This is a genomic window from Variovorax sp. Soil_C_19 (assembly GCF_057657255.1).
Window position 1 is genome coordinate 781341 of record NZ_JBDGIV010000001.1, and the last position, 114287, is coordinate 895627.

General features: G+C 67.6%; 97 protein-coding genes and 4 tRNA genes (2 of these 101 cut by a window edge). 58 read left to right on the plus strand and 43 right to left on the minus strand.

Features of this window, described 5'->3' with window-relative positions; translation table 11 throughout:
• The 8 genes from cysD to AC3A6R_RS03720 form a co-directional block, all read right to left on the minus strand.
• On the minus strand, positions 1-308 hold the start of the coding sequence (gene cysD, locus AC3A6R_RS03685) for a sulfate adenylyltransferase subunit CysD (RefSeq protein WP_487858957.1). It extends 634 nt beyond the left edge of the window; only the first 308 of its 942 coding nucleotides appear in the window; it begins with the start codon at positions 306-308; its stop codon lies off the left edge, out of view.
• Between the two features lie 15 nt (positions 309-323).
• A complete protein-coding gene (locus AC3A6R_RS03690; protein ID WP_487858958.1) occupies positions 324-953 on the minus strand; it encodes a phosphoadenosine phosphosulfate reductase domain-containing protein in 630 nt (209 codons plus the stop codon).
• Positions 950-1354: a DUF934 domain-containing protein gene (locus AC3A6R_RS03695; protein ID WP_487858959.1), complete on the minus strand. Its 405-nt coding sequence runs from the start codon at positions 1352-1354 to the stop codon at positions 950-952. Before AC3A6R_RS03695 ends, AC3A6R_RS03690 begins: the two co-directional genes overlap by 4 nt.
• On the minus strand, positions 1351-3129 hold the full coding sequence (locus AC3A6R_RS03700) for a nitrite/sulfite reductase (protein ID WP_487858960.1): 1779 nt from the start codon (positions 3127-3129) through the stop codon (positions 1351-1353). The genes AC3A6R_RS03695 and AC3A6R_RS03700 overlap by 4 nt, the downstream gene beginning before the upstream one ends.
• A gap of 879 nt (positions 3130-4008) precedes the next feature.
• The gene (locus tag AC3A6R_RS03705; RefSeq protein WP_487858961.1) at positions 4009-7122 is read right to left on the minus strand and encodes an efflux RND transporter permease subunit; all 3114 of its coding nucleotides are present in this window, start codon (positions 7120-7122) and stop codon (positions 4009-4011) included.
• On the minus strand, positions 7119-8303 hold the full coding sequence (locus AC3A6R_RS03710; RefSeq protein WP_487858962.1) for an efflux RND transporter periplasmic adaptor subunit: 1185 nt from the start codon (positions 8301-8303) through the stop codon (positions 7119-7121). The genes AC3A6R_RS03705 and AC3A6R_RS03710 overlap by 4 nt, the downstream gene beginning before the upstream one ends.
• Complete coding sequence (locus tag AC3A6R_RS03715) at positions 8300-9811, minus strand: efflux transporter outer membrane subunit (RefSeq protein ID WP_487858963.1); 1512 nt, start codon at positions 9809-9811, stop codon at positions 8300-8302. Before AC3A6R_RS03715 ends, AC3A6R_RS03710 begins: the two co-directional genes overlap by 4 nt.
• On the minus strand, positions 9808-10518 hold the full coding sequence (locus AC3A6R_RS03720) for a CerR family C-terminal domain-containing protein (protein WP_487858964.1): 711 nt from the start codon (positions 10516-10518) through the stop codon (positions 9808-9810). Before AC3A6R_RS03720 ends, AC3A6R_RS03715 begins: the two co-directional genes overlap by 4 nt.
• A gap of 81 nt (positions 10519-10599) precedes the next feature.
• On the opposite strand from AC3A6R_RS03720, the gene AC3A6R_RS03725 reads away from it, so the two are divergent.
• The 8 genes from AC3A6R_RS03725 to AC3A6R_RS03760 all read left to right on the plus strand — a co-directional run bounded on the left by AC3A6R_RS03725 (position 10600) and on the right by AC3A6R_RS03760 (position 18644).
• The gene (locus AC3A6R_RS03725) at positions 10600-12126 is read left to right on the plus strand and encodes a sigma-54 interaction domain-containing protein (protein WP_487863793.1); all 1527 of its coding nucleotides are present in this window, start codon (positions 10600-10602) and stop codon (positions 12124-12126) included.
• A 182-nt stretch (positions 12127-12308) separates the two neighbouring features.
• Positions 12309-13499 (plus strand): substrate-binding domain-containing protein, encoded by a 1191-nt coding sequence (locus tag AC3A6R_RS03730; protein WP_487858966.1) that lies wholly within the window; start codon positions 12309-12311, stop codon positions 13497-13499.
• 3 nt (positions 13500-13502) lie between these two features.
• On the plus strand, positions 13503-14270 hold the full coding sequence (locus AC3A6R_RS03735; RefSeq protein ID WP_487863794.1) for an ABC transporter ATP-binding protein: 768 nt from the start codon (positions 13503-13505) through the stop codon (positions 14268-14270).
• Positions 14271-14406: 136 nt separating this feature from the next.
• A complete protein-coding gene (locus tag AC3A6R_RS03740; protein ID WP_487863795.1) occupies positions 14407-15135 on the plus strand; it encodes an ABC transporter ATP-binding protein in 729 nt (242 codons plus the stop codon).
• Entirely contained in the window at positions 15132-16112 is a 981-nt protein-coding gene (locus tag AC3A6R_RS03745; protein WP_487863796.1) for a branched-chain amino acid ABC transporter permease, read from the plus strand. Before AC3A6R_RS03740 ends, AC3A6R_RS03745 begins: the two co-directional genes overlap by 4 nt.
• Before the next feature lie 31 nt (positions 16113-16143).
• Positions 16144-17211, plus strand: coding sequence for a branched-chain amino acid ABC transporter permease (locus AC3A6R_RS03750; RefSeq protein WP_487863797.1), 1068 nt, complete (start codon positions 16144-16146; stop codon positions 17209-17211).
• Positions 17211-18083, plus strand: coding sequence for an alpha/beta fold hydrolase (locus AC3A6R_RS03755; protein ID WP_487863904.1), 873 nt, complete (start codon positions 17211-17213; stop codon positions 18081-18083). Before AC3A6R_RS03750 ends, AC3A6R_RS03755 begins: the two co-directional genes overlap by 1 nt.
• Before the next feature lie 54 nt (positions 18084-18137).
• Complete coding sequence (locus AC3A6R_RS03760; protein WP_487863798.1) at positions 18138-18644, plus strand: DUF1993 domain-containing protein; 507 nt, start codon at positions 18138-18140, stop codon at positions 18642-18644.
• Here the strand turns inward: AC3A6R_RS03760 and hemH are convergent.
• Positions 18626-19675, minus strand: coding sequence for a ferrochelatase (hemH, locus tag AC3A6R_RS03765; protein WP_487863799.1), 1050 nt, complete (start codon positions 19673-19675; stop codon positions 18626-18628). The two genes, AC3A6R_RS03760 and hemH, sit on opposite strands and share 19 nt — an antisense overlap.
• A 15-nt stretch (positions 19676-19690) precedes the next feature.
• Between hemH and AC3A6R_RS03770 the strand changes: the two genes are divergently transcribed.
• Positions 19691-20422 (plus strand): HAD family hydrolase, encoded by a 732-nt coding sequence (locus tag AC3A6R_RS03770; RefSeq protein ID WP_487863800.1) that lies wholly within the window; start codon positions 19691-19693, stop codon positions 20420-20422.
• Here AC3A6R_RS03770 and AC3A6R_RS03775 read toward each other — a convergent pair.
• From AC3A6R_RS03775 to hpnC, 5 genes are read right to left on the minus strand one after another with little or no spacing between them, the layout of a single operon-like run.
• On the minus strand, positions 20419-20724 hold the full coding sequence (locus tag AC3A6R_RS03775; RefSeq protein ID WP_487863801.1) for an NIPSNAP family protein: 306 nt from the start codon (positions 20722-20724) through the stop codon (positions 20419-20421). The genes AC3A6R_RS03770 and AC3A6R_RS03775 overlap by 4 nt on opposite strands.
• 29 nt (positions 20725-20753) lie before the next feature.
• Positions 20754-21056 (minus strand): hypothetical protein, encoded by a 303-nt coding sequence (locus AC3A6R_RS03780; RefSeq protein WP_487863802.1) that lies wholly within the window; start codon positions 21054-21056, stop codon positions 20754-20756.
• 4 nt (positions 21057-21060) lie between these two features.
• On the minus strand, positions 21061-22320 hold the full coding sequence (gene hpnE, locus AC3A6R_RS03785) for a hydroxysqualene dehydroxylase HpnE (RefSeq protein ID WP_487863803.1): 1260 nt from the start codon (positions 22318-22320) through the stop codon (positions 21061-21063).
• Between the two features lie 7 nt (positions 22321-22327).
• On the minus strand, positions 22328-23167 hold the full coding sequence (hpnD, locus tag AC3A6R_RS03790; protein WP_487863804.1) for a presqualene diphosphate synthase HpnD: 840 nt from the start codon (positions 23165-23167) through the stop codon (positions 22328-22330).
• Entirely contained in the window at positions 23164-24105 is a 942-nt protein-coding gene (hpnC, locus tag AC3A6R_RS03795; protein WP_487863805.1) for a squalene synthase HpnC, read from the minus strand. The genes hpnD and hpnC overlap by 4 nt, the downstream gene beginning before the upstream one ends.
• A gap of 109 nt (positions 24106-24214) precedes the next feature.
• On the opposite strand from hpnC, the gene AC3A6R_RS03800 reads away from it, so the two are divergent.
• From AC3A6R_RS03800 to AC3A6R_RS03855, 12 genes are all read left to right on the plus strand, one after another.
• Positions 24215-25411, plus strand: coding sequence for an efflux RND transporter periplasmic adaptor subunit (locus AC3A6R_RS03800; RefSeq protein ID WP_487863806.1), 1197 nt, complete (start codon positions 24215-24217; stop codon positions 25409-25411).
• Positions 25408-28569 (plus strand): efflux RND transporter permease subunit, encoded by a 3162-nt coding sequence (locus AC3A6R_RS03805; RefSeq protein ID WP_487863807.1) that lies wholly within the window; start codon positions 25408-25410, stop codon positions 28567-28569. Before AC3A6R_RS03800 ends, AC3A6R_RS03805 begins: the two co-directional genes overlap by 4 nt.
• Before the next feature lie 99 nt (positions 28570-28668).
• Positions 28669-28755: transfer RNA gene (locus tag AC3A6R_RS03810), tRNA-Leu, on the plus strand.
• Positions 28756-28780: 25 nt separating this feature from the next.
• A complete protein-coding gene (gene tig, locus AC3A6R_RS03815) occupies positions 28781-30094 on the plus strand; it encodes a trigger factor (protein ID WP_487858981.1) in 1314 nt (437 codons plus the stop codon).
• Between the two features lie 119 nt (positions 30095-30213).
• The gene (gene clpP / locus AC3A6R_RS03820) at positions 30214-30822 is read left to right on the plus strand and encodes an ATP-dependent Clp endopeptidase proteolytic subunit ClpP (RefSeq protein WP_487858982.1); all 609 of its coding nucleotides are present in this window, start codon (positions 30214-30216) and stop codon (positions 30820-30822) included.
• 112 nt (positions 30823-30934) lie between these two features.
• Entirely contained in the window at positions 30935-32200 is a 1266-nt protein-coding gene (gene clpX, locus AC3A6R_RS03825) for an ATP-dependent Clp protease ATP-binding subunit ClpX (RefSeq protein ID WP_487858983.1), read from the plus strand.
• A gap of 122 nt (positions 32201-32322) precedes the next feature.
• Positions 32323-34761: an endopeptidase La gene (gene lon, locus AC3A6R_RS03830; RefSeq protein WP_487858984.1), complete on the plus strand. Its 2439-nt coding sequence runs from the start codon at positions 32323-32325 to the stop codon at positions 34759-34761.
• 54 nt (positions 34762-34815) lie between these two features.
• A tRNA-Gly gene (locus tag AC3A6R_RS03835) sits at positions 34816-34891 on the plus strand.
• A gap of 61 nt (positions 34892-34952) precedes the next feature.
• Positions 34953-35026: transfer RNA gene (locus tag AC3A6R_RS03840), tRNA-Cys, on the plus strand.
• 101 nt (positions 35027-35127) lie between these two features.
• Positions 35128-35219 (plus strand) — tRNA-Leu (locus AC3A6R_RS03845).
• A 22-nt stretch (positions 35220-35241) separates the two neighbouring features.
• Positions 35242-35874: a DUF6806 family protein gene (locus tag AC3A6R_RS03850; RefSeq protein WP_487863808.1), complete on the plus strand. Its 633-nt coding sequence runs from the start codon at positions 35242-35244 to the stop codon at positions 35872-35874.
• A 227-nt stretch (positions 35875-36101) separates the two neighbouring features.
• Positions 36102-37421, plus strand: a complete 1320-nt coding sequence (locus AC3A6R_RS03855) for an MFS transporter (protein ID WP_487863809.1) — start codon at positions 36102-36104, stop codon at positions 37419-37421.
• A 3-nt stretch (positions 37422-37424) separates the two neighbouring features.
• Here the strand turns inward: AC3A6R_RS03855 and AC3A6R_RS03860 are convergent, their stop codons facing one another.
• The 7 genes from AC3A6R_RS03860 to proV all read right to left on the minus strand — a co-directional run bounded on the left by AC3A6R_RS03860 (position 37425) and on the right by proV (position 46379).
• Entirely contained in the window at positions 37425-39629 is a 2205-nt protein-coding gene (locus AC3A6R_RS03860) for an Ig-like domain-containing domain (protein WP_487863810.1), read from the minus strand.
• 89 nt (positions 39630-39718) lie between these two features.
• Positions 39719-40510: a PA3715 family protein gene (locus AC3A6R_RS03865; protein WP_487863811.1), complete on the minus strand. Its 792-nt coding sequence runs from the start codon at positions 40508-40510 to the stop codon at positions 39719-39721.
• Positions 40511-40520: 10 nt separating this feature from the next.
• Positions 40521-41312, minus strand: a complete 792-nt coding sequence (gene murI / locus AC3A6R_RS03870) for a glutamate racemase (protein ID WP_487863812.1) — start codon at positions 41310-41312, stop codon at positions 40521-40523.
• A 2-nt stretch (positions 41313-41314) separates the two neighbouring features.
• Complete coding sequence (locus AC3A6R_RS03875; RefSeq protein WP_487863813.1) at positions 41315-42868, minus strand: fumarate hydratase; 1554 nt, start codon at positions 42866-42868, stop codon at positions 41315-41317.
• Positions 42869-42911: 43 nt separating this feature from the next.
• Positions 42912-43940, minus strand: a complete 1029-nt coding sequence (proX, locus tag AC3A6R_RS03880) for a glycine betaine/L-proline ABC transporter substrate-binding protein ProX (RefSeq protein ID WP_487863814.1) — start codon at positions 43938-43940, stop codon at positions 42912-42914.
• 20 nt (positions 43941-43960) lie between these two features.
• Positions 43961-45097, minus strand: coding sequence for a glycine betaine/L-proline ABC transporter permease ProW (gene proW / locus AC3A6R_RS03885; protein ID WP_487858992.1), 1137 nt, complete (start codon positions 45095-45097; stop codon positions 43961-43963).
• 28 nt (positions 45098-45125) lie between these two features.
• Positions 45126-46379 carry a glycine betaine/L-proline ABC transporter ATP-binding protein ProV gene (gene proV, locus AC3A6R_RS03890; protein WP_487863815.1) on the minus strand — a complete coding sequence of 418 codons (1254 nt, stop codon included), beginning with the start codon at positions 46377-46379 and terminating at the stop codon, positions 45126-45128.
• A gap of 434 nt (positions 46380-46813) precedes the next feature.
• Here proV and fumC point away from each other — a divergent pair, with 434 nt between their 5' ends.
• Positions 46814-48211, plus strand: coding sequence for a class II fumarate hydratase (gene fumC / locus AC3A6R_RS03895; RefSeq protein WP_487858994.1), 1398 nt, complete (start codon positions 46814-46816; stop codon positions 48209-48211).
• Between the two features lie 52 nt (positions 48212-48263).
• Here fumC and AC3A6R_RS03900 read toward each other — a convergent pair whose 3' ends face one another.
• On the minus strand, positions 48264-48881 hold the full coding sequence (locus AC3A6R_RS03900) for an NAD(P)-dependent oxidoreductase (protein WP_487863816.1): 618 nt from the start codon (positions 48879-48881) through the stop codon (positions 48264-48266).
• A 101-nt stretch (positions 48882-48982) separates the two neighbouring features.
• On the opposite strand from AC3A6R_RS03900, the gene AC3A6R_RS03905 reads away from it, so the two are divergent.
• Positions 48983-49900: a LysR family transcriptional regulator gene (locus AC3A6R_RS03905; RefSeq protein ID WP_487863817.1), complete on the plus strand. Its 918-nt coding sequence runs from the start codon at positions 48983-48985 to the stop codon at positions 49898-49900.
• 21 nt (positions 49901-49921) lie between these two features.
• On the opposite strand, the gene AC3A6R_RS03910 is transcribed toward AC3A6R_RS03905, so the two are convergent.
• Positions 49922-50554, minus strand: coding sequence for a YqhA family protein (locus AC3A6R_RS03910; RefSeq protein WP_487858997.1), 633 nt, complete (start codon positions 50552-50554; stop codon positions 49922-49924).
• Between the two features lie 154 nt (positions 50555-50708).
• Here AC3A6R_RS03910 and acs point away from each other — a divergent pair, with 154 nt between their 5' ends.
• Together acs and AC3A6R_RS03920 are read left to right on the plus strand one after the other, a co-directional pair.
• Positions 50709-52715: an acetate--CoA ligase gene (acs, locus tag AC3A6R_RS03915; protein WP_487863818.1), complete on the plus strand. Its 2007-nt coding sequence runs from the start codon at positions 50709-50711 to the stop codon at positions 52713-52715.
• A 143-nt stretch (positions 52716-52858) separates the two neighbouring features.
• Positions 52859-53359, plus strand: coding sequence for a LapA family protein (locus tag AC3A6R_RS03920; protein ID WP_487858999.1), 501 nt, complete (start codon positions 52859-52861; stop codon positions 53357-53359).
• Positions 53360-53405: 46 nt separating this feature from the next.
• On the opposite strand, the gene AC3A6R_RS03925 is transcribed toward AC3A6R_RS03920, so the two are convergent.
• Positions 53406-53711 (minus strand): c-type cytochrome, encoded by a 306-nt coding sequence (locus AC3A6R_RS03925; protein WP_487859000.1) that lies wholly within the window; start codon positions 53709-53711, stop codon positions 53406-53408.
• A gap of 102 nt (positions 53712-53813) precedes the next feature.
• On the opposite strand from AC3A6R_RS03925, the gene AC3A6R_RS03930 reads away from it, so the two are divergent.
• Positions 53814-54071 (plus strand): TIGR04438 family Trp-rich protein, encoded by a 258-nt coding sequence (locus tag AC3A6R_RS03930; RefSeq protein ID WP_487863819.1) that lies wholly within the window; start codon positions 53814-53816, stop codon positions 54069-54071.
• A 52-nt stretch (positions 54072-54123) separates the two neighbouring features.
• Here AC3A6R_RS03930 and ilvD read toward each other — a convergent pair whose 3' ends face one another.
• Positions 54124-55818 carry a dihydroxy-acid dehydratase gene (ilvD, locus tag AC3A6R_RS03935; protein WP_487863820.1) on the minus strand — a complete coding sequence of 565 codons (1695 nt, stop codon included), beginning with the start codon at positions 55816-55818 and terminating at the stop codon, positions 54124-54126.
• Positions 55819-55937: 119 nt separating this feature from the next.
• Here ilvD and AC3A6R_RS03940 point away from each other — a divergent pair, with 119 nt between their 5' ends.
• From AC3A6R_RS03940 to AC3A6R_RS03965, 6 genes are all read left to right on the plus strand, one after another.
• Positions 55938-56888: a LysR family transcriptional regulator gene (locus tag AC3A6R_RS03940; protein ID WP_487863821.1), complete on the plus strand. Its 951-nt coding sequence runs from the start codon at positions 55938-55940 to the stop codon at positions 56886-56888.
• Positions 56889-56937: 49 nt separating this feature from the next.
• Complete coding sequence (lgt, locus tag AC3A6R_RS03945) at positions 56938-57759, plus strand: prolipoprotein diacylglyceryl transferase (protein WP_487859004.1); 822 nt, start codon at positions 56938-56940, stop codon at positions 57757-57759.
• A gap of 153 nt (positions 57760-57912) precedes the next feature.
• A complete protein-coding gene (locus AC3A6R_RS03950) occupies positions 57913-58581 on the plus strand; it encodes a GntR family transcriptional regulator (protein WP_487859005.1) in 669 nt (222 codons plus the stop codon).
• Positions 58582-58636: 55 nt separating this feature from the next.
• Positions 58637-60112, plus strand: a complete 1476-nt coding sequence (locus AC3A6R_RS03955; RefSeq protein WP_487863822.1) for a malonyl-CoA decarboxylase — start codon at positions 58637-58639, stop codon at positions 60110-60112.
• A 79-nt stretch (positions 60113-60191) separates the two neighbouring features.
• Complete coding sequence (locus AC3A6R_RS03960) at positions 60192-61184, plus strand: Bug family tripartite tricarboxylate transporter substrate binding protein (RefSeq protein ID WP_487863823.1); 993 nt, start codon at positions 60192-60194, stop codon at positions 61182-61184.
• Between the two features lie 76 nt (positions 61185-61260).
• Positions 61261-62796: a malonate--CoA ligase gene (locus tag AC3A6R_RS03965; protein WP_487859008.1), complete on the plus strand. Its 1536-nt coding sequence runs from the start codon at positions 61261-61263 to the stop codon at positions 62794-62796.
• Between the two features lie 35 nt (positions 62797-62831).
• Here the strand turns inward: AC3A6R_RS03965 and AC3A6R_RS03970 are convergent, their stop codons facing one another.
• Genes AC3A6R_RS03970 through AC3A6R_RS03980 form a run of 3 tightly spaced genes read right to left on the minus strand, consistent with a single transcriptional unit; the run spans position 62832 to position 65258 of the window.
• Entirely contained in the window at positions 62832-64121 is a 1290-nt protein-coding gene (locus AC3A6R_RS03970; RefSeq protein ID WP_487863824.1) for a type II toxin-antitoxin system HipA family toxin, read from the minus strand.
• Positions 64118-64441 carry a helix-turn-helix domain-containing protein gene (locus tag AC3A6R_RS03975; RefSeq protein WP_487863825.1) on the minus strand — a complete coding sequence of 108 codons (324 nt, stop codon included), beginning with the start codon at positions 64439-64441 and terminating at the stop codon, positions 64118-64120. The genes AC3A6R_RS03970 and AC3A6R_RS03975 overlap by 4 nt, the downstream gene beginning before the upstream one ends.
• A 52-nt stretch (positions 64442-64493) precedes the next feature.
• Complete coding sequence (locus tag AC3A6R_RS03980; RefSeq protein ID WP_487863826.1) at positions 64494-65258, minus strand: hypothetical protein; 765 nt, start codon at positions 65256-65258, stop codon at positions 64494-64496.
• Positions 65259-65372: 114 nt separating this feature from the next.
• On the opposite strand from AC3A6R_RS03980, the gene smc reads away from it, so the two are divergent.
• From smc to def, 5 genes are all read left to right on the plus strand, one after another.
• On the plus strand, positions 65373-68894 hold the full coding sequence (gene smc / locus AC3A6R_RS03985) for a chromosome segregation protein SMC (protein WP_487863827.1): 3522 nt from the start codon (positions 65373-65375) through the stop codon (positions 68892-68894).
• Positions 68895-68906: 12 nt separating this feature from the next.
• The gene (locus tag AC3A6R_RS03990; RefSeq protein WP_487859013.1) at positions 68907-70013 is read left to right on the plus strand and encodes a cell division protein ZipA C-terminal FtsZ-binding domain-containing protein; all 1107 of its coding nucleotides are present in this window, start codon (positions 68907-68909) and stop codon (positions 70011-70013) included.
• Positions 70014-70030: 17 nt separating this feature from the next.
• Complete coding sequence (gene ligA / locus AC3A6R_RS03995; protein ID WP_487863828.1) at positions 70031-72124, plus strand: NAD-dependent DNA ligase LigA; 2094 nt, start codon at positions 70031-70033, stop codon at positions 72122-72124.
• 101 nt (positions 72125-72225) lie between these two features.
• Positions 72226-72687, plus strand: a complete 462-nt coding sequence (locus tag AC3A6R_RS04000) for a hypothetical protein (protein WP_487863829.1) — start codon at positions 72226-72228, stop codon at positions 72685-72687.
• A gap of 44 nt (positions 72688-72731) precedes the next feature.
• Positions 72732-73271, plus strand: coding sequence for a peptide deformylase (def, locus tag AC3A6R_RS04005; RefSeq protein ID WP_487863830.1), 540 nt, complete (start codon positions 72732-72734; stop codon positions 73269-73271).
• Positions 73272-73317: 46 nt separating this feature from the next.
• Here the strand turns inward: def and AC3A6R_RS04010 are convergent, their stop codons facing one another.
• Positions 73318-73713: a DoxX family protein gene (locus tag AC3A6R_RS04010; protein ID WP_487859017.1), complete on the minus strand. Its 396-nt coding sequence runs from the start codon at positions 73711-73713 to the stop codon at positions 73318-73320.
• Positions 73714-73877: 164 nt separating this feature from the next.
• Here AC3A6R_RS04010 and AC3A6R_RS04015 point away from each other — a divergent pair, with 164 nt between their 5' ends.
• From AC3A6R_RS04015 to AC3A6R_RS04025, 3 genes are read left to right on the plus strand one after another with little or no spacing between them, the layout of a single operon-like run.
• Complete coding sequence (locus tag AC3A6R_RS04015) at positions 73878-74912, plus strand: amino acid ABC transporter substrate-binding protein (RefSeq protein ID WP_487863831.1); 1035 nt, start codon at positions 73878-73880, stop codon at positions 74910-74912.
• Complete coding sequence (locus tag AC3A6R_RS04020; RefSeq protein ID WP_487863832.1) at positions 74909-75907, plus strand: ABC transporter permease subunit; 999 nt, start codon at positions 74909-74911, stop codon at positions 75905-75907. Before AC3A6R_RS04015 ends, AC3A6R_RS04020 begins: the two co-directional genes overlap by 4 nt.
• Positions 75904-76959: an amino acid ABC transporter permease gene (locus AC3A6R_RS04025; protein WP_487859020.1), complete on the plus strand. Its 1056-nt coding sequence runs from the start codon at positions 75904-75906 to the stop codon at positions 76957-76959. Before AC3A6R_RS04020 ends, AC3A6R_RS04025 begins: the two co-directional genes overlap by 4 nt.
• An 18-nt stretch (positions 76960-76977) precedes the next feature.
• Here AC3A6R_RS04025 and pgm read toward each other — a convergent pair whose 3' ends face one another.
• Complete coding sequence (gene pgm / locus AC3A6R_RS04030; RefSeq protein WP_487863833.1) at positions 76978-78645, minus strand: phosphoglucomutase (alpha-D-glucose-1,6-bisphosphate-dependent); 1668 nt, start codon at positions 78643-78645, stop codon at positions 76978-76980.
• A gap of 200 nt (positions 78646-78845) precedes the next feature.
• On the opposite strand from pgm, the gene AC3A6R_RS04035 reads away from it, so the two are divergent.
• On the plus strand, positions 78846-80195 hold the full coding sequence (locus AC3A6R_RS04035) for a putative bifunctional diguanylate cyclase/phosphodiesterase (protein WP_487863834.1): 1350 nt from the start codon (positions 78846-78848) through the stop codon (positions 80193-80195).
• Here AC3A6R_RS04035 and AC3A6R_RS04040 read toward each other — a convergent pair.
• Both AC3A6R_RS04040 and map read right to left on the minus strand, forming a co-directional pair.
• A complete protein-coding gene (locus tag AC3A6R_RS04040; protein WP_487863835.1) occupies positions 80173-82779 on the minus strand; it encodes a [protein-PII] uridylyltransferase in 2607 nt (868 codons plus the stop codon). The genes AC3A6R_RS04035 and AC3A6R_RS04040 overlap by 23 nt on opposite strands.
• Positions 82780-82801: 22 nt before the next feature.
• On the minus strand, positions 82802-83626 hold the full coding sequence (gene map, locus AC3A6R_RS04045; RefSeq protein WP_487859032.1) for a type I methionyl aminopeptidase: 825 nt from the start codon (positions 83624-83626) through the stop codon (positions 82802-82804).
• A gap of 156 nt (positions 83627-83782) precedes the next feature.
• Here map and purL point away from each other — a divergent pair, with 156 nt between their 5' ends.
• The gene (gene purL / locus AC3A6R_RS04050; protein WP_487863905.1) at positions 83783-87781 is read left to right on the plus strand and encodes a phosphoribosylformylglycinamidine synthase; all 3999 of its coding nucleotides are present in this window, start codon (positions 83783-83785) and stop codon (positions 87779-87781) included.
• Here the strand turns inward: purL and AC3A6R_RS04055 are convergent.
• The 6 genes from AC3A6R_RS04055 to AC3A6R_RS04080 form a co-directional block, all read right to left on the minus strand.
• Positions 87778-88242, minus strand: a complete 465-nt coding sequence (locus AC3A6R_RS04055) for a hypothetical protein (protein ID WP_487859033.1) — start codon at positions 88240-88242, stop codon at positions 87778-87780. The genes purL and AC3A6R_RS04055 overlap by 4 nt on opposite strands.
• Before the next feature lie 71 nt (positions 88243-88313).
• Positions 88314-89099 (minus strand): peptidylprolyl isomerase, encoded by a 786-nt coding sequence (locus tag AC3A6R_RS04060; protein WP_487859034.1) that lies wholly within the window; start codon positions 89097-89099, stop codon positions 88314-88316.
• A gap of 90 nt (positions 89100-89189) precedes the next feature.
• Complete coding sequence (locus AC3A6R_RS04065) at positions 89190-89483, minus strand: BolA family protein (protein WP_487863836.1); 294 nt, start codon at positions 89481-89483, stop codon at positions 89190-89192.
• Complete coding sequence (locus AC3A6R_RS04070; RefSeq protein ID WP_487859036.1) at positions 89480-90022, minus strand: septation protein A; 543 nt, start codon at positions 90020-90022, stop codon at positions 89480-89482. The genes AC3A6R_RS04065 and AC3A6R_RS04070 overlap by 4 nt, the downstream gene beginning before the upstream one ends.
• Positions 90022-90432 carry a peptide-methionine (R)-S-oxide reductase MsrB gene (msrB, locus tag AC3A6R_RS04075; RefSeq protein ID WP_487859037.1) on the minus strand — a complete coding sequence of 137 codons (411 nt, stop codon included), beginning with the start codon at positions 90430-90432 and terminating at the stop codon, positions 90022-90024. Before msrB ends, AC3A6R_RS04070 begins: the two co-directional genes overlap by 1 nt.
• A complete protein-coding gene (locus AC3A6R_RS04080) occupies positions 90429-91967 on the minus strand; it encodes a protein adenylyltransferase SelO (RefSeq protein WP_487863837.1) in 1539 nt (512 codons plus the stop codon). Before AC3A6R_RS04080 ends, msrB begins: the two co-directional genes overlap by 4 nt.
• Before the next feature lie 206 nt (positions 91968-92173).
• Between AC3A6R_RS04080 and AC3A6R_RS04085 the strand changes: the two genes are divergently transcribed.
• The 10 genes from AC3A6R_RS04085 (at position 92174) to AC3A6R_RS04130 (ending at position 105440) form a co-directional block, all read left to right on the plus strand.
• On the plus strand, positions 92174-93817 hold the full coding sequence (locus tag AC3A6R_RS04085; protein ID WP_487863838.1) for a 3-(methylthio)propionyl-CoA ligase: 1644 nt from the start codon (positions 92174-92176) through the stop codon (positions 93815-93817).
• A 124-nt stretch (positions 93818-93941) separates the two neighbouring features.
• Positions 93942-95171, plus strand: coding sequence for a branched-chain amino acid ABC transporter substrate-binding protein (locus AC3A6R_RS04090; RefSeq protein WP_487859040.1), 1230 nt, complete (start codon positions 93942-93944; stop codon positions 95169-95171).
• A gap of 198 nt (positions 95172-95369) precedes the next feature.
• On the plus strand, positions 95370-96605 hold the full coding sequence (locus tag AC3A6R_RS04095) for a branched-chain amino acid ABC transporter substrate-binding protein (RefSeq protein WP_487859041.1): 1236 nt from the start codon (positions 95370-95372) through the stop codon (positions 96603-96605).
• 71 nt (positions 96606-96676) lie between these two features.
• Positions 96677-97630 carry a branched-chain amino acid ABC transporter permease gene (locus AC3A6R_RS04100; RefSeq protein ID WP_487863839.1) on the plus strand — a complete coding sequence of 318 codons (954 nt, stop codon included), beginning with the start codon at positions 96677-96679 and terminating at the stop codon, positions 97628-97630.
• Positions 97631-97633: 3 nt separating this feature from the next.
• Positions 97634-98950, plus strand: coding sequence for a branched-chain amino acid ABC transporter permease (locus AC3A6R_RS04105; protein WP_487859043.1), 1317 nt, complete (start codon positions 97634-97636; stop codon positions 98948-98950).
• Positions 98951-99724, plus strand: a complete 774-nt coding sequence (locus AC3A6R_RS04110) for an ABC transporter ATP-binding protein (protein WP_487859044.1) — start codon at positions 98951-98953, stop codon at positions 99722-99724.
• 11 nt (positions 99725-99735) lie between these two features.
• Positions 99736-100431: an ABC transporter ATP-binding protein gene (locus AC3A6R_RS04115; RefSeq protein WP_487859045.1), complete on the plus strand. Its 696-nt coding sequence runs from the start codon at positions 99736-99738 to the stop codon at positions 100429-100431.
• A gap of 187 nt (positions 100432-100618) precedes the next feature.
• Positions 100619-102721 carry a 3-hydroxyacyl-CoA dehydrogenase NAD-binding domain-containing protein gene (locus AC3A6R_RS04120; protein WP_487863840.1) on the plus strand — a complete coding sequence of 701 codons (2103 nt, stop codon included), beginning with the start codon at positions 100619-100621 and terminating at the stop codon, positions 102719-102721.
• 27 nt (positions 102722-102748) lie between these two features.
• Entirely contained in the window at positions 102749-104224 is a 1476-nt protein-coding gene (locus AC3A6R_RS04125; protein WP_487863841.1) for a M20 family peptidase, read from the plus strand.
• A 40-nt stretch (positions 104225-104264) separates the two neighbouring features.
• Complete coding sequence (locus AC3A6R_RS04130; protein ID WP_487859048.1) at positions 104265-105440, plus strand: acetyl-CoA C-acyltransferase; 1176 nt, start codon at positions 104265-104267, stop codon at positions 105438-105440.
• A gap of 87 nt (positions 105441-105527) precedes the next feature.
• On the opposite strand, the gene AC3A6R_RS04135 is transcribed toward AC3A6R_RS04130, so the two are convergent.
• From AC3A6R_RS04135 to AC3A6R_RS04155, 5 genes are read right to left on the minus strand one after another with little or no spacing between them, the layout of a single operon-like run.
• A complete protein-coding gene (locus AC3A6R_RS04135) occupies positions 105528-106709 on the minus strand; it encodes an ABC transporter substrate-binding protein (RefSeq protein ID WP_487863842.1) in 1182 nt (393 codons plus the stop codon).
• Positions 106710-106761: 52 nt separating this feature from the next.
• Positions 106762-107469, minus strand: coding sequence for an ABC transporter ATP-binding protein (locus tag AC3A6R_RS04140; RefSeq protein WP_487863843.1), 708 nt, complete (start codon positions 107467-107469; stop codon positions 106762-106764).
• Positions 107456-108220 (minus strand): ABC transporter ATP-binding protein, encoded by a 765-nt coding sequence (locus AC3A6R_RS04145; RefSeq protein ID WP_487863844.1) that lies wholly within the window; start codon positions 108218-108220, stop codon positions 107456-107458. The genes AC3A6R_RS04140 and AC3A6R_RS04145 overlap by 14 nt, the downstream gene beginning before the upstream one ends.
• Positions 108213-109235, minus strand: coding sequence for a branched-chain amino acid ABC transporter permease (locus AC3A6R_RS04150; RefSeq protein ID WP_487863845.1), 1023 nt, complete (start codon positions 109233-109235; stop codon positions 108213-108215). The genes AC3A6R_RS04145 and AC3A6R_RS04150 overlap by 8 nt, the downstream gene beginning before the upstream one ends.
• Positions 109232-110101 carry a branched-chain amino acid ABC transporter permease gene (locus AC3A6R_RS04155; RefSeq protein ID WP_487859053.1) on the minus strand — a complete coding sequence of 290 codons (870 nt, stop codon included), beginning with the start codon at positions 110099-110101 and terminating at the stop codon, positions 109232-109234. Before AC3A6R_RS04155 ends, AC3A6R_RS04150 begins: the two co-directional genes overlap by 4 nt.
• A 295-nt stretch (positions 110102-110396) precedes the next feature.
• On the opposite strand from AC3A6R_RS04155, the gene AC3A6R_RS04160 reads away from it, so the two are divergent.
• The 6 genes from AC3A6R_RS04160 to AC3A6R_RS04185 form a co-directional block, all read left to right on the plus strand.
• Positions 110397-112250 carry an acyl-CoA dehydrogenase gene (locus tag AC3A6R_RS04160; RefSeq protein ID WP_487863846.1) on the plus strand — a complete coding sequence of 618 codons (1854 nt, stop codon included), beginning with the start codon at positions 110397-110399 and terminating at the stop codon, positions 112248-112250.
• Between the two features lie 2 nt (positions 112251-112252).
• Positions 112253-112492, plus strand: coding sequence for a hypothetical protein (locus AC3A6R_RS04165; protein ID WP_487863847.1), 240 nt, complete (start codon positions 112253-112255; stop codon positions 112490-112492).
• A gap of 29 nt (positions 112493-112521) precedes the next feature.
• On the plus strand, positions 112522-112824 hold the full coding sequence (locus AC3A6R_RS04170) for a Dabb family protein (RefSeq protein WP_487863848.1): 303 nt from the start codon (positions 112522-112524) through the stop codon (positions 112822-112824).
• Between the two features lie 35 nt (positions 112825-112859).
• Positions 112860-113657, plus strand: a complete 798-nt coding sequence (locus AC3A6R_RS04175) for an SDR family oxidoreductase (RefSeq protein WP_487863849.1) — start codon at positions 112860-112862, stop codon at positions 113655-113657.
• A 116-nt stretch (positions 113658-113773) separates the two neighbouring features.
• The gene (locus AC3A6R_RS04180) at positions 113774-114235 is read left to right on the plus strand and encodes a PaaI family thioesterase (RefSeq protein ID WP_487859058.1); all 462 of its coding nucleotides are present in this window, start codon (positions 113774-113776) and stop codon (positions 114233-114235) included.
• 37 nt (positions 114236-114272) lie between these two features.
• On the plus strand, positions 114273-114287 hold the start of the coding sequence (locus AC3A6R_RS04185) for an NADP-dependent oxidoreductase (RefSeq protein WP_487863850.1). Its footprint extends 1002 nt past the window's final position; 15 of the gene's 1017 nt are visible here — the first part of the coding sequence; the start codon lies at positions 114273-114275; its stop codon lies beyond the right edge, outside the window.

Below are 114287 nucleotides of genomic sequence, written 5' to 3' on the forward strand. Positions count from 1 at the left end.
CTGCGCACGATCAACTCGGCGCCCAGCTCCTTCGCGCGCAGGTCGCGGTAATCCGTCACCTCGGGAAAGTTGTGGCCCGTGTCGATCATCAGCAGCGGATACGGAATGCGACCGGCGCCGAAGGCCTTTTCGGCGCACTTCAGCAGCACCAGCGAGTCCTTGCCGCCCGAGAACAGCAGGGCGGGGCGCTCGAAGGCGGCCGCCACTTCGCGCAGGATGAAGATGGTCTCTTCCTCGAGCGCATCGAGGTGCGTGTTCGACAGGTGCGTCGGTGGCAGCAGCAGTTCGGATTCGGTGCGGGCGTTCATCAAATGGGTGCTCGGTCAGTGTGCGAGATGCAGTCCGCACTCGCGGTTGTCTTCGCCCTTGGTGGGGTCCACGTAGTCGAAGTTGTTCGGCAGGCCGTGCGCTTCGCAGTAGGCGTAGAGCTCCTTCGACGACCAGTGCAGGAGCGGTGCGACCTTGATCAGCCCGTCGGGGTTGACGCTGACCGGGTCCATCTGCGCGCGCACGGCCGTGTCGGTGGCGCGCAGCGCGGTGAACCACACCTTCGGCGCCGTCTCGCGCAGCGCGCGCGCGAACGGCTCGAGCTTGACCTCCTCGGTGAACGCGGCATGGCGCGGATCGTCGAGCGCGGGCGTCGGGCCATCGACCGCCTCGCGGTGCGCGCGCGAGCGGCGCGGCAGATAGATGTGCAGGTCGAGGCCCAATTGCTTCGTTACTTCGTCGGCAAAGCGGTAGGTGGCTTCGGTGTTGTAGCCGTTGTCCATCCAGACCACGGGCACGTCGCGCCTGGCGCGCGTGACCATGTGCAGGATCACCGCCTCGAAGGGCCGGAAATTGGTCGTGACGATCGCGCTCTGGCCGAGGCTGATCGCCCAGTCCACCAGGCCCTCGGCGTTGCGCCCGAGCTCGGTGTTGATGCGTGCCAGTTCGAGCTCGAGGTTGCTCATGCGCTTGCGCCTTCGCGCTTGAAGAGGGGCGCGGGGGTAACCGCGTCGCCCTGGTAGAAATTGGCGAAGCGGTCGAACTGGCGCTGCGCGTCGGTGGCGTCCACGCCTTCCTTGAGCACCGCGCTCGAGAAGCCCATGCGCTCCATCTGCACCAGCTGGTCGATCAGCACGTCGCCGGTCGCGCGGATGTCGCCCTTGAAGCCGAGGCGACGGCGCAGCAGGAAGGCCTGGCTGTAGGCGCGGCCGTCGGTGAACTTGGGAAAGTGCAGGTCGATGCGCTCGATGTCTTCGAGGCACACCTCGATGGCGAGCGGGTCGGCGTCGTTCGCGAGCTGCAGCACCTTCGGGTCGCCGTCGTCCACGTGTTCCTCGGCCGCAAGGATGTTGAGTCGACGGTTCATGCCGCTTCCTCCACCTTGAAGCGCGCACCGTTGGCCGCGGCCTTGAACGGGTCGTGGCCCACGCGGCGCAGCGTGTCGATGAAGTTCTCGCCGCCCTCGCGGCTGTCGCGGTAGGCCGTGAGCACGGCTTCGATGACCGCCGGCACCTCGGCCGCCGAGAACGAGGGGCCGACCACCTTGCCGGCCTGCGCAGGCCCGCCGAGCTCGGAGCCGTCGCCGCCGCCGAGCGTCACCTGGTACCACTCCTTGCCGTCCTTGTCGACGCCAAGGATGCCGATGTGGCCGCTGTGGTGGTGGCCGCACGAGTTGATGCAGCCGCTGATGTGCAGGTCGATCTCGCCGATGTCGTCGAGTTCGTCGAGATCCTGGTAGCGCTCGGTGATCGCTTCGGCGATCGGGATCGAGCGCGCGTTGGCCAGCGAGCAGAAGTCGCCGCCCGGGCAGGCGATCATGTCGGTCAGCAGGTGCACGTTGGCGCTGGCGAAACCGGCCGCGCGCGCGGCGAGCCACAGCGCATGCAGGTCTTCGGCATGCACCCACGGCAGCACGATGTTCTGGTCGTGCGTCACGCGGGCTTCGCCGGCCGAGAAGCGATCGGCCAGCACCGCCAGCGTGTCGAGCTGGTCGGCAGAGGCATCGCCGGGGGCCTGCTTCAGGCGCTTGAACGACAGGGTCACGGCGCGCAGCGCGGGGTTCTTGTGCGGCGCCACGTTGCGCGCGAGCCAGCGCGCGAACTGCACGTCGTCGGCGGCATGGGCGCGCAGCTCGGCGTCGGTCTTCTCGGCGCTCTGCAGCACGCGCGTGGCGAGCGTCGGCGGCACGAAGGAAGCGGCCACGCGGTCGAACTCGGCCTGCGTGATCGTGTGCGGCGCGCCGTCGTGTTCGATGATCTGCTTGTACTCGGCCTCGACGTCGTCGATGTAGCGCTGGCCTTCGGCCTTCACGAGGATCTTGATGCGCGCCTTGTAGATGTTGTCGCGTCGGCCATAGCGGTTGTAGACCCGGATCACCGCCTCGAGGTAGTTCATGATCTGCTGCCACGGCAGGAACTCGCGCAGCACGGTGCCGACGATCGGGGTGCGGCCCATGCCGCCGCCCACCTGCACGCGAAAGCCGATCTCCCCGGCCGCGTTCTTCACGAGCTTCAGCCCCACGTCGTGCCAGCCGGTGGCGGCGCGGTCTTCGGTGGCGCCGGTGATCGCAATCTTGAACTTGCGCGGCAGGAACGCGAACTCGGGATGCAGCGTGCTCCACTGGCGCATGATTTCGGCGTACGGCCGCGGGTCGGCCACTTCGTCGATTGCGACGCCCGCGCGCTCGTCGCTCGTGATGTTGCGGATGCAGTTGCCGCTGGTCTGGATGCCGTGCATGTCCACCGAGGCCAGCAGGTCCATCACGTCGGCCGACTTGGCGAGCGGGATCCAGTTGTACTGCACGTTCTGGCGCGTCGAGAAGTGGGCGTAGTGGGTCGGCAGCTTGTGGCTGCCGAGCTTGCCCTGGATCTCGAGCGCCTGGCGGTAGACCTCGGCTTCGGGCTCGTCGTATTCGCGAGCGATCTTCGCGAGCACGCGCAGCTGGCGGCTCGAGAGTTCGCCGTAGGGCACAGCCACGCGCAGCATCGGCGCGTAGCGCTGGACGTACCAGCCGTTCTGCAGGCGCAGCGGCTTGAACTCGTCTTCGCTGAGCTTGCCTTTTTGCCAGCGTTCGAGCTGGTCACGGAATTGGGCAGCCCGTTGGCGGACGAACTGGCGGTCGAAGTCTGTGTATTGGTACATCGTGTGGTTCTTGAAGAAGCGCGGCGCCCGGCAGCAAGAAAGGCAGGATTCTGAAAGCAGGGCTTATGGATCCAAACTACTTTTTGGTTCGACTCTTATGCAGATAAGCTTATTCGCCAGTGTTCATGCGGGTTTGCGGGCGGTTTTTGGGCTGTTCTGGATAAGGGGCGGGGGTTTTGTTTTGCTTTCCGGGGCCGGGTCTCGCCCCGGCGGGCGACTCACTTTCTTTTGCTTCGCCAAAAGAAAGTAAGCAAAGAAAAGGCGACCCTGCTGTCTGTGTCCCTGCGCTTCGCTACGGGCAACCTGCGGTGCTCGGCTGCGACGGGGGGCCCCAGAACTCGCTTCGCTCAAACAGCTGCGGCCCTGATCCCGCCTCCGCCTGCGCTCCTCGGCACAGCCAGGAGGGAGTGGGGCCCCCACGGGCCATCGCTGCGCTCGGCCTTGGAACATCCGCCAGAGCCTTCGCTGCGCTCGGCTGCCTTGCTCCCTCTCCCTCCGGGAGAGGGCTGGGGTGAGGGCGACGGCAGTAGACCAAGCGCGCAGTTGCCAAGGCCGACGGCCCTCACCCTGACCCTCTCCCGGAGGGAGAGGGAAAAAGAGGGCCGAGCGAAGCGATGGCCCGCAGGGTCTCCAAATCCCCTCTGGCTGCGCCGAGGAGCGCAGTGTTTCGCGGATCAGGGCTCGCAGCTGTTTGAGCGAAGCGAGTTCTGCGAGACCCCGCGAAACGCGAGCACCGCAGGTTGCCCCGTAGCGCAGCGAAGGGGTCGCAAACAGCGGGGTCGCCTTTTCTTTGGCTACTTTCTTTTGGCGAAGCAAAAGAAAGTAGCTCGCCCGCCGGGGCGAGACCCGGCCCCGGAAAGCAAATCAAACCTCAATTCATCAGGAAGAAGCCGGCCGATTCACCAGATCCTCATCGCCATGCGGATCCGCCGGCAGGCCACGCAGCTTGCGCACCGTCCGCCGAATCCACTGCTCGATGTCGTCCACATAAGTGAACACAGCCGGCACCACCAGCAGGCTCAGCACGGTCGACGTGATCAACCCGCCGATCACCGCCATCGCCATCGGCGAGCGGAAGCTCGAATCGGCCGCGCTCAGTCCCAGCGCGATCGGCAGCATCCCCGCGCCCATCGCGAGCGTGGTCATGATGATCGGCCGCGCGCGCTTGTGGCAGGCATCGCGCAGCGCGTCCCAGCGGCTCATGCCATGGTCGCGGCGCGCCACGATGGCGTATTCCACCAGCAGGATCGAGTTCTTCGTCGCAATGCCCATGAGCATGATCAGGCCGATCAGCGACGGCATCGACAGCGCCTTCTGCCCGATCAGCAGGCCGACGAAGGCGCCGCCCAGCGCGAGCGGCAGCGCGCACAGGATGGTCACCGGGTGCAGGAAGTCCTTGAACAGCAGCACCAGCACGATGTAGATGCACAGCACGCCGGTGAGCATCGCGAGGCCGAAGCTCGCGAACAGTTCGGTCATCACCTCGGCGTCGCCGATCTCGGTCACGCGCACGCCGGGGGGCAGCTTCTGGATCGAGGGCAGGGAGGTGACGGCGGTCTTCGCATCACCGAGGCCGACGCCCGAGAGCTCGATCTCGAAGTTGACGTTGCGCGAGCGGTCGTAGCGGTCGATGACCGCCGGGCCGCCCTCCATCGTGAGCGAAGCCACCTGGCTCAGCATGACGGGGCCGTGCGTGCCGGGCACCGTGAGGCGGCCGATCAGGTCCAGGTCCTGGCGCGCCGAGTCCTCGAGCTTGACGACGATCGGCACCTGCCGCTGCGCGAGGTTGAGCTTGGCGAGCGCCTGGTCGTAATCGCCGAGCGTGGCCACGCGCAGGGTCTCGGCGATGGCCGAGCTCGTGACGCCGAGGTCGGCGGCGCGCGCGAAATCGGGGCGCACGGCGATCTCGGGCCGGATCAGGCTCGCGGTCGAGGTGATGTTGCCGAGGCCCGGCACGGTGCGCAGTTCCTTCTCGACCGCACTGGCGGCGGTGGCCAGCGCGGCGGGGTCTTCGCCGGTGAGCGCAAGGATGTACTTCTCGCCCGAGCCGCCGAGGCCCACGGTGCTGCGCACGCCCGGCAGGGTCTGCAGCGCTTCGCGGATCTGGTTCTCGATCACCTGCTTGCGCGGGCGCTCGCCGCGGTCGTCCAGCTTGATCGTGAGCGTGGCCTTGCGCGTCTCCGGCGTGCCGAAGCCTGCGAACGGGTCGCCGCCCGCACTGCCGCCCGCCACCGTGGTGTAGACGCTCTTCACGTGCGGGATCTGCATCACGCGCTGTCGCGTTTCCTCGGCCGCGGCCGAGGTCTGCGCCAGCGTCGAGCCGGGTGCAAGCGACAGGTAGACCTGCGTCTGCGAGTTGTCGTCGGGCGGGATGAAGCCGGTCTTCAACAGCGGGATCATCGCGAGCGAGCCGAAGAAGAACAGCGTCGCGAAGACCATGGTCTTGAAGCGGTGGTGCGTGCTCCATTCCACCGCGCGCATGTAGGCCTTGAGCCAGCCCGGCTCCTTCTCCTCGCCGACGATCGGCTTGAGGATGTAGGCCGCCATCATCGGCGTGAGCACGCGCGCGACAACGAGCGACGCGAACACCGCGAGCGATGCGGTCCAGCCGAACTGCTTGAAGAACTTGCCCGCCACCCCGCTCATGAAGGCCGTGGGCAGGAACACCGCGATGAGCGTGAAGGTGGTGGCGATCACCGCAAGGCCGATCTCGTCGGCCGCCTCCATGGCCGCCTCGTAAGGCGACTTGCCCATGCGCAGGTGTCGCACGATGTTCTCCACCTCGACGATCGCATCGTCCACCAATATGCCCACCACCAGCGAGAGCGCGAGCAGCGAGATCACGTTGACCGAGAAGCCCAGCAGGTGCATGCCGATGAAGGCCGGGATCACCGACATCGGCAGTGCCACGGCAGACACGAAGGTGGCGCGCCAGTCGCGCAGGAACAGCCACACCACCACCACCGCGAGGATCGCGCCCTCGTACAGCAGGTGCAGCGAGCCGTCGTACTCTTCCTCGACCGGGTCGACGAAGTTGAAGGCCTCGGTCAGCTCGAGGTCGGGGCGCTGCGCGCGCATTTCGGCCAACGCCTGCTGGACCGCGCGGCCGACCTCGACCTCGCTCGCCCCGCGGCTGCGGGCCACTTCGAAGCCGACCACCGGCTTGCCGTTGAGCAACGCTGCCGCGCGCGGCTCGGCGATGGTGTCGCTGATGCGCGCCACCTGGTCGAGCCGGACGCGGCGGCCGTCCGACAGCGCGATCTGCATGTCGGCGAGCTGGTCGGCCGAGTCCACCGTGGCCAAGGTGCGCACCGGTTGCTCGCTTCCGCCCAGGTCGATGCGCCCGCCCGCGCTTTCGGTCTGCACCTGCCGCAGCTGGCGCGAGATGTCGGCCGCCGTCGCGCCGAGCGCCTGGAGCTTGGCGGGATCGAGGTCGACGTGCACCTGCCGCGTGACGCCGCCCACGCGGTTGACCGCGCCCACGCCGGGCTGCGCAAGCAGCTTCTTGGTGATGTCGTTGTCGACGAACCAGCTCAGTGCCTCGAGGTCCATGCGCGACGAGGCGATGGTGAAGGCCAGCACCGGCTGGGCCGCGAAGTCGAGCTTGGTGACGACCGGGTCGCGCACGTCGGCCGGCAGGTCGGAGCGCACCTTCTGCACCGCCGAGCGCACGTCGTCCACTGCTTCCTGCACCGGCTTCTCGAGGCGAAATTCGATGATCAGCGTGACGGCGCCGTCCTGCACCTTGGTGGTGATGTGCTTCAGGCCCTGGATGGTGGCGATGGAATTCTCGAGCTTGCGCGCGACGTCGTTCTCGAGCTGCGAAGGCGCCGCACCGGGCAGCGCCGCCGACACCGTGACGGTCGGCAGGTCGATGTCCGGAAAGTTCTGCACCTTCATCGCATTGAACGACAGCAGCCCACCGAAGGTGAGCAGCACGAACAGCATCACCGCCGGAATCGGGTTGCGGATGGACCATGCGGAAACGTTCATGGGCGTGCCTTGGTGGTGTTGGCCGGGGCAGAGGCCGCGGCCGAGGGCGGCGCCGCGGCGTCGACGACGCGCACGAGGTCGCCGTCGTTCAGGAAGCCGGCGCCCTGCACCACGACCTGGGCCCCTTCGGGCAGCGCGTTCGTGATCTCCACGCGCTCGCCGACGCGCCGGCCGGTCTGCACCTTGAGTTGCCTCACGCGGTTGTCGGGCTGAAGGACGAACAGGTTGTTGAAGCCGTCGCGCGGCACGATGGCGGACTGCGGCACGGTTGGTGCGGTGCTGCGCCCGAGCTCGAATTCGCCGCGGGCGAACATGCCGGCCTTGATGCCGGTGTTCTGCTGCACGTTCGGCAGATCGACGTAGACCAGCGCCGCGCGGGTCTGCGGATCGACCGTGGGCGCGATGCTGCGCACCTTGCCGCGCACCTGGGCGCCGCTCGCACCGACCACGAACACCGGCATGCCCACGGCGATGCGGCTCAGCTCGGCCGAGGTGACCTCGGCACGCCATTCGAGCCGGCCCTGGCGGATCAGCCGGAACAGTTCGGTGCCGGCGGCCACCACGCTGCCCACGGTGGCGGAGCGCGACGAGATCACGCCGTCGTCGGGCGCCAGCACCTGCGTATTGCGGCCACGCACCTGCTGCGCCTTGAGCACGGCCTCGGCGGCCTCCACGCGCGCACTGGCGGTCTGGGCGCTGGTCTGGTATTGGTTGATCTGCTGTTGGCTCAGCGCGCCGGTGGCCTGCAGCGTGCGGGCGCGGGCGGCATTGCCGGCGGCATCGGCGGCCGTGGCCTTCGCCTCGGCCAGCGAGGCACGCGCCTGCGCGATGTCGGCCTGCACCGTCTCGGGCGAGAAGACCGCAAGCACCTGGCCCTTCTTGACCAGGTCACCCACGTTCACGCGCACCTCGGCCAGCCGCAGGCCGTTCGATTCGGAGCCGACCAGCGCCTCCTGCCAGGCGGCCACGTTGCCGTTGGCCGAGAGCGTGAGCGCGAGTTCGGTGGGCTCGGGCTTGGTGACGGTGACCGTCAGCGTCGGCCGGGCCGCCGGCGCCACGGCGCCATCCTCGGCCTTGCCGGCTTCGTCGGCCGGTTTGCGCGTGAGCCACACGGCCGCGGCAACGAGGATCAGGAGCGCCAGCAGTGCGATGGCGAGGGTGGAACGCTTGATTCTTTTCATGGCGACGTCGCGACCTTGCCGGCCGGGTTGGAAGTCAGTGATGAAGGTGCCTCGGGGCGGCGCCAGCCGCCGCCCATCGAGCGGTAGAGCGACACCCAGGCTTCGGTGCGCTCGCGTTGCAGCGACACGCGCGCCGTCTGGGCGGCAAACAGCGTGCGGCGCGAATCCTCGAGTTCGAACAGGCTCGCCAGGCCGCTCTGGTAGCGCGCCTGCGTGGCATTGAACGAGGCCTGGTAGTTCTGTACCGCGGCATCGGCATCGGTCGCGCGGGCATCGGTGCTGTCGAGGTTGACGAGCGCCTCCTCGACCTCGCGCACGGCCTGCCGCACATTGGCGCGGTAGAGCGCCACGGCTTCGGTGTAGCGCGCCTTCGCGGCATCGGCGTTGGCCCGGCGCGTGCCGCCGTCGAACAGCGGCACGGTAAGCGCCACCGGCCCGATGGTCCAGGTGTCGAGCGATTCGCGGAAACCGCTGGTGCGGATCTGCACGCGCCCGATCGACCCCGTGAGCGACAGCCGCGGATAGCGCGCGGCCTCGGCCGAGCCCACGTCGGCGCTCGCGGCGGCCACGCCGAGTTCGGCGGCATAGACGTCGGGGCGCTGCGACAGCGCCTCGGCCGGCACGCTCGCGACGCTGCCCACGGCCGGCAGCGGACGCTGCGACGGTGCGGCGGCGAGCTTCTGCGCGAGCGTGGGCTCGTCGATCCCGCTGATCGCAACCAGCGCCTTGCGCTGCACTGCGCACAGTGCACGCTGCTGCGTGAGCCGGCCCGATGCGTCGGAGGCGCTGGCACGCGCCAGCGCGGCATCGGCCGGTGCGGTGAAGCCCGCGCGCGCCGACAGGTCGGTGAGCCGTGCCGTCTCGCCGCGCGATTGGGCGTCGGATTCGGCCACGCGCAGCTGCTGCTGGCACGCACGCTCGGCGAAATAGGCGTTGGCGGTTTCGGCGGCCACGGCCACGCGCGCTTCGTGCCATTTGGCATCGGCGCTTTCCTGGCGCCGCTGGGCGGCGTCGCGGTCGGCGCGCAGCCGTCCGAACAGGTCGATCTCCCATTGCGACTGGAGGCCCGCCTGCAGCGTGGTGAGCGGTGCCATGGCCGCGGCACCGGCCCCGGAAGCGCCCGCCGCGCTGCCCGACGCGGCGCCCGCGCCGCCGGAGCCGAGCGACGAGCCCGAGACGCCGCGGCTCGCCGACAGCGAACCATCGAGGTTGGGAAGTAGCGCCGCGCCGGCCGCCACGCGCGTCGAGCGCGCCTCGGCCACGCGCGCCGCCGCGCTCGCCACGTTCGGGCTCGCGGCCTCGGCCGCTGCGATGAGTTCGTCGAGCAGCGGGTCGTCGAGCTGGCGCCACCACTCGGCCAGCGATGCGAGCGAGCCGCCGTGCGGCAGCGGCGCATGCCACTGCGCCGGCAGCGGCGCCTCGACCGCGGCGGGCGGGCGCGCGAAGCCGCATCCCGCCAGCAACAGCGGCAGGCTGAGGGCTGCGGCAATCAATCGAAATCGTCTCATGTCTTCTTTCTCCCGGATCGAACGGTGGTGGCGCGCTCGCGGCGTGCGGCTTCGGCATCGACGAGCGCGATCGCGTAGCCCGTGAGGCGCTCGGCCCACGTGTCGACGCTGCGCGGCGTGTTGAGCAGCGACGGGCGGATCGCGTCGACCAGGTCCTGGCTCACGAACAACTGCATCGCCAGGCCGGTGATCGCGAAGGTGAGGCGGTGCACGTCGTCGTCGGGCCGCGCAAGGCCGAGATGGCGGCACAGCACGCCCGCGATCGCCTGGTGCGGCGCCTTGATGTCGCGCTCCATTTCCTTGGCCCACTGGCTCGTGGGCTCGAGCATTTCGCGCAGGTGCAGCTGGATGCACTGGCGCACGATCTCGCCCTGCTTGAGCGGCTCGATCATGCGCGTGAAGAAAATGCGCAATGCCTCGTCGATCGGCAGGCCGGGCTCCGCATACAGCGACACGAAGTCGCCGGCGTTGCCGCCCATCGGTTCGCCGAAGGTGGCGGCGTAGAGGCCGGCTTTGTCGCCGAAGTAGTAGCTGATGGCCGAGATGTTGACGCCCGCCGAGCGTGCGATCTCGCGCGTGGAGGTCTTGGCATAGCCCTTGGCCGCGAACAGCGCGAGGGCGGCGTAGAGCAGGCGTTGCCGTGCGTCGACGCCGTCGCTGCGCGGCGCGCGTGCGGAGGAAATGACCTGAAGGGCGGTGGCGCTCATACGCCGAATTAAACCACGAAGAAAATCAAACGTTTGATTTACTTAAGGAATGTTGAGCGCTTTGTCGCTACCATGCCGCCCATGTCCGCCGCTCCGCCCGTTGCCGCACCTCCCGCCTTGCCGCTCGATGCCGAGGGCATTCTCGCGCTGGCCGCGCGTTCGATGTTTCATCTGTTTTCGAGCATCAGCCAGGGCATGTTCCTGGTCGACCGGAGCGGGCGCATCGTCTGGGTCAATGAAGGCTATCGGCGCTTCCTGCCGGCGCTGGGCTTTTCGTCGATCGACCAGTTCCTTGGCCACATGGTCGAGGACGTGATTCCCAACACGCAGATGCGGCGCGTGCTCGAGACCGGCGAGCCGATCCTCGTGGACCTGCTCACCAACAAGGCGGGCACCTTCGTCGTGAGCCGTATCCCGCTGCGCGAAGAAAACGGGGGCGGCGCGGGTGAGGTCATCGGTGCCATCGGCATCGTGCTGTTCGACCAGCCCGAAACCACGCTGCAGCCGCTCATCAGCAAGTTCGCGTTGCTGCAGCGCGACCTCGACGACGCGCGGCGCGAGCTCGCGAGCCAACGCAACAACCCGCTCTACCAACACGCGGCCGACGGGCAGCGGCGCTCCAAGCACACCTTCGCCAGCTTCATCGGCAGCAGCCCGGCCGCGGTCGAGGTCAAGCGCCATGCGCGCCGCGCGGCGCAGTCGGCGAGCCCGGTGCTGCTGCTGGGCGAGACCGGCACCGGCAAGGAACTGCTCGCGCATGCGGTTCATGCGGCGTCGTCGCGCGCCAAGGGTCCCTTCGTCAGTCTCAACATCGCGGCCGTGCCCGACACGCTGCTCGAAGCCGAGTTCTTCGGCGTGGCGCCCGGCGCCTTCACCGGTGCGGACAAGCGCGGCCGGGAGGGCAAGTTCAAGCTCGCCGACGGCGGCAGCCTGTTCCTCGACGAGATCGGCGACATGCCGCTCGGCCTGCAGGCCAAGCTGCTGCGCGCGCTGCAGGAGGGCGAGATCGAGCCGCTGGGTTCGAACAAGCTCGTGCCCTTCGACGCGCGCGTGATCGCCGCCACCTCGCGCGACCTGCCCGAACTCGTGCGGCGCGGGCAGTTCCGCGAAGACCTCTATTACCGCCTCAACGTGCTGCCGCTGCGCGTGCCACCGCTGCGCGAGCGGCGCAGCGACATTCCCGCGCTGGTCGAGGCGCTTGGCGAAGACATGGCGCTGCGCAGCGGCGAGGCGCCGCCCGAGCTCACGCCCGAGGCGCTCGCGCTGCTCGCGGGCCAGCACTGGCGCGGCAACATCCGCGAGCTGCGCAACGTGCTCGAGCAGGTGACGATGCGCAGCGACTCGCAGCGCATCGACGCCGCGCAGCTCGAACGCATCCTGCGCGAGGCGGGGCTGGAGCAGATCGCATCGCCGGCCACGCTGCAGAGCGCGCACCACGTCGACGAACGGGCGGCGCTGCTGAGGCCGCTGGCGCAGCAGGTGGCCGAACTCGAACGCAAGGCGATCGCGGCCGCGTTGGCATCGACCGGGGGCAACAAGCTCGCCACCTCGCGGCTGCTCGGCATTTCGCGCGCGACCTTGTACGAGCGCATGACGAACCCGCCCTGAAGCGGGCGCGATCCTCCGCAAAAACCCTGACTGGTGCGCAGACAACTGTCTGAATATCGGGCATATCAAGTGTCTTGAAATCAGTCGAATGCGCCTCTTCGCATTGGGGCCGCATTACAGATCAACGACTTAGCGGTTGGCACGAACTGTGCAATATTCAGTCACCTTTCAAGGAGACAAGAATGAACCGCCGCCACCACCTCATCGCCCTGGCCACCCTGGCCGCCTGCACCGCCGCCGCGCCCTCGTGGGCCCAGTCCAACCAGATCCGCATCGCCCACATCTACAGCAAGACCGGGCCGCTGGAGGCCTACGGCAAGCAGACCCAGACCGGTTTCATGATGGGCCTGGACTACGCCACCGGCGGCACCATGGCGGTCAACGGCAAGAAGCTCGTGGTGCTCGAGAAGGACGACCAGGGCAAGCCCGACCTCGGCAAGTCGCTGCTGGCGGCCGCCTATGCGGACGACAAGGCCGCGCTGGCCGTGGGGCCGACCGCCTCGGGCGTGGCGCTCGCGATGCTGCCCGTGGCCGAGGAATACAAGAAGATCCTGATCGTCGAGCCCGCGGTGGCCGATTCGATCACCGGCGACAAGTGGAACAAGTACATCTTCCGCACCGGTCGCAATTCGAGCCAGGACGCGATCTCCAACGCCGTGGCCGTGGACAAGGCCGGTGTCACCGTTGCCACGCTCGCGCAGGACAACGCCTTCGGCCGCGACGGCGTCAAGGCGTTCGGCGCCGCGCTCAAGAAGGCGAAGCTGGTGCACGAGGAGTACCTGCCGCCCGCGACCACCGACTTCACGGCCGGCGCGCAGCGCCTGATCGACAAGCTCAAGGACCAGCCGGGCCGCAAGATCATCTGGATCGTCTGGGCCGGTGCGGGCAACCCGTTCAAGATCGTCGACCTCGACCTGAAGCGCTACAACATCGAGATCGCCACCGGCGGCAACATCCTGCCGGCGATGGCGGCCTACAAGAACCTGCCGGGCATGGAAGGCGCGGCGTACTACTACTTCGGCATTCCGAAGAACCCGGTCAACGAGGCGCTGGTGTCGGCCCACTACAAGGAATTCAAGGCGCCGCCCGACTTCTTCACGGCCGGCGGCTTCTCGGCCGCGATGGCGGTGGTCACGGCGCTCAAGAAGACCGGCGGCGACACCGGCACCAACAAGCTCATCAACGCCATGGAAGGCATGAGCTTCGATACGCCCAAGGGCAAGATGACCTTCCGCAAGGAAGACCACCAGGCAATGCAGTCGATGTACCACTTCAAGATCAAGGCCGATCCGGCGTTCGCCTGGGGCGTGCCCGAGCTGGTGCGCGAGATCAAGCCTGAAGAGATGGAAATCCCGATCAAGAACAAGCGCTGAGCGATGCTCGAGACGCGCGACCTGACCATCCGCTTCGGCGGGCACGTGGCCGTGAACGGCGTGAGCTGCAGCTTTGCGCCCGGCACGCTGACGGCCATCGTCGGCCCGAACGGCGCGGGCAAGACCACGTACTTCAACCTGATCTCGGGCCAGCTCAAGGCGAGCGCGGGCGCGGTGTCGCTCGACGGCCAGGCCCTCGCAGGCCTGTCGCCGTCGGCGCGCACGCGCGCCGGGCTGGGGCGCGCGTTCCAGCTCACCAACCTGTTTCCGAACCTCACGGTGCGCGAGAACGTGCGCCTCGCGGTGCAGGCCACGCGGGACGGCGCGCACCGGCGCGGCCTGAATCTCTGGAGCATCTGGAGCGACCACCGCGCGCTGACCGACCGCGCCGAGCAGATCCTGGCCGACGTGGCGCTGGCGCCGCGCGCGCAGGACACGGTGGCGAGCCTGCCCCACGGCGACCAGCGCAAGCTCGAGGTGGCGCTCCTGATCGCGCTCGAACCCAAGGTGTTCATGTTCGACGAGCCCACGGCCGGCATGAACGCCGCCGAGGCGCCGGTCATCCTCGACCTGATCCGCAAGCTCAAGCAGGACCGGACCAAGACCATTCTGCTGGTCGAGCACAAGATGGACGTGGTGCGCGAACTGGCCGACCGGATCATCGTGCTGCACAACGGCACGCTGGTGGCCGATGGCGAACCGGCCGAGGTGATCGCTTCGCCGATCGTGCAGGAGGCGTACCTCGGCGTCGCGAAGGCGGTTGCCGCATGAAGACTTCCATGTTTTTCTCCCTCCCCCTCTGGGGGAGGGCAGGGGTGGGGGCAGGCGGCCTTCACACCGCCGCGGCCTTTCAAGCGCCGCATGCCCCCATCCAAACCTTCCCCCGGAAGGGGAAGGCGCAAGACCGATGACCACCGAAAATCTTCTCAGCCTCGAAGGCGTGCACACGCACATCGGGGCGTACCACATCCTGCACGGCGTCGACCTCGACGTGCCGCGCGGGCAGCTCACGATGCTGCTGGGCCGCAACGGCGCGGGCAAGACCACCACGCTGCGGACCATCATGGGCCTGTGGCAGGCGTCGGAGGGCAGGGTGCGCTTCGGTGAGCGCGACATCGGCGCGATGCGCACGCCGCAGATCGCCGAGTTCGGCATTGCCTATGTGCCCGAGACCATGGGCATCTTCTCCGACCTTACGGTGAAGGAGAACATGCTGCTCGCCGCACGCAGCGCGAAGAACGCGCAGCAGATGGACGACACGCGGCTGCAGTGGATCTTCAGGCTCTTTCCCGCAGTGGAAAAGTTCTGGAACCATCCGGCCGGCAAGCTCTCGGGCGGGCAGAAGCAGATGCTCGCGGTGGCACGCGCCATCGTCGAGCCGCGCGAGCTGCTGATCGTCGACGAGCCGAGCAAGGGCCTGGCGCCGGCCATCATCAACAACATGATCGATGCCTTCGGCGAGCTCAAGCGAAGCGGCGTCACGATCCTGCTGGTGGAACAGAACATCCACTTTGCGCAGCGCCTGGGCGACACCGTCGCGGTGATGGACAACGGCCGCGTGGTGCACAGCGGCGCGATGGCCGACTTCTCCGCCGATGCCCAGCTGCAGCAATCTCTCCTGGGCCTTGCGCTATGAAACTCGAACTCGACTGGAAGCCGCTGCTTCTCGCACCCGTGCTGGCGCTGGTGGCGCTGCCGCTCACGGGCTCGTTTTCGACCTGGCTCACGCTCACGGTGGCGGGCCTCGCGATGGGCATGATCATCTTCATCATCGCCTCGGGCCTCACGCTGGTGTTCGGGCTGATGGACGTGCTCAACTTCGGCCATGGCGTGTTCATCGCGCTCGGTGCCTTCGTGGCGAGCAGCGTGCTCGGCCTGATGGGCGACTGGACCGGCTCGCAGGAACTCTGGCGCAACCTCGTGGCGGTGTTTCCGGCCATGCTCGTGGCCATGGCGGCCGCGGGCGTGGTGGGACTGGCGTTCGAGCGCTTCATCGTTCGCCCCGTGTACGGCCAGCACCTCAAGCAGATCCTCATCACGATGGGCGGCATGATCATCGGCGAGGAGCTCATCAAGGTGATCTGGGGCCCGGCGCAGGTGCCGCTGCCGCTGCCCGAGGCGCTGCGCGGCTCGCTCTTTGTGGGCGAAGCGGCCATCAGCAAGTACCGGCTGCTCGCGGTGGCGGTGGGCGTGGTGGTGTTCGGCGTGTTGGCTTGGACGCTCGGGCGCACCAAGATCGGCCTCCTGATCCGCGCCGGCGTGCAGGACCGCGAGATGGTCGAGTCGCTCGGCTACCGGATCGGCCGGCTCTTCGTGGGCGTGTTCGTCGCAGGCAGCGCGCTCGCGGGGCTCGGCGGCGTGATGTGGGGGTTGTTCCAGCAGAACCTCGTGCCGCAGATGGGTGCGCAGGTCAACGTGCTGATCTTCATCGTGATCATAATCGGCGGGCTCGGCTCGACCGGCGGCGCGCTGCTCGGCGCCTTGCTCGTCGGGCTCATGACCAACTACGTCGGTTTCCTGCTGCCTGCGCTGACGCAGTTCGCGAGCATCTTCCTGATGGTGGCGGTGCTGCTGTGGCGGCCGCAGGGCGTGTACCCGGTGGTGAACCGTTGAGAAGAAAAAGAAGAACAACAACGAGACCGCCATGTTCCTGAAACGACTCCTTTCCAACGACATGCCCCGAAGCCGCCTGCTGGCGCTGCTGCTGGTGGCGTTGTTCGTCGCGCTGGCGTTCGCGCCGTTCATCTTCCCGGGCGTGAAGGCGCTCAGCGTCGCGGCCAAGATCCTGGTGTTCGTAGTGCTGGTGGCGAGCTTCGACCTGCTGCTGGGCTACACGGGCATCGTGAGCTTCGCGCACACCATGTTCTTCGGCATCGGCGCCTACGGCATCGCGATCTCGGCCTCGCGGCTTGGGTCGACCTGGGGCGCGATGCTCACGGGCATCGGCGCGGCGCTCGCGGTGTCGCTGGCGCTCTCGCTGGCGATCGGCCTGTTCTCGCTGCGGGTGCGCGCGATCTTCTTCGCGATGATCACGCTCGCCGTGGCCTCGGCCTTCCAGACGCTGGCGTCGCAGCTCTCCGAGTTCACGGGCGGCGAGGACGGGCTCACGTTCAGGCTGCCCGAGCTGCTCTCGCCGAGCTTCGAGTTCGCGGAAGAACCTTTCCTCGGCGTTTCGCTCGACGGCCGGCTGCTGTGTTACTACCTGCTGTTCGTCGCCGCCGTGGTGCTGGTGCTCGCGCTGCTGCGCATCGTCAACTCGCCGTTCGGCCGCGTGCTGCAGGCGATCCGCGAGAACGAGTTCCGCGCCGAGGCCATCGGCTACCGCGTGGTGGTGTACCGCACCACGGCCGCGGTGCTGTCGGCGCTCTTCGCCACGCTCGCGGGCGCGATGCTCGCGATCTGGCTGCGCTACAACGGGCCCGACACCTCGCTGAGCTTCGAGATCATGATCGACGTGCTGCTGATCGTGGTGATCGGCGGCATGGGCACCATGTATGGCGCGGCGATCGGCGCGGTGCTGTTCGTGGTGGCGCAAAGCTACCTGCAGGACCTGCTGCGCATCGGCAGCGAGGCCGCGAGCGGTCTACCGTGGCTGGCCGCGCTGCTGTCGCCCGACCGCTGGCTGCTGTGGCTCGGCGTGCTGTTCGTGCTGTCGGTGTACTACTTTCCGACCGGCATCGTCGGCAAGCTCCGGGCGAGGGCTGCGCGATGATGAATGCACGGTCGCACTATGCGCAGCTCGCGGGCCTCGAGGTGCACTGGCTCGAATGGGGCGAGGTCGATGCGCCCGCGGTCATCGCCTGGCACGGCCTCGCGCGCACCTGCCGCGACATGGACGAACTGGCGCAGCACTTTGCAGCGCGCGGCTTCCGCGTGATCTGCCCCGACACGATCGGCCGCGGCCTGAGCCAGTGGAGCACTCGGCCCGACGAGGAATACAAGCTCTCGTTCTATGCCCGCATCGCCCATGCGCTGTGCGACGCGCTGGGCCTGGAACGTGTGCACTGGGTCGGCACTTCGATGGGCGGCGCGATCGGCACGGTCTGCGCGTCGGGCCTGTTCGATCCGCGCATGAAGGCGCGCATCGCGAGCCTCACGCTCAACGACAACGCGCCCGAGCTCGCGCAAGCGGCGATCGAGCGCATCCGCGCCTATGCGGGCCAGCCGCCGGCGTTCGATACCGTGGCCGAGCTCGAGGCCTTCTTCCGCACTGTCTACAAGCCGTACGGCTGGCTCAGCGATGCGCAGTGGCGCCGACTGACCGAGAGCTCCACGCGCCGCCTGCCCGATGGCCGCGTGACGCCGCACTACGACCCGGCAATGGTCCGCCAGTTCAGCGCCGAGGCCGACGACTACCTGATCTGGCCGCACTACGACGCGATCGACGTGCCGGTGCTGTGCCTGCGCGGCGCCGAGTCGGACCTGGTGCTGCCCAAGGTGACCGAGCGCATGCAGCGTCGCGGTCCCGGTGCGCTGGGGCTGTTGAAGGTGGTTGAAATAAAGGGGTGCGGCCACGCGCCCGCGCTCAACGTGCCCGAACAACTGGGGCTCGTCGAAGGGTTTATCCGCGCCGCGACCCGCTGAGTCTGTGCCGGCCGGAGAATCGCCGCCGATCACAACCCACGAGGACTGCACACCATGGCGCTTTCGATGTACGACCTGTCCGTTCCGGTTTTTTCGCGCGGGCTCGGCCAGCTCATCCACTTGCTCGACAAGGGCCTGGGCCACGCCCGGGCCCACGACATCGACCCGCAAACGCTCGTCGATGCCCGGCTCGCGCCCGACATGCTCACGCTCGCGGGCCAGGTGCAGCGCGCGAGCGATGCCTCGAAGCTCGGCGTGGCGCGCATCGCCGGCATCACGGCGCCGAGCTTTGCCGACGAGGAGACAACGTACGACGAACTGCTGGCACGCATCGCGAAGACGCAGGAGTTTCTGGCCACCGTGGACCGCGCGCTGATCGACGGTCACGAGGACCGGCCCGTGACCATCAAGACGCGTGAGGGCGAGGCGCATTTCACGGCCGAGCGCTACCTGCTGCAGTTCGCGCTGCCCAACTTCTTCTTCCACCTGACCACGGCCTACGGCGTGCTGCGCCATCAGGGCATGCCGATCGGCAAGATGGACTATCTCGGCAGGTTCTGACCCTCGGCCGCGGACCGTGTGGGCCAGCCTGCAAGGTTGCGCTCGGCGATGCCCGCGAGCGCTTCGATCCACGCGGGGCTGTCGTTGAGGCAGGGGATGTAGCTGAACGATTCGCCGCCCGCATGCAGGAAGGCCTCGCGACCCTCCATGGCGATTTCTTCGAGTGTTTCGAGGCAGTCCGCCGGAAAGCCGGGGCACACCACGTCGACGCGCTTCACGCCGCTGGCGCCGAGTTCGCGCAGCGTCGGCTCGGTGTAGGGCTCGAGCCATTTGGCGCGGCCGAAGCGCGACTGGAAGGTCACGCGGTAGCGTCCCTCCGGAAGGCCGAGCCGCGCGGCCAGCAGGCGCGCGGTCGCCAGGCAGTGCGACTGGTAGGGATCGCCGAGCGCGATGTTGCGCGCCGGGATGCCGTGGAAGCTCATGAGCAGCACCTCGCCGCGGCCCTCGGCCAGCCAGTGCTCCTCGATGCCGAGCGCGAGCGCCTCGATGTAGGCGGGGTCGTCGTGGTACGCATTGACGAAGCGGAACTCGGGAATGCGGCGCTGCCTGCGGCTCCAGTCGGCCACGGCATCGAGCACGCTCGCGGTGGTGGTGGCCGAATACTGCGGATAGGCCTGCAGCACCAGCACGCGCGCCACGCCTGCGGCCTGCAGCGCATCGAGCCTCGACGCGATCGACGGGCTCGCATAGCGCATGGCGTCGTCCACGGCCACGTGGTGGCCCTGGTCGCCGAGCCGCCCCGCGAGCAGCGCGGCCTGCCTGTGCGTCCACACCTTCAGCGGCGAGCCTTCGGGCATCCAGATGCTCGCGTACTTGGCGGCCGATTTGGCGGGCCGCACGCGCAGGATGATGCCGTGCAGGATCGGCGCCCACAGCAGCCGGGGAATCTCGACCACGCGCGGGTCGCCGAGAAACTCCGCCAGGTAGGGCCGCACGGCGGCCGCGGTGGGGGCATCGGGCGAGCCCAGGTTGCACCAGAGCACGGCGGTGCGCGAAGGGATGGAGGCGGGGTTCCCAGGGTCTTGAGGCATGCGATATTCTCGGGCATGACCACCGCCTCCAAGGCGCTCGCGAGCGTCGAACCCCTCGACCTCCAGCGCATTTCCGCCATCTCGCTCGATCTCGACGACACCCTCTGGCCGATCTGGCCGACCATCGAGCGCGCCGAGGCGGTGCTGCATGAATGGCTGCTGCGCGAGGCGCCCAAGACCGCCTCGCTGCTGCTCACGCCGGGCGTGCTGCGCGAACTGCGCGAAGCCACCGCCAAGGAGCGCTCGGACCTCGCGCACGACCTCAGCGCGCTGCGGCGCGAATCGATCCGCGCCGCGCTGAGGCAGGCCGGCGAAGACGCGGCGCTGGCCGATCCGGCTTTCGATGCCTTCTTTGCCGAACGCCAGCGCGTGACGCTTTACGACGATGCGCTGCCGGCGCTGCGGTGGCTCAGCGAGCGCTATCCGCTTGTGGCGATCTCGAATGGCAATGCCGACATCCACCAGACCGGCGTCGGCCGCTGGTTCCGCACCGCGTTCAACGCCCGCGCCTTTGGCAGCGGCAAGCCGCATGCGCCGATCTTCCGTGCCGCGGCGGCCTCGGTGGGGCTGCTGCCGAAGGACGTGCTGCACGTGGGGGACGATGCCGAACTCGACGTGGTGGGCGCCCTCAACGCGGGCATGCAGGCGGCGTGGCTGGTGCGCGACGAGCGCCCCTGGGTGCATGGCGCCCGGCCGCAGCTGATCGTGCCGAACCTGCACGCGCTCTGCGTGGCGCTCGGCGCCTAACTGAAGACCGGCCTGAAGAAGCTGCGCTCGTAGCTCAGGAAGCAGCGCGTCTCCTCGGCGTACCGGAAGGCGGCCTGGCATTCGGCGTCCTGCATCGAATCGGCGCGGTACTGCTCGTACCGGGCCAGGCTCGGAAAGCTGAACATCGCGAGCGCCACGTTGTTCGCGCCTTCCGATGGCAGGAAGTAGCCATGGTGGCGGCCGCCGAATTTCTCGACCAGTGGGATCCACAGCTTGCCGTAGTGCTCGAATTCCTTGAGCTTGTAGGGATCGACGATGTAGCGCAGGTAGCAGGTGACCATGGTGGTTTGCGTGGTGGAGAGAGGTGGGGTCAGTCGAGGCCGAAGTGCGCGCGCAGCGCGTCGCAGAACGCTTGCGTACCGCCGAGGGAGAAGGTCACCGTGTCGAGCCCGGGTGCTTCGCGGGTCTGCTGCAGGTCGAAATCCCAGGCTGCGCCGTCGTCCAGTGCGCCGCGCGCATCGGGAAACGTTTCATCCGCCCAGGCCAGCACCTGCGCCACCTCGGCGAGCACTTCGGCGTTCTTGTCGGGCGCTGTGGTGGCCATGGCGTCGAAGGTCCCGTGGCCTTCGGTGTCTTCGCTGTAGTCGAAATCGAGGTAGCGCAGTGGCGTCATGGGTTCACAGCTTTTCAAGTGCCTTGGCGGCGGCCAGCCCGCTGCGGACTGCGCCTTCGAGGGTAGCAGGGTAGGGGCCTTCGATGTAGTCGCCGCAGGCCTGCAGGCCCGGTGCGATGTGCATCGGCGGCCGCGCGAGCGCCGGGGTGCAGGCGAAAGTGGCGCGTTTCTCGACCACGGTCTGCACGACCGAAAGCCCCGCCTGGCCGAGCTGCACGGCCGCCTGCGCAAGCACCTGCGCCTCGAGCCTGTCGCGCGGCGCCTCGTTGGCGCTCACGACGAAGGCCAGCACGCCGGCGGGTCCGCCGAGCTGGCCGCGGTCGAACACGAACTGCGCGGGCGCCGTGGCGGGATCGCTGCGCAGCGCGAGCATCGGTGCCGCGAGCGGCGCAGCGCCGCGCACATAGACCGTCGCGATGGCCTCGAAGCGCAGGCCTTCGGTGGTGTCGCACCAGTGCCCGGCCGGCTCGCCGCTGGCGCGCACGAGCCGCGCGGCGTCCCAGGGCGCGCAGGCGAGCACGACCTCGTCGAAGGCGTCGTCGTCGACCCGCCATGCGCCGGCCTCGCGGGCGATGGTGCGCACGCGCGCGCCGATGCGCAGCATGGCGCCATGCGCGGCGAGCCAGCCGAGCGCCGCATCGGGAAAGAGCGCGCCGAGATCGACGCGCGGCAGCAGCAGGTCGGCACCGCCGCGGCCGCTGAAGAGCGCGTCATGCAGCACGCGCAGGAACACCTCGCCGCTCGATTGGTCGACGGGGGTGTTGAGCGCGGACACGCACAGCGGCGCGATCAACTCTTCCATCACGCGCGGCGTGAGGCCGCTGCAGAGCGCGGCGACCGTCGTGGCCGGGGCGCAGCGAAATCCGCCGAGGCGCCAGCGCAGCGCGGTGCGCAGCAGCGTCGATTTGTCCTGCGCGGTCCAGCCGCGCGCCGTGAAGATGCCCGCCAGCAGGTCCAGCGGCGGCGGCAGCCGTGGCAGTGCCAGTCCGCCGCCGTCGGCGAAGCGCAGTGACAGCGGCGTGCGCAGGAGCGCGCGCCCGAGGTCCACGCCCACGTCGCGCATCAGCGCGAGCGTGGCGGTGTAGGCGCCGATCAGGATGTGCTGCCCGTTGTCGAGCGCCATGCCATCGAGGCGCTCGACGCGCCGCGCGCGCCCGCCCGGCATGGCCGCGGCTTCGAACAGCGTGACCGCGTGGCCCGCGCGCGTGGCCTCGATCGCGCAGGCCAGGCCGGCCCAGCCCGCGCCGACGACGGCGATCCTCATGAGGGCGTCACACCCGGCCCAGCGCCTGGACCTTCCACGCGAGCCAGAACTTGCGCACCGGCGTGAGGCTCACGCGCTGGTGCAGCACCTGGAAGTCGTCGCGCTCGATCTCGCGCAGCAGCGTGCGGTAGATGCTCGCCATCATGAGCCCGGGCTTCTGTGCGCGGCGGTCGGCCACGGGCAGCAGCGCGAGCGCCTCGTCGTACGCCGCGTGCGCGCGTTCGGCCTGGAACTTCATCAGCGCCACGAAGCGTTCGGAATGCACGCGGTTCAGGATCTCGTGCGCCTTGACGTCGAACTTCTGCAGCTCGTTGACCGGCAGGTAGATGCGCCCGCGCATCGCGTCCTCGCCGACGTCGCGAATGATGTTGGTGAGCTGCAGCGCGAGGCCCAGCTTGTGCGCATAGGCAGTGGTGCCGGGATCGCTCTGGCCGAATATGCGCGCGGCGACTTCGCCCACCACACCGGCCACGAGATGGCAGTAGCGCGCGAGGCCCGGAAAGTCGAGGTAGCGGGTCTGGTCGAGGTCCATCTGGCAGCCGTCGATCACCTCGTCGAGCCGGGCTGCCTCGATGCCGTAGGCGGCGGCATGCGGCATCAGCGCCTGCATCACCGGATGGCGCGGCGTGCCCGCAAACGACTGCGCCACCTCGGTCCGCCACCAGGCCAGCTTGGTGGCGGCCACGCCGGGATCGCTGACCTCGTCGACCACGTCGTCGATCTCGCGGCAGAAGGCATAGAAGGCCGTGATCGCGGCACGGCGCGGCTTGGGAAGAAAGAGGAAGGCGTAATAGAAACTGCTGCCCGAGGCGGCGGCCTTGTCCTGGACGTACTGCTCGGGGTTCATCGGTGGGGCGCTTTCATGGCCGGCCATTGTCTCCGCATCCGGAGCGCACGCCATGCCAGCACGGGGGCATCGGACTTGCCGATCGTCGGGCGCTGCGAGAAGGTGTCGAAGCCCAGGTCCTCGATCTTGTCGAGGATGCGCAGCCCGCCCTGCACCACGAAGCGCAGTTCCCAGCCCGCGCGTCCCGGCAGTCGGTGCACCAGCGGGGCGCCCTGCAGCATCAGCTCGCGTGCCCAGGCGCATTCGACGGCGACCAGGTTGATCGCCTCCTGCGGCGGCGGCGCATCGGCCAGCGGCAGGAAGACCTTGAACTGCTCTGGTGCGAGGCCGCGCCGTGCGCAGTCGCCGCGCGGGAAATAGAAGCGGCCGCGCGGCAGGTCGACGCTCGGGTCCTGCCAGAAGTTGATGAGTTGCAGCGCGCTGCAGATCGCGTCGCTCTGCGCGAGCGAGGCCGCGTCGTGCACGCCGTACAGATGCAGCAGCAGCCGGCCGATGGGGTTCGCCGAGCGGCGGCAGTAGTCGAGCAGCTCGGCGCGGTCGGCGTAGCTGCCGCCGTCGCGGGTCTTCTCGATGTCCTGCATGAAGGCGCTCAGCAGGTCGCCGAGCAGCGCCTCGGGCAGGCCGAATGCCGCGATGCTGTGGGCCAGGGGGCCGAACACCTCGGGCCAGCGCGAAGCGGCGCGCGGGCTGGCGGGCTGCGCGGCGGCGATGGCGAGTTCCTCGCGGTAGGCGTGCAGGTCGGCGAGCCGTTCCGCGGGCGAGGCGTCGCCTTCGTCGGCGATGTCGTCGGCGGTGCGCGCGAAGTGGTAGATCGCTGCGATCGGCGCGCGCAGATGCGGCGGACACAGCCACGAAGCCACCGGGAAATTCTCGTAGTGGTCGGGCGGGGGGGCGAGGGCGGAAGGATCGGGCACGCGGCGATTGTCCGCGAGCCGCATGGCGGTTCTCGGGTACCCCTTCGTGGCGATTGACAGTGCCGGACGATTCCCCTAGATTACTAACCGGTGGGTCAGTAATGGCCCGGTTCGACCTTCTTCTGGGTGTCTCATGACCGCCTCCTCCGGCCTTCCTCCTCTTGTGCGCAGTGCTGCCTGGCTGCTGCTTCCCGCGTTGATCCTGGCCGGCTGCTCGCGGCCGGAGCCCGTCGAGGAGCCCGTGCGTGCGGTCAAGGTGGTGACCGTCGGTGCCAGCGACTTCGACACCCAGCCGGAGTATTCGGGCGAGGTGCGCGCGCGCGTCGAATCGCGCCTCGGCTTCCGCGTGGCGGGCAAGATCACGCGGCGCCAGGCCGAGCTCGGCCAGCACGTGCAGGCGGGCCAGGCGCTGGCCCAGCTCGATCCGCAGGACTACCGGCTCGCGGCCGATGCGGCCCGCGCGCAGCTGGCGGCGGCGCAGACGAACCGCGATCTTGCCGCGGCCGATCTCAAGCGCTACCGTGAATTGCGCGCGCAGAACTTCATCAGCGGTGCCGAACTCGAGCGCCGCGAATCCACCTGGAAGTCCGCGCAGGCGCAGTTCGAGCAGGCGCAGGCCCAGCTCGCATCGCAAGGCAACCAGGCCAGCTACACCACGCTGGTGGCCGACGTGGCCGGCGTGGTGACGGCCGTCGAGGCCGAGCCCGGGCAGGTGGTACAGGCCGGCACGCCGGTGGTGCGTATCGCGCAGGACGGTGCACGCGACGTGGTGTTCGCGGTGCCCGAAGACCGCGCCGGGTTGATCAAGCCCGGCTCGCCGGTGACGGTGCGCGGCTGGTCGGGCGGCAGCGAGCTCGCGGGCCAGGTGCGCGAGGTGGCGGCCAGTGCCGACGCGGTCACGCGCACGTACGCGGTCAAGGTGGCGATCGACGCGGCCGCGTCGCCGCCGCTCGGCGCCACCGTCTATGCGCGTCCGCAGGCGCTGGCGCGCACGGGCACGCCGGTCATCAAGCTGCCGACCAGCGCGCTGCGCCAGGAGGGCAAGGGCAGTGCGGTGTGGGTGCTCGACCGGCAGACCATGACCGTGCGCTCGCAGCCGGTGCAGGTGGCCACGGCCGACGGCAACGAGGCCGTGATCGGCGGCGGGCTGACCCCGGGCATGACGGTGGTGGCCGCGGGCGTGCATGTGCTCTCGCCCGGGCAGAAGGTCACGATCTACCAGTCGAAGGAAGAGGCTGCCGCGGTCGCCAACGCCAACGCGACGGCGCCACAGCCGCCGGTGCCCGTCGCGGCGACGAAGAAGGAAGCCGCAGCGGGTGTCGCCAAATGACGCAGCCCGCGGCCACCCCCGACGCCCACAAGCCCGCCGGCTTCAATCTTTCGAAATGGGCGCTCGACCATGCGCCGCTCACGCGCTACCTGATGGTGGTGCTGATGGTGCTGGGCGCCTTTGCGTACTTCCAGCTCGGCCAGGACGAGGACCCGCCGTTCACCTTCCGCGCCATGGTGGTGCGCACCTACTGGCCTGGCGCAACGGCGCAGCAGGTGGCCGAGCAAGTCACCGACAAGCTCGAGCGCACGCTGCAGGAGGCGCCGTACGCCGACAAGATCCGCAGCTACTCGAAGCCGGGCGAGTCGCAGATCATCTTCCAGATCAAGGATTCGTCGGAGGCCTCCGAGGTCGCGAACGTCTGGTACACGGTGCGCAAGAAGATCGGCGACATGCGCGCGACGCTGCCGCCGGGCGTGCAGGGGCCGTTCTTCAATGACGAGTTCGGCGATGTCTATGGCGTGATCTACGCGCTCGAGAGCGAAGGCTTCAGCTACGCCGAACTCAAGACCATGGCCGACGACGTGCGCCAGCAACTGCTGCGCGTGCCGGACGTGGCCAAGGTCGAGCAGTTCGGCGTGCAGGACGAGAAGGTCTACATCGAGGTCTCGCAGAAGCGGCTGGCGCAGCTCGGGCTCGACTTCAACGTGGTGCTGCAGCAGCTCGGCTCGCAGAATGCGGTCGAGAGCGCGGGCGCGATCCAGTCGCCGCTCGACGTGGTGCAGGTGCGCGTGGGCGGGCAATTCACCAGCGTCGAGCAGTTGCGCGAGATGCCGATCCGCGGGAGCTCGGGCAACCAGCTGCGGCTCGGCGACATCGCCGAGATCCGGCGCGGCTACGTCGATCCGCCGGCTGTCAAGGTGCGCCACCAGGGCAAGGAAGTCATCGCGCTCGGCGTCTCGATGGCCAAGGGCGGCGACATCATCGCGCTCGGCGACGCGCTGCGCACCACCGCCGTGCAGATCGACCGGCAACTGCCGGCCGGCGTCAAGCTCGCGCAGGTGCAGGACCAGCCGGTGGCGGTGGCCAACTCGGTCAACGAGTTCGTCGGCGTGCTGATCGAGGCCGTGGCCATCGTGCTTGCGGTGAGCATCATCGCGCTCGGCCTGCACAAGGGCGGGCGCTTCGGCTGGTACATCGACATGCGCCCGGGGCTGGTGGTGGCGATCACGATCCCGCTCGTGCTGGCCGTGACCTTCCTGGCCATGGACTACTTCGGCATCGGGCTGCACAAGATATCGCTGGGCTCGCTGATCATCGCGCTCGGGCTCCTGGTGGACGATGCGATCATCGCGGTCGAGATGATGGTGCGGAAGATGGAGGAGGGCTACGACAAGGTGCGCGCCGCGACTTTCGCCTACGACATCACCGCCAAGCCGATGCTGACCGGCACGCTGATCACAGCCGCGGGCTTTCTGCCGATCGGCCTGGCGAAGTCGGTGACGGGCGAATACACCTTCGCGATCTTCGCGGTGACGGTGATCGCGCTTGTGCTCTCGTGGATCGTCTCGGTGTACTTCGTGCCGTACCTGGGCACGCTGCTGCTCAAGGTGAAGCCGCACGATCCGAATGCGCCCCCGCACGAGCTGTTCGACACGCCGTTCTACAACCGCTTCCGGCGCGCCGTGGACTGGTGCGTGCAGCACCGCTGGCTGACCATCGGCGCGACGGTGCTGATCTTTGCGCTCGGCATCGTGGGCATGGGCCGGGTGCAGCAGCAGTTCTTCCCCGATTCGAGCCGTCCCGAGATCCTGGTCGACATCTGGTTTCCCGAAGGCACCTCGTTCGCCGCCAACGAGGAGGTCGCCAAGCGCGTCGAACAGCGCATGATGAAGGAAGAGGGCGTGAAGACGGTCAGCACCTGGGTCGGCTCGGGCGTGCCGCGCTTCTACCTGCCGCTGGACCAGGTCTTTCCGCAGAGCAACGTGTCGCAGTTCATCGTGCTGGCCAGCGACCTGAAGGTGCGCGAGCGCCTGCGCATGTCGCTGCCGACGATGCTGGCGCAGGAGTTTCCCGAGGTGCGTGGGCGCGTCAAGCTGCTGCCCAACGGCCCGCCGGTGGCGTACCCGGTGCAGTTCCGCGTGATCGGCAACGACCCCGCCGAGCTGCGTGCGCGCGCCGACGAGGTCAAGACCGTGTTGCAGGCGAATGCCAACATGCGCGGCGTGAACGACAACTGGAACGAATCGGTCAAGGTGATCCGGCTCGAGATCGACCAGGCCAAGGCGCGTGCGCTCGGGGTGACCAGCCAGGCCATCGCCCAGGCGTCGCGGGTCATGTTCTCGGGCACCACGGTGGGCCAGTACCGCGAGAACGACCTGCTGATCGACATCGTGCTGCGCCAGGCGGCCGACGAGCGCCAGGCGATCTCGGACATAGGCAATGCGTACCTGCCGACCGCCTCGGGGCGTTCGATCCCGCTCACGCAGATCGCGCGGCCGGTGTTCACCTGGGAGCCCGGCGTGATGTGGCGCGAGAACCGCAACTACGCGATCACCGTGCAGGGCGACGTGGTCGAGGGCCTGCAGGGCGCCACCGTGACCGAGCAGCTGCTGCCCGAGCTGCGCCGCATCGAGGCCGGCTGGCATGCCGCCGGACTCGGTAGCTACCGCATCGAGGTGGCGGGCGCGGTCGAGGAAAGCAGCAAGGGCTCGGACTCGATCGTGGTGGGCGTGCCGATCATGCTGTTTCTGGTGTTCACGCTGCTGATGCTGCAGCTGCACAGCTTCAGCCGTTCGCTGCTGGTGTTCATCACCGGCCCGATGGGCATCGCGGGCGTGGCCGGTGCGCTGCTGCTGCTGAATCGTCCGTTCGGTTTCGTGGCGCTGCTGGGCGTGATCGCGCTGATGGGCATGATCCAGCGCAACGCGGTGATCCTGATCGACCAGATCGAGCATGACCGCGCGGCCGGCGTGCCGGCCTGGAACGCGATCGTCGAATCGGCTGTGCGGCGCCTGCGGCCGATCGTGCTGACCGCGGCGGCGGCGGTGCTGGCGATGATCCCGCTCTCGCGCAGCGTGTTCTGGGGCCCGATGGCGGTGGCGATCATGGGCGGCCTGATCGTGGGCACCGTATTGACCCTGCTGGCGCTGCCGGCAATGTACGCCGCCGCATTCCGCGTCAAGCGGGCGCCAGAACAGGGTCCGATTAGCGTTTAAAATGCGCGGTTGACCGATTTCAGGCGGACGGTCTTTGGGTCTCGGCATGCCGGGGCACCAGGGCCGTCCGCCTTTGCATTCACCTGAAAAATTTGGCAAGCGCGGGTGGCGAAATTGGTAGACGCACCAGGTTTAGGTCCTGACGTTCGCAAGAACGTGCCGGTTCGAGTCCGGCCCCGCGCACCAGCCACACCCTCACAAGGAAGACACCATGACCGTGACCGTTGAAACTCTCGAGAAGCTCGAACGCAAGATCACGCTGACCCTTCCGGTCGGCACCATCCAGTCGGAAGTCGATTCGCGCCTCAAGAAGCTCGCGCGCACCGTCAAGATGGACGGTTTCCGTCCCGGCAAGGTGCCGATGAACGTCGTGGCCCAGCGTTACGGCTACTCGGTGCACTACGAGGTCATGAACGACAAGGTCGGTGAAGCCTTCTCGCAGGCCGCCAACGAAGCCAAGCTGCGCGTGGCCGGCCAGCCCCGCATCACCGAGAAGGAAGAGGCGCCCGAGGGCCAGCTGGCCTTCGACGCGGTGTTCGAGGTGTTCCCCGAAGTCAAGATCAACGACCTGGCGAACGCCGAAGTCGAGAAGCTCTCGGCCGAAGTGGGCGACGATGCCATCGACAAGACGCTCGAGATCCTGCGCAAGCAGCGCCGCACCTTCGCGCAGCGCGCCCAGGATGCCGTGGCCGAGGACAACGACCGCGTGACGGTCGACTTCGAGGGCAAGATCGACGGCGAGCCGTTCCAGGGCGGCAAGGCCGAAGACTTCCAGTTCATCGTCGGCGAAGGCCAGATGCTGAAGGAATTCGAAGAGGCGGTGCGCGGCATGAAGTCGGGCGACAGCCGCACCTTCCCGCTCTCGTTCCCGGCCGACTACCACGGCAAGGACGTGGCCGGCAAGCAGGCCGACTTCATGGTCACCGTGAAGAAGATCGAAGCCTCGCACCTGCCCGAAGTCAACGAGCAGCTTGCCAAGTCGCTCGGCATTCCCGAGGCCACGGTCGAGGGCCTGCGCGCCGACATCAAGAAGAACCTCGAGCGCGAAGTGAAGTTCCGCCTGCTGGCACGCAACAAGAACGCGGTGATGGACGCGCTGGTTGCCAATGCCGAACTCGACCTGCCGAACGCCAGCGTGCAGTCGGAAGTGAACCGCATGATCGAAGGCGCCCGCGCCGAGCTCAAGCAGCGCGGCATCAAGGACGCCGACAAGGCCCCGATTCCCGAGGAAGTGTTCCGTCCGCAGGCCGAGCGCCGCGTGCGCCTGGGCCTGGTGGTGGCTGAGCTGGTGCGTGCCAACGACCTGCAGGCCAAGCCCGAGCAGATCAAGGCTCACGTCGACGAACTGGCCGCGAGCTACGAGAAGCCGGCCGACGTCGTGCGCTGGTACTTCAGCGACAACAACCGCCTGGCCGAGGTCGAGGCGGTCGTGATCGAGAACAACGTGACCGACTTCGTGCTCGGCAAGGCCAAGGTCACGGAAAAGTCGGTGACGTTCGACGAGCTGATGGCGCAGCAGGGCTGATCCCGGCACCGCACGCATGATGGCGAATGGGGCTTGTGCTTTGCGGCACGAGCCCCATTTCACTCAAGCGTACAGTCATATTCGAACAGCGAACGAACCCTTTTTCCCGGAGCATATTCATGAGCGCACAGGGCATCCAGAATCTCGGCATGATCCCGATGGTCGTCGAGCAGTCGGGCCGCGGCGAGCGGTCGTACGACATCTATTCGCGCCTCCTCAAGGAGCGCATCGTCTTCCTGGTCGGCGAGGTGAACGACCAGACCGCCAACCTCGTGGTGGCGCAGCTGCTGTTCCTCGAGAGCGAGAACCCGGACAAGGACATTTCGTTCTACATCAACTCACCCGGCGGCAGTGTGAGCGCCGGCATGGCGATCTACGACACCATGCAGTTCATCAAGCCTGACGTTTCCACCATGTGCATCGGCTTCGCGGCCAGCATGGGCGCCTTCCTGCTCGCAGCCGGCGAGAAGGGCAAGCGCTTCTCGCTGCCGAATTCGAAGGTCATGATCCACCAGGTGCTCGGCGGCGCGCGCGGCCAGGCGACCGACATCGAGATCCACGCCCGCGATATCCTGCGCACCAAGGACCAGATGAACCGCATCCTGGCCGAGCGCACGGGCCAGCCGCTCGAAAAAGTCAAGACCGACACCGAGCGCGACTATTTCCTCACGGCCGACGAGGCCAAGGATTACGGGCTGGTCGACCAGGTCATTGCAAAGCGCGGTTGACTCCGGCCGCGGCGCCGCATGCGCCAAAAGGCAAAAACGGCGTTTTCCCCACGGGAAACGCCGTTTTTGTTTAGTTATCATTGTCCCACCCCCGTTAACGAGGCATCTGTCCATGGCCGAGAAAAAAGGCTCTTCCAGCGAAAAAACGCTTTACTGCTCGTTCTGCGGCAAGAGCCAGCATGAGGTCAAGAAGCTGATCGCGGGCCCTTCGGTCTTCATTTGCGACGAGTGCATCGATCTCTGCAACGAGATCATCCGCGACGAACTCCCCGCCGGCGAGGAATCGCGCGAGGGGCGCAGCGACCTGCCGACGCCGCTCGAGATCAAGACCAACCTCGACAACTACGTGATCGGCCAGGAGCCGGCCAAGCGCATGCTGTCGGTGGCCGTCTACAACCACTACAAGCGCCTGCGCCACAAGGAAAAGGCCAAGGGCGAGGACGTCGAACTCAGCAAGAGCAACATCCTCCTGATCGGCCCGACCGGTTCAGGCAAGACGCTGCTCGCGCAGACGCTCGCGCGCATGCTCGACGTGCCGTTCGTCATGGCCGACGCCACCACGCTGACCGAAGCCGGCTACGTGGGCGAAGACGTCGAGAACATCATCCAGAAGCTGCTGCAGAGCTGCAACTACGAAGTCGAGCGCGCCCAGCGCGGCATCGTCTACATCGACGAGATCGACAAGATCTCGCGCAAGTCCGACAACCCGTCGATCACGCGCGACGTGTCGGGCGAGGGCGTGCAGCAGGCGCTGCTGAAGCTCATCGAAGGCACCATGGCGAGCGTGCCGCCGCAGGGCGGGCGCAAGCATCCGAACCAGGACTTCCTGCAGATCGACACGACCAACATCCTGTTCATCTGCGGCGGCGCCTTCGCCGGCCTCGAGAAGGTCATCGAAGCACGCACCGAAGCCTCGGGCATTGGTTTTGGCGCCTCGGTCAAGAGCAAGGCCCAGCGCAGCGTCACCGAGGTGTTCCGCGAGGTCGAGCCCGAGGACCTGATCAAGTTCGGCCTGATCCCCGAGCTCGTGGGCCGCATGCCCGTGGTGGCCTCGCTGGCCGAACTCAGCGAAGACGCCCTGGTGCAGATCCTGACCGAGCCGAAGAATGCCGTCGTCAAGCAGTTCACCAAGCTGCTGCAGATGGAGGGCGTCGACCTCGAGATCCGCCCGGCGGCGCTCAAGGCCATCGCGCGCAAGGCGCTGGCCCGCAAGACCGGTGCGCGCGGGCTGCGTTCGATCCTGGAACAGTCGCTGATCGACACGATGTTCGAACTGCCGAATGCCACCAACGTCGACAAGGTTGTGGTCGAAGAATCCACAATCGATGAAAACAAGCCGCCGCTGCTCGTGTACCGCGAGGCGGCCAAGAAGGCCTGAGTGAGCGCAGCGCCGGCCCTTCCTTTCGGCAAGGCTGCTGGCGCCTTCGACAAAGACCGGGCGCGCAGGGTTGAAATGCCCGCACACCCATCCATCTTTGCCTGATCAAACAAAGGATTTTCATGTCCGGTCATACCCCCCTGCCTGCTGAAGCGATCGACCTGCCGCTGCTGCCGCTGCGCGACGTCGTCGTGTTCCCCCACATGGTGATCCCGCTGTTCGTGGGACGCCCGAAGAGCATCAAGGCGCTCGAGCTGGCGATGGAAGCCGAACGTCGCATCATGCTGGTGGCCCAGAAGGCCGCCGCCAAGGACGAGCCCTCGGTCGAGGACATGTTCGAGGTGGGCTGCGTCTCGACCATCCTGCAGATGCTGAAGCTGCCCGACGGCACCGTGAAGGTGCTGGTCGAAGGCCAGCAGCGCGCGAGCGTGAACCGCATCGACGACGGCGAGACCCACTTCACGGCCAACGTGACGCCCCTGGCGGCGACCGAGGGCGGCGAGAAGGGCACGGAGGTCGAGGCGCTGCGCCGCGCGGTGATGCAGCAGTTCGACCAGTACGTGAAGCTCAACAAGAAGATCCCGCCCGAGATCCTGACCTCGATCTCCAGCATCGACGATCCGGGCCGCCTGGCCGACACCATTGCCGCGCACCTGCCGCTCAAGCTCGACAACAAGCAGGCCGTGCTCGACCTGGACGACGTGAAGGCGCGGCTCGAGAACCTGTTCGGCCAGCTCGAGCGCGAGGTCGACATCCTCAACGTCGACAAGAAGATCCGCGGCCGCGTGAAGCGCCAGATGGAGAAGAACCAGCGCGACTTCTACCTCAACGAGCAGGTCAAGGCGATCCAGAAGGAGCTCGGCGAAGGCGAGGAGGGCGCGGACATCGAGGAGATCGAGAAGAAGATCAAGCTCGCCAAGATGCCCAAGGAAGCGCTCAAGAAGGCCGAGGGCGAGCTCAAGAAGCTCAAGCTGATGTCGCCCATGTCGGCCGAGGCCACGGTGGTGCGCAACTACATCGACGTGCTGGTCAGCCTGCCGTGGAGCAAGCGGACCAAGATCAAGCACGACCTCGCCAATGCCGAGGCGGTGCTCAACGCCGACCACTACGGCCTCGAGAAGGTCAAGGACCGCATCCTCGAGTATCTCGCGGTGCAGCAGCGCGTGGACAAGGTCAAGGCGCCGATCCTGTGCCTCGTGGGGCCGCCGGGCGTGGGCAAGACCTCGCTCGGGCAGTCGATCGCCAAGGCCACGGGCCGCAAGTACACCCGCATGGCGCTCGGCGGCATGCGCGACGAGGCCGAGATCCGCGGCCATCGCCGCACCTACATCGGCGCGCTGCCGGGCAAGGTGCTGCAGGGCCTGGGCAAGATCGGCACGCGCAATCCGCTGTTCCTGCTCGACGAGATCGACAAGCTCGGCACCGACTTCCGCGGCGACCCGTCGAGCGCGCTGCTCGAGGTGCTCGACCCCGAGCAGAACCACACCTTCGGCGACCACTACGTCGAGGTCGACTTCGACCTCTCCGACGTGATGTTCGTCGCCACGTCGAATTCGATGAACATCCCGCCGGCGCTGCTCGACCGGATGGAAGTCATCCGCCTCTCGGGCTACACCGAGGACGAGAAGACCAACATCGCGCTCAAGTACCTGCTGCCCAAGCAGATGACGAACAACGGCGTGAAGGAAGAGGAACTGCTCGTCACCGAAGAGGCCGTGCGCGACATCGTGCGCTACTACACCCGCGAGGCGGGCGTGCGTTCACTCGAGCGCGAACTGTCGAAGATCTGCCGCAAGGTGGTCAAGAGCCTGTTGCTCAAGCAGCTCACGCCCAAAGTCGTGGTCGACGGCACCAACCTCAATGACTTTCTCGGCGTGCGCAAGTACAGCTTCGGCCTGGCCGAGAAGCAGAGCCAGGTCGGCCAGGTGGTCGGCCTTGCCTGGACCGAGGTCGGCGGCGACCTGCTCACGATCGAGGCGGTCACGATGCCCGGCAAGGGCGTGATCAGCCGCACGGGCTCGCTCGGCGACGTGATGAAGGAGTCGGTCGAGGCCGCGCGCACCGTGGTGCGCAGCCGCTCGCGCCGCCTGGGCATCAAGGACGAGATGTTCGAGAAGCGCGACATCCACATCCACGTGCCCGACGGCGCCACGCCCAAGGACGGCCCGAGCGCCGGTGCGGCGATGACGACGGCCTTCGTGTCGGCGCTCACGGGCATCCCGGTGCGCAGCGACGTCGCGATGACCGGCGAAATCACGCTGCGCGGCGAGGTCACGGCCATCGGCGGCCTCAAAGAAAAGCTGCTGGCCGCACTGCGCGGCGGCATCAAGACCGTGCTGATCCCCGAGGAGAACGCCAAGGACCTGCAGGACATTCCCGAGAACGTGAAGAACGGCCTCGAGATCGTGCCGGTGAAGTGGATCGACAAGGTGCTCGAGATCGCGCTCGAGAAGATGCCCGAGCCGCTGTCCGACGAGGAAGTCGCGGCCTCGGCCGCCGCCGTGGCCGAGCTTGCCAAGCAGCGCGAAGGGCGGGCGTCCGAGGGCTCGGTCAAACATTGAGCGGTCGAGCTTGCCGAGCCCCGAAAAAGTGTTCTATAATTCGAGGCTCGAAACGCGGGAATAGCTCAGTTGGTAGAGCGCAACCTTGCCAAGGTTGAGGTCGAGAGTTCGAGACTCTTTTCCCGCTCCAGTTTTGAAAAAGGGAAGCACTGCTTCCCTTTTTTTCGCAAGTTCGATTTCGTTTTCAGCGTGGCGCGATAGCAAAGCGGTTATGCAACGGATTGCAAATCCGTGTAGCCCGGTTCGACTCCGGGTCGCGCCTCCATCCTCTCTGGTCAGTTTGATCCACCCGCACAGAAAATCGCCCCGCCAACCTGCGTTGCCGGGGCTCGTTTCGTTTGGGTTATCGTCGATGTCCAACCCGAGGCCCGGATGGTGAAATTGGTAGACACATCGGACTTAAAATCCGCCGCTTCCTTAATCGGGGCATACGGGTTCGACCCCCGTTCCGGGCACCATATCTAGACAAGGGAGCACACAATGCCTCGTTACAACGCTCCATTCGAAATCCATGTTCACGGCGACGTGCCGCTCAGGGCCGACGTCGGCTTCGACCAGATCCAGGAAGCGCTGAAGCCGCTGTGGGTCTACGCCGGCGCCAAGTCGCTGGCGGACGGCGCCACGAGCAGTTATGAAGAGGAGCCCGGCATCCGCTTCGAGCAGAAGGAGCACATGCTCCAGATGTGCTGGACCGTGACCGGCGACGAAGACTTCCGCCAGTCGCTCGATGAGATGTGCATGGCGCTGAACGAACTGTCCGAGCGCGGTGCCGCGATCGAGGTCACGTTCTACGACACCGACTTCGACGAGGAAGAGGGCGACCCCGACGAAGAGTCGCGCGACGACTTCCTGATGCTGTTCGTCGGCCCGAACCCGGCGGCGATCATGCAGGTGCAGCGCGACCTGCTGGTCGAAGACGTGGTCAACCTCATGGAGCGGCATTTCGACGGCGCCGAACTCGGCGGCGTGGTGGCCGAGATCGACCGCCTGTTCAGCGACCGCTTCGACGCGCTCGTCAACTCGCTCGAGATCGGCAAGCGCCCGCGGGGCACCGGCGGCAGCGGCAGCGGTGGCGGCCATGGCGGTGGCCGCCGACCACGCCACCTGCACTGAGAAGCTGCGAACGAACCGGCCATGCCCGCTCAGCCCGCCCAGACCCGCCCGCTCGTCGTTGCAAATGCTCGCCGTAGCGCAAGCTACGACTGCGCTTTGCGCCTCGATCGGACGCGCCTGGACGACCTGCTCGGACACGTCCAGTTCATTCACAGCTTCTGACATGCGAGCGTCCGCAGCGCGGGCGCAACACGCCTGCCATGCGGCGCGCGCACGATGATCGCCGCATGGCCGCTTCCCCCAAGCTCTTTCCTTCCAGCGCCCTCAACGCCGGCGTGCGCAAGCGCGAGGTTTTCGGCTGGGCGATGTACGACTTTGCGAACTCGGGCTACACGACCGTCGTGATCACGGCCGTGTTCGCGGCCTACTTCGTCGGCGGTATCGCGAAGGGCGCACCATGGGCGCCGTTCGCCTGGACCGTGGCGCTCAGCATCTCGTATGCGATCGTGATGCTCACCATGCCCGCGATCGGCGCCTGGGCCGACCTGCATGGGGCCAAGAAGCGGCTGCTGGCGATGGCCACCACGGGCTGCGTGATCGCAACGGCGGCGCTGGCGCTGTCGCCACGCTTCTCGGGTGCCACGGGGGTTGCCGTGGCCATGGCGCTGGTCATCGTGTCGAACACCTTTTACTCGTATGGCGAGTCGCTCACGGGCGCGTTCCTGCCCGAGCTCGCCACGGCCGAGGGCATGGGCAAGGTCAGCGGATGGGGCTGGGCCTTCGGCTACATCGGCGGCATGCTGGTGCTTGGCCTGTGCCTGGCCTACGTGCTCTCGGCGCAGGCCCGAGGGCTCCCCGCGGCGCACTTCGTGCCGGTGACGATGCTCATCACCGCGGCCATCTATGGCGCGGCGGCCTGTGTCACCTTTGTGCTGCTGCCCGAACGCGCAAGGCCACGTCCGCAGGCCGCGGCGCAGTCCAATGCCTGGCAGCAACTTCGTGCGACCTTCCGCGAGGCGCGCGCCTACCGCGACTTCATGACGCTGCTGGCCTGCACCGTCTGCTACCAGGGCGGCGTGGCCGTGGCCATCACACTGGCCGCGATCTATGCCGAGCAGGTGATCGGTTTCGTGGCGAGCGAGACGATGGTGCTGATCTTCGTGCTCAACCTGGCGGCCGCAGTGGGTGCCTTCGGCTTCGGCTACGTTCAGGACCGCATCGGCCACAAGTTCGCACTGGCCGGCACGCTGGTGGCATGGATCGCGGTCTGCGTGATCGCTGCCGCGGCCGGCAGCAAGGGGGCCTTCTGGTGGGCCGCGGCCATTGCGGGGCTGGCGATGGGGTCGAGCCAGTCGGCCGGCCGCGCCATGACGGGCTATTTGGCGCCGCCGGCGCAACTGGCCGAGTTCTTCGGGCTCTGGTCCTTTGCCACGCGGCTCGCGAGCATCGTCGGTCCGCTGATGTTCGGTGCAATCACCTGGGCCACGGGCGGCAACCAGCGAGTTGCGATCCTGTCGACCGCCGTGCTGTTCGTCGCGGGCCTGCTGCTGCTGTGGCCGATCGACATGCGGCGCGGCCGCGAGGCCGCGCTGCGAGGTCGGACATAGGCTTCAGGAGCCGCCGAACAGGCTGCCGTTGGTCAGCGGCCAGCCGGTGCCGGCCTGCGACTTCCAGTTCGCTGTGTTCTTCACGCTCGTCGCAAAGGTCGCGATGTCCCCCGGCGTTGGGGAGGCAGGGAGCATCGGACCGTCGTAGAGCACGTCGAACTTGTCCGCAAAGTGGATCGCGGCGCCCGTGCTGCTCAACGCCGCGGGAATGCTGCCAGCGCCGGTGGCCGGGCCCACCGTGATGCTGGCCAGGTAGGCGCCCACGCCACTGATCGCACCGGCCGCGCCGTCGCCCAGGTTCGCGACCGTGCCGCCGACGAAGGCGTAGACCGTCTCGTTGGTGCCGCTGAGGCCACCGCCCGCGCCCTGCGTGGTGCCGACGTCGGCGATCGGATTGGTGTTCTTGATGTCAGGCTGGATGGTCACGATGCTGCCCACCGCGAGGTTGCGGTCCGTGGTCCAGACATAGGCGCTTTCGTTGGTCAGGCCGTCGAACTCATCGTCGGCGGTGCGATCGCGATCGGTGAACACGATGCGTGTGCCGGCATCCATCGGCTTGAGCAGCACGAAGGCGAAAGCGTCGGTCTTGTCGGCATTCAGGCCCAGGAACAGGATGTCGCCGGCACCGAACGGGGGCGGTGCGCTGGTGGTGAAGGCGATGGTGCTCGTGTCGGCGATGCCCGCGAATGCGTTGCCTTTGGCATCGACGATCGCGTTGGCATCCACCGTCATGTAGTAGCCGGTGGACGCGCTCAGTGGCTCGGTGGGCGTGAACGTCAGCACGTTGAAGGCGCGCCGGACACGCGCAGTCGGGCTCGCGGCAGAGAAGGTCTCGACCACGCTGCCGTCGGCCTTGTGCAGAACGATGTTGCCCGCACCGAGGCGCACGCCCTCGTTGAAGTTCAGCGTGATCGTCGCGTTCACGCCCACGCTGCCATCGTCGGCCTTGGGCGAGGCGCTCTTGAGCACCGGCGCGGCGGTGTCGACCCAGGGCTGGTCGAGGCGCACGACGAAGCCGTCGAATTTCTGGTCGGCGGGCGCAAGGTCCTTCGATACCTCGGTCTGGTCCGCCCACACCGTGTCGCCGTTGTCGAGCAGCAGTTGCACTTCGGTGCCGGCGGCCACAGGGCCGGGCACCTCGACGATCGATTCGAAGCTGCCGCCCGTCGCCTTGCGCAGGGTGTCGAGGTCGTTCGACAGCTCCACGGGGGCTTCGCCCGCGCGGCCGCTCCAGGCAAACAGCGCGAAGTTGCGGTCGACGAGCGCGCTCGCCGGGCCTGCGGGGCCGGCGACGATCAGGTAGCGGCCGTCACTGCCCTTGTCGATCGAACGGATGCCGCGGCCGCCGAGGTCGATCTCGATCGGCGCGCCGAAGCTTGCCTGCGTTGCGGTGCGGGCCACCAGCGCGGCGTAATTCTCAAGCGGCACGATCAACGCATGGGTGCGCAGCGAGGCGCCAGTCTGCGGCGCGCGAAAGCCCAGCCACAGTGCACCGTCGCCCGGTGCGGCGGCCATGCCCTCGATGGAGAAGCCGTTGGCCTGCTCGGGAACGACGCCCGCCGCCGCCGAGACCGCGAAGCCGAATCGATCGGCGCCCAGGCCATGCACGTTGCCGGCATCCCAGGCCACTAGCTGGCTTTCGAGTTGCGAGAACTCGCCGACGTAGCTGAAGGTGGTGCCGGCGCCGCTGCCGCCGAGCTTCACTGCGAAGAGGTGCGAACGGTCGGGTGCGTCGTCGCCGTCCTTCTTGTTGCTGTTCGAGCCCGTGAAGTACAGCGTGTCGCCGACGCGCGTGCCAGCCTCGAGGTCGAGTTCCTTCGTGAGCTGGGGGCCATCGGTTTCATAGCTCCACTCCTTCACCGCGGCGCCACCCGCTCGCGGATAGACCCGCAGCACATTGGCCTCGTCGTCGGCCACGAGCATGTAGCCGTCGGGCAATGCGATGGCAGTGGAGGCATCGGACGAGCCTTCGGTCGTGCCGGCGGTCGGCGTGAACCGGGCCTCGGAGACCAGTTGCGGCTCGGCCGCCGCAGGCGGTGGTTCGGTCGCAGGTGGCGTGGTGGCCACGGGCGGCACGATCGGCGGAAAGAACGCAGCGCCGCCATCGTTGCCGCCACCGCACGCGGCGAGCAGGAGGCCGAGGGCGCTGGCGAGCAGCAGGGGCTTGAAGGGAATGGCGGCAGCGTGTGGCTTTTTGGGATTGTTCATGGCGCGCGGTGTGGCAAGCAAGCAAACCGCGGATCGTGCTGCTTTCGTATGACAGCGCCGTGAAGCAGACAGCCGCTGCTGCGCGCCGCTCAGGGCACCGGCTCGCGCAGCGACTTGGGCACGCGGTAGCGCTCGCCGTCGTAGCGCAGCGTCAGCGTGTCGAAGCGCGCGGGCAGGGACACCAGGGCGCAGTTCTGGTCATCGTCGCGCCACAGCGCGCGACTGCGGGTTCGCGTGCGCGAGAGCTGCAGGTCGTGCCAGCCGTTGCTTGTCGACGGAGCGACCGAGAGCATGGTGCGCAGCTTCTCGAAGCGACCGCTGCAGCTCTGGTCCCACTCGCCGCTGTCGTGGTCGAGTTCGATCTCGGGCAGCACCTGGCGCAGCTTGCTGCCCTGCTGCACGTAGAGGCGCAGCGTCTCGATCGCGGTCGAATTGCCCGGCGCGATGCCGCGGTAGCGCACGCGCAGGCCGAAGGCGCGCGTGTCGCTCGAGAGCACGTAGCGCGAGGTGTCGATGCGGATGTCCTGGATCGCGGTGGCACTGTCCTCGTCGAGTGCCTCTGGCTGGCGGATGCGCGCGATGACGGTGTCGCGATCGGTGTTGCCGTTGTCGGGGCGTTGGATCAGCAGCAGTTCGAGATCGAAGACCTTCGCGCCCGAGCTGCTGACCTCTTGCGGCACCGGCAGCACCACGATGCTGCGTCCCGGAAATGCGGGCCACGGCTTGCAAGCCGCGAGGCGCTCATCGAGCGATCGGTCCGGGTAGAGCTTGGCATGCATGCGCTCGGCCAGCCCGCTCTCGCACGCCGCGTGCGTGGCGCCGGCGGCCACGAGACCCAGCAGCAGCAACAGGGCGCGGCGCAGGCCGGAACGTAGCATCATCTGCGCGGCTTCATGCGGCCGCCGCCACCGGCGGCAGCGGCAACCAATGCATGGCCGCCATTTCAAGCGCGGCCAGGTCGCCACTGCCCGCGAGCACCAGGGCGCCTTCGCTTGTTTCGGCAAGTTGCCCGAGCGAGGCCAGCACGCGGCGCGTCTGCTGAGCCACCGGGGCCCCGGTGTCGATGAAGCGCAGCGACGGCGGCGCATGGCGCTGCAGTTCGTGCCGCACGAGCGGGTAATGGGTGCAGCCGAGCACCACGGCGTCGGTCTCGCCGGGCGCATCGCCGAACGGGCCGGCCTCGGCCATATAGCGTGCGCAGAGCGCCGCGATGGCTGCACCATCGAAGCCCTCGATGGCCTTCACGAGCCCGTCGCAGGGCACCGCGCGGACCGTCGCCCCGGCCGCAAAGGTGTCGCACAGCGCCGCGTACCTGCTGCTTGCGAGCGTCCCGCGTGTGGCCAACACCGAGATGCGGCCCGTTCGGCTCGCGGCCACCGCGGGCTTGAGCGCGGGCTCCAGGCCCACGATCGGCAGTGCCGGATGTTCGGCGCGCAGCAGGTGGATGGCCGCGGTGGTGGCCGTGTTGCAGGCCACCACCAGCGCCTTGATGCCGTGTTCGCGCACCAATTGCCCGGCCACCGCGCGCGAGCGCTCGATCACGTAGGCATCGCCGCGCTCGCCATAGGGGGCGTAGGCCGCGTCCGAGAAATAGACGAAGCGCTCGTGCGGCAGTTCGGCGCGCAGCGCGGCGAGCACGCTGAGCCCGCCGACACCGCTGTCGAAGACGCCGACCGCGCTCAAGCTCAGGCTTCTTCCATCATGATGGTCTTGAACTCGCCGCTGGCGATGCGCTTCTGCCACTCGGCCGGGCCGGTGATGTGCGCGCTGGTGCCGCCGGCGTCGACCGCCACGGTCACGGGCATGTCGACCACGTCGAATTCGTAGATCGCTTCCATGCCGAGGTCTTCGAAGCCGACCACCTTGGCGGTCTTGATCGCCTTGCTCACGAGGTAGGCGGCGCCGCCCACGGCCATGAGGTAGGCGCTCTTGTGCTTCTTGATGGCCTCGATCGCGACCGGGCCGCGCTCGGCCTTGCCGATCATCGCGATCAGGCCGGTCTGGGCCAGCATCATCTCGGTGAAGCCGTCCATGCGGGTGGCGGTGGTCGGGCCGGCGGGGCCCACGGCTTCGTCGCCGACGGGATCGACCGGGCCGACGTAGTAGATGACGCGGTTGGTGAAGGCTACCGGCAGCTTCTCGCCCTTGGCGAGCATGCCCTGGATGCGCTTGTGCGCGGCATCGCGGCCGGTGAGCATCTTGCCGTTGAGCAGCAGCGTGTCGCCGGGCTTCCAGCTGGCGACTTCGGCGGGCGTGAGGCGGTCGAGGTCGACGCGCTTGCTCTTCTTCTCGTCGGGCGCCCAGTTCACGTCGGGCCACAGGTCGAGCGAGGGCGGATCGAGGTAGACCGCGCCGCTGCCGTCCATCACGAAGTGCGCATGACGGGTGGCCGCGCAGTTGGGGATCATCGCGACGGGCTTGCTCGCGGCGTGCGTCGGGTACATCTTGATCTTGATGTCGAGCACGGTGGCCAGGCCGCCCAGGCCCTGCGCGCCGATGCCGAGCGCATTGACCTTCTCGTACAGCTCGAGGCGCAGTTCCTCGACCTTCGAGAGCGGCTCCTTGCGCGCGGCCTTGGCCTGCAGTTCGTGCATGTCGAGGTCGTCCATCAGGCTTTCCTTGGCCATCAGCGCGGCCTTCTCGGCCGTGCCGCCGATGCCGATGCCGAGCATGCCGGGCGGGCACCAGCCGGCGCCCATGGTCGGCACCGTCTTGAGCACCCAGTCGACCACGCTGTCGCCGGGGTTCAGCATCACGAGCTTGCTCTTGTTCTCGCTGCCGCCGCCCTTGGCCGCGACGGTGACCTCGACCGTGTTGCCGGGCACGATCTCGGTGAAGATCACCGCGGGCGTGTTGTCCTTGGTGTTCTTGCGGTCGAACTGCGGGTCGGCCACCACCGAAGCGCGCAGCGTGTTGTCGGGATGGTTGTAGCCGCGGCGCACGCCTTCGTTGACCGCGTCCTCTAGCGAGCCGGTGAAGCCGCCCCAGCGCACGTCCATGCCCACCTTCAGGAACACGTTGACGATGCCGGTGTCCTGGCAGATCGGGCGATGGCCTACCGCGCTCATCTTGCTGTTGGTGAGGATCTGCGCGATCGCGTCCTTGGCGGCGGGGCTCTGCTCGCGCTCGTAGGCCTTGGCCAGGTGGGCGATGTAGTCGGCGGGGTGGTAGTAACTGATGTACTGCAGCGCGGCGCTGATCGATTCGATCAGGTCGGCCTGCTGGATCGTGGTCGTCATGGTGGGGGGTCTTTTTTGGATGTGGAAACGCCCCCCGATTATCTCAGCCGCCGCCGCCGGCCGCCGCGCGCGCCTCGGCGATCCAGCCGTCGAACAATTGCTGGTGCGCCCGGATCCAGCCGTCGGCGTGGCGCTCCACGTCCTGCGCCGTGCTGGCGCCCTGGCTCATGCGCAGGTTCTGGGCGTTGATGTCGCCGATCGGCAGCTTCATGATCTCGAACAGCCGGGCGGCGGCCGGGTTCTTTTCGGCGAATTCGCGATTGGCGACGATGCGCTCCTCGTTCGCCAGGAAGCCGTAGTTCTTGCCGTTCGGCTGCCGGGTGTCGCCGCCGGGCGAGGAGGAGGAGGGCACCTGCAGCCACACCACGTCCGAACCCGGGCGCAGCACGGCGCTGACCCAGTAGGGCGTCCAGGTGTAGTAGAGGATCGGCTTGTCCTGCTTGAACCGCGCGATGGTGTCGGCCATCAGCGCCGCATAGCTGCCCTGCTTGTGCGTGACGGTGTCGCGCAGCTGATAGGCCGTCAGGTGGTTTTCGATGGCGAGTTCGCAGCCCCAGCCGGGGTTGCAGCCGGTGAGGTCGGCCTTGCCGTCGCCGTCCGCGTCGAACAGCTTCGCGATTGCCGGGTCCTTGAGTTGGCCGATGTCGTTGATGCCGTACTGCTCAGCCGTCTTGCGGTCGATCAGGTAGCCCTGAACCGCGCCCTCCGAATACACGCCCTTGCGCCAGAGCTTGGCGTCGCCGCCGCTGTTCTCGTAGAAGTCGGCATGCAGCAGGCTCCAGTGGTGGGCCATGAAGGTGGCATCGCCATTGGCGATGGCGAGGTGCTCGGTGGCGGGTTCGAGGTCGCGCATCGGCTCGACGGTGTAGCCGAGCCGCTCGAGCCCGCGCATCACGAGCAGGGTCTGGAAAGCCTCTTCGGCGAGCGAGCTCTTGAGCGGCTGCACGGTCACGCCGGCGCCGGGCAGGTCGGCGCTGGCCTGTGCGGCCAGTCCCGAGAAAGCGAAGGCAAGGGCCAGCAGACCGCGTGCAACGAAACCGGCGGTGCGTGGCTTGTCGTGGTGGTTCTTCATGCGTATTGTTTCCTTCTTCGTCATTGCGCCTGCGCCGAAAGTGCCGGCGCCGGTTCGGCCGCCGGGCGGCCCGGGGCCACGGCGCGCTGCAGCAGGCGCAGCGCGAGGCCTGCCGGCCCCGTGTGCCACCAGCGGCGGCCTGCGGCGCGGCGCGACTGGCCCATGGCCTGGGTCAGCCGGTCGAGCGAGATGGCCAGCAGCACGATGCCCAGCCCGCCGACGGTCGCCAGGCCCATGTCGAGCCGACCGATGCCGCGCAGCACCATCTGGCCCAGCCCGCCGACCGCGATCATCGAGGCGATCACCACCATCGACAGCGACAGCATCAGCGCCTGGTTGATGCCGGCCATGATCGACGGCATGGCCAGTGGCAGCTGCACCTTCACGAGCATCTGCCAGGGCGAGGCGCCGTAGGCGCGCGCCGCCTCGATCAGGTCGGGCCGCACCTGGCGCAGGCCCAGGTTGGTCAGGCGCACGAGCGGCGCGAGGGCGAAGACGATCGTCACGATCACGCCCGGCACGTTGCCGATGCCGAACAACATGACCACCGGTACCAGGTACACGAAGGCGGGCGTGGTCTGCATCGCGTCGAGCACCGGGCGCATCACGCGCTGCGCGCGGTCGCTGCTCGCCAGCAGCACGCCGAGCGGCAGCCCGACCAGCATGCAGAAAACCAGCGAGGTCAGCACCAGCGACAGGGTCACCATGGCCTCCGGCCAGATGCCGAGCATGGCCACCAGCAGCAGCGACACGGCCGTGCCGATGGCGATCGCGCGGCCCGCGAACTGCCAGGCGAGCAGGCCGACGAGCGCGATCATCGCGAGCGGCGGCAGCCCGTTCAGCAGGCCCTGCACGCCGTCGAGCGTGCTGTCGATCGGCAGCCGCACGGTCTGGAAGAAGGGCCGGAAATGCGTGACCACCCAGCCCAGGCCCTGGTTGATCCAGGCTTCGACGGGCAGCGAGCCGTCCCACAGCCGGTGCAGCGCGAAGCCGCCGGCGGCCGGGTCGACCGCGGTCGCGGCCTGGGCTGCGGGGGCATCGAGCCAAGCGCTCGTGGCCGACGCGTCGGGCGCGGCGGAAAGCGCCTCCCACGGGTCGATGTAGGCGGGCGCAGCGGCGGTGTCGGCCGGGGCGGATGACATCGTGTTGTCGTTCATCGGTTCGGTTTTCTCCGGAAGTTCGAAATCAGTGCGGCTCGGCGGCCAGCGCAGGGGCGGCGTGGGGCGCGGCGGGTTCGATCGGCGGCGTGTCGCGGTCGAGGAATCTCAGCAGCGTGGTCTTGCTGATCGCACCGCAGAAGCGGCCGTCGCCCGCCACCACCGGCAACGCGCATGGCGCCTGCGCAAGCAGGCCGATGAGCCCGGCCACCGGCGCCTCGGCATCGATCGTCGGCAAGCCCTCGAGAAAAGCATGCTGCAGGCCGAGCGGACCCGCACGCCCGTCGAGTGCAGTGCGCAGCGTGTCGGCCGAGACCACGCCGAGGAAGCGCCTGCCCGGGTTCACCACGTAGGCGAAGTCGCGGTCCTGGTCTTCGAGCAGCTGCAGCGCCGCGCGCGCACCGCGCTCCGGGTGCTCGCTCACCACCGTGAGCGACTTGCGCGCGATGTCGGCCGCCTTGAAGACCGCCGCGGCGTCCACGCCGCGCACGAAGCTGCGCACGTAGTCGTCGGCGGGGCTGCGCAGGATCTCGTCGGGCGTGCCGACCTGGATCACGTGGCCGTCCTTCATGATCGCGATGCGGTCGCCGATGCGCATCGCCTCGTCGAGGTCGTGCGAGATGAAGACGATGGTGCGGCGCTTTTCCTGCTGCAGCCGCAGCAGCTCCGACTGCATCTCGGTGCGGATGATCGGGTCGAGCGCCGAGAAGGCCTCGTCCATCAGCAGGATCGACGGGTCCGATGCCAGTGCACGCGCCAGGCCGACGCGTTGCTGCATGCCGCCCGAGAGCTCGTCGGGGTAGCTGCCGCCCCAGCCCGCGAGGCCCACCTGGGCGAGCGCCTGGTCGGCCTGCGCGAGGCGCTCTTTCTTGCTGGTGCCGGAGAGTTCGAGGCCGAACGCGGTGTTCTCGCGCACCGTCATGTGCGGCATCAGCGCGAAGGACTGGAACACCATGCTGATGTCCTTGCGACGCAATGCGCGCAGCCTGGCGTCGGAGTGCTCGTTGATGTCGGCGCCGTCGATCACGATGCGTCCCGCGGTCGGCTCGATGAGCCGGTTCAGCAGCCGCACCAGTGTCGACTTGCCCGAGCCCGACAGGCCCATGATCACGAAGACCTCGCCGGCTTGGATCTCGAAGGTGGCGTCGAACACGCCGATCGACTGGCCCGTGCGGGCGAGGATCTCTTTCTTGCTCAGCCCTTGGCGGACCAGTTCGAGCGCGTCTTCGGGGGCGTCCCCGAAAACCTTGAAGACATGGTCGATGAGAATTCCCTTGGCCATACGCCGGAGCTCCTTGTGCGAAGGTTGGACACAGTGCCGCCCGCAGGCGGCAGCGCCACGCCGTTCAGCCGGGGAGGACTGGGCAAACCAATGGCAACGCGAAGAGGCGCGCCATCGGCCGCAAGTGCAGGACGTGGCATCGGGGCCGGAGCGAAGCCCGGCCGATTCGCCGGGCGGGCCCGGCGAGAGATCCATGCACCGCGACGGGAAGCGGGTTCCGCGAGTAGTGCAAGGGCAACCAACATGACTTGTTGGTCGACTGAAGCCCAAGATTATAACTTTTGAGTATGACGCGGGTCAACCCGGGGCGTCTATCGTGAAGCAGTTCACGGCCGGGAAAGGCTTAGGCAAATGCGAGCTATTCCTATTCGCCGATACTCGGCACCGCGCCCGGCGAGCGGCGTCTTTTCTTCACGACTGCGGAGCTTTCCTTCATGACCACACCCCCCAAGACCCGTGCCGAGCGCGACACCTTCGGCCCGATCGACGTGCCGGCCGACAAGCTGTGGGGCGCGCAGACGCAGCGCTCGCTGCAGAACTTCGATATCTCGGGCGAGCGGCAGCCGCGCGAGATCATCAAGGCGCTGGCCCAGGTGAAGCGCGCCTCGGCGGTGGTCAACCATGCGCTCGGCCTGCAGGACGAGAAGAAGACCGGGGCCATCGTGGCGGCGGCCGACGAAGTCATCGCTGGCGGGCACGCCGACGAGTTTCCGCTCGTGGTGTGGCAGACCGGTTCGGGCACGCAGACCAACATGAACGTCAACGAGGTGCTGGCCAACCGCGCGAGCGAACTGCTCGGCGGCGAGCGCGGCGAAGGGCGCCTGGTGCATCCGAACGACGACGTGAACCGCAGCCAGTCGAGCAACGACGTGTTTCCCACCGCGATGCACGTGGCGGCGGTCGAGGCGATCACGCAGCGGCTGCTGCCGGCGATCGCCAAGCTGCGCGGCACGCTCGAGCAGAAATCGAGGGATTTCGCCGACATCGTGAAGATCGGCCGCACCCACCTGCAGGACGCGACGCCGCTCACGCTCGGGCAGGAGTTCTCGGGCTACGTGGCGCAGCTTGCGCACGGCGAAGCGCACGTGCGCGCCGCGCTGCCGCACCTGTGCGAACTGGCGCTCGGCGGCACGGCCGTGGGCACCGGCCTCAATGCGCCCAAGGGCTACGCCGAGCAGGTGGCGGCCGAACTCGCGAAGCTCACCGGGCTGCCGTTCGTCACGGCGCCGAACAAGTTCGAGGCCATGGCCAGCGTCGACGCGCTGGTGCACGCGCACGGCGCGCTCAAGACGCTGGCCGCGAGCATGACCAAGATCGCCAACGATGTGCGCTGGCTCGCGAGCGGCCCGCGCAGCGGCATCGGCGAACTGAGCATTCCCGAGAACGAGCCCGGCTCTTCGATCATGCCCGGCAAGGTCAACCCGACCCAGAGCGAGGCCGTCACGATGCTCGCCGCCCAGGTGTTCGGCAACGACGTCGCCATCAATATCGGCGGCGCCTCGGGCAACTTCGAGCTCAACGTGTTCCGCCCGATGGTGGCGCACAACTTCCTGCAGAGCGTGCGCCTCCTGGCCGATGGCATGGTGAGCTTCAACGACCATTGCGCCGTGGGCATCGAGCCAAACCGCGAGCGCATCACCGAGCTCGTGCAGCGTTCGCTGATGCTCGTGACCGCGCTCAACACGCACATCGGCTACGACAAGGCCGCCTTCATCGCAAAGAAGGCGCACAAGGAGGGCAGCAGCCTGCGCGAGGCCGCCATCGCCTCCGGGCACCTCACGGCCGAGCAGTTCGACCAGTGGGTGGTGCCGGAGAACATGACGGGGCGTTGAGCAATCCAGCGCCAGCAGCATGAAAAAAGGAACCTTGCGGTCCTTTTTTCTTTCAATACCCGACCGTGTAGCGCTGGCGCGAATGCGCCGGCTTCTCGAGCTCGTCGATGAACGCGATCGCGTAGTCCTCGAAGCTGATCCAGCTGCGGCCTTCGGCGCCCAGGAGCAGGTCGTCCTTGCCGAGGCGGAACTTGCCGGTGCGCTCGCCTTCGACGAACTCGGCCGAGGGCGACAGGAAGGTCCAGTCGAGCTCGCTTTCATTGCGCAGCGCCTCGAGGAACACGCCGCCAGCCGAGGCCTCGGCGCGGTAGGCGTCGGGGAAGTCCGGCGTGTCGATCACCTTCAGGCCCGGGGCCGCGAACAGGCTGCCGGCTCCACCGACGACGAGCAGCCGCTTCACGCCCGCGCGCTTGACCGGCGCGATGATCGCGGCCGGCGGCACGGTGGCGAAGTGGGCCGCGCTGAACACGGCGTCGTGGCCGGCCACGGCTTTTTCGAGTGCCACGCCATCGAGCACGTCGAGGTCGATCGGCTTGACGTTCGCGCGGTCCGCGAGTTTGGCGCTGGCGTGGCGCGCGATGGCCGTCACGGTGTGGCCGCGGCGGAGCGCTTCGTCGAGAAGGCGGCCGCCAGCGCGTCCGGTGGCGCCGATGATGGCAATGTGGCTCATGGATGACTCCTGGATGTGGATGGGACCCACCGCATCTTAGGTTTCTGTTTTTGAAAGAAATACTCCGAAATTCGCGCTTGTTTGTTCCTAGAATCGTACGAATGGACCGATTGAGCGCGATGCGGGTGTTCGTGGCGGTGGTGGATTCGGGCAGCCTCTCGGCCGCGGCAGAGAAGCTCGGGTTTTCGCGCCCGGTGGTTACGCGCTATGTGGCGGAGCTTGAGCAATGGACCGGTGCACGGCTGCTGCACCGGACCACGCGCCGCCTGAGCCTGACCGCGGCCGGCGAGGAGCTGCTGCCGCGCTGCCGCCAGATGCTCGAACTCGCGGGCGACATGCAGGCCGCCGTGCGCCACCCGGCCGAAGCGCCGCGCGGGCAGCTGCGCATCACGACCAGCACCTCGTTCGCGCAGGCGCAGCTGGCCGATGCAGTGGCCGACTACGTGCGGCTCCACCCGGGCGTGGCGGTCGACCTGGTGCTGCTCGACCGGGCAGTGAACCTGGTCGACGAACGCATCGACCTGGCGATCCGCGTGGCCGCCGAGATCGACCCGAACCTGATCGCACGCCGCCTCACCGACTGCCGCTCGGCGGTCTGCGCCTCGCCCGCATACCTGGCGGCCAAGGGCCGGCCGCTGGCGGTGGAAGAACTGGCGCAGCGCAACTGCCTCACGCACTCGTATTTCGGGCGCAGCCTCTGGAATTTCACGCGCAAGGGCAGCGGCGAGCCGGCGTCTGTTGCGGTCGCGGGCAACGTCTCGGCCAACGATGCGGCCAGCCTGATGTGCCTCGCGCGTGCGGGCGCGGGCATCGCGATGCTGCCGACCTACCTGGCCGCGCCGCTGCTGCGGCGCGGAGACCTCGTGCGGCTGTTCGACGACTTCGAGCCGCAGGTGGTGGGCATGTATGCCGTCTATGCCTCGCGCAAGCACATGCCGGCCACCCTGCGCACCATGCTCGACTTCCTGGCCGGGCGCTTTACCGAAGTGCCCGCGTGGGATTTGCCGAACGCGGGCTGATCGAAGAAGGGGAGGTAGCGATCAGTGGCGATTGCCGCTGCTGTGCGGTGCCGGGCCCATCAAGCGGTCGGTGTAGGCAATGGCCATGGCCGAGAGCAGGAACGCGATGTGGATCACGGTTTGCGCGATCAGCACGCGGTCGGTGTAGTTGTCGGCATTGATGAAGGTCTTCAGCAGGTGGATCGAGCTGATGCCGATGATGGCGGTCGCCAGCTTGACCTTGAGCACCGAGGCATTCACATGGCTCAGCCACTCGGGCTGGTCGCGATGGCCCTCGAGGTCCATGCGGCTCACGAAGGTCTCGTAGCCGCCGACGATCACCATGATCAGCAGGTTCGAGATCATCACCACGTCGATCAATGCGAGCACCACCAGCATGATCACGGTTTCGTTGAGCGACGTGACGGGCGCTGTGGTCTTGTAGCCGATGCTCGTGATCAGCGCCTGCAGCGCGTCCTTGCTTCCGAAGGCGGCTTCCACCAGATGCAGCAGCTCGACGAGGAAGTGCACCACGTAGACGGCCTGCGCGATGATCAGCCCCAGGTAGAGCGGCAGCTGGAGCCATCGGCTCGCGAAGATCAGCTTGGGCAGGGGCCGCAGCGGCGAGCTCCGGCGCGGCGTGGTCGGGGGATCGAAGGATTCGGGTGCGGACATCGGAAGGCCGGAAGGGAACGATCGCGGATTCTAGGGTGTCCGGGTGGCCGACTCGTATTAACCCTGAGAACTAACATCGGACCTGGCCGACCCGTCAGTGACCCGTAAGTGGCCCCGTCGACATTACGGCCGCACCCATTCAGGAGACAAGACAATGAGCAGCAGCAGCAATGCATCGAAGAACATCGAGTCCGTTCTGGTGGAAAACCGTGTATTCCCGCCCGACGCCCGCGCCACCGACGGCGCCCGCGTGGCCGGCATGGCCGCCTACGAGGCGCTGTGCAAGGAAGCCGAGCAGGACTTCGACGGCTTCTGGCGCCGCCAGGCCGAGAGCCACCTGAACTGGAGCAAGCCCTTCACCCGCACGCTCGACGAGTCGAACGCGCCGTTCTACCAGTGGTTCGGCGACGGCGAACTCAACGCCAGTGCGAACTGCCTCGACAGGCACATCGGCACGCCGGTCGAGAACAAGACCGCGATCGTCTTCGAGGCCGACGACGGCAGCGTGACCCGCGTGAGCTACAAGGAACTGCTCGCGCGCGTGAGCCAGTTCGCCAATGCGCTGAAGACCGCCGGCATCCAGAAGGGCGACCGCGTCATCATCTACATGCCGATGACCGTCGAGGGCGTGATCGCGATGCAGGCCTGCGCACGCATCGGCGCCACGCACAGCGTGGTGTTCGGCGGCTTCTCGGCCAAGGCGCTGCAGGAGCGCATCATCGACGCCGGCGCGGTCGCCGTGATCACCGCCAACTACCAGCTGCGCGGCGGCAAGGAGCTGCCGCTCAAGGCCATCGTCGACGACGGCATCGCGCTCGGCGGCTGCGAATCGATCAAGAACGTCGTCGTGTACGAGCGCACGCCGAGCGCATGGAACCGCGTCGAAGGCCGGGACAAGAGCTTCGCCGAAGCGCTGCAGGGCCAGAGCACCGAATGCGCACCGGTGCCGGTGAATGCCGAGCATCCGCTCTTCATCCTCTACACCTCGGGCTCGACCGGAAAGCCCAAGGGCGTGCAGCATGCCACCGGCGGCTACCTGCTGTGGGCGAAGATGACGATGGAGTGGACCTTCGACATCCGCCCCGAAGACGTCTTCTGGTGCACCGCCGACATCGGCTGGATCACCGGCCACACCTACGTGGCCTACGGCCCGCTCGCCGCCGGTGCCACCCAGGTGGTGTTCGAGGGCGTTCCCACCTTCCCGCATGCGGGCCGCTTCTGGCAGATGATCGAGAAGCACAAGGTGTCGATCTTCTACACCGCGCCTACTGCGATCCGCTCGCTCATCAAGGCCGCCGAAAGCGACGAGAAGGTGCACCCGAAGAACTGGGATCTCTCGAGCCTGCGCATGCTCGGATCGGTGGGTGAGCCCATCAACCCCGAGGCGTGGATGTGGTACCACCGCCATATCGGCCGCGAGCGTTGCCCGATCGTCGACACCTTCTGGCAAACCGAGACCGGCGGCCACGTGATCACACCGCTGCCGGGCGCCACGCCGCTGGTGCCGGGTTCGTGCACCTTGCCGCTGCCGGGCATCATGGCCGCGATCGTCGACGAGACCGGCAAGGACCTGCCGAATGGCGCGGGCGGCATGCTGGTGATCAAGCGGCCCTGGCCGTCGATGATCCGCACCATCTGGAACGATCCCGAGCGCTTCAAGAAGAGCTATTTCCCCGAGGAGATGGGCGGCACGATCTACCTTGCGGGCGACGGCGCGGTGCGCAGCGCCGACCGTGGCTATTTCCGCATCACCGGGCGCATCGACGATGTGCTCAACGTTTCGGGCCACCGCCTGGGCACGATGGAGATCGAGTCGGCGCTGGTGTCCAAGACCGACCTCGTAGCCGAAGCCGCCGTGGTCGGCCGGCCCGACGACGTGACCGGCGAAGCGGTCTGCGCCTTCGTGGTGCTCAAGCGCCCGCGTCCGACCGGCGAAGAGGCCAAGCAGATCGCCAACGAACTGCGCAACTGGGTGGCCAAGGAGATCGGGCCGATCGCCAAGCCGAAGGACATCCGTTTCGGCGAGAACCTGCCGAAGACGCGCAGCGGCAAGATCATGCGGCGCCTGCTGCGCAGCATCGCCAAGGGCGAGGCGATCACGCAGGACACGTCCACGCTCGAAAATCCGGCGATTCTGGAACAGTTGTCACAGATCAACTGATTTTCTGCTTGTAGGACGTAGGCTTTAGTGGGGGGCGGGGCCGATCGCGGCCCTTGGGCTGAGGTACAACCGGCGGGTCGTCTTGCGCCACCATCGGCGCGGGATCGGTTTCATCGTGTTTGATCCATCCAAGGAGGCGCCAAATGGGCGTTCGATCTGCTTTTCTTTTCGTCATCGTGCTCTTGATCGCGGCGCTGGCCGCGCTCAACTGGTACACCTTGGCGGCACCCGTCGAGATGTCGCTCGGCTTCATGACGGTGTCCGCGCCGCTCGGGCTCATCATGCTGGGACTCACGGCCGCACTGGGCGTGTTTTGCCTTGTCTACGTGCTTTACCTGCACAGCTCGGTGCTGATGGACGCCAAGCGCCACAACCGTGAAATGCAGGCGCAGCGCGACCTTGCCGACAAGGCCGAGGCCTCGCGCTTCACCGAGCTGCGCAACTTCCTCGCGGCGCAGGAAAACAAGCACATGGCACAGAACGCCGAGAACCATGCCGCGCTGCTCGCGCGCCTGGGCCAGGTCGAAACCGTGATCCGCCAGCGTTCGGAGCAGTCCGAGAACGCCGTGGCCGCGCACATCGGCCAGCTCGAAGACCGCATCGAGCGCCGGCCGCTCCCGACCGACATCAATCCGCGGGCCTGAGCGCCGCGACCGCCTCGCTGCGCGCCAGCGGCGCTTCGGGGTGGTGCTACTTCGTCGCCAGCACCCAGGCGGCCAGCTTCTTGGCGTCGGCTTCGCTGACCTGGTTGTTGGCCGGCATCGGCACCGGTCCCCAGACGCCGGAACCACCCTTGATGATCTTCGTGGCCAGCATGTCGACCGCACCCGCATTGCCCTTGTACTTGGTCGCAATATCCTTGAAGGAAGGGCCGAGCACCTTGCGCTCGACGGCATGGCAGCTCATGCAGTTCTTGGACGTGGCCAGCGCAAGGTCTGCGAAGGCCGGCGCGGCCAGGCCCAGGCCCAGGAGCGCGAAGGACAGGAGTCTTTTCATGGGGTAATTGTTAATGGCTGGGGTACATTCGATACAACGCGATTGTAGGTAGCGCCGTGCACCGGCGACCGGAAGCGTTGACTACAACCGAAGGGGTTCGCCATGTGGTTTTTGGTGCTGGGGCTCGCAGGCGTGGCCCTCAAGTATTTCGAGATCGGCATGGTGGCCGAGTGGAGCTGGTGGCTCGTGCTGTTGCCCTTTGCCATGGCCGCGGCGTGGTGGGCCTGGGCTGATTGGTCGGGCTATACCAAGCGCAAGGTCGTCGAGCGCGAAGAAAAGCGCAAGCAGACGCGCATCGACCGGCAGCGCAGCAACATGGGGCTGCCGAGCAGCAAGGCGGGCCAGCGGCCGCGGCGCTGAAGCGCACGCGGCGCGGCGGATGGCGCAGGCCCTGCCTGCGGCCTGAGACTCCTCAGAACTTGTCGAGCACCGCACCCGAGCTCGCACTCGAGGCGTTGAACGCAAACTTGGCCTGCACGCCGCGCGTGTAGCGCGGTGCCGGCGGCTTCCAGCCTTCGCGGCGCTTGGCCAGTTCGGCTTCGGGCACGTTGAGTTCGAGCTTCAGTTCATGCGCATCGATGGTGATCGAGTCGCCCTCGTTCACGAACGCGATGGTGCCGCCGGCCGCCGCTTCGGGCGCCACGTGGCCCACGACCATGCCCCAGGTGCCGCCCGAGAAGCGGCCGTCGGTGATCAGGCCCACGCTTTCGCCGAGGCCGGCACCGATCAGCGCGCCCGTGGGTGCGAGCATCTCGGGCATGCCCGGGCCGCCCTTGGGGCCAAGGTAACGCAGCACCATGACGTCGCCGGCCTTGATCTTGCCGTCGAGGATGGCCTGCAGCGCCGACTGCTCGTCGTCGAACACGCGCGCCGGGCCGGTGATGACCGGGTTCTTGAGGCCGGTGATCTTGGCGACCGCACCTTCGGGCGAGAGGTTGCCCTTGAGGATCGCGAGGTGGCCTTCGGCGTACATCGGCTTGTCGATCGGGCGGATCACGTCCTGGTCGGCGCGCGGCTGGTCGGGCACGTCCTGCAGCACCTCGGCGATGGTCTTGCCGGTGATCGTCATGCAATCGCCATGCAGCAGGCCGGCGTTGAGCAGCACCTTCATCACCTGCGGAATGCCGCCGGCCTGGTGCAGGTCGACCGCGAGGTACTTGCCGCTGGGCTTCAGGTCGCAGATGACCGGCACCTTCTTGCGCATGCGCTCGAAGTCGTCGATCGTCCAGTCGACTTCGGCCGCGTGCGCGATCGCCAGGAAGTGCAGCACCGCGTTGGTCGAGCCGCCGGTGGCCATGATCACGGCCACGGCGTTCTCGATGGCCTTCTTGGCCACGATGTCGCGCGGCTTCAGGTCCTTCTTGATCGCCTCGATCAGCACCGTGGCCGATTCCTTGGCCGAGTTCTGCTTTTCGTCGTGCGGATTGGCCATGGTGGACGAGTAGGGCAGCGACATGCCCAGCGCCTCGAAGGCGCTCGACATGGTGTTGGCGGTGTACATGCCGCCGCACGAGCCGGTGCCGGGAATGGCGCGCTTCTCGATTTCGTTCAGGTCCTCGTCGCTCATGTTGCCCGCGGCGTTCTGGCCCACGGCCTCGAACACGCTGACGATGTTGAGGTCCTGGCCCTTGTAGCGGCCCGGCAGGATGGTGCCGCCGTAGACGTAGATGGCGGGCACGTTGGCGCGCAGCATGCCCATCATGCCGCCGGGCATGTTCTTGTCGCAGCCTCCGACCACGAGCACGCCGTCCATCCACTGGCCGCCGACGCAGGTCTCGATGCAGTCGGAGATGACTTCGCGGCTGACCAGCGAGTACTTCATGCCTTCGGTGCCCATGGCCATGCCGTCGGAGATGGTAGGCGTGCCGAACACCTGTGCGTTGCCGCCCGCTTCCTCGATGCCGGCGATGGCGGCGTCGGCCAGCTTCTGCAGGCCCGAGTTGCACGGCGTGATGGTGCTGTGGCCGTTCGCGACGCCGACCATCGGCTTCTTGAAGTCGGCCTCTTCATAGCCCATGGCGTAGAACATCGAGCGGTTGGGTGCCCGGCTCTTGCCTTCGACGATGTTGGCGCTGCGGCGGTTGATCTGGATCGGCTTGGTGTCCATGGTGCGTGTCTCTTCTGTCGTGGGGAAAGCGCGTGGGGAGCGCAGGGAAGGGTGAAGTATCCGACTTCTCACTGATTGCTTCCAATCCATTTTCGAACCCGCATTGATATGCTCGGCATATGAAAGAGCACCTGATCGACCTGCGTGCCTGGCGCCAGTTCGTCGCCGTGGCCGAAGAGCTGCATTTCGGACGCGCGGCCGAGCGCCTGCACATGACGCAGCCGCCCGTCACGCAGGCCATCGCCCAGCTCGAAAAGACGCTCGGGGTCGTGCTCTTCGACCGCACGCGGCGGCGCGTGGCGCTCACGCCGGCGGGCGAGGCGCTGCTGCCCGACGTGCGCGAACTGCTGGCGCGCGCGCAGGCGCTGCCCGCCCGTGCGCGGGCAGCGGCGGCCGGGCAGGTGGGGCGGGTGCGCATTGCGTTCGTCTCGACGATCGGCTTCGAGAAGCTGCCGGGCTGGGTGCGCGAGTTCCACGTGCTGTGCCCCGAAGTGGCGCTCGAACTCGTCGAGGCCACCGGCGACGTGCAGCGCGAGGCGCTGGCGCGTGGCGAGATCGACGCCGGGCTGATGCTGCACTCGCCGGGCGCGGCGCCGCCCGGGCTGGAAAGGCTCGCGGTGGAGGAGGAATCGCTGGTGCTGGCCATGCCGGCCCAGCACCGGCTGGCGCGCGCGAAACCCGTGCCGCTGGCCGAGGTGCTGGCCGAGCCGCTGGTGATCTTTCCGCGCCGGATCGTGCCTTCGCTGCACGACGCGATCCTGGGCCTCTATCACGCGGCAGGCCTTGCGCCGCAGGTCGCCCAGGAGGCGATCCAGATGCAGACCATCGTCAACCTGGTTTCGGGCGGCATCGGCATGGCCTGGGTGCCGCACAGCGTCATGCAGTTCCGCCGCGCGGGCGTCGTCTACCGTCAGGCGCACGAGTTCAAGGCCGCGGGCCGCGCGCGTCTGGCGCTGCCCGCCTGCGAGACCAGCCTGGCCTGGCCCGCGCAGGCGGCGCACCCCGCGCTCGAGCGCTTCATCGCGTTCGTGCGCGAGCGCACGCAAGAACGCACGTCGATGGCCGGCTGACCTGCCGAAGCGGAGCAGGGCGGCCGGGTTCAGCGGGCACAATCCGCGCATGCTCATGTATCCACAGATCAACCCCGTCGCCCTGCAACTCGGGCCGATCGCCATCCACTGGTACGGCCTGACCTACCTGGCGGCCTTCGCGCTGTTCTACTTTCTCGGCACGCGGCGCCTGCGGCATGAGCCGTACCGCTCGCTGGCCGGCACGGCAGCCTGGCAGCGAAAGGACGTCGAAGACATTCTTTTCCTCGGCGTGATGGGCGTCATCGTCGGTGGGCGGCTCGGCTACTGCCTGTTCTACAAGCCGGGGTTCTATCTTTCGAATCCGCTCGAGATCCTCTACGTGTGGCAGGGCGGCATGGCCTTCCATGGCGGGTTGCTGGGCGTGATCGGCGCCATGTTGTGGTTCGCGCACTCGCGCGGCCGGCCGTTCTGGCAGGTGATGGATTTCGTCGCGCCCTGCGTGCCGACCGGCTTGGCCGCGGGACGCGTGGGCAACTTCATCAACGGCGAACTCTGGGGCCGCTTCAGCAGCCCCGACCTGCCGTGGGGCATGGTGTTTCCGCAGAGCGGCTCGATGCTGCCGCGCCATCCTTCGCAGGTCTACCAGTTCCTGCTCGAAGGGCTGCTGCTGTTCATCGTCATGTGGCTCTATGCGCGCAAGGAGCGCAAGCAGGGGCAGGTGGCGGCGGTGTTCATGATCGGGTATGGCGTATTCCGCTTCATTGCCGAGTACTTCCGCGAGCCCGACGATTTTCTCGGCCTGCGCGCGCTCGATCTGAGCCAGGGGCAGTGGCTCAGCGTGCCGATGGTGCTCTTCGGCATCGGCCTGTGGCTCTGGGCCGCGCGGCGGCCCCAACCCGCACGGGCTTGAGGCGCGCGACGCAGCCAGCTTAGGCAAGGGTAAGCCCGGGCGCCAAAACCGCGCGCGGTGCTTGCGCCTCATGAGACGGCGGCCCACAATTACGCGTAATTATGAGAAATTACACGTAAACGCGGCGGCAACGCGACGCAAAGCACCCAACCCATGCGCTTGGTTCCCAACTCCCTGCACGACGAAGTCGCCGCCACGCTGCGCGAGCAGATCTTCGCCGGCGCACTGGCGCCCGGAAGCTTCCTCGACGAGGCCGCGCTGTGCGAGAAGCTCTCGATCTCGCGCACGCCGCTGCGCGAGGCGCTCAAGGTGCTCACGGCCGAAGGGCTGCTGCGCCACGAGCCGCGGCGCGGCTGCTTCGTGCGCGAGGTCACCGAGCGCGACCTCGACGAGATCTTCCCCGTCATCGCGCTGCTCGAAGGCCGCTGCGCCTACGAGGCCGCGCGCAATGCGAGCGATGCGGAGCTGAGCGAGCTCGATGCGCTGCACGAGCGGCTGGTGCGCCACGCCAGGGCGAAGCGCATCAACGACTACTACGCCACCAACCACCTGATCCACGAGGCGATCATCCAGCTGGCCGACAACAAGTGGCTCGCGCAGGTGATCGGCGACCTGCGCAAGATCCTCAAGCTCGCGCGGCTCCAGCAACTGCATGCGCCGGGCCGGCTCGAGCAGAGCCTGTCGGAGCACTTGGCTGTGTTCGCGGCGCTGAAGGCGCGCGACAGCGAAGGCGCCGACGCAGCCATGCGCACGCACCTGACGCGGCAGCGCGAGGCCTTGCGCGAGGTGGCGCGGCAACAGAAATCCAGGGTGATGTCATGAAGAACGACGCGGGCCGGGCCATACCCGCAGCCCCCAGCAGCATTGGAGTTTGTCGATGAGTGCGACCGAATGGTTCCAGGCGCGGCTGCGCGCTGGCGAGAAGTCCGGCAGCAAGGTGCCGGTGGCACCCGAGGGCGCAACGCGCAACGCGCCCAAGACGGCGGCGAAGCCGAGCGAGCGCACCACGGCCGAGCGCCTGCAGGCCACGCTGCGCAAGGCCGACGAGGCGCTGTCGCCGCGAACGCTGCGCCGCGTGCTGGCGGCGCTGCAGGCGGTGATCGATCCGCGCGTGAGCGAGGTCGAGGGCGGCCGCCGGGCGCATGCGATTGCGCGCGAGTATGCCGCCGCCACGCCCGAGGAGCGGCGCGACTACTGGGCGCTCATGAGCGAGCATTTCGCGGCAGATCCGCAGAAGCTCAAGGCCGCGCGCGACCAGCACCAGGCCGCGGTGGGCACGCCCGACGAGGGTCAGGCCGAACTCCGGCTGCGCCGGGCGTTGGTGTCGCCGCGCATGCGCCTGTTGCAGCGCTTCGCGGCCGAGCCCGAGGGCATGCGCTTCCTGGTCGACCTGCGCGCCGAGCTGCTGCCGTTCCTCAAGTCGGACAAGCGGCTGCTGGCGCTCGATGCCGAGATGGAGCACCTGTTCTCGACCTGGTTCGACGTGGCCTTTCTCGAGCTGCGCCGTATCGACTGGAACTCCCCGGCTTCGCTCATCGAGAAGCTGATCCGCTACGAGGCGGTGCACGACATCAAGAGCTGGACCGACGTGAAGAACCGGCTCGACGACAGCGATCGCCGCTGCTATGGCTTCTTCCACCCGCGGCTACCCAACGAGCCGTTGATCTTCGTCGAGGTGGCGCTGGTCGACCGCATCAGCGACGGCATCACGCCGCTGCTCGACGAGACCGCGGTGCCGACCCAGCCGGCGAAGGCCACGACCGCGATCTTCTATTCGATCAGCAACACCCAGACCGGCTTGCGCGGCGTGAGCTTCGGCGATTCGCTGATCAAGCGCGTGGTCGAGACGCTGCAGGAAGAGCTTCCGCGCCTGAAGACCTTTGCCACGCTGTCGCCGATTCCGGGGTTCCGCGCCTGGCTTGCAAAGAACGCATCGACCCTGCTGCCGCGCCTCGACGAGAAGCGGGAGGCCGAGCTCGGCCGTCTGGTGGGATCGCTGCCCCCGACCGCCGAGCGGCTGCTGGCCGCGGTGGATGCCGCCAATCCGGAGCTGGACGCCAAGTCGCCGCTGCGCCAATGGCTGCTGCAGGCCGCGGCCGAATACCTCGGCCACACGCTGTTCGACGGCACTCCGGTCGATCCGGTGGCGCGCTTCCATCTCGGCAACGGCGCACGGGTCGAGCGGCTCAACTGGGCCGGAGACCCGTCGCCCAAGGGGCTGAAACAGTCCTATGGCCTGATGGTCAATTACCTCTACGATCTCAAGCGGATCGACAAGCACCGTGCTTGGCTGGCCGACGGCAAGGTGGCGGTTTCGGGAGACGTTGAAAGCCTGTTCTTCAAAAAAGGCTGAGTTCTGAAAGAAGAAAGTCCGGCGCGTGAGGCGCCGGCGGCCGCATGGCGCGGCAATCCACAACGACAGGAGATGACAGATGACTCAGAGTTTTCAACGACGCGACGTGCTGCGGCTGGCTGCGGCCGGTGCTGCCGTGCTGTGCGGCACCGGCGCGCGGGCGCAGGCCGGAGGCTGGCCCAACAGGCCGGTGAACATGGTCGTGCCGTTCCCGGCCGGCGGCGGCACCGACGCGTTCGCACGGCCGCTTTCGGCCCAGTTCGCTAAGGTGGCCGGGCAGACGCTGGTCGTCGACAACCGCGGCGGTGCCGGCGGCACGGTCGGGGCCAGCATCGCGGCCAAGGCGCAGGGCGATGGCTACACGCTCTTCATGGGCGCGGTGCACCATGCCATCGCACCCTCGATCTACCCGCGGCTCGACTACGACCTCGAGAAGGACTTCGTGCCGCTGATGCTGCTGGCCAACGTGCCGCAGGTGGTGGTGGTCAATCCGCGCCGCGTGACGGCCAACACGCTCCAGGAGTTCGTGGCGGCTGTCAAGCGCAATCCGGGCAAGCTCAACTACGGATCGGCAGGCGCGGGCACCTCGCACCACCTCGCGGGCGAGCTGTTCAAGCTGCAGACCGGCACCTTCATCACCCACATCCCGTACCGCGGCGCGGGCCCGGCGCTGTCGGACCTGATCGCCGGCAATGTCGACCTGATGTTCGACGGCCTCGGTTCGTCGGCCCAGCACATCAAGGGTGGCCGCATCAAGGCGCTGATGGTGGCAGGCGCCAAGCGCAACCCCGCGTTCCCCGACGTGCCCTGCGCGGCCGAGGTCGGGCTGCCCGACTACACCGTGACCACCTGGTACGGGCTCTGGGCGCCCAAGGGCACACCGGCCGACGTGCAGGCGCGCATCGTCGACGACATGAAGAAGGCGCTCGCAACCGACGAGCTCAAGGCGATCTGGACCCAGAACGGCGCCGAGATCCCCAACCTGACGATGGCGTCCTACGGTGGCTTCGTGAACTCCGAGATCAAGCGCTGGGCCACCGTGGTGAAGGCGTCGGGCGCCAAGCTCGAGTGACGACCCGCCGGGCGACGAAGGCATCGGCGCTTTCGTCGCCCGGCATTCACTGAATTTTCGACGACGTACCTGCACCATGAAGACGAAAGCCAACCCCAACCTGTTCGCCGCCCTGCGCGCGGCCTTTCCCGCCGACCTCGACGCCATTGCCGTCGAAACCGACAACGGGCTGTTCTATTCGTGGCGCGACCTCGACCGCGCGAGCGCGATGATCGCCAACCTGCTCGACGCACTCGGCCTGGAGGAGGGCGCCCGCATCGCGGTGCAAGTCGAGAAGTCGGTCGAGGCCATGATCCTGTACCTCGCCACGCTGCGCGCGGGCTATGTGTTCCTGCCGCTCAACACCGCCTACCAGAGCGCCGAGATCGAATACTTCATCGGCAATGCCGAGCCCGCCGTGGTGGTGTGCACCAGCCGCAACGCCGCCTGGGTCGGGCCGATCGCCACGGCCGCCGGCACCCGCCATGTGTTCACGCTCGACGACGACCGCAGCGGCACGCTGCTCGAGGTCGCTGCCCAGTGCAGCGACCAGCACACCGCCGCGCACAGGAAGGCGGACGACCTGGCTGCGATCCTCTACACCAGCGGGACCACCGGCCGCAGCAAGGGCGCCATGCTCACGCACGGCAACCTGCTGTCGAACGCCGAAGTGCTCAAGGACTACTGGGGCTGGACCCGCGGCGACGTGCTGATCCACGCGCTGCCGATCTTCCATGTGCATGGTCTCTTCGTCGCGCTGCACGGCGCGCTGCTCAATGGCAGCAAGATGATCTGGCTTGCGAAGTTCGATCCGAAGCGCGTGGTCGAGAAGCTGCCTGAGGCCACGGTGTTCATGGGCGTGCCCACGCTCTACGTGCGGCTGCTCGCCGAACCCGGGCTCACGCGCGAGGCGGTGCGCAACATGCGGCTTTTCGTGGCCGGCTCGGCACCGCTCCTGATCGAGACCTTCGACGAATGGCGCGAGCGCACGGGCCACACGATCCTCGAGCGCTATGGCATGAGCGAGACGATCATGCTCGCGTCCAACCCCTACAACCCGGCGCAGGGCGAACGCCGCGGCGGGACTGTGGGGTTCGCGCTGCCCGGTGTGCAGCTGCGCGTGCGCGACGATGCCGGGCGCGACTGCACCACCGACGAGATCGGCAACATCGAGGTCAGCGGCCCGAACGTGTTCGCGGGCTACTGGCGCATGCCGGAGAAAACCAGGGAAGAGTTCACCCCCGACGGCTTCTTCAAGACCGGCGATGTCGGCAAGATCGACGGCCGCGGCTACATCACGATCGTCGGGCGCAGCAAGGACCTGATCATCAGCGGCGGCTACAACGTCTATCCGGCCGAGATCGAGGGCTACATCAACGAGCTGCCGGGCGTGGCCGAGAGCGCGGTGGTCGGCGTGCCGCACCCCGACTTCGGCGAAGTCGGCGTAGCGATCGTCATTGCCAAGCCGGGAGCGGTGCTCGACGCCGATGCGATCGTGGCAGAGCTCAAGGCAAAGCTCGCGAACTTCAAGATTCCGAAACGCTGCTTCGTCGTGGGCGAATTGCCGCGCAATGCGATGGGAAAAGTGCAGAAGGCATTGCTGCGGGAGCAGCACAAGGGGTTGTTCGCCTAAGAGGCGGTTGGCCGCGGCATGACGCCGCCGCTCGACTACTTGCCCCGCTTCGCCATCCCCTGCAGCAGCGCATGCCCCTGCAGCCGCTGCTGCAGCCGCTTCTTCCACGCCGCAGGCAAGGTCGACGCCTCGATCATTTCGGGCCAGGCGCTGCGCGCGCGGCGCGCGGTTTCCGCGACCACCCGCCGCGCCAACGGCTCGTGCACGCCGGCCGAGCCGCAGAACGCGCGGATGTTCGCCGGCGTGAACAGCGCCGTGCGCCGCGGCGTGCGGGCATCGGGCAGTAGCGGCAGTGCGTGGCCTTCGACGCCCTGCAGCGCCGCGTAGGCGACGATGTCGTAGGCCGGCGCCAGCCGGGGCGCCGCGCCGTCGGGGTACAGCACGCCGAAATTCTTCAGGTGGGCGTCGGGATTGCCGAGCAGGTCGTTCACCGCCAGGCGGCGCAGCAGTTCGAGCACGGCGTCTTCACCCATCGACGGAAAGGCGCGCATCGCGAGCGCCATGTCGAGGTAGCTGGCGCTGTACTTGTGCATCGGATCGATCGCGAGAACCTGCGCGAAATCCTCGAAATGGATGCGGCGCGCGCCCTCGCGGTCGAAGCGGGTCACCGCGAGGAATTCGGGCTCATCGGGCAGCGCGTAGCTGTGCTCGGCCGAAATGGCCGACAACGGCGCGAGCTCGGCATGGCAGACCTCGACACCCGCGGCGCCCGCCAGCTGCAGAGAGAGCATCTCGAGCTGCGGCATGTGCGGCCGCCCGGCCATGGGCAGCTTGGCGATCACGCGCGTGCTGGCGCCCGCCCGGGTACGTGCCACGTAGCGCCCGCCCTGGCGCCGCAGTCCGAGCTTGGGCTGCACGCCCGAGACCGAGATGCCCTGCGGCAAAGGCAGTTCGACCACCGACATCTCGAGCGCGTCCTGGTCCTGCGTGATGAGCCGCTGCAGCGTGCCGCGGTCGACCGCCACGGGCCGGGCGCTCACGGCGCCGGGCAGGTCGCCGCCGCAGGCAGCCAGAAGCTCGAAATGGTCGTTTTCGCGGCAGCCGCGCAATTGCGCGATGTGGCTGCGCAGCACGCCTTCGGGCAGCAGGTTCTGGAAGAAGGGCGGCAACGGCCCGCCTTGGGCATTGAACAGCGGGTTCTTCACGTCGCTCCACAGCGCGGCCTGCGCCGAGGGATCGCTGGCCACCATCGACAGCGACAGCACTTCGGCCGGCGGGTCGGCGACGAGTTCGGGCTCGGCCACGAAGCGGCACAGGTCGGCGTACTGGAACAGCTTGCCGAAACGGCGGGCGCCCAGCGAGATCTCCAGGATCTTGACATTCACGGCGAGCGCTTCCCTGCCGGCTTGGAGGATGTGGGCGGCGCAACCGCCCGCCCCACCGCGCGGCCGATACGCGTGGGCACCGGTCGATAGCCGGCGTCGGTTTCGGCCTGCCCGCCAAACCCCTTCGGCGCGAGCTGCAGTTCGAGCCCCAAGGCATCGACCAGCGCCAGCAAGGACGACATCTGCGGGTTTCCCGCAAGACTCAGTGCATTGCGGACCGACCGCTCGGTCAGACCCGAGCGCTGCGCGATCTGCGCATGGGTCAGGCCCGTGGCGTCGCGGCGGGCGGCGAGGGCGGCGATGAACTCTTGTTTGGTCACGGAAAGATATTACCGTAAAACTCCATTTCGGAAACATATTTCCGTTGGCTGCCTAGCGCGGCACCAGCGTGAAGAACGGCATGACCACGCCCATGACCCAGTTCTGCCCGAAATCGAGCGCCGCCCGCCGGTACTTCTCGTCGGCTTGTGCGGCCAGCAGGTCGAGCCGGGCCACCACCTTCGAGAGTTCGCGGTCGGCCACGAGGTTGCGTCCGCGTTCGCTGATCTCGGTGGCCAGCAGCAGCGGCTGGCCGTCGGGGCCGGTCTTCGAGGCGATCAGCCAGAGCGATATCTCGAAGTTGCGCGCAGCCCGGTAGCTGTTCTCGGCGTTGACACCGTCGAGCATGGTCTGCTCCCAGGTGTCGCCGTTGGCCTGCTTGAGCATGGTGGCCCAGCCGACTACCAGTGCCGCCACCCGGTCGCCCTGGTAACCCTGCGGGCCGGTGTCGAAGGCCATGCGGATGGCGTCGATGCCGGTGGCGCCGCGCAGTTCGGGCAACGCGGCCTCGCTGGTGCCCACCGCATCCCAGGCGCGCTGGATGGCCGCTTCCATGCTGGCGCCCGATTTGCGCCATTCGCGCGGATTGCGGCGGTACAGCGTGATCTGCACGCGCCGTATCGACTGCAGGTTGTCGCGCAGCGAGAGGTTGGCAATGCGGTTGGCGCTCGACTGCAGCCATTCCTGGTTGCCATAGGGCTGGGCTCGATCGGTCGAACGAACGGCGGCGCAGCCGCCGAGGCCCAACAGGGACGCCGCACCCGCGAGCAGGCAGGCGCGGCGCCCGGCAGAGGGGGGAAACAACGAGGAATCGCTCATGCCCCTGACGTTATCATCCACGGCTTGCGCGGCGGCCTGCCTCGAGCGGCAGGCCCGTGCAAATTTCCTTACAAATCAATACCTTGGCGCTTTGCCAAGCCAGGCCGACAAGTCGTGCGTCTCAATTCCATCAAGCTCTCGGGCTTCAAGTCGTTCGCCGAACCCACCAACTTCCTGCTGCCGGGTCAACTGGTAGGCGTGGTCGGGCCCAATGGCTGCGGCAAATCGAACATCATGGATGCGGTGCGCTGGGTGCTCGGCGAGTCGCGTGCGTCGGAGCTGCGCGGCGAGTCGATGCAGGACGTGATCTTCAACGGCACGACCACGCGCAAGCAGGCGAGCCGCTCGAGCGTGGAGCTGGTGTTCGACAACGCCGATCACCGCGCAGGCGGCCAGTGGAACCAGTTCAGCGAAATCGCCGTGCGGCGCGTGCTCACGCGCGACGGTACCAGCAGCTACTTCATCAACAACCAGCCGGTGCGCCGGCGCGACGTGCAGGACGTGTTCCTGGGCACCGGCCTCGGGCCGCGCGCCTACGCGATCATCGGGCAGGGCACGATCAGCCGGATCATCGAATCCAAGCCCGAGGAACTGCGGCTGTTCCTCGAAGAAGCTGCGGGCGTCTCCAAGTACAAGGAGCGCCGGCGCGAAACCGAGAACCGGCTCGGCGACACGCGCGAGAACCTCACGCGGGTCGAAGACATCCTGCGTGAACTCAATGCGAACCTCGAAAAGCTCGAGAAGCAGGCCGAGGTGGCGGCGCGCTACAACACGCTGCAGGGCGACGCCACCAAGAAGCAGCACCAGCTGTGGTTCCTCAAGCGCAGCGAGAGCGAGGCCGACCAGGCCAAGATCAAGGCCGACGCGGAAAAGGCGATCAACGACCTCGAATCGCGCACGGCCGACCTGCGCCGCGTCGAATCCGAACTCGAGACGGTGCGCCAAGCCCATTACGCGGCCGGCGACCAGGTCAACCAGGCCCAGGGCAAGCTCTACGAGGCGAGCGCCGAGGTCGGGCGCCTCGAGGGCGAGATCCGCTTCGTGGTCGAGGGCCGCCAGCGGGTGGAGCAGCGGCTGGTCCAACTGCGCGAACAGATCGGCCAGTGGGACAGCCGCCGCACCGATGCCGAAGCCGAGATCGAGACGCTCGCCGGCCAGGGCGTGGACGCCGAGGAACAGGCCGTGCTGCTGGCTGCCCAGCTCGAGGAGCACGACGCCCGCATGCCCGAGCTCGAGGAAGCGCAGCAGCGCGCGCAGGACGAGGCCAATGCGCAGCGCGCCGCCGTGGTGCAGGTGCAGCAGCAGATCCAGGTGCTGGCCGCCGACCAGCGCAACATCGAGGACCAGACACGGCAGCTCACGCTGCGCGGCGAGCGCCTGCGTGCCGACCAGAATGCGCTGGCCGCACCCGACGAAGCCCGCTTGCAGGCGATGCAGGAAGAACATGCGGCCGCACAGGAAGCGGCGAGCGAGGCCGAGGCCCGGCTGCACGAACTGCAGGAATCGGTGCCCCAGCTCGACGACGACCGCCGCGCGAAGCAGCAGGCCGTCAATACCGAAGGCGCACGCCATGCCGAGCTGTCGGCACGGCTCGAGGCACTGCGCGCGCTGCAGGAGCGCGTCAAGACCGACGGCAAGCTCGCCCCCTGGCTTGCCAAGCATGGCCTCGAAGGCATGCAGGGCCTCTGGAGCCGGATCCATATCGAGCAGGGCTGGGAGAACGCGCTCGAGGCCGCGCTGCGCGAACGGCTGGGCGCGCTCGAAGTCAGCCGGCTCGACATGGTGCGCGCCTTTGGCAACGATGCGCCGCCGGCCAAGCTGGCGTTCTACAGCCCGCCACCCGCCGGTGTGCCGCCGGACGCGGGCGGCGGCGCACTGACGCGCCTGTCGAGCCTGCTGCGGCTCAACGATGCGGGGCTGCAGGCGCTCATGACCGACTGGCTGCGCGGCTGCTACACCGCTCAGAGCTTCGAAGAGGCGCTCGCGCAGCGCGGCACGCTGCAGCCCGGCGAAGTCATCTACGTGCAGAGCGGCCATGCCGTGTACTCGCACAGCGTGAACCTCTATGCGCCCGACTCCGAACAGGCCGGCCTGCTCGCGCGCCAGCAGGAAATGGAGAACCTCGAGCGCCAGCTGCGTGCGCAGACGCTCATCAACGAGGAGGCGCGCACCGCGCTGGTTCGCGCCGAAGCCGCGTATGCCGACGCGGCCCAGCGCCTCGTGAGTGCGCGCCGCGAAGCGGCCGAGACGCAATCGCGCGCGCATGGCCTTCAGGTCGAGACGCTGCGCATGACGCAGCTGGCCGAGCAGACGCGCGCCCGCAGCGAGCAGCTCGCGACCGACCTGGCCGAGGTCGACGCGCAGCTCGAGGAACTGCAGGAAAAGCGCATCGCGGCCGAAGGGCGCTTCGAAGAGCTCGACATGCAGCTCGCCGATGCGCAGGAGCGCCATGCCCAACTCGACGAGCGCGTGATCGAGGCCGGCCGCGCGCTGACTGCCAGCCGCGAGCAGCACCGCAGCCTCGAACGCAAGGCGCAGGAGGCCACCTTCTCGCAGCGCACGCTCGAAGCACGCCGCGGCGAACTGAACCGCGCGATCGAGACTGCCGCGCAGCAGGTCGTCGCGCTCACCGACGAGGACGAGCGCGCGCGGGCCGAACTCGGTCGCCTGTCCGACGCAGCCGCCCAGGCCGGCCTGCAGGATGCGCTGGCGCTCAAGCTCGAGCGCGAGGCCTCGCTGGGGGCAGCGCGCAGCCAGTACGACGACCTCACGATGAAGCTGCGCGCGAGCGACGAGCGCCGGCTGCAACTCGAGCGCGAACTCGATCCGCTGCGCCAGCGCATCACCGAATTCCAGCTCAAGGAACAGGCCGCACGCCTGGGCGTCGAGCAGTACCAGCAACTGCTCGACGATGCCGGCGCCGACCTCGAGGCCGTGGCGCAGTCGATCGAGGTCGACAAGGTTCGCCTCACGGGGCTGCAGGGCGAGATCGATCGCCTGAACCGCGAAGTCGCGGCGCTCGGCGCGGTCAACCTCGCGGCGCTCGACGAGCTCACCGTGGCGCGCGAGCGCAAGACCTTCCTCGATGCGCAGTCGGCCGACCTGAACGAAGCCATCGGCACGCTCGAAGACGCCATTCGCAAGATCGACGCCGAGACGCGTGACCTGCTCGGCGGCACCTTCAAGATCGTGAACGAGCACTTCAGCCGCATGTTCCCCGAGCTCTTCGGCGGCGGCAACGCGCGGCTCATGATGACGGGCGACGAGATCCTCGATGCCGGCGTGCAGGTGCTCGCGCAGCCTCCCGGCAAGAAGAACCAGACCATCCATTTGCTCTCGGGCGGCGAGAAGGCGCTCACCGCCATTGCGCTGGTGTTCGCGATCTTCCAGCTCAACCCGGCGCCGTTCTGCCTGCTCGACGAGGTCGACGCGCCGCTCGACGACGCGAACACCGAGCGCTATGCCAAACTCGTGACCGCCATGAGCCGCGAAACCCAGTTCCTCTTCATCAGCCACAACAAGATCGCCATGGAAATGGCCGAACAGCTGATCGGCGTGACGATGCAGGAGCAGGGCGTCTCGCGCATCGTCGCGGTCGACATGGAATCGGCCGTGTCGATGGTCGAGGCTGCTTGAGCCGGGCAGCGCATGAGCAATCTCACTCTCGCCCTGGCCATCCTCGGTGGCCTCGTCCTCGCGGCCGTTGTGGCCTACAACACACTCACCTCGCGCCGCCAGGCGCCGCGCCAGCCCGACGCGGCCGGCGGCGGTGACCCGTCCGACGCGGAACAACGGCGCGCATCCTCGGCCGACGGGATGGAGCCGGTGCTCCGCACCGATCCGCACGCGGCACCGAGCCACGAGCGCCACGAGCCGCTGTTCGATCCGGACCTGCCCGCGCCGGCGCCCAACCAGCTGCCCGCGGCCGAGCGCCGCGGCGGGCTCGATCCGCTCATCGACGTGATCGCCTCGGTGTCGCTCGAAGGTCTGGCCTCGGGCGATGCGGCGATTGCCGCCATGCCGCCGACGCGCCGCGCGGGCAGCAAGCCCGTGGCCATCGAGGGCCAGAACGAGCACACGGGCCAATGGGAGCCCCCCGTGGCGGGCCAGCGCTACAGCGCGTTCCAGGTCGGCGTGCAGCTGGCCAACCGTACCGGGGCGCTCAACGAGATCGAATACTCCGAATTCGTCGTCAAGGCGCAGGCCTTTGCCGATGCGGTGAACGGGGCGCTCGAGATCCCCGAGATGCTCGACGAGGTGGCGCGCGCGCGCGAGCTCGACCAGTTCGCCAGCGCGCACGACGCGCAGCTCGGCTTCGTGCTGCGCGCGCTGCATGCGGCCTGGAGCCCCGGCTACGTGCAGCAGAACGCCGCGCGGCTGGGCTTCGTGGCCGGCATCATCCCGGGCCGCATGGTGCTGCCCACGAGCGAGGCCGGGCTGCCGCCGATCCTCGGGCTTTCGTTCGACACCCAGGCCGCGCTGGCCGACGACCCCGCGCAATCGGCGATCCGCGAGCTCAGCCTGAGCCTGGACGTGCCGCAGGTCGACCGCGCCGAGCAGCCGTTCCAGCGAATGCGCGATGCCGCCGCCACGCTCGCCCGCGAAATGGACGGCGTGGTGACCGACAGCGACGGCCAGTTGCTGCGCGAAGAAACCATGGACGTGATCGGCGCCGACCTCGAGCAGCTCTACGACACTCTGGAGTCGCGCGATCTCGCCGCCGGCTCGCCGCTGGCGCGGCGTCTCTTCAGCTGATTCCCGGAAGGCATCCCATGACGACGCGCGACGAAGCGGCACGCGAAGCCGCCGCACTGAGCGAGCAGCTCCACCGCCACGCCCATCTCTACTACGTGCTCGACGCGCCCGAGCTGCCCGACGCCGAATACGACCGCATGTTCCAGCGGTTGCAGGCCATCGAGGCCGAGTTTCCCGATCTGCGCACGCCCGATTCGCCCACCCAGCGCGTCGGCGGTGGCGTGCTCGAGGGCTTTGCCAAGGTGCGCCACAAGGTGCCGATGCTCTCGATCCGCACCGAGACCGACATCAGCCCCGGCGGCGCGAGCGCGTTCGATGCGCGCGTGCGCCGCGAACTGGGCCTGGCGGAAGATGCGCCGCAGGTCGAGTACGTTTGCGAACTCAAGTTCGACGGGCTCGCCATGAACCTGCGCTACGAAAACGGCGTGCTGGTGCAGGCCGCGACCCGCGGCGACGGCGAAGTCGGCGAAGAGGTCACCCAGAACATCCGCACCGTGCGCGAGATCCCGCTGCGCCTGCAGGGCGAAGCTCCGCCGGTGGTCGAGGTGCGCGGCGAGGTCTACATGAAGCGCGCCGACTTCGAGGCGCTCAACGAGCGCCAGCGCGAGAAGATCGCGGCCGGCCAGAAGAACGAGAAGGTGTTCGTCAATCCGCGCAATGCCGCGGCCGGTGCGGTGCGCCAACTCGATCCGGCCATCGCGGCGGCCCGGCCGCTGAGCTTTTTTGCCTATGGCCTCGGCGAAGTCACGCCGGCCGGCGAGGGCGGGCCCCAATTCGAGACCCAGTTCGACTGGCTGCAGCAGTTCCACGCCTGGGGCTTCCCGGTGGCGGCGCAGACGGCGCGCGCGCGCGGTGCGATCGAACTCATCGCCTTCCACGAGAACATCGGCCGCCAGCGCGATGCCTTGCCCTACGACATCGACGGCGTCGTCTACAAGGTCGACAGCATCGCGCTGCAGCGACAGCTCGGATTCGTTTCGCGCGAACCGCGCTGGGCGGTGGCGCACAAGTACCCGGCGCAGGAGCAGATGACCGAGGTGCTTGGCATCGAGGTGCAGGTGGGGCGCACCGGCAAGCTCACGCCCGTGGCCAAGCTCGCGCCGGTGTTCGTCGGCGGCGTGACCGTGACCAATGCCACGTTGCACAACGAGGACGAGGCCCGCCGCAAGGACGTGCGCGTGGGCGACAAGGTCATCGTGCGCCGCGCCGGCGACGTGATTCCCGAGGTGGTCGGCGTGGTGCCCGAGAGCCTCGCCAAGCCCGAGGGCGAGCGCGGGCCGCTCTTCACCATGCCGCACCAGTGCCCCGTCTGCGGATCGGAGGCGCTGCGCGAGGAGGGCGAGGTCGACTACCGCTGCACCGGCGGGCTCTTCTGCGCCGCGCAGCGCAAGGAGGCCATCCTGCACTTCGCGGCGCGCCGCGCCGTCGACGTCGACGGGCTCGGCGACAAGCTGGTCGAGCAGTTGGTGGACGCCAACCTGATCCGCACCTTGCCCGACCTCTACCGGCTCGGCTTCACCACGCTCGCGGGCCTCGACCGCATGGCCGAGAAATCGGCCGCCAACCTCGTTGCCGCGCTCGAAGCATCGAAGAAGACCACGCTGCCGCGCTTCCTGTTCGGGCTGGGCATCCGCCACGTGGGCGAAAGCACCGCGAAGGACCTGGCCAAGCACTTCGGCAAGCTCGATGCGATCATGGACGCGAGCGAAGAACAGCTGCTCGAGGTCAACGACGTCGGCCCGGTCGTTGCGCAGAGCCTGCGCACCTTCTTCGATCAGCCCCACAACCGCGAGGTGGTCGAGCAGCTTCGCGCCTGCGGCCTGACCTGGGAAGAGGGCGAGCCCGCCGCGCGCGCCCCGAAGCCGCTTGCGGGCCTGACCTTCGTCATCACCGGCACCCTTCCTACGCTCAGCCGTGACGAAGCGAAGGACAAGCTGGAAGCTGCAGGTGCGAAGGTGGCTGGTTCGGTCAGCAAGAAGACAAGCTACCTCGTAGCGGGCGAAGAGGCCGGCAGCAAGCTCGACAAGGCGCGCGAGATCGGCGTCGAGGTGATCGACGAGGCGCGTATGCTGGGGTTCCTCGCCAACGGCGTGCCGGCCGCCGGCGCGTAGCCCGCGAGGCGGGTTACCGCCGGTTACGCCACTTCATACCTGCGCAGTCATCAGGAACTACAAGGTGGCGTTGAACACCAAAGGCTGACTAAGGAGCCACTATGCAAAGAAATCGTGCTTTCGGCATTGCCATCGTTCTCGGCGGCATTGCGCTGCTGGGTGGCTGCGCGGCGGTGCCGGGCGACCCGTACTACTCGGGCGGCGGCTACTACTCCGATGGGCCCTACTACGGCGATCCGGTCGTGGTGCCGGCGCCGGTCTACATCCAGGGCGGTGGCTATTACGACGGCGGCCGCCGCTACTACGACCGCCGCCAGTACAACCGTCCGCACTACCCCGGCGTTCGTCCTGGGTACCCTGGTGTCCGTCCGGGCTACCAGGGTGGCGGGCGTCCGGGCTGGGGCGGTGGTGGTGGTCGTCCGCCGCCGCCGGTCGTGGGCAGCGGCGGTGGTCGGCCAGGCGTGTCGCCGGTGCCGGCCTACCGTACGCCGCCGCCCACCGGCCGTTCGCGGCTGTACACCTCGCCCGACAGCAAAGCCCCAGGCCAGCAGACGCCTCCCTGAGCGGCGGCGCGGGCGCTCGCGAGGCCCGGCACGATAATCGCGCCATGGCCATTCGCGACATCCTCAAAATGGGCGACCCGCGGCTGCTGCGCATGGCGCAGCCCGTGTCCGCCTTCCACACCGACGAACTGCACCTGCTGGTGCGCGACATGTTCGAGACGATGGCGGCGGTCCACGGTGCGGGCCTCGCGGCACCGCAGATCGGCGTCGACCAGCAGCTCGTGATCTTCGGCACCGACGTTGTCAACCCGCGCTACCCCGACGCGCCGCCCGTGCCGCGCACCGTGCTGCTGAATCCGGTGATCACGCCGATCGGCGACGAGGAGGAAGAGGGCTGGGAGGGCTGCCTCTCGGTGCCGGGCCTGCGCGGCGTGGTGCCGCGCTTCTCCAACATCCGCTACACCGGCTTCGATCCCTACGGCGATCCGATCGACCGCGTGGCGAGCGGTTTCCATGCGCGCGTGGTGCAGCACGAAGTCGATCACCTGCTCGGCAAGCTCTACCCGATGCGTGTGCGCGATTTCTCGCGCTTCGGCTACACCGATGTGCTGTTTCCGGGGCTGGACGCCGCCGACGACGACTGAGGCCGGGCGGGCCAAAAAAAAAGCCGGCTCGTCGCCGGCTGCAGGTTCAGTTGTACTTTCCGCCGAGCCCGAAGCGACCACCGCCGAACAGCGCGATCGCAATCGCCGAGAACAGGAACATGCCCTGCAGTTCGAGCGCCCAGCCGCCCTGGCCGTTGAGCGCGCCAAGGTCCTTCATGTGCACGAGCCAGATCGCGACCAGCATGTTGAGTGCGACGACCAGCGCGGCCGGCCGCGTGAACAGGCCCACGATCAGCAGCACGGGCGCGAGGATTTCGCCGACGTAGACCAGGTAGGCCATGGCCGCCGGCAGGCCATGCGACGCAAGCATGCCGCCGATGCCGTCGACGCCCTTGCCGACCTTCGCGATGCCGTGCAGCAGGATGAGAATGCCGAGTGCGACGCGCAGAACGAGCTTGCCGGTGTCATCGGATTTGGTCATGTGCAGATTCCAGGTGAAGTTGTGAGAGGCCTCTATGTTAGTGAATGCCGCGGGCAAACCGAAGCCCATCGCATCCGGCATATGCATCCAACCGCCCGTTCTTTGGCAAGCCGCCGCGCGGCCCCGTACACTGGCTTTTGCTTACTGTTGAGGAGAACACACCAATGAAAAGCCGATTCCGTCCCGCGCTCGCCCTTGCCGCCGCCGCCGCCATGCTCGCCGCCGCCGCGCCGGCCCTTGCCGGCAAGACCCTCGATGCGGTCAAGCAGCGCGGCACCCTCAAGTGCGGCGTGACCAACGGCGTGGCGGGCTTCTCCGCGCCCGACACGCAGGGCAACTGGTCGGGCCTGGACGTCGACACCTGCCGGGCCATCGCCGCGGCGGTGCTCGGCGACGCCAAGAAAGTCGACTTCGTGCCGCTCAATTCGCAGCAGCGCTTCTCGGCCCTGCAGGCCGGCGAGATCGACATCCTCGCGCGCAACACCACCTGGACGCTCACGCGCGATGCCTCGCTGGGCTTCAACTTCACCACCATCACGTACTACGACGGCCAGGGCTTCCTGGTGCCGAAGAAGCTCAAGGTGACGAGCGCCAAGCAGCTCAAGAACGCGACCATCTGCACGCAGTCGGGCACCACCAACGAGAAGAACGTGTCCGACTACTTCCGCGCGCAGAACATCCCGGTCAAGACCGTCGTGTTCGAGAGCTTCGAGGCCTCGTTCAAGGCCTTCTTCTCGGGCCGCTGCCAGGCCTTCACCACCGACGCCTCGGCACTCGCGGGCCTGCGCAACAAGGAAGCGCAGAACCCCGACGACTACCTGATCCTGCCCGAGCTGATCTCCAAGGAGCCGCTCGCGCCGCTGGTCCGCCGCGGCGACGACGAGTGGTTCGCGATCACCAAGTGGGTGCCGAATGCGCTCATCGAGGCCGAGGAGTACGGCGTCACGCAAGCCAACGTCGACCAGCTCAAGGCCGCCAGCAAGGACCCCGCGCAGCAGCGACTCGTCGGCACCGGCGAAGACCTCGGCAAGCTGCTCGGTCTCGACAAGGAATGGTCATACCGCGCGATCAAGGCCGTGGGCAACTACGGCGAGATGTTCGAACGCAACGTCGGCCCCAAGTCGGTGCTGAAGCTGCCGCGCGGCGCCAACAACCTCTGGAGCAAAGGCGGCCTGATCTACGCACCCCCGGTGCGATGAGCGGGCGGCCATCGCGCCGCGGCGTCTGGCTGGCCTGGGGCCTCCAGGCGCTGCTGGTGCTGGCCGTGCTGGCCGGTGCCGTCTGGGTGGTGAACCATGCGCTCGAGGTGCTGCGCGCACGCGGCGTGCGCTCGGGCTTCGACTTCCTGGCCGAGCCCGCGGGCTTTCCGATCAGTGAAGGCTGGCTCGATTTCGACGCCAGCCAGCCGTCGTGGCGGGCCTTCCTCGCGGGCCTCGTCAACACGGTGCGCGCGGCCGTGCCGGCGGCCATCTTCTCGGTCGTGCTCGGCACGCTGATCGGCATCGGCCGGCTCGCGCCGCACGTGCTGCTGCGCGGCATCTGCACCGCCTACGTCGAGCTGCTGCGTAACGTGCCGCTGCTCGTGCAGTTGCTGATGCTGGCCTTCGCCATCGCCAACCTGCTGCCCGACCCGACCGAGCCGGTGCCCCTGCTGCCGGGCGTCTGGCTCAGCAAGGGCGGCCTGAACGTGCCCTGGCCCACGGCGGGCGAGGGCGGTTGGTGGCCCACGCACCTCGAATGGCCCGAGCTCGGGAATTTCGGCGTCTTCGGCGGTGCGGCGCTGAGCCCTGAGTACGTGACCATCGTCGCGGGCCTGTCGCTGTACTCGGCGGCCTTCGTCGCCGAGATCGTGCGCGCGGGCATCCTGTCCGTTTCGCAGGGTCAGGTGCTGGCCGGGCAGGCGCTGGGCTTTGGTGCGGTTCAGCAGCTGCGCATCGTGGTCCTGCCGCAGGCGCTGCGGGTGATCGTGCCCTCGCTGACCAACCAGCTGCTGAGCCTGACCAAGAACTCGTCGCTGGCGGTGGCGGTGGGCTATCCGGAGCTGGTGTCGGTGGCCAATACCACCATCGGCTCGAACGGACGGGCCTTCGAGTGCATCGCGATCATCATGGCGGTGTACCTGCTGCTGTCGCTCGTGATCTCGCTCGTCATGAACCGCTACAACGCGCGCGTCGCACTGCGGGGGTGGCAATGAGGCACCCCGCGACGCCCGTCGCCTGGCAGAGCGAACTCTGGGGTTCGCCGTTGCGCGCGCTGGCCACGGTGGCGCTGCTCGCTCTGCTCGCATGGGGTGGTTGGCTGGCCGTCGACTGGGGTGTGCTGCATGCGGTGTTCCGGCCCGACGCCGACGCCTGCCGCGCGCTGCAGCACGGCGCCTGCTGGGGCGTGGTGGCCGAGAAGTGGCGCCCGATGCTGTTCGGCCGCTTCCCGTACGAGGCGCAATGGCGTCCAGCCATCGCGGTGGTGCTGCTGTCGGCGGTCACCGTGCTCAGTGCCTGGCCGCGCACCTGGCGCTGGTGGCTGGCGCCGCTCTGGCTGGTGTCGCTGGGGCTGTTCGTGCTGCTGATGCGCGGCGGCGTCATGGGCCTCGACTACGTGCCGACCAGCCGCTGGGGTGGTCTGCCGCTGACGATCGGCCTGGCGGTGGTGGGCCTCGCGCTGGCCTTTCCGCTCGCGCTGCTGCTGGCGCTCGGGCGTCGTTCGCACTGGCCGGTGTTGCGCACGCTGAGCGCGAGCTACATCGAGCTGGTACGCGGCGTGCCGCTGATCTCGGTGCTGTTCATGGCGTCGTTCCTGCTGCCGCTGCTGTGGCCCGCGGGCTGGCAGCCCGACGTGCTGGTGCGCGTGCTCGCGGGCCTGGCGCTGTTCGTCGCGGCCTACATGGCCGAGATCATTCGCGGCGGCCTGCAGGCCGTGCCGCGCGGGCAGACCGATGCCGCCATGGCGCTGGGCTTCGGCCGCTGGCCGGTGCAGCGCGACATCGTGCTGCCGCAGGCGCTGCGGCTCGTGGTGCCTGCGCTGACCAACAACGTGGTCGGCACGCTGAAGGACACCTCGCTGGTCACCGTGGTCGGGCTGTTCGAGCTGACCGGCGCGCTGGGCCTCGCGCTCGGCGGCGACCCGACCTGGCGGCCGTTCTATCTCGAGGGCTATCTGTTCATCGCGGCGATCTACTGGACGCTGTGCTTCGGGCTCTCGCGCTACAGCGCGTGGCTCGAGATGCGCCTCGGCCAGGGCCGGCGCTGACAGGAGGGAGCGCGGCCTTCAGCCCGCCAGCGCCTTGTCGACCAACTGCTGCGCCTCTTCGAGGATGCGGCCCAGGTGCTCCGGCCCCTTGAAGCTCTCGCCATAGATCTTGTAGATGTCCTCGGTGCCCGAGGGCCGCGCTGCGAACCAGCCGTTCTCGGTCACCACCTTCAGGCCGCCGATGGCCGCGGCGTTGCCGGGAGCGTGGCTCAGCACCTGCTCGATCTTCTCGCCGGCGAGCTCGGTGGATTTCACCTGGTCGGGCGACAGGCCCGAAAGCTTCTTCTTCTGCGCCACCGTGGCTGCCGCATCCACGCGGTTGGCCACCGGCCGGCCGAGGGCCTCGGCCAGTTCGGCAAAGCGCTCGCCGGGGTCGCGGCCGGTGCACGCGGCAATCTCGGCCGAGAGCAGTGCCGGCACGATGCCGTCCTTGTCGGTGGTCCAGACGGTGCCGTCGCGCCGCAGGAAGGTGGCGCCCGCGCTCTCTTCGCCGCCGAAGCCGAGCGACGCATCGACCAGACCGTCGACGAACCACTTGAAGCCCACCGGCACCTCGTACAGCCTGCGGCCCAGCCGGGCGGCCACGCGGTCGATCATGCGGCTGCTGACCACCGTCTTGCCCACCGCCGCCTGCGTCGGCCACTGCGGCCGGTGCGTGAACAGGTAGTCGACCATCACGGCGAGGTAGTTGTTCGGCTGCAGCAAGCCGGCGCCGCGCGTGACGATGCCGTGGCGGTCGTGGTCGGTGTCGCAGGCAAAGGCGATGCCGAAGCGCTCCTTGAGGCCGATCAGCTGGTGCATGGCATCGGGCGACGACGGGTCCATGCGGATGCGGCCGTCCCAGTCGAGCGACATGAAGCGGAAGGTCGGGTCGACCTCCTCGCGCAGCACGTGAAGGCGTTCGAGCTTGTAGCGCTCGGCGATCGCGGGCCAGTAGCGCACGCCCGCGCCGCCGAGCGGATCGACGCCGAGCTCGATCGGCACGCCGCGGATCGCGTCCATGTCGAGCACCTGCGCGAGGTCTTCGACATAGGTGTTGAGGTAGTCGTGGCGGTGCGTGGTCGACGCGCGCAGCGCACGCTCGAGCGGCATGCGCTTCACGCCTTCGAGGCCGTTCGCGAGAAAGCCGTTGGCCGCGGCCTCGACCGCCGAGGTGACGTCGCTGCCCGCGGGGCCGCCATGGGGCGGGTTGTACTTGAAGCCACCGCTCTCGGGCGGGTTGTGCGACGGCGTGATGACGATGCCGTCGGCCAGCCCGGTGGTGCGCCCGCGGTTGTAGCGCAGGATCGCGTGCGACACCGCCGGCGTCGGCGTGTACTCGTCGTCCTGCGAGAGCATCAGCTCGACGCCGTTGGCCGCGAGCACTTCCACCGCGCTGTCGAAGGCGGGCGTGGAAAGCGCATGCGTGTCGATGCCGAGGAACAGCGGGCCGTCGATGCCTTGCTTCTTGCGATGGTCGGCAATGGCCTGGCTGATCGCCAGCACATGCCATTCGTTGAACCCGTTGTCGAAGGACGAACCGCGATGCCCCGAGGTGCCGAAGGCCACGCGCTGCGCGGGCACCGACGGGTCGGGACGGTGGCTGAAATAGGCGGCCACGAGGCGGGGCACGTTCACCAGCAGATCGCTCGTGGCCGGTTGGCCGGGAAGGGCGGCGGCACGGGGCGCCTTGGTAGCAGGGCTCATCTTTGGGTTCTCGGGCTCGGGGAATTTTGAAGAAAGGCGACGGCGGCGGCCGGCGCAGCATACGCCGCGGCCCGGCCAACCCCAGGGTTCTAATATGATTTCGCGGTGCTCGCCGGTGTCAAGGTGTTGCGAGTCCCATGCGAACGTAAGCGGCTGCCGCACGCCGCGTCCCATCGATTGCGTTTTTCAGCCACTGACTTTTGTCGCTCCAACCACCACCCTCTTCAGCGCAGGACCTGTACGACGCAGGTTTCAAGCGCCTCCCGCCCGACGAGGTGCTCCGCCCGTTGATCGCCGGCTGGGCGCGCGAGGGCAAGCGTTGCACGGTGGTGTGCTTCATCGACCTCGACCGTTTTGCCGAAATCAACCGGCGCCTCGGCATGGCCGGCGGCAATGCGGCGCTCGAAGAGGCGCACCGCCGCGTCCGGTCGCAGATGCCGCGCGAAGGCGTGCTCGCGCGTGTGAACGGCGACGAATTCGCCGCGGTGTTTGCGGCCATCGGCAGCCCGCAGTGCCACCAGGTGCTCGAACGCATGCTCGCCGAGCTGGCCAAGCCCTGGAAGTGGGGCGGCCACACCGTCGATCTGCAAGGCAGCCTGGGCGCGCGGCTGCTCGATGCCGACGGGCCCGCGCCCGAACTGGCGCTGCGCCAGGCGAGCCATGCCGCCTACCTTGCCAAGCGTGCCGGAGACGGCCGCGTGCATTACTTCGATGCACCGCAGGCGCGCGTCGACGAGCAGCTGGTGAAGGCGCGCCGGCGCATCCAGGAAGGCCTGGAGCGCGATGAATTCTTTCTTTGCTACCAGCCCAAGGTCGACATGCAGCGCGGCGTCATGGTCGGCGTCGAGGCGCTCATCCGCTGGCAGCATCCCGAGCGCGGCCTGCTGCAGCCGGGCCAGTTCGTGCCGCTCACCGAAGGCGACGAACTCGCCGAGCGCATGGGCGACTGGGTCATCGGCGCGGCATTGCGCCAGGCCTACGAGTGGCGCGCCGCGGGCCTGCGCACCGCCATCAGCGTGAACGTGAGTCCGCAGCACATGATGCGCTGGGATTTCGTCGATCGCCTCGCGCAGCAGCTGGCGCGTTTTCCGCGCCTTGGCGCCGGCACGCTCGAACTCGAGATCCTCGAGACCACCGCAATCAGCAAGTTCTCGGTGGTGGCGAACTTCGTCGAGGCCTGCAAGGACCTGGGCGTTCCCGTGGCGATCGACGATTTCGGCACCGGCTATTCGTCGCTGACCTACCTGCGCCAGCTGCCGGTGACGTCGGTCAAGATCGACCAGTCGTTCATCCGCGGCATGCTCGAAAACGAGCAGGACAGGGCGATCGTGCAGGGCATCCTCGCGCTGCTGAAGGCGCTGGACCGCACCGCCGTGGCCGAGGGCGTGGAAACGCTCGCGCACGGCGAGGCCCTGCTCGCCATGGGCTGCACGCTCGCGCAGGGCTACGGCATCGCGATGCCGCTGGCGGCCGGCGAGATCCCGCACTGGGTGAAAGATTTCGAGCGCGCCGGGCGCTCGCGGGGCCTCAGGCTTCCAGCGCGTCCATGAGCTCGGTCTCGATCGCGAGCTGCGTCTTCTGGCCCTGCAGTTCGGGGCCGCTGATCAGAAAGGTGTCCTCCACGCGTTCGCCGAGCGTCGTGATCTTGGCGAGCTGCAGGTTCAGGTGGTGCCGCGCGAGCACGCGTGCCACCGAGTAGAGCAGCCCGGCGCGGTCGCTGGCCGAGATGTTGAGCAGCCAGCGCTGCGCCTTGTCGTCAGGCAGCAGGCTGATGCGCGGCTTGATCGGGAAGCTGCGCACGCGCCGCGACACCCGACCCACGCTCGGCGCCGGGAGCTCGCCGGCCTGGGTGAGCGTCTGGCCGAGGCCGGCCTCGACCATGTTGATCAGGTCGCGGTAGTGATCGGGCACGAAGGCGTTCACGATCTGGAAGGTGTCGAGCGCGTAGCCGTTGGTCGTGGTGTGGACCTTGGCATCGAGGATGCTGAACGACGACTGGTCGAAATAGCCGCAGATGCGTGCGAACAGGTCGGGCTGGTCGGGCGTGTAGACCACCACCTGCAGGCCTTCTCCCACCGGCGACAGCCGCGCCCGAACGATCGGCGGCGCCTTCGGGTCGACCGGTACTTTCGCCGGCGGCACGAAGCGCGACAGCTGCTTGGCATGCCAGGCGATCTCGCTGGCGTCGTGGCGCATGAAGTAGCGCACGTCGAGCGTGTCCCACAGCGCCTTGTGCGCCTCGAAGGGCTGGGCGTGCAGCGCGAGCTGCACCAGCGCCTCGCGCTTGCGCGATTCGACCTCCGCGTCGGGGTCGGGCATGCGTCCGCCGAGTGCGCGCAGGGTGTAGCGGTAGAGGTCTTCGAGCAGCTTGCCCTTCCAGGCATTCCACACGCGCGGCGAAGTGCCGCGAATGTCGGCCACCGTCAGCAGGTAGAGCGCCGTGAGGTAGCGCTCGTTGCCCACGCGCTTGGCGAAGGCGCCGATCACGTCGGGGTCGCCGAGGTCCTGCTTCTGCGCCACCTGGCTCATCACGAGGTGCTCGGCCACCAGGAACTCGATCAGCTTCGCGTCCTCGCGCGCAATGCCGTGCTGGCGGCAGAAGCGCTGCACGTCGCGGGCACCCAGCGTCGAATGGTCGCCGCCACGGCCCTTGGCGATATCGTGGAACAGCGCCGCCACGTAGAGGATCCAGGGCTTGTCCCAGCCCGCGGCCAGCTGCGAGCAGAACGGGTACTCGTGCGCGTGCTCGGCGATGAAGAAGCGCCGCACGTTGCGCAGCACCATCAGGATGTGCTGGTCGACCGTGTACACATGGAACAGGTCGTGCTGCATCTGGCCCACGATGCTGCGGAACACCCGCAGGTAGCGCCCCAGCACCGAGGTCTGGTTCATCAGCCTGAACGCATGCGTGATGCCGTAGGGCTGCTGCAGGATGCGCATGAAGGTCTGGTGGTTCGCCGGATCGTTGCGGAACCGGCTGTCCATGACGTGGCGCGCGTTGTAGAGTGCGCGCAGCGTGCGCGCCGACAGGCCCTTCACGCCGATGGTCTTCTGGTAGAGCAGGAAGGTCTCGAGCACGGCGTGCGGCTCGCGCTCGTAGAGGTCGTCGCTTGCGATCTCGATCAGGCCCGCGCGCTCGTAGAAGCGCTCGTTGATCGGCGTGTGCTGCTCGTCGGCCGGCTGCAGCCGCTCGGCGATGTTCAGCAGCAGGATCTGGTTGAGCTGCGACACCGCCTTGGCCGCCCAGTAGTAGCGCCGCATCAGCGCCTCGCTGGCCTTGCGCTGCGACTCGCCCTCGTAGCCGAAGGTCGCCGCCACGGCGGTCTGCAGGTCGAACACCAGCCGGTCCTCGCGCCGATTGGCGATCACGTGCAGCCGCGCGCGGATCAGCGAGAGCAGGGCCTCGTTGCGCTTGATCTGCTGTGCCTCGAACGGGGTCGCGAGGCCGTTCTTCGCAAGGTCGTCCCAGCGGCTGCCGAAACCCGCGGCCCTGGTCATCCAGAGGATCGTCTGCAGGTCGCGCAGGCCGCCTGGCGATTCCTTGCAGTTGGGCTCGAGCGCGTAGGGCGTGTTGTCGTACTTCTGGTGCCGGTGGCGCATTTCCTGCGACTTGGCCATGAAGAACGCCTGCGGATCGATCGCCCCGGCGAAGCGGCCGCAGAAGGTGGTGAAGAGCTTCCTGTCGCCGGTGACGAGCCGCGCCTCGAGCAGCGAGGTCTGGACCGTGACGTCTTTCTCGGCCTCGGCCAGGCATTCGTCGAGCGTGCGCACGCTCGAGCCGATCTCGAGGCCCGCATCCCAGCAGTGGCCGATGAAGGCCTCGATGCGCGACGGCTCGACGCCGCCGTCCTGCCCGTCGGGCGGCAGCAGCAGCAGCACGTCGACGTCCGAGTACGGGAACAGCTCGCCGCGGCCGAAGCCGCCGACCGCGACCAGCGCCAGCGCGTTGCCGAAGCCAGCCTCGTTCCAGAGCGTGCAGAGCGTGCGGTCGGCCAGCGCCGACAGCTGCCGCAGCACGGCATGCACGCTGCGCGTCGGCGCGCGTGCGAAGCGCAGAGTGTCGAAGAGCGCCAGCTTCCTGGCGCGATAGTTCTCGCGCAGCGTCGCGACGTCGAGCTTGGCGGGTTCGATCACGGCCGGGGTGCGCTCTGGCGGGTCAGGTCTTGGTGGCGGCGACGAACGAGGGCAGGGGCGGGCTGCCTTCGGACAGCGTCAGCACCTCGTAGCCCGTCTCGGTGACCAGCACCGTGTGCTCCCATTGCGCCGACAGCGAACGGTCGCGCGTGACGATGGTCCAGCCGTCGTACTGGCCGCCCTTGAAGTCTTCTTTCACCTCGCGCCGGCCGGCGTTGATCATCGGTTCGATCGTGAAGATCATGCCGGGCTTGAGTTCTTCGAGGGTGCCGGGGCGGCCGTAGTGCAGCACCTGCGGTTCCTCGTGGAAGCGCTGGCCGACGCCGTGGCCGCAGAATTCGCGCACCACCGAGAAGCCGTGCCCTTCGGCAAACTTCTGGATCGCATGGCCGATGTCGCCGAGGTGGGCGCCGGGACGCACCTGCAGGATGCCGTGCCACATCGCCTCGAAGGTGAGCGAGCACAGGCGCTTGGCCGCGATGGAGGCGTCGCCGACCACGAACATTCGGCTGTTGTCGCCGAACCAGCCGTCCTTGATGACGGTGACGTCGATGTTCATGATGTCGCCCTTCTTCAAGGGCTTTTCATTGGGAATGCCGTGGCAGACCACGTGGTTCACCGAGGTGCAGAGCGACTTCGGGAACGGCACGCTGCTCGCGCCCATGTAGCCCACCGTGGCCGAGGTGGTGCCCTGCTTGACCATGTATTCGGCGGCCAGCCGGTCGATTTCGTTCGTGGTGACCCCGGGCTTGACGAAGGGGGTGAGGTAGTCCAGCACCTCGGAGGCCAGGCGGCAGGCGACGCGCATGGCTTCGATGCCCGCCGCGTCTTTATAGGTAATGCTCATGGCCCGAATTATCCCATCGGCCCCGGCTAAAATTCCGGGTTAACGCGGATGACCCCAGTCAGCGGCCATCCGCTCGATCCTGACCTCCAACGCGGCCCTCGAGGCCACCATTCGACCGTGACGCAGCCCGCACCCCAAGCCCTTCCCGTCGTAACCATGTTCGAGGGCGGCAGCGCACTCAGCGATTTCCGTGCGCGGCAGCTGCTGCCGAAGCTTGCGGCCATCGATCCGCGCATCGAGGGCATTTCGGCGCGCTTCGTGCACCTCGTGGTGACCGACGCCTCGCTCGACACCGCGGCCCGCGAGCGCTTTGCGGCGCTGCTGACCTACGGCGAACCCTACGAGGCGCCGGCGTCCAAGGCCGGTGCGTCGGTGGTCGTCACGCCGCGCCTGGGCACCGTCTCGCCCTGGGCTTCCAAGGCCACCGACATCGCCCACAACTGCGGCCTGGCGCTGCGCCGCGTCGAACGGGTCACGCAATACCACCTGAAGCTCAAGGCGCCGCTGATCGGCAAGGCCCCGGTGCTCGACGGCGATGCGCTCGCCGCCGTGGCCGCGCCGCTGCACGACCGCATGACCGAATCGGTGCTCGCCACCGTCGAGCAGGCGGCGAGCCTGTTCAGCGAACTGCCGGCCCAGCCGATGGCGCTGGTCGATGTGCAGGGCGGCGGCCGCGCGGCGCTGGTGGCGGCCAACACCGGCTTCGGGCTCGCGCTCGCCGAGGACGAGATCGATTACCTCGTCGAGGCCTTCACGCGGCTCGGGCGCAACCCGAGCGACGTCGAGCTGATGATGTTTGCCCAGGCCAACAGCGAGCACTGCCGCCACAAGATCTTCAACGCCGACTTCACCATCGACGGGGTGGCGCAGCCGCAGAGCCTGTTCTCGATGATCCGCCACACCGAGCGGCAGAACCCGCAGCACACCGTGGTGGCCTACGCGGACAACGCCTCGATCATGGAAGGCTCGACGATCGAGCGCTTCGTGCCCGAACAGGGCTCGCAGAACTACCGCAAGGACAGCGCCCTGAGCCACGTGCTGATGAAGGTCGAGACGCACAACCATCCGACCGCCATTTCCCCGTTTCCGGGCGCTTCCACCGGCGCCGGCGGCGAGATCCGCGACGAGGGCGCCACCGGCCGCGGCTCCAGGCCCAAGGCGGGCCTGACCGGCTTCACCGTCTCGAAGCTCTGGCCCGAAGCGGGCCACTATGGCAAGCCCGAGCACATCGCGAGCCCGCTGCAGATCATGACCGAGGGCCCGCTCGGAGGCGCCGCGTTCAACAACGAATTCGGCCGGCCCAACCTGCTCGGCTATTTCCGCGAGTACGAGCAGGCGGTGGCCAGCGACGTCGACACCGTGCAGCGCGGCTACCACAAGCCGATCATGATCGCGGGCGGCCTCGGCAGCATCGACGCCACGCAGACGAAGAAGATCCTGTTCCCGGCCGGCTCGCTCCTGATCCAGCTCGGCGGCCCCGGCATGCGCATCGGCATGGGTGGCAGCGCCGCCAGCTCGATGGCCACCGGCGCCAATGCGGCCGAGCTCGACTTCGACTCGGTGCAGCGCGGCAACCCGGAGATCGAGCGCCGTGCGCAGGAGGTCATCAACCACTGCTGGCAGCAGGGCGCCGCCAATCCGATCCTTGCGATCCACGACGTCGGCGCGGGCGGCCTGAGCAATGCGTTCCCCGAGCTCACCAACGACGCCGGCCGCGGTGCGCGCTTCGACCTGCGCGCCGTGCCGCTCGAGGAATCGGGCATGGCGCCGAAGGAAATCTGGTGCAACGAGAGCCAGGAGCGTTATGTGCTGGCAATCGCGCCCGAGTCGCTCGAACAGTTCAAGGCCTTCTGCGAGCGCGAGCGCTGCCCGTTCGCGGTGGTTGGCGTGGCGACCGAGGAGCGCCAACTGGTCGTGGCGGACGAGGGGCCCGAGGTTCAGCCGGTCGACATGCCGATGGATGTTTTGCTCGGCAAGCCGCCGAAGATGCACCGCGACGTGAAGACCGTCGCCCGCACGTTCAAGCCGCTCGAGCTCACGGGCGTCGACCTGCAGAAGGCCGCGATCGACGTGCTCTCGCACCCGACCGTGGCGTCCAAGCGCTTCCTCATCACCATCGGCGACCGCACCGTCGGCGGATTGAGCCACCGCGACCAGATGGTCGGCCCGTGGCAGGTGCCCGTGGCCGACTGCGCGGTGACGCTGGCCGATTACAAGGGATTTGCGGGCGAGGCCATGAGCATGGGCGAGCGCACGCCGCTGGCCGCGCTCGACGCGCCGGCCTCGGGCCGCATGGCCGTGGCCGAGGCCATCACCAACCTGCTGGCCGCGCCGATCGAGCTGTCGCGCGTCAAGCTGTCGGCCAACTGGATGGCGGCCTGCGGCGAGCCCGGCGAGGACGCCGCGCTGTACGAGACCGTGAAGGCGGTGGGCCTCGAGCTGTGCCCGGCGCTGGGCGTGTCGATCCCCGTCGGCAAGGATTCGCTGTCGATGCGCACGCAATGGAACGACGGCGCCCAGGCCAGGAAAGTCACCTCGCCCGTGAGCCTGATCGTGACCGCCTTCACCACGCTCGAGGACGTGCGCGGCACGCTCACGCCGCAGCTCGATGCCGAAGAGCCCGACACCACGCTGGTGCTGATCGACCTCGGCCGCGGCCAGCATCGCATGGCCGGCAGCATCCTCGCGCAGACGCTGGGCCAGACGGGCGACCGGGTGCCCGACCTCGACGATCCGGCGCAGCTCGTCGCGCTGGTCAAGGCCGTGAACGCGCTGCGTGCCGACGGCAAGATTCTCGCGATGCACGACCGCAGCGACGGCGGGCTGTTTGCCACGGCCTGCGAGATGGCCTTTGCCGGCCACGTCGGCGTGGCGCTCAACGTCGACATGCTGGTCACCGAAGGCGACGGCATCTCCGACAGCCGCATGGAGACCGGCGACGCCAAGAACTGGGCGCAGCAGGTCAGCGCGCGGCGCGAGGAGCTCACGCTCAAGGCGCTCTTCAACGAGGAGCTCGGCATGGTGCTGCAGGTGCGCACCGCCGAGCGCAACGACGTGATGCAGGTGCTGCGCGCCCATGGCCTCAGCGCCCACAGCCATTTCGTCGGCAAGACCCGGCCTGCGAGTTCGGAAATCGAGGCCGGCAAGGGCAAGCTCGAGATCTGGCGCGATGCCAAGCCGGTGTTCAGCGCCACGCTGGCCGACCTGCACCAGGTGTGGGATGCAGTGAGCTGGAAGATCGCGCGCGAACGCGACAACCCGGCCTGCGCCGATGCCGAGCATGCCGCGGCCGGCGATCCGTCCGATCCCGGTCTGCATGTATTTCTCCCTCTCCCTCCGGGAGAGGGCAGGGGTGAGGGCGGCGGCGCCAACGCCCCCGCTATCTTGCAATCACGTCCCAAGGTCGCCATCCTGCGCGAGCAGGGCGTCAACTCGCACGTCGAAATGGCCTATGCCTTCACCGACGCCGGCTTCGACGCCTTCGACGTGCACATGACCGACCTGCAGACGGGCCGGGCCGACCTGTCGCAGTTCAAGGGCGTGGTCGCCTGCGGCGGCTTCAGCTACGGCGACACGCTGGGCGCGGGCATCGGCTGGGCGCGCAGCATCACCTTCAACCCCCGGCTCGCCGAGCAGTTCAAGGGCTTCTTCGGACGCGCCGACACCTTCGGACTGGGCGTGTGCAACGGCTGCCAGATGTTTGCCGAGCTGGCTGACATCATCCCGGGCGCCGAGGCCTGGCCGCGCTTCACCACGAACCAGAGCGAGCGCTTCGAGGCGCGGCTGTCGATGGTCGAGGTGCTCGAATCGCCGAGCCTCTTCTTCGCAGGCATGGCCGGCGCGCGCCTGCCGATCGCGGTGGCGCACGGCGAGGGCTATGCCAACTTCAAGCACCGCGGCGACGCCACGAAGGCCATCGCCGCGATGCGCTATGTCGACAACCACGGCCAGCCGACCGAGCAGTACCCGTTCAATCCGAACGGCAGCGCCGGTGGCCTGACCTCGGTCACCACGGCCGACGGCCGATTTACGGCGGTGATGCCGCACCCGGAACGGGTGTTCCGCAATATCCAGATGAGCTGGACCGCGGGCGGCAAGAACGACTTCAGCCCCTGGATGCAGATCTGGCGCAACGCCCGGAATTGGGTCGGCTAGCTCTTGCAGACCTGGGCCAAGAGTGGACGGGCCAGCGCCGGATGGGTTGCCTGTTCCGGATCCCATTTCCACAGCGCCAGCGTGCCCATGATGGCGGTGCGCTCCTTGCCGCCGGCCTGCGCGTACAGGCGCTTCTGCAGGTTCTGCGCTCGTCGGCCGGCGCAGTCGACGGCCACCGTGTCAACCGTCGACCGGTAGCTCCCCAGCATGCCGCTGTCGCGTTCGCGGGAAAAATCCACCAGCACCAGTGCCACCGGGTAGGGGCGATCGTCGTCCGCGTTGTGGTTGGCGACATCGATCAGTCCCCTCGGGTCGAACTGGATGGCGGTCACGTCCTTGCCGAAGCCGACACCCGGCAACGGCACCCAGTTGGAAGGCTGTGCCATGGCGGCCGTGCATGCGGCCACAGCCGTCACGAGCAGGATGGAGATTCTCGACACACGGGTAGCGGCTTGGTGCATGGATTGAGTCTTGAAAATGAAAAAAGCGGCCCACGGGCCGCCTTTAAGTTTAAGCAGCGCGATGCCGCGTCTTATTCGATCTTCGCCTTCGCGCGCAGTTCTTCCTGGTACTTCTGCAGGCGCTGCTGCTGCAGCTGCTGCGTGATCTGCGGCTTCACTTCTTCCATCGTCGGCAGCTGGGCCTGGCGGATGTCGTCGATGCGGATGATGTGGTAGCCGAACTGGGTCTTCACGGGCGCGGCCGTGGTCTCGCCCTTCTTGAGCTTGATCATGGCTTCCGAGAACTCGGGCACGAAGCTCGCGGGGTTGGCCCAGTCGAGGTCGCCGCCGTTGGCGCCCGATCCCGGGTCCTTGCTCTGCTTCTTGGCGATGTCCTCGAACTTGCCGCCCTTCTTGAGGTCGGCCAGGATCTTCTTGGCCTGGTCTTCGTTCTCGACCAGGATGTGGCGCGCCTTGAATTCCTTGCCGCCGTTGGCCGCGACGAACTTGTCGTACTCGGCCTTCACATCGGCGTCGGACACCGCGTTTGTCTTGCGGTGGTTTTCGAACAGCGCGCGGATCAGGATGGCCTGGCGGGCCAGTTCGAGCTGGTTCTTGTAGTCGTCGGTGGCGTCGAGGCCCTGCTTCTGCGCTTCCTGCATGAAGACTTCACGCGCGACGATCTCTTCGCGAAGCTGGCTCTGCATTTCGGGTGTGACGGGGCGGCCGGCGGCGGCCAGCTGCTGGGCCAGCACGTCCATGCGCGCCTTGGGCACCGGCTTGCCGTTGACGATGGCTGCGTTCTGTGCCACTGCCGCCATGGGAATGGCACCGATCAGCGCTGCGGCCGCGAGGGCCTGCAAGAGTTGTTTTTTCATGGAATGAGTATCAGCTGGAGGGGAAGTGCGCTCGAACGACAGAACGGGCGCGTGAAGAAAAAGTGCGGCGTGAGGGACCGGAAAGACGACTCAAAGCACTTCGATGGCGATGGCGTGCAGGCCCTGCGCGATGAAAATCTGGAGGGCATCATACACAAGGCGATGGCGCGCCACCCGGGGCTTTCCTTCGAAGTGCGGGGAGGCGATGCGAACCCGGAAATGGGTGCCGCGGCCTTCGGCGTTGGCGCCGGCGTGGCCCGCGTGGGCGGCGCTTTCGTCGATGACCTCGAGCACGGTGGGGTCGAGCGCCTTGCGCAGCGCCGCCTCGAGCTCATGGACGGTCGGCGGCGGGTGGCCGTCGGCGGTGACGTTCGCGGCATTCATGCGGCGGGCTTGTCGTCGTTCTTGAGATGCGGCGAGATGTAGAGCCCCTGCGCCACCAGGAAGACCAACGGGAAGATGTAGCCCCAGAGCTTGAACTCGACCCAGGCCTCGGTGCTGAAGTAGGCCGCCACGTAGCCGTTGACCACCGCCATGAAGAGGCAGTAGCCGATCCACGCCACGTTCAGGCGCTGCCAGATGTTGTCGGGCAGCTGCAGCTGCGCGCCCAGCAGCATCTTGAGAAAGTTCTTGCGCAACGCCCAGAGCGCCACCGCGAGCGCGATTGCCATCGCACCGTAGAGCACCGTCGGCTTCCACTTGATGAAGCGGTCGTCGTGCAGCACCAGTGTCAGCGTGCCGAACAACAGGATCAGCACCAGCGTGGCCTTCTGCATCGCCTGCAGCTTGCGTTCCATGGCGTAGATGACGGCCATCTGCACCACCGTGGCAGCCATCAGCACGCCGGTGGCCGTGTAGATGTCGCCCAGCTTGTAGGCGCCGAAGAACAGCAGGATCGGAAAGAAGTCGAGCAGCAGTTTCATTATTTCTTCTGGAAATCGAGCGACGCCGAGTTCATGCAGTAGCGCAGGCCGGTTTCGGTGGGTCCGTCGGGAAACACGTGGCCCAGGTGGGCGCCGCATTGGGCGCATACGTTCTCGGTGCGCACCATGCCGTGCGAACGGTCGACGATATTGCGGATAGCGCCGGGCACGGCCGCTTCGGAAAAGCTGGGCCAGCCGCAGCCGGCGTCGAACTTGGTCGTCGACTCGAACAGCTTCGCGCCGCAGCAGATGCAGTGGTAGGTGCCGTCGTCCCAATGCGCCTCGTACTTGCCGGTGAAGGGGCGTTCGGTGGCTGCATGGCGCGTGACCTCGAAGGCCGCGGGCTCGGCGCCCTTTTCAGCGAGCAGGGCTTTCCATTCGGCGTCGGTCTTGTCGGTGGGAGTGGTCATGATGAACAGCTGATCTCGATCGTGGAGGCCCAGTCGGGCGGGAACCCGGCGTAGTCGTCGAAGCCGGGATGTTCGTCAAATGGGGTCTCGAGCAGGCTCAGCAAGGTGGCCACGCCCGAGAAGTCCTTCTGTGCTGCCGCTTCGATGGCCTGCTGGCCCAGGTGGTTCCTGAGCACGAACTTGGGGTTCGCCTGCAGCATCGAATCGGCCGCCGCCGGCCCGGTGTTCTGCCCGTGCCGCTCCCGAAAGGATAGCATCCAGGCGTCGAAGCCCGCGCGGTCGAGGAACAGGTCGCGCACCGGCTCGGCGCTGCCGTCGGCCATGGCGTGCGACAGCCGGCGCCAGAAGATCGTGTAGTCGACCTTTTCCGCGGCCAGCAGCTTCAGCACGCCCTCGATCAGCGCGCGGTCGTCGCCGGCCGGCACGCCGATGCCGAGCTTGGCGCCCATGCGCTGCTCGAACGCGGCCGGGAACACCGTCTTGTACGACGCGAGCGCGGCCACCGCAGTCTCTTCGTCGCCGATCAGCGGCAGCAGCGCCTGGGCGAGGCAGAACAGGTTCCAGTAAGCCACGTTGGGCTGCTGGTTGAAGGCGTAGCGGCCTTCGGTGTCGCTGTGGTTGCAGATGTGGCGCGGATCGAAGCCGTCGAGAAACTGGAACGGCCCGTAGTCGATGGTGAGCCCGAGGATGCTCATGTTGTCGGTGTTCATCACGCCATGGCAGAAGCCCACGGCCTGCCACTGCGCAAGCAGCGCGGCGGTGCGCTCGCTCACGGCCTCGAGGAAGGCCGCATAGGCGTTGCCGCCGAAACGGTCGGTGCCGCGGCAGGCCGGGTAGTAGCGGTCGATCACGTAGTCGGCCAGCGCCCGCAGGGCATCGTGCTGCTGGTTGGCGGCAAAGTGCTCGAAGTGACCGAAGCGGATGAAGCTCGGTGCCACGCGGGTCACCACGGCGGCGGTCTCTATCTCTTCGCGGCGCACGCGCGCATCGGAGCCGGTGACGCACAAGGCCCGGGTGGTTGGAATGCCCAGACCGTGCATCGCCTCGCTGCAGAGGAATTCGCGGATGCTCGAACGCAGCACCGCGCGGCCGTCGCCCATGCGCGAGTAGGGCGTGCGCCCGGCGCCCTTGAACTGGACTTCGAGCCCGCCCGCGGTTTCGCCGAGCATGATGGCGCGGCCGTCGCCGAGCTGGCCGGCCCACACGCCGAACTGGTGGCCGCTGTACACCGTGGCGAACGGCGCCGTGCCTACCACCGGGATGTTGCCGGTCAGCGCCTCGAGCGCCGCGTCGGTGCGCCAGCCCTCGGGCAGGCCGAGCTCGCGCGCGACGCGCTCGCTGTGGCCAACCCAGTACGGCGGCGTCGGGGACACCAACGGCGTGGGCTGCAGCGCGGTGAAGAAGCGCGGCCCCAGCGTGGCAAAGCCGGGCACCCATGTCAGGCCCAGGTCGGCAGTGTGGGCGGCGTGGTAGGAGGAGGAGGCGAGTGCGTCGGTGCTGCCGGTTGCACCGGCAGGCTGGCTCGTGGGCGTCATGAATGGATTGTCCGGCAGAGTGCGAGACCCCTTGCGCCGGGGGGCCTCAGCATTCGAGGGCGTCCTACCTTTCGGTAGACAGGCCGCGCATGTGACAGCAGCGTGTCCGCGCAGTGCGGGTTTCTGGCATTGTGCGAACGCACAAAGATTGCGTGAATCCCCTCATGTTCGAAACCGCTGAAATCGCTGAAAGAAGGAGCCTGTAGATGCTGGGTTTGATGCAAGACCAACCGCTTTTGATCTCGTCGCTGATCGAGTTCGCCGAGCGCCACCATGGCGACGCCGAGATCGTCTCGCGGCGGGTCGAGGGCGATGTCCACCGGAGTTCGTGGAGCCAGATCGCATCGCGTTCTCGGCAGGTCGCCAACGCGCTCGACGGCGAGCAGCTGCTCTTCAGCGACCGGGTCGCGACCCTGGCCTGGAACGGCTACCGCCACCTCGAGCTGTACTACGGCGTGAGCGGCACCGGTCGGGTGCTGCACACCATCAATCCGCGCCTGCATCCCGACCAGATCGCCTGGATCGCCAACCATGCCGAAGACCAGATCCTCTGCTTCGACCTGAGCTTCCTGCCGCTGGTGCAGGCGGTGCATGCCAAGTGCAGCACGGTGCGCAAGTGGGTTGCGCTGTGCGACGCCGACAGGCTGCCGGCCGACAGCGGCATCCCGGGCCTCGTGAGCTACGAGGACTGGATCGGCGGCCATTCGAACGACTACGACTGGCCGAGCTTCGACGAGAACTCGGCTTCGAGCATGTGCTACACGAGCGGCACCACCGGCAACCCGAAGGCCGCGCTCTACAGCCACCGCTCCACGCTGCTGCACGCCTACGCCGCGGCGCTGCCCGACGTGATGCGCATCTCGGCGCGCGATGCGGTGCTGCCGGTGGTGCCGATGTTCCACGTCAACGCCTGGGGCATTCCGTATTCGGCCGCGCTCGTCGGCGCCAAGATCGTGTTCCCCGGCCCGGCGCTCGACGGCAAATCGGTGTTCGAACTCATCGAGTCCGAAGGCGTCACCTTTGCCGCCGGCGTGCCCACCGTGTGGCAGATGATGCTCGGCCACATGCAGGCCAACGACCTGAAGTTCTCGACCCTGGAGCGCACCGTGATCGGCGGCTCGGCCTGCCCGCCGGCCATGATCCGCGCGTTCCAGGACCTCTACAAGGTCGAGGTGCTGCATGCCTGGGGCATGACCGAGATGAGCCCGCTCGGCACGCTGTGCACGCTCAAGAACAAGCACCTGGCCATGCCCGCCGAGGCGCAGGTCGCCATTCGCCAGAAGCAGGGCCGCGCGATCTTCGGCGTCGACATGAAGATCGTCGACGGCGACGGCAAGGAGCTGCCCTGGGACGGCAAGGCCTTCGGCGACCTGCTCGTCAAGGGGCCCTGGGTCGTCAAGGAATACTTCAAGGGCGAGGGCGGCAATCCGCTCGTGCCCGACGCGCAGGGCCGCGGCTGGTTCCCGACCGGCGACGTCGCCACCATCGATCCCGACGGCTTCCTGCAGATCACCGACCGCAGCAAGGACGTGATCAAGTCGGGCGGCGAATGGATCAGCTCGATCGAGATCGAGAACATCGCCGTCGCGCATCCGGCCGTGGCCATGGCCGCCTGCATCGGCGTGGCACACCCCAAGTGGGACGAGCGGCCGATCATCGCGGTGGTCAGGAAGCCCAACACCGAGGTCACGCGCGAGGAGCTGCTTGGTTTCTACGAAGGCAAGACCGCCAAGTGGCAGGTTCCCGACGACGTGGTGTTCGTCGAGGCGATCCCGATCGGCGCCACCGGCAAGATCCTCAAGACCCGGCTGCGCGAAATGTTGAAGGACTACAAGCTGCCTATGGGTTGAGCGCACAGGTGTCGCGCGTGCGATAGCGGGGCCGGGTTTGCGGCCCGGCTTGCGGGCATTCCCTGTGCGGCGGCGAAAAGCGCGCTTGTACCCTGCGGCCTCACCCTCAAACGGAGACCTTGTCATGCATCCTGCGATCCACTCAGCTGCCTCCTGCGCCATCCTGCTTGCCGCGACGGCCGCGTTCGCCCAGAAGGGCGAGACCGTGAAGGTCGCCTGGCTCGATCCGCTCTCCGGCCTCATGGCGGCGGTGGGCACCAACCAGCTCAAGACCACGCAGCTGCTCGTCGAGGAATTCAACAAGAAGAACGCGTCGGGCGTGAAGTTCGAGCTGATCGCCATCGACAACAAGCTGAGCCCGCAGGAAACCACCGCCGCACTGCGCTCGGCCATGGACCAGGGTGCGCGCTACGTGCTGCAGGGCAATGGCTCGGGCCCGGCGCTCGCGATCATGGATGCGATCGAGAAGAACAACGCCCGCAACCCGGGCAAGGAGATGGTCTACATCAACTACGCGGCCGTCGACCCCGACCTGACCAACAGCAAGTGCAGCTACTGGCACTTCCGGCTCGACGCCGACACCTCCATGAAGATGGAGGCGCTGACCACCTTCATGAAGGAGCAGCCGGACATCAAGAAGGTGTACATCCTCGGGCAGAACTATTCGCACGGCCAGCAGGTCTCGAAGTTCGCCAAGGAAGGTCTCAAGGCCAAGCGCCCCGACATCGAGATCGTCGGCGACGACCTGCACCCGCTCGCGCAGGTGCGCGACTTCTCGCCGTACATCGCCAAGATCAAGGCCTCCGGCGCCGACTCGGTCATCACCGGCAACTGGGGTTCCGACCTGGCACTGCTTCTCAAGTCGGCCAACGACTCGGGCCTGAACATCAAGTTCTTCACCTACTACGCCTACGGCACCGGTGCGCCGACTGCCATGGGCGCCGGCTCCGACGGTCGGGTCTACGCCGTCGGCTACGGCCACTACAACATGGGCGGCGAGATCCAGCGCCTGATGGGCGAGTTCAAGAAGAAGATGGGCGACGACATGGTGCAGACCTCGATCTACACCGCGTTCGCGATGCTCGACACCGCCTTCGCGAAGGCTCGAACCACCGATCCCGTGAAGGTCGCGGCCACGATGGAGGGCATGAAGTTCAAGAGCTTCAACGGCGAGGTCGAGATGCGCAAGGCCGACCACCAGCTGCAGCAGGGGCTCTTCATCACCCGTTGGCAGAAGGCCGGCGGCAAGTTCCCCTACGACGCCGAGAACACGGGCTACACGCTGGCGCCCGTGAAGCACTACGAGGCGTACGTCGCGAGCACGCCGACCACCTGCCAGATGAAGCGTCCCTGAGGATGCGCGAGCCGGGTTCTACCCGTGGGTAGGAAATGCCTACCCGCGGGTAGCATCCCTTGGTTTTTCAGTGTCGCCTGCGCGATAGAAAACGGGCCCTGCGGCCGGCTTCTTACGGGCATTCCCTGAGGGGAGGGGCCCTAAACGCTTGTACGCTCGTGCAGCTTTCAAAACGGTTTTGACCAGGAGATATAGATCGTGAAATTCGCTCTGAAATTCGCTACTGCAGCCATCCTCACAGCCGCCGCCACCGGCGCCCTGGCCCAGAAGGGCGAAACCGTGAAGATCGCCTGGCTCGATCCGCTGTCGGGCCTCATGGCCGCGGTGGGCACCAACCAGCTCAAGACCTTCCAGTTCCTGGCCGAGGAGTTCAACAAGAAGAACGCCGCCGGCGTGAAGTTCGAGATCATCGGCATCGACAACAAGCTGAGCCCGCAGGAAACCACCGCCGCGCTGCGCTCGGCCATGGACCAGGGTGCACGCTACGTGGTGCAGGGCAACGGCTCCGGCCCGGCGCTCGCGATCATCGATGCGCTCGAAAAGCACAACGCCCGCAACCCGGGCAAGGAGATGGTCTACATCAACTACGCGGCCGTCGACCCCGACCTGACCAACAGCAAGTGCAGCTACTGGCACTTCCGGCTCGACGCCGACACCTCCATGAAGATGGAAGCGCTGACCACCTTCATGAAGGAGCAGCCCGAGATCAAGAAGGTCTACCTGCTCAACCAGAACTACTCGCACGGCCAGCAGGTATCCAAGTTCGCCAAGGACAACCTCAAGACCAAGCGCCCCGACGTCGAGATCGTCGGCGACGACCTGCATCCGCTCGCACAGGTGCGCGACTTCTCGCCGTACATCGCCAAGATCAAGGCCTCCGGCGCCGACTCGGTCATTACCGGCAACTGGGGCTCCGACCTGGCGCTGCTCATCAAGGCGGCCAACGACTCGGGCCTGAACGTCAAGTTCTATACCTACTACGCCGTCACCAACGGCACGCCGACCGCCATGGGCGCGGCCTCGGACGGCAAGGTCTACCAGGTGGGCTACAGCCACTACAACGCGCCGGGACCGGTCCAGCCGCTGATGAACGAGTTCAAGAAGAAGTTCAACGACGACATGTACACCACCGCCGTCTACACGGTGTACGCCATGCTCAGCGAAGCCTTCGTGCGCAGCAAGTCGACCGACCCGGTCAAGGTGGCCGCCGCGATGGAAGGCATGAAGTTCAAGAGCTTCAACGGCGACGTCGAGATGCGCAAGGCCGACCACCAGCTGCAGCAGGGCCTGTGGATCACGCGCTGGCAGAAGGCCGACGCCAAGAACCCGTACAGCCCCGAGAACACCGGCTACACGCTGGCACCCGTCAAGTTCTACGAGGCCTACGTGGCCAGCACGCCCACCACGTGCCAGATGAAGCGTCCGACCTCCTGATCGAACGCTGAGCGGTCGAGGCCCGACGTCACCGCTCGGGCCTTTTTCTTTTCTACTGTTGCGAAAGACCGATGAACGTCGAATTCTTTGCCATCTCGCTGCTCAACGGCGTCAGCTACGGGCTGCTGCTGTTCATGCTGAGTTCTGGCCTGACGCTGATCTTCAGCATGATGGGCGTGCTGAACTTCGCGCATGCGAGCTTCTACATGCTGGGCGCGTACATCGCCTACACCCTGTCCAACATCGTCGGCTTCTGGCCGGCGCTGTTCCTGGCGCCGCTGCTCGTGGGCGCGCTGGGCGCCGCCTTCGAGCGCTACAGCCTGCGCCGCGTGCACAAGTTCGGCCACGTGCCCGAGCTGCTCGTGACCTTCGGGCTGTCGTACCTGATCCTCGAGCTCGTGCAGCTCGCCTGGGGCCGCTCGACCGTGCCGTACGGCCTTCCGGCGCAGTTGCAGGGACCCCTGTTCACGCTCTACGGCACCCAGTTCCCCAAGTCGCGCTCGTTCATCATGCTGGTGGCGGTGCTGATGCTGATCTCGGTGTGGCTGCTGCTCACGCGCACGCGCATCGGCCTTGTGATCCAGGCGGCGCTCAAGCATCCCGAGATGGTCGAGGCGCTGGGCCACAACGTGCCGCGCGTCTTCATGCTGGTGTTCGGCGGCGGCGCCGCACTCGCAGGCCTCGCGGGCGTGGTCGGCGGCAACACCTACGTCACCGAACCGGCCATGGCCGCTTCGGTAGGCTCGATCATCTTCGTGGTCGTGGTCGTGGGCGGCATGGGCTCGCTGGCCGGCGCGTTCCTCGCGTCGCTTTTGATCGGCGTCGTCCAGACCTTCGCGGTCGCCATGGACCAGTCGTTCGCCGGCGGCCTCGAGATGCTCGGCGTCACCGTGACCGACCAGACCTTCGGCTACGAGCTGCTCAAGCTCACGATCTCGCAGGTTGCGCCCATCCTGCCGTACCTGTTCCTGGTGCTGATCCTCATCTTCAGGCCCAAGGGCCTGCTCGGCACCCGGGAGGACTGACGCATGACCGCAACCACCACCACGCCCACCACGCGCTACTACCGCTTCAAGCCCTGGAACATCGGGCGCTACCTGATCTGGTCGCTGTTCGCGATCGCGCTCATCGTCCTGCCGCATCTGTTCAAGAGCAGCCTGGCGCTCACCATGCTCTCGCAGATGGGCTATCTCATCATCATCTGCCTGAGCTACAACATCCTGCTGGGGCAGGGCGGCATGCTGAGCTTCGGCCACGCGGTCTACGTCGGCCTGGGCTCGTTCATCGCGATCCACGCGATGAACCTGGCCGGCGAGGGCAAGATTCCGGTGCCGCTGGTGCTGATCCCGCTCGTGGGCGGGCTGGCCGGCATGTTCTTCGCCATCCTGCTGGGCTTCGTCACGACGAAGAAGGCGGGCACCACCTTCGCGATGATCACGCTGGGAATCGGCGAACTCGTGGCCGCCATGGCGCTGATGTTCCCGACCTTCTTCGGCGGCGAGGGCGGCATCACCACCAACCGCGTCTACGGCGCGGGCTTCTTCGGCTTCAAGTTCGGGCCCCAGATTCAGGTCTACTACCTGATCGCGGCGTATTGCTTCGTCTGCACGGCACTGATGTACGCCTTCACGGGCACGCCGCTCGGCCGCATGCTGAATGCGGTGCGCGACAACCCCGAGCGCGTGGAGTTCATCGGCTACAACACGCAGCGCGTGCGCTACATCGCGTTCATCATCGCCGGCTTCTTCGCCGGCATCGGTGGCGGGTTGGCGTCGATCAACTTCGAGATCGTGAACGCGGCCGACAGCCTGAGCGCGATCCGCTCGGGCGGCTACCTGCTGTTCACCTTCCTGGGCGGCGCGGTGTTCTTCTTCGGGCCGATCATCGGGGCCGTGCTGCTGGTCTTCGCCTCGATCCTGCTGTCGGAACTATCAAAGGCGTGGCAGCTGTACTTCGGCCTGGTGTTCGTGTTCATGGTGATGTTCGCGCCGGGCGGCATTGCGAGCCTGGTGATGATGAACCTGCGCGTGGCCAAGTTCGGCAAGTTCCGCCGCCTCTGGCTGCTCTACGTCGCGCTGGCCGTGGCGCTGGTGCCGGTGGTGGTGGGCGCCGCGGCGTTGATCGAGATGATCTATCACATCCAGCTCAATTCGGCGCTCGGCCCCGAACTGCGGTTCTTCGGCACCACGCTCGACACCTCGGGCATGGCGAGCTGGCTCGGCGCCGCAGCCATCCTGGCGATCGGCCTTGCCGCGCTCGAGGTGGCACGCCGGCGCTTCGTGCGCGTCTGGGGCAAGGCGCAAGAAGAGATCGAAGCAGAAATCAAGCGTCGGGAGGCGGCGTAAATGAGCGCGCAATATGCATTGGAACTGAAGGCGCTGCGCAAGGCCTTCGGCAAGACAGAAATCATCCGCGGCGTGGACCTGGCCGTGAAGGCCGGCGAGCGCATCGCGATCATCGGACCGAACGGCGCGGGCAAGTCGACCCTGTTCAACCTGATCAGCGGGCGGCTCGCACCGTCGAGCGGCGAGGTGCTGTTGAACGGCCTGCGCATCGACGGCAAGAAGCCGTACGAGATCAACCGGCTCGGCCTGTCGCGCAGCTTCCAGATCACCAACATCTTCCCGAAGCTCAGCGTGTTCGAGAACCTGCGCTGCGGCGTGCTGTGGAGCCTGGGCTACCGCTACACGTTCCTGCGCTTCCTGTCGAACCTCGACGATGCCAACGCACGCACCGAGGAACTGCTGCGCCAGATCGGCCTCGAGCGCAAGCGCGACGTGCAGGCGGTGAACCTCACCTATGCCGAGCAGCGGGCGCTCGAGATCGGCGTGACCATCGCGGGCGGCGCCAGCGTGATCCTGCTCGACGAGCCCACGGCCGGCATGAGCAAGACCGAGACCGCGCACTTCATCTCGCTCATCAAACACGTCACCACGGGCAAGACGCTGCTCACCGTGGAGCACGACATGGGCGTGGTGTTCGGGCTGGCCGACAAGATCGCGGTGGTGGTGTATGGCGAGGTGCTCGCCTTCGACACCCCGGACGCCGTGCGTGCGAACGCGCGCGTTCAGGAGGCCTACCTGGGCTCCACCATCGCCGATGCGCAGGCGGGACACTGACACCGGACATCATGCTGAAGCTTCACGACATCCACGCCTATTACGGCAAGAGCCATGTGCTGCATGGCGTTTCGTTCCACGTCGGCCCAGGCGAGATCGTGGCCCTGCTCGGGCGCAACGGCTCGGGCCGGTCGACCACCGCCAAGGCCATCATGGGCCTGGTGCATGCCGAGGGCACGCTGCGCTGGAAGGACACGGACATCCTGCGCAAGAAGGCCTACGAGATCGCCCACATGGGCATCGGCTACGTGCCCGAGAACCGCGACATCTTCCCGCGGCTCACGGTGCACCAGAACCTGCTGCTGGGTCAGAAGGGCTCGGGCAAGGGCAGTCGGTGGTCCTTCGACGACATGTACGAGATGTTCCCGCGCCTGAAGGAGCGGCAGCACACCGAGGCCGGCGTGCTCTCGGGCGGCGAGCAGCAGATGCTCACGCTGTGCCGCACGCTCATGGGCGACCCCGACCTGATCATCATCGACGAGCCCACCGAGGGCCTCGCGCCCAAGATCGTCGAACTCGTGGCGCAGTACCTCAAGACGCTCAAGGACAAGGGCGTCTCGGTGCTGCTGATCGAGCAGAAGCTCACCATCGCGATGCAGATCTCCGACCGCGCGCTGGTCATGGGCCACGGCAGCATCGTGTTCGACGGCACGCCCGACAGCCTGCGCGCCGATGCATCGATCCGCAAGGAATGGCTGGAAGTCTAGGCTTCTGAGGCGAGACAGCGGGACCTTCGCGGTTTTCGCGCAGGTTCCGTTTTTTCTTTTTGCGGCTTCGCCCCCTTGTCCCAACAGCGACTGCGTGCCATTGTTGCGCTGCGCCAAAAGCCTAAAATCCCCGGAAAAGAACACTCGTGCTTTTTCGTACTTTTCTTCTCACACCAAGGAACGCAGCATGACGGCTGAATACAAAGTGCTCGGCGATGTCGCCGTGATCACCATGACCAATCCCCCGGTCAACGGTCTCGGTTTCTCGACCCGCATCGGCATCACCGATGGGCTGTCGAAGGCCAACGCCGACGACGCCGTCAAGGCCATCGTCATCACGGGCGCCGGCAAGGCGTTCTCGGGCGGTGCGGACATCAAGGAATTCGGCACCCCCAAGGCGCTGCAGGAGCCCAACCTGCTGAGCGTGATCCTCGCGCTCGAGGCCTCGCCCAAGCCCATCGTCGCGGCGATCCATTCGGTGTGCATGGGCGGCGGCCTCGAGCTCGCGCTCGGCTGCCACTACCGCATCGCCGCACCGGGCACCGGCATTGCGCTGCCCGAGGTCAAGCTGGGCCTGATCCCCGGTGCCGGCGGCACGCAGCGCCTGCCGCGCGTGCTCGGCGTCGAGACCGCGCTCAACATGATCGTGAGCGGCGAGCCGGTGAAGAGTGAGGTGCTCGCCTCGCTGCCCGGCCAGAAGCTGTTCGACCGGCTCTCGGCGTCGGCCGAATCGGTGTTCGAGGAGGCCGTGGCCTTCGCCAAGTCGGTCGCCGGCAAGGGAGGTGAGCTGCCGCTGGTGCGCAACCTGCCATGCCGTCATCCGCAGGGCGACGCGTACTTCCAGTTCACGCGCAACATGGTCGGCGGCATGTCGAAGAACTACCCCGCGCCGCTCAAGTGCATCGACGCGGTGCAGTCGGCCACCAAGATGAAGTTCGACGACGGCATGGCCGAAGAGCGCCGCATCTTCACCGCGCTGATGTTCACGCCCGAGTCGCTGTCGCTGCGCCACCTGTTCATGGCCGAGCGCGCCGCTTCCAAGATTCCCGACGTGCCCGAAGACACGCCCAAGCGCGAGATCAAGTCCGTCGGCGTGATCGGCGCCGGCACCATGGGCGGCGGCATCTCGATGAACTTCCTGAACGCCGGCATCCCGGTGAAGATCCTCGAGATGAAGCAGGAGGCGCTCGACCGCGGCATCGCCACGATCCGCAAGAACTACGAGGGCCAGATCAAGAAGGGCAAGCTCAAGCAGGACAAGTACGACCAGCGCATGGCGCTTTTGAGCACCACGCTCGACTATGCCGACCTGAAGGACTGCGACCTGATCATCGAGGCCGTGTTCGAGGAACTCGGCGTGAAGGAGAAGGTGTTCAAGCAGCTCGACGAGGTGGCCAAGAAGGGCGCGATCCTCGCGTCGAACACCTCCACGCTCGACGTCGACAAGATCGCAGCATTCACCAAGCGGCCGCAGGACGTGGTCGGCATGCACTTCTTCAGCCCGGCCAATGTGATGAAGCTGCTCGAAGTGGTGCGCGGCAAGGAAACGGCCAAGGACGTGCTCGCCACGGTGATGGCGATCGCCAAGAAGATCCGCAAGACCGCGGTGGTCTCGGGCGTGTGCGACGGCTTCATCGGCAACCGCATGATCGAGCAGTACTCGCGCCAGGCCGGCTTCCTGCTCGATGAAGGCGCCACGCCGCAGCAGGTCGACCGCGCGATCGAGAAGTTCGGTTTCGCGATGGGCCCTTTCCGCATGGGCGACCTCGCGGGCAACGACATCGGCTGGGCCATCCGCAAGCGCCGTGCGGTCGAGCGTGCCGACATGAAGTACAGCCGCACGGCCGACAAGCTCTGCGAACTGGGCCGCTTCGGCCAGAAGACCAGCGCGGGCTGGTACGACTACAAGCCGGGCAAGCGCGACGCGATCCCGTCGGAACTCGTCAACAAGATGATCGAGGACCACCGCAAGGAACTCGGCGTCACGCCGCGCAAGATCTCCGACGAAGAGATCGTGCAGCGCCTGGTGTATGCGCTCGTCAACGAGGGCGCGCACATCCTCGAGGACGGCATCGCGTCGAAGCCGAGCGACATCGACATGGTGTACCTGACGGGGTACGGCTTCCCGATCTGGCGCGGCGGCCCGATGCACTATGCCTCGCAGGTCGGCCTCTACAACGTGACGGAGACCATGAAGCGCTTTGCCAAGAACCCGCGCGACGACGCTTCCTTCTGGGAGCCTGCGCCGCTGCTCCAGAAGATGGTCGCCGAAGGCAAGTCGTTCGGCTGAGCACCCGCAAAGGAATCTCGACCGCCCATGTTGAAACGCATCTTCCTGGGGCTGCTGCTGGTGCTCGTGGCACTGGTGGCGGCCGTGGCGGTCAAGACCTGGACCACGCCGTCGCGCCAGCTCGCGGTGGCGCCGGCGCCCAAGCTGTCGATCGACCTGGAGGCCGCTGCCAAGCGGCTCGCAGGCGCGGTCCCGATCCGCACCGTGTCGAGCCTCGACGACCCGGCCGCCAGCGGGGCCGAGTTCGACCGGCTGCATGCCTATCTCGAACAGCAGTACCCCAAGGTCCACGCCACCCTGAAGAAGGAAGTGGTGGGCCAGAAGGCGCTGCTCTACACCTGGCCCGGCAGCGACTCCGCAGCCAAGCCGATCGCGCTGATGTCGCACCAGGATGTGGTGCCGATCGCCCCGGGCACCGAAAAGGCCTGGAGCGTCGATCCCTTCGGCGGCGAGATCAAGGACGGCTTCGTCTGGGGCCGCGGCACGCTCGACAACAAGGGCAACCTGTTCGCGCAGTTGGAGGCCATCGAGCTGCTTCTCGCGAGCGGCTTCCAGCCGAAGCAGACCGTCTACCTCGTGATGGGCGACGACGAGGAGGTGAGCGGCCTGCGCGGCGCGCTGCCGATCGCCGAGCTGCTCAAGTCGCGCGGTGTGCGGCTCGACTGGGTGCTCGACGAGGGCCTGCTGGTGCTCGACGGCGTGCTGCCCGGGCTCTCGCAGCCGGCCGCGCTGATCGGCCTGGCCGAGAAGGGCTATGCCACCTTCTTCCTGTCGCTCGACACCGCGCCCGGCCACTCGTCGATGCCGCCGGCCCGCAGCGCCATCGGCCGCCTGAGTGCTGCGCTCGCACGGCTCGAAGCGCATCCGATGCCCGGTGGCATCCGCGGCGTTGCGGGCGAGATGTTCGGCACGCTCGCGCCCGAGATGAGCGGCATCAACCGCGTGCTGCTGTCGAACCTCTGGCTCACCGAGCCGCTGGTGCGCAGCCAGCTCGAAAAAAGCCCGAGCAGCAATGCGATGCTGCGCACCACCACGGCGCTCACCATCGTGCGCGCCGGCAACAAGGACAACGTGCTGCCCGGCCGCGCCGAGGCGGCGGTCAACTTTCGCGTGCTGCCGGGCGACACCCTCGAGAGCGTCGAGGCGCACCTGCGCAGCCAGCTCGCGGACGACGACATCCAGATCAAGCGCTACCCGGGCAACGCCGAGGCCTCGCCGGTCTCGCCGACCGACAGCGCCGGCTACCGCGCGATCGCGCAGGCGGTGCGCGAGTCGTTCCCCGACGCGCTGGTCGCACCAGGCCTCATGACAGCGGCCACCGACTCGCGCCACTTCAGCCTCGTGAGCGACGCGGTGTTCCGCTTCTCGCCCTACCGCATGAAGAGCGAGGACCTCGCGCGCTTTCACGGCAACAACGAACGCCTCGCCATCGCCAACTACGGCGAGATGATCGGCTTCTATCACCAGCTCCTGCGCAACACCAGTGGCGCGCCGGCGCAATGACAACCCATCCGTTTCCCTTCCATCTTCAAAGGACATCACCATGACCAGCGCCGTCATCGTTTCCACCGCCCGCACGCCGCTCGCCAAGAGCTGGAAGGGTGCCTTCAACATGACGCATGGCGCCACGCTCGGCGGCCATGCGGTGCAGCACGCCATTTCGCGCGCCGGCATCGACGCAGGCGAGGTCGATGACGTGGTGATGGGCTGCGCCACGCCCGAGGGCGCGACCGGCTCCAACATCGCGCGCCAGATCGCGCTGCGCGCCGGCTGCCCGATCACCACCTCGGGCATGACGATCAATCGCTTCTGCTCGTCGGGCCTGCAGACCATCGCCACCGCCTCGCAGCGCATCATCGCGGGCGAGGGCGAGGTGTACGTGGCCGGCGGCGTCGAGAGCATCTCGTGCGTGCAGAACGAAGCCAACAAGCACATGCTGACCGATCCGTGGCTGACCAAGCACAAGCCCGAGATCTACTGGAACATGCTGCAGACGGCCGAGCAGGTGGCCAAACGCTACAACATCGGCCGCGATGCCATGGACGAGTACGGCGCCGCAAGCCAGCAGCGGGCCACCGCCGCGCTCGAGGCCGGCAAGTTCAAGGACGAGATCGCACCGATCACCGTGCTGGCCGGTGTGGCCGATGCCGTGATGGGCCTGCGCACCAAGGAAGTCACGATCGAGAACGACGAAGGCATCCGCCCCGGCACCACCAAGGAAGGCATCAGCGGCATCCGCTCCGCAATGCCCGGCGGCCTGATCTCGGCCGGCAACGCCAGCCAGTTCTCCGACGGCGCAGGCGCCTGCGTGGTGGTCGACGAGAAGTACGCCGAGCGCAAGGGCCTGAAGCCGATCGGCCGCTTCCTCGGCTTTGCCGTGGCCGGCTGCGAGCCCGACGAAATGGGCATCGGCCCCGTCTTCGCGGTGCCCAAGGTGCTGGCCAAGCTCGGCCTGAAGGTCGGCGACATCGACCTGTGGGAACTCAACGAGGCATTCGCGGTGCAGGTGATCTACTGCCGCGACAAGCTCGGCATTCCCGCCGACCGCCTGAACGTGAACGGCGGCGCCATCGCCGTGGGCCACCCCTACGGCGTGAGCGGCCAGCGCCTCACGGGCCATGCGCTGATTGAAGGTAAGCGCCGCGGCGCGAAGAAGGTGGTGGTCACGATGTGCATCGGCGGCGGTATGGGTGCTGCGGGCGTGTTCGAGGTGCTGTAAGCCCCGAGGCCCGGTCACCGGGCGCCCAAGAAACAAAAGCCCTTCGGCGCCGTGCGCGCCGAAGGGCTTTTTTTCGACAGCCGCTTTTTACTTGCCGAGTTCGCTCAGGCTGACCGGCTTGATCTTGCCGTCCTCGACCGTCACCACCACCGGGTCGACGATGGTGGCGCCCACGTTGTCGATGCCGCGGAAATCGCCCGCGTTGTACTTCTGCGGCAGCTTCGCCAGTGCCTCGCCGAGCTTGGCACGAATCGCGGTGGCATCCGTGGTGGTGCCGGCCAGGGTCATCGCCGCGGCCAGCGCGTGCGTCAGCGTGTAGTTGTAGGACGATTCACTGGTCGGCTGGCGGTCGGCACCGAAGGCCTTGCGGTAGGCGGCAGAGAAGGTCTTGGCGCCTTCGCGCTCATCGGTGGAAACCGGGAGCACGCCGACCGAGCCGTTGAGCGGTTCGAGCCCGCCGGTGATCTTGGCCATCTCGTCGACCTTGGCCTGGTCCATCAGGATGAAGCCGCCCTTGAAGCCCAGCTCGCGTGCCTGCTTGGCGACCAGCGCGGTCGGCTCCGACGGGCCGCCGATGAAGAGCACGTCGGGCTTCTCGGCCAGCACGCGGCTCACGCCGCTGTAGAAGTCGGCCGACTTGTTGTACGACATCGGGTTGTTCGACACGACCTCGCCGCCCAGCTTCTTCCAGGCCGGCTCGAACAGCGCCGACCAGGCCTTGGCATAGTCGTGGTCGGCCGGCAGCATGCCGGCCTTCTTGCCGAACTTCTTCATCTCGTACTTCGAGAACGGCTCGATGTAGCCGACGAAGCTCGGCGGGATGCGCACCGTGAGCTTGTTGCCCACCTCGGTGATCTTCGGCGTGCTCGAGTACGCCATCACGATGAACTTCTCGCGCTCGTTGAAGGCCTGCATCGCATAGATGCCGCCCGAGTGCGGCACGAACACCGCTGGCACCTTCGACTGCTGCACCAGCCGGCGCGCATTGATCGCGGATTCGGCCGGCGAGTACTTGTCGTCGAGCGCCGCCAGTTCGAGCTTGACCTTCTTGCCCGCGACCGTGAGGCCCGCTTCGTTGATCTCCTTGATGGCCATCTCCATGCCATCGACCACGTTCTTGCCGTAGAGCGCGGCACCGCCGCTGAGCGGCCCGGTGAAGCCGATCTTGACAGTCTCCTGCGCACTGGCGCCTGCGGCGGCGAAGGTCGCGGCCAGTGCAAGGGCCAGCGGCAGGCGTGCAAAGTGGCGGCGGGTAGGGGTAGCGGTCATTGTTGTCTGTCTCCTGGATGGGTTGGTACGCGGAAAGAAAAAGAAGGGGCGTTCAGGCGCCGATATAGGCCGCGCGCACGGCCTCGTTGTTGAGCAGCGCCTCGCGGTCGCCCTCGAGCGCGATGCGCCCGCGCTCGATCACATAGGCGCGGTCGGCAATGGCCAGCGCCGAGTAGGCGTTCTGTTCGGCCAGTAGCACCGTGGTGCCGGCCTCGTTGATGCGGCGGATCACGTCGAACACCTGCTTGACCACGAGCGGCGCCAGGCCGAGCGAGGGCTCGTCGAGCAGCAGCACCTTGGGCCGGCCGAGCATTGCGCGGCCGATGGCCACCATCTGCTGCTGGCCGCCCGAGAGCGAGCCGGCGGGGTCGTTCTGCTTGTGCAGCAGCACCGGAAACAGGCTGAACACCTCGTCGAGCGTGCGGGCGATGCCGGCCTTGTCGCGCCGGTGCACATAGGCGCCGAGCGTCAGGTTCTTCTTCACTGTCATCTCGGGGAACAACTTGCGCCCCTCGGGGCAGTGCACCAGCCCGGCCTGCACGATCTGCGCCGGCCGCTTGCCAGTCAGGTCGTGCTCGCCCATGCGGATCGATCCGCCCGCCGTCTTGTGGATGCCGCTGGCGGCCAGGAAGATCGAGCTCTTGCCCGCGCCGTTGGCCCCCAGCAGCACCACCAGTTCGCCCTGCTCGGCGTGCAGCGAGATGTTGTCGAGCGCGCGGAAGCTGCCGTACTTGAGCGTGACGCCTTCAAACCGCAGCATGGTCGGCTCCCAGGTAGGCCTCGATCACATGCGGATCGCGCCGGACTTCGTCGGCGGTGCCCTCGGCGATCTTCTCGCCGTTGTTGAGCACCACGATCTTGTCGGCCAGCTGCATGATCATGTCCATCTTGTGTTCGATCAGGCACACGGTCTTGCCGTGGCGCACGAGTTTGCGGATCAGGTCGGCCAGGCCCACCGTCTCCTCGGGGTTCACGCCGCCAGCCGGTTCGTCGAGCAGCAGCAGTTCGGGGTCGGTCGCGAGTGCAAGCGCGAAGGCCACGCGCTTGCGTTCCTCCTGCGTGATGTCCGCGGCAATGCGGTTGGCCACGTGGGCCAGGCCGACGAAATCGAGCGCCTCCATCGCCTTCGCTCGGCACAGCCGCTCCTCCTCGCGCAGCCGGGCCGTGTTGAGCAGCACGTCCCACAGGTTGGCATGGGTGCGCAGGCGATGTCCGACGATCAGGTTGTCGAGCACCGTGGCGTTGTCGAACAGGCTCGTGGTCTGGAAAGTCCTGGCCACGCCAAGCCGCGCAATGCGGTCGGGCCGCATGCCGGTCACGTCCTGGCCCTTGAACACGATGCGCCCCGAGGTCGGCGCATGCGTGCCGGCGATCAGGTTGAAGAAGGTCGTCTTGCCGGCACCGTTGGGGCCGATGATCGCGGTGATCTGGCCTTCGGCGATGCGCGTCGATACCTGGTCCACGGCGGTGAGGCCGAAGAATTTCTTGGTGAGTGCCTCGATTTCAAGCATGGCCGCGTGCCTCCGACTTGCCGTCCGCGGCCTCGATGCCGCCGGCCGCGCGCGGCGGTGGCGCCGACGCGCGCGCGCGCCGCCGCGCCCTGTGCTTGAGCCAGGTGCCGACGATGCCGTCGGGCAAAAAGATCACCAGCGCGACCAGCACCGGGCCGAACACCAGCATGCGGTAGTCCTGCAGGAACTGCAGGCTCTGCGTCATCCAGGTCACCAGCAGCGTGCCGACCAGCGGCCCCATCAGCGTGCCGATGCCGCCGACGAGCGTGAACATGATCAGGTCGAAGGTCACGACCTCGCTGGCCACGTCCGGCCCGAGAAAGCGCACCTGCCCGGCATAGAGCGCGCCCGCAAAGCCGGCGTAGATCACCGACAGCACGAACGACAGCGTCTTGGTGCGCATCAGGTCGACGCCCAGCGCCTCGGCCAGCATGTCGCCGTTGCGCACCGCCATGAAGGCGCGCCCGAGCAGCGAGTTGACGATGCGCGACATCAGGAAGGTGCCCAGCACCAGGAACGCGAGCGCCAGGTAGTACTGCGCGACCGGCGTCTCGAACTGCAGGCCGCCGATGCCGGTAGGCGCCGGGATGCCCATGATCCCCACCGTGCCGTGGGTGAGGCTTTCCCACTTCTCGATCAGCAGGTACATGATGTAGCTCACGCACAGCGTGAAGATCGAGAAGTAATGGCCCTTCAGGCGCAGCGACAGCAGGCCGACGAAGTAGCCCAGCACGCCGGTCACCACGCCGGCCAGCGCGAAGGCCACCCAGAAGGGCACCGCGTAGTCGGTGGTGAGGATGCCCACGGTGTACGCGCCCACCGCCATGAAGGCGCCGTGCGCCAGGTTGAACTGGCCGGTGTAGCCGGTGATCAGGTTCATGCCCAGCGCGGCGAGCGCCATGATGAAGGCGAGCGACACCACCGAGATGATGTAGGTGTCGCTGGCGAACAGCGGAAAGACCAGCGCCACGGCGAGCAGCGCGAACCAGGGCCAGCGGGTGGCGAGCTTGCTCATGCGCGTGCCCCCTTGCCGGTGAACAGGCCCTGCGGCCGGAACGAGAGGATCACCACCAGCAGCACGAAGGCGATGATGTCCTTGTAGTCGGTCGAGAAGTAGAAGCCGCCGAAGGCCTCGGCCATGCCGATGATCAGCCCGCCCACGATGGCGCCCGGGAAGCTGCCCATGCCGCCCAGGATGATGATCACGAAAGCCTTGGTGATCACCAGGTTGCCCATCGCCGGATAGATCAGGTTGATCGGCGCATAGAGCATGGCCGCCACCGCCGCCAGCGCGCCCGAGATGGCGAAGACCAGCAGCGTGACCCGGCCGGCATCGATGCCCACCAGCGCGGCGCCGTCGCGGTTCTGCGCCATCGCGAGGATGGTCGAGCCCAGCACCGTGTGGTTCAAGAACAGGTGCAGCAGCCCCATCAGCAGGAAGGCGCCGGCGATGATCAGCAGGCGCTGCAGCGGCGAGGTCAGGCCGAAGATCTCGACGATCTGTCCATAGGGTGTCTGCATGCGGTGAAACTCCGCACCGAAGAGCGCCTGCACGCCGGCCTCCAGGAAGAGCAGGATGCCGATCGCCGCGATCATGTCGTGCAGCTCGGGCGCGTTGCGCAGCGGGTGGAACACCAGCACCTGCGCCAGCATGGCGATGACCGCCACCGTGGCCGCTGCGCCGAGCATGGCGAGCCAGTAGTTCAGGCCCAGCGCCGTCATGAGGTAGTAGCCCGCGAAGGCCCCCGTCATGTAGAAGGCGCCGTGCGCGAAATTGGGCACGTGCAGGATGCCGTAGACCAGCGTCAGTCCCAGCGCCACGAGGCTGTAGACCCCGCCAACGGTCAGGCCGTTCAGCAGCTGCTGAAAGAAGATTTCCATTCTTGTCTTTCCCCTTGTGAGCCCGTCACGGGCCGGTGTGCCAGCGATTGCGGCTGGGCAGCGGAAATTCTGGGTGCGCGCGGCATCGCCGGCCCTTGAGGTTTGCCCCAACTCCGTCACGTGCGCGACTCGCATGCGTAAGCACCGCGGCCCCGGCGCCCGGCGGCCGCCTTGTCATGAAGGAGTCACGGCGCCGGGGACGATTGATTTACATTGAGGCGGCTCCACCGAACCTGCGCACGGCCGCGCCCATGCGCTGGGACTCTTCCGTACGACGAACTGCCCGCCCACCGACATGACGCTGCGTCCCACCCTCGACTTCCTGCTCTACGACTGGCTCGACGCCGAATCGCTCAACCAGCGCGAGCGCTTCGCCGACCACTCGCGCGAGACCTTCGACGCGGTGCTCGATACCTGCGAGCGCATTGCGCGCGAGAAGTACGCGCCGGCCAATCGCATCGTCGACACCCAGGAGCCGCACTTCGACGGCGAGAAGGTGATCCTGCCGCAGGCCACGCACGATGCGCACCGGGCCTTCGTCCAATCGGGAATGATGAGTGCGGCGCAGGACTACGACATCGGCGGCATGCAGCTGCCCTACACGCTGCAGGCCGCGGCCAACAGCTTCTTCGCCATGGCCTCGGTGAGCATCGGCTCCAACATGCTCACGAGCGGCAATGCCAACCTGCTGATGGTGCACGGCACGCCGATGCAGCAGGAGGTGTTCGCGAAGAACGAGTTCGCTGGCCGCTGGGCCGGCACCATGTGCCTGTCGGAGCCCCAGGCCGGCTCGTCGCTGAGCGACGTGGCGACGCGCGCGGTGCCCGATGGCGACGATTTCAAAAGCGACCCGCTCGGCCCGCGCTACCGCCTCACCGGCAACAAGATGTGGATCTCCGCCGGCGACCACGAGCTGACCGAGAACATCGTGCACATCGTGCTCGCGAAGATTCCCGACGAGAACGGCAAGCTGGTGCCGGGCACGCGCGGCATCTCGCTGTTCATCGTGCCCAAGCGCATGGTCGACACGCAGGGCCAGCTCACGGGCCAGCGCAACGACGTCGCGCTCGCGGGCCTGAACCACAAGCTCGGCTGGCGCGGCACCACCAACACGCTGCTGAACTTCGGCGAGGGCAGGTACCCGGTCGACGGCAAGGCCGGCGCGGTCGGCTACCTGGTGGGCGAGCCCGGCAAGGGCCTGCACTGCATGTTCCACATGATGAACGAGGCGCGCATCGGCGTCGGCACCGCCGCCACGATGCTCGGCATGGCCGGCTACCAGGCCTCGCTCGAATACGCCAAGACCCGGCCGCAGGGCCGCCTGGTGAAGAAGCCCGAGAAGCCCGGCACGGCCGTCGTCAAGGACTCGGCCAGCCCGCAGGTGCGCATCATCGAGCACGCCGACGTGCGCCGCATGCTGCTTGCGCAGAAGGCGTACTGCGAAGGCGCGCTGGCGCTCGAGCTGTACTGCGCCCGGCTGGTCGACGAGCAGAAGACCGGCGAGGCGCAGACCGCCGACGATGCCCGGCTGCTGCTGGAGGTGCTCACGCCCATTGCCAAGAGCTGGCCCAGCGAGTGGTGCCTCGAGGCCAATTCGCTCGCCATCCAGGTGCACGGCGGCTATGGCTACACGCGCGACTTTCCGGTCGAGCAGTACTGGCGCGACAACCGCCTGAACATGATCCACGAGGGCACCCACGGCATCCAGGCCGCCGACCTGCTCGGGCGCAAGGTGCTGATGGAGAAGGGCCGGGGCCTGCAGCTGCTGGCCGGCCGCATCACCGCCACCATCGGCCGCGCGGCCGCGGTGCCGGCGCTGGCCGCCCACGCCGAGGCGCTCGGCGCCGCGCTGCAGCGCATCGGCAGCGCGACCGAAGCGGCCTGGGCCACGGGCGACCCGGCCGATGCGCTCGCCAATGCCGTGCCCTACATGCAGGCCTTCGGTCACACGGTGCTGGCCTGGATCTGGCTCGACGTGGCGTGCCGCGCGCTCGAGATCGACGCGCAGAAGGCGAGGGCGGTCACTGCTGGCAAGATCGGGGCCACGGACTATTTCTTCCACTACGAGCTGCCGAAAATAGGCGCCTGGCTCAACGTGGTCGAACGCCGCGACTCCACCTGTACCGCTTTGCCCGAGGACGCTTTCTGACAATGGCCGACGCCACCCCTGACAACCAACCGACTCCGACCCCGACCCCGCAGAACCCGCACGCCCGCCTGGAGAGGTGGATCTGGATCCTGATCTACGGCGGGCTCTTCGCCGTGATCCTCGGCCTTGCCATCGGCCGCACCGAACCGGCGATCGGCTGGTCGATGGGCGTTCCCGGCGCCGTGGCCGCCGCGGTGGGCATCGTGCTCATCTACGTGCGATCCCGCCTGGACGGCAAGTAAAACGAAAGACCGAAGGAACGAAAGACGCCATGATCAAGCACATCGTGATGTGGAAGTTCAAGGAACATGCCGAAGGCGCCGACAAGGCCACCAACCTGCGCAAGGCCAAGGCGCTGCTCGACGCCTGCGAGAAGCTCTCGCCCGGCACGCTACGCTTCGAGGTGGCCACGGCCCAGCCCGGGCTCGAGGCCACCTACGACCTGATCCTCTATTCGGAATTCGCCGACGCGGCGGCGCTCGCAGCCTATGCAGAGCATCCGCAGCACGTCGCGCTCAAGCCCTTCCTCGGCGCCGTGCGCGAAGAGCGCCAGTGCATGGACTACACCGTCTGACCCCGACCCCCTCGAACGACACCGGAGACCACCCCATGACCGCCCGCACCACGCGCCAACTCTTCGATCTCACCGGCAAGACCGCCCTCATCACCGGCGGCTCGCGCGGCCTGGGCCTGCAGATGGCCCATGCGCTCGGCGAGGCCGGTGCGAAGATCATGCTGAGCTCGCGCAAGGCCGACGACCTAGAGCAGGCCGCGGCCGAGCTGCAGGCGGCGGGCATCGACGCGCGCTGGATCGCGGCCGACTGCGCGAAAGAAGAAGACACGCGCCGCCTCGCCGACGAAACGCTCGAGCGCATGGGCGCGATCGACATCCTCGTGAACAACGCCGGCGCGAGCTGGGGCGCACCGGCCGAGAGCCATCCCGTCGAGGCCTGGGACAAGGTGATGAACCTCAACGTGCGCGGCTATTTCATCCTGGCGCAGCAGGTGGCCAACAAGTACATGATCCCGAAGAAGGCCGGGCGCATCATCAACATCGCGTCGATCGCCGGCCTCAACGGCAACCCGCCCGAGATGCAGACGCTGGCCTACAACACCTCGAAGACCGCGGTGATCGGCTTCACGCGCACGCTGGCCGCCGAATGGGGCCGCTACGGCATCAACGTGAATGCGATCTGCCCGGGCTTCTTCATGACCAAGATGGCCGCCGGCCTCATCAAGTCGCTCGGCGAAGAGAAGATGGCGGCGCAGGCGCCGCTCGGCCGGCTGGGCGACGACGAAGACCTCAAGGGGCTGACGCTGCTGTACGCGAGCGATGCCGGCAAGCACATCACGGGCCAGTGGCTCGCGGTGGACGGCGGCGTGAGCGTGGTGCTGGGCGCAGCATGATGAGACGCCCCCCGAAGCGCCTTCGGCGCCTCCCCCCACTGGGGGGCGCACCCAGCGGCCGGGCGGAGCCCGTTCCGCGGGTGCACACGCGAAATCCGCGGGCAATTTGAAACGACATGACTGATTCCAAAGACGACATCAACATCCGCTCCTACACGAGCCAGATTCCCTTTGCACGCCATCTCGGCTTCGAGCTCACGAAGTTCGAGGGCGGCGAATCCGAGATCCGCTACACCGCCAAGCCGGAGCACCTGAACACCTTCGACGTGACCCACGGCGGCGCCTGCATGACGCTGCTCGACATCACCATGGCGGCCGCCGCGCGCAGCGTGTCGCCCGAAAGCGGCGTGGTCACCATCGAGATGAAGACCAGCTTCATGCAGCCCTCGGTCGGCCCGCTGCATGCGCGCGGCACGCTGATCCACCGCACCGCCACGCTGGCCTTCACCGAGGCGAAGATCTACGACGCCCAGGAACGCGTGTGCGCCCACGCCACCGGCACCTTCAAGTACGTAAAGCGCCGGCTGCCCACCGGCCCCGCGAGCGCGAACGAAATGCGTCCGCCTTCCACCGACTGACCCCGATCCCGTTCTCGATACCACGGAGACCCTTCCCATGCCCACGAACAAG

Excerpts from the sequence above, each read along its gene's own strand:
- AC3A6R_RS03690 (WP_487858958.1), bottom strand. The coding sequence starts at position 953 with ATGAGCAACCTCGAGCTCGAACTGGCACGCATCAACACCGAGCTCGGG.
- AC3A6R_RS03695 (WP_487858959.1), bottom strand. The coding sequence starts at position 1,354 with ATGAACCGTCGACTCAACATCCTTGCGGCCGAGGAACACGTGGACGAC.
- AC3A6R_RS03700 (WP_487858960.1), bottom strand. The coding sequence starts at position 3,129 with ATGTACCAATACACAGACTTCGACCGCCAGTTCGTCCGCCAACGGGCT.
- AC3A6R_RS03705 (WP_487858961.1), bottom strand. The coding sequence starts at position 7,122 with ATGAACGTTTCCGCATGGTCCATCCGCAACCCGATTCCGGCGGTGATG.
- AC3A6R_RS03710 (WP_487858962.1), bottom strand. The coding sequence starts at position 8,303 with ATGAAAAGAATCAAGCGTTCCACCCTCGCCATCGCACTGCTGGCGCTC.
- AC3A6R_RS03715 (WP_487858963.1), bottom strand. The coding sequence starts at position 9,811 with ATGAGACGATTTCGATTGATTGCCGCAGCCCTCAGCCTGCCGCTGTTG.
- AC3A6R_RS03720 (WP_487858964.1), bottom strand. The coding sequence starts at position 10,518 with ATGAGCGCCACCGCCCTTCAGGTCATTTCCTCCGCACGCGCGCCGCGC.
- AC3A6R_RS03725 (WP_487863793.1), top strand. The coding sequence starts at position 10,600 with ATGTCCGCCGCTCCGCCCGTTGCCGCACCTCCCGCCTTGCCGCTCGAT.
- AC3A6R_RS03730 (WP_487858966.1), top strand. The coding sequence starts at position 12,309 with ATGAACCGCCGCCACCACCTCATCGCCCTGGCCACCCTGGCCGCCTGC.
- AC3A6R_RS03735 (WP_487863794.1), top strand. The coding sequence starts at position 13,503 with ATGCTCGAGACGCGCGACCTGACCATCCGCTTCGGCGGGCACGTGGCC.
- AC3A6R_RS03740 (WP_487863795.1), top strand. The coding sequence starts at position 14,407 with ATGACCACCGAAAATCTTCTCAGCCTCGAAGGCGTGCACACGCACATC.
- AC3A6R_RS03745 (WP_487863796.1), top strand. The coding sequence starts at position 15,132 with ATGAAACTCGAACTCGACTGGAAGCCGCTGCTTCTCGCACCCGTGCTG.
- AC3A6R_RS03750 (WP_487863797.1), top strand. The coding sequence starts at position 16,144 with ATGTTCCTGAAACGACTCCTTTCCAACGACATGCCCCGAAGCCGCCTG.
- AC3A6R_RS03755 (WP_487863904.1), top strand. The coding sequence starts at position 17,211 with ATGAATGCACGGTCGCACTATGCGCAGCTCGCGGGCCTCGAGGTGCAC.
- AC3A6R_RS03760 (WP_487863798.1), top strand. The coding sequence starts at position 18,138 with ATGGCGCTTTCGATGTACGACCTGTCCGTTCCGGTTTTTTCGCGCGGG.
- hemH (WP_487863799.1), bottom strand. The coding sequence starts at position 19,675 with ATGCCTCAAGACCCTGGGAACCCCGCCTCCATCCCTTCGCGCACCGCC.
- AC3A6R_RS03770 (WP_487863800.1), top strand. The coding sequence starts at position 19,691 with ATGACCACCGCCTCCAAGGCGCTCGCGAGCGTCGAACCCCTCGACCTC.
- AC3A6R_RS03775 (WP_487863801.1), bottom strand. The coding sequence starts at position 20,724 with ATGGTCACCTGCTACCTGCGCTACATCGTCGATCCCTACAAGCTCAAG.
- AC3A6R_RS03780 (WP_487863802.1), bottom strand. The coding sequence starts at position 21,056 with ATGACGCCACTGCGCTACCTCGATTTCGACTACAGCGAAGACACCGAA.
- hpnE (WP_487863803.1), bottom strand. The coding sequence starts at position 22,320 with ATGAGGATCGCCGTCGTCGGCGCGGGCTGGGCCGGCCTGGCCTGCGCG.
- hpnD (WP_487863804.1), bottom strand. The coding sequence starts at position 23,167 with ATGAACCCCGAGCAGTACGTCCAGGACAAGGCCGCCGCCTCGGGCAGC.
- hpnC (WP_487863805.1), bottom strand. The coding sequence starts at position 24,105 with ATGCGGCTCGCGGACAATCGCCGCGTGCCCGATCCTTCCGCCCTCGCC.
- AC3A6R_RS03800 (WP_487863806.1), top strand. The coding sequence starts at position 24,215 with ATGACCGCCTCCTCCGGCCTTCCTCCTCTTGTGCGCAGTGCTGCCTGG.
- AC3A6R_RS03805 (WP_487863807.1), top strand. The coding sequence starts at position 25,408 with ATGACGCAGCCCGCGGCCACCCCCGACGCCCACAAGCCCGCCGGCTTC.
- tig (WP_487858981.1), top strand. The coding sequence starts at position 28,781 with ATGACCGTGACCGTTGAAACTCTCGAGAAGCTCGAACGCAAGATCACG.
- clpP (WP_487858982.1), top strand. The coding sequence starts at position 30,214 with ATGAGCGCACAGGGCATCCAGAATCTCGGCATGATCCCGATGGTCGTC.
- clpX (WP_487858983.1), top strand. The coding sequence starts at position 30,935 with ATGGCCGAGAAAAAAGGCTCTTCCAGCGAAAAAACGCTTTACTGCTCG.
- lon (WP_487858984.1), top strand. The coding sequence starts at position 32,323 with ATGTCCGGTCATACCCCCCTGCCTGCTGAAGCGATCGACCTGCCGCTG.
- AC3A6R_RS03850 (WP_487863808.1), top strand. The coding sequence starts at position 35,242 with ATGCCTCGTTACAACGCTCCATTCGAAATCCATGTTCACGGCGACGTG.
- AC3A6R_RS03855 (WP_487863809.1), top strand. The coding sequence starts at position 36,102 with ATGGCCGCTTCCCCCAAGCTCTTTCCTTCCAGCGCCCTCAACGCCGGC.
- AC3A6R_RS03860 (WP_487863810.1), bottom strand. The coding sequence starts at position 39,629 with ATGAACAATCCCAAAAAGCCACACGCTGCCGCCATTCCCTTCAAGCCC.
- AC3A6R_RS03865 (WP_487863811.1), bottom strand. The coding sequence starts at position 40,510 with ATGATGCTACGTTCCGGCCTGCGCCGCGCCCTGTTGCTGCTGCTGGGT.
- AC3A6R_RS03875 (WP_487863813.1), bottom strand. The coding sequence starts at position 42,868 with ATGACGACCACGATCCAGCAGGCCGACCTGATCGAATCGATCAGCGCC.
- proX (WP_487863814.1), bottom strand. The coding sequence starts at position 43,940 with ATGAAGAACCACCACGACAAGCCACGCACCGCCGGTTTCGTTGCACGC.
- proW (WP_487858992.1), bottom strand. The coding sequence starts at position 45,097 with ATGAACGACAACACGATGTCATCCGCCCCGGCCGACACCGCCGCTGCG.
- proV (WP_487863815.1), bottom strand. The coding sequence starts at position 46,379 with ATGGCCAAGGGAATTCTCATCGACCATGTCTTCAAGGTTTTCGGGGAC.
- fumC (WP_487858994.1), top strand. The coding sequence starts at position 46,814 with ATGACCACACCCCCCAAGACCCGTGCCGAGCGCGACACCTTCGGCCCG.
- AC3A6R_RS03900 (WP_487863816.1), bottom strand. The coding sequence starts at position 48,881 with ATGAGCCACATTGCCATCATCGGCGCCACCGGACGCGCTGGCGGCCGC.
- AC3A6R_RS03905 (WP_487863817.1), top strand. The coding sequence starts at position 48,983 with ATGGACCGATTGAGCGCGATGCGGGTGTTCGTGGCGGTGGTGGATTCG.
- AC3A6R_RS03910 (WP_487858997.1), bottom strand. The coding sequence starts at position 50,554 with ATGTCCGCACCCGAATCCTTCGATCCCCCGACCACGCCGCGCCGGAGC.
- acs (WP_487863818.1), top strand. The coding sequence starts at position 50,709 with ATGAGCAGCAGCAGCAATGCATCGAAGAACATCGAGTCCGTTCTGGTG.
- AC3A6R_RS03920 (WP_487858999.1), top strand. The coding sequence starts at position 52,859 with ATGGGCGTTCGATCTGCTTTTCTTTTCGTCATCGTGCTCTTGATCGCG.
- AC3A6R_RS03925 (WP_487859000.1), bottom strand. The coding sequence starts at position 53,711 with ATGAAAAGACTCCTGTCCTTCGCGCTCCTGGGCCTGGGCCTGGCCGCG.
- AC3A6R_RS03930 (WP_487863819.1), top strand. The coding sequence starts at position 53,814 with ATGTGGTTTTTGGTGCTGGGGCTCGCAGGCGTGGCCCTCAAGTATTTC.
- ilvD (WP_487863820.1), bottom strand. The coding sequence starts at position 55,818 with ATGGACACCAAGCCGATCCAGATCAACCGCCGCAGCGCCAACATCGTC.
- AC3A6R_RS03940 (WP_487863821.1), top strand. The coding sequence starts at position 55,938 with ATGAAAGAGCACCTGATCGACCTGCGTGCCTGGCGCCAGTTCGTCGCC.
- lgt (WP_487859004.1), top strand. The coding sequence starts at position 56,938 with ATGCTCATGTATCCACAGATCAACCCCGTCGCCCTGCAACTCGGGCCG.
- AC3A6R_RS03950 (WP_487859005.1), top strand. The coding sequence starts at position 57,913 with ATGCGCTTGGTTCCCAACTCCCTGCACGACGAAGTCGCCGCCACGCTG.
- AC3A6R_RS03955 (WP_487863822.1), top strand. The coding sequence starts at position 58,637 with ATGAGTGCGACCGAATGGTTCCAGGCGCGGCTGCGCGCTGGCGAGAAG.
- AC3A6R_RS03960 (WP_487863823.1), top strand. The coding sequence starts at position 60,192 with ATGACTCAGAGTTTTCAACGACGCGACGTGCTGCGGCTGGCTGCGGCC.
- AC3A6R_RS03965 (WP_487859008.1), top strand. The coding sequence starts at position 61,261 with ATGAAGACGAAAGCCAACCCCAACCTGTTCGCCGCCCTGCGCGCGGCC.
- AC3A6R_RS03980 (WP_487863826.1), bottom strand. The coding sequence starts at position 65,258 with ATGAGCGATTCCTCGTTGTTTCCCCCCTCTGCCGGGCGCCGCGCCTGC.
- AC3A6R_RS03990 (WP_487859013.1), top strand. The coding sequence starts at position 68,907 with ATGAGCAATCTCACTCTCGCCCTGGCCATCCTCGGTGGCCTCGTCCTC.
- ligA (WP_487863828.1), top strand. The coding sequence starts at position 70,031 with ATGACGACGCGCGACGAAGCGGCACGCGAAGCCGCCGCACTGAGCGAG.
- AC3A6R_RS04000 (WP_487863829.1), top strand. The coding sequence starts at position 72,226 with ATGCAAAGAAATCGTGCTTTCGGCATTGCCATCGTTCTCGGCGGCATT.
- def (WP_487863830.1), top strand. The coding sequence starts at position 72,732 with ATGGCCATTCGCGACATCCTCAAAATGGGCGACCCGCGGCTGCTGCGC.
- AC3A6R_RS04010 (WP_487859017.1), bottom strand. The coding sequence starts at position 73,713 with ATGACCAAATCCGATGACACCGGCAAGCTCGTTCTGCGCGTCGCACTC.
- AC3A6R_RS04015 (WP_487863831.1), top strand. The coding sequence starts at position 73,878 with ATGAAAAGCCGATTCCGTCCCGCGCTCGCCCTTGCCGCCGCCGCCGCC.
- AC3A6R_RS04020 (WP_487863832.1), top strand. The coding sequence starts at position 74,909 with ATGAGCGGGCGGCCATCGCGCCGCGGCGTCTGGCTGGCCTGGGGCCTC.
- AC3A6R_RS04025 (WP_487859020.1), top strand. The coding sequence starts at position 75,904 with ATGAGGCACCCCGCGACGCCCGTCGCCTGGCAGAGCGAACTCTGGGGT.
- pgm (WP_487863833.1), bottom strand. The coding sequence starts at position 78,645 with ATGAGCCCTGCTACCAAGGCGCCCCGTGCCGCCGCCCTTCCCGGCCAA.
- map (WP_487859032.1), bottom strand. The coding sequence starts at position 83,626 with ATGAGCATTACCTATAAAGACGCGGCGGGCATCGAAGCCATGCGCGTC.
- purL (WP_487863905.1), top strand. The coding sequence starts at position 83,783 with ATGTTCGAGGGCGGCAGCGCACTCAGCGATTTCCGTGCGCGGCAGCTG.
- AC3A6R_RS04055 (WP_487859033.1), bottom strand. The coding sequence starts at position 88,242 with ATGCACCAAGCCGCTACCCGTGTGTCGAGAATCTCCATCCTGCTCGTG.
- AC3A6R_RS04060 (WP_487859034.1), bottom strand. The coding sequence starts at position 89,099 with ATGAAAAAACAACTCTTGCAGGCCCTCGCGGCCGCAGCGCTGATCGGT.
- AC3A6R_RS04065 (WP_487863836.1), bottom strand. The coding sequence starts at position 89,483 with ATGAATGCCGCGAACGTCACCGCCGACGGCCACCCGCCGCCGACCGTC.
- AC3A6R_RS04070 (WP_487859036.1), bottom strand. The coding sequence starts at position 90,022 with ATGAAACTGCTGCTCGACTTCTTTCCGATCCTGCTGTTCTTCGGCGCC.
- msrB (WP_487859037.1), bottom strand. The coding sequence starts at position 90,432 with ATGACCACTCCCACCGACAAGACCGACGCCGAATGGAAAGCCCTGCTC.
- AC3A6R_RS04080 (WP_487863837.1), bottom strand. The coding sequence starts at position 91,967 with ATGACGCCCACGAGCCAGCCTGCCGGTGCAACCGGCAGCACCGACGCA.
- AC3A6R_RS04085 (WP_487863838.1), top strand. The coding sequence starts at position 92,174 with ATGCTGGGTTTGATGCAAGACCAACCGCTTTTGATCTCGTCGCTGATC.
- AC3A6R_RS04090 (WP_487859040.1), top strand. The coding sequence starts at position 93,942 with ATGCATCCTGCGATCCACTCAGCTGCCTCCTGCGCCATCCTGCTTGCC.
- AC3A6R_RS04100 (WP_487863839.1), top strand. The coding sequence starts at position 96,677 with ATGAACGTCGAATTCTTTGCCATCTCGCTGCTCAACGGCGTCAGCTAC.
- AC3A6R_RS04105 (WP_487859043.1), top strand. The coding sequence starts at position 97,634 with ATGACCGCAACCACCACCACGCCCACCACGCGCTACTACCGCTTCAAG.
- AC3A6R_RS04110 (WP_487859044.1), top strand. The coding sequence starts at position 98,951 with ATGAGCGCGCAATATGCATTGGAACTGAAGGCGCTGCGCAAGGCCTTC.
- AC3A6R_RS04115 (WP_487859045.1), top strand. The coding sequence starts at position 99,736 with ATGCTGAAGCTTCACGACATCCACGCCTATTACGGCAAGAGCCATGTG.
- AC3A6R_RS04120 (WP_487863840.1), top strand. The coding sequence starts at position 100,619 with ATGACGGCTGAATACAAAGTGCTCGGCGATGTCGCCGTGATCACCATG.
- AC3A6R_RS04125 (WP_487863841.1), top strand. The coding sequence starts at position 102,749 with ATGTTGAAACGCATCTTCCTGGGGCTGCTGCTGGTGCTCGTGGCACTG.
- AC3A6R_RS04130 (WP_487859048.1), top strand. The coding sequence starts at position 104,265 with ATGACCAGCGCCGTCATCGTTTCCACCGCCCGCACGCCGCTCGCCAAG.
- AC3A6R_RS04135 (WP_487863842.1), bottom strand. The coding sequence starts at position 106,709 with ATGACCGCTACCCCTACCCGCCGCCACTTTGCACGCCTGCCGCTGGCC.
- AC3A6R_RS04140 (WP_487863843.1), bottom strand. The coding sequence starts at position 107,469 with ATGCTGCGGTTTGAAGGCGTCACGCTCAAGTACGGCAGCTTCCGCGCG.
- AC3A6R_RS04145 (WP_487863844.1), bottom strand. The coding sequence starts at position 108,220 with ATGCTTGAAATCGAGGCACTCACCAAGAAATTCTTCGGCCTCACCGCC.
- AC3A6R_RS04150 (WP_487863845.1), bottom strand. The coding sequence starts at position 109,235 with ATGAGCAAGCTCGCCACCCGCTGGCCCTGGTTCGCGCTGCTCGCCGTG.
- AC3A6R_RS04155 (WP_487859053.1), bottom strand. The coding sequence starts at position 110,101 with ATGGAAATCTTCTTTCAGCAGCTGCTGAACGGCCTGACCGTTGGCGGG.
- AC3A6R_RS04160 (WP_487863846.1), top strand. The coding sequence starts at position 110,397 with ATGACGCTGCGTCCCACCCTCGACTTCCTGCTCTACGACTGGCTCGAC.
- AC3A6R_RS04165 (WP_487863847.1), top strand. The coding sequence starts at position 112,253 with ATGGCCGACGCCACCCCTGACAACCAACCGACTCCGACCCCGACCCCG.
- AC3A6R_RS04170 (WP_487863848.1), top strand. The coding sequence starts at position 112,522 with ATGATCAAGCACATCGTGATGTGGAAGTTCAAGGAACATGCCGAAGGC.
- AC3A6R_RS04175 (WP_487863849.1), top strand. The coding sequence starts at position 112,860 with ATGACCGCCCGCACCACGCGCCAACTCTTCGATCTCACCGGCAAGACC.
- AC3A6R_RS04180 (WP_487859058.1), top strand. The coding sequence starts at position 113,774 with ATGACTGATTCCAAAGACGACATCAACATCCGCTCCTACACGAGCCAG.